General features: G+C 73.6%; 113 protein-coding genes (2 of these 113 running past the window's edge). 73 read left to right on the top strand and 40 right to left on the bottom strand.

Annotation, left to right across the window (positions count from 1 at the left end; genetic code table 11):
• The 6 genes from rpsB to ACQP04_RS27155 all read left to right on the top strand — a co-directional run.
• Window positions 1–164, top strand: partial view of a 30S ribosomal protein S2 gene (gene rpsB / locus ACQP04_RS27180; protein WP_037046988.1) — the 3' portion only. Its footprint begins 706 nt before the window's first position; the window shows 164 of its 870 coding nt (coding positions 707–870); its start codon lies beyond the left edge, outside the window; it ends in the stop codon at window positions 162–164.
• A gap of 92 nt (window positions 165–256) precedes the next feature.
• Window positions 257–1,072 carry a translation elongation factor Ts gene (gene tsf / locus ACQP04_RS27175; RefSeq protein WP_358207840.1) on the top strand — a complete coding sequence of 272 codons (816 nt, stop codon included), beginning with the start codon at window positions 257–259 and terminating at the stop codon, window positions 1,070–1,072.
• 2 nt (window positions 1,073–1,074) lie between these two features.
• The gene (gene pyrH, locus ACQP04_RS27170; protein ID WP_433503391.1) at window positions 1,075–1,830 is read left to right on the top strand and encodes a UMP kinase; all 756 of its coding nucleotides are present in this window, start codon (window positions 1,075–1,077) and stop codon (window positions 1,828–1,830) included.
• 32 nt (window positions 1,831–1,862) lie between these two features.
• Window positions 1,863–2,420, top strand: a complete 558-nt coding sequence (frr, locus tag ACQP04_RS27165; protein ID WP_037046992.1) for a ribosome recycling factor — start codon at window positions 1,863–1,865, stop codon at window positions 2,418–2,420.
• 102 nt (window positions 2,421–2,522) lie between these two features.
• A complete protein-coding gene (locus ACQP04_RS27160; protein WP_433508445.1) occupies window positions 2,523–3,425 on the top strand; it encodes a phosphatidate cytidylyltransferase in 903 nt (300 codons plus the stop codon).
• Between the two features lie 37 nt (window positions 3,426–3,462).
• Window positions 3,463–4,191: a methyltransferase domain-containing protein gene (locus tag ACQP04_RS27155; protein WP_433503390.1), complete on the top strand. Its 729-nt coding sequence runs from the start codon at window positions 3,463–3,465 to the stop codon at window positions 4,189–4,191.
• A gap of 11 nt (window positions 4,192–4,202) precedes the next feature.
• On the opposite strand, the gene ACQP04_RS27150 is transcribed toward ACQP04_RS27155, so the two are convergent.
• Window positions 4,203–4,691, bottom strand: coding sequence for a Rieske (2Fe-2S) protein (locus ACQP04_RS27150; RefSeq protein ID WP_433503389.1), 489 nt, complete (start codon window positions 4,689–4,691; stop codon window positions 4,203–4,205).
• 176 nt (window positions 4,692–4,867) lie between these two features.
• Here ACQP04_RS27150 and ACQP04_RS27145 point away from each other — a divergent pair, with 176 nt between their 5' ends.
• Both ACQP04_RS27145 and rlmN read left to right on the top strand, forming a co-directional pair.
• Window positions 4,868–5,425, top strand: coding sequence for a hypothetical protein (locus ACQP04_RS27145; protein ID WP_433503388.1), 558 nt, complete (start codon window positions 4,868–4,870; stop codon window positions 5,423–5,425).
• Between the two features lie 70 nt (window positions 5,426–5,495).
• Window positions 5,496–6,608 (top strand): 23S rRNA (adenine(2503)-C(2))-methyltransferase RlmN, encoded by a 1,113-nt coding sequence (gene rlmN, locus ACQP04_RS27140; protein ID WP_037046998.1) that lies wholly within the window; start codon window positions 5,496–5,498, stop codon window positions 6,606–6,608.
• Between the two features lie 154 nt (window positions 6,609–6,762).
• Here the strand turns inward: rlmN and ACQP04_RS27135 are convergent, their stop codons facing one another.
• The 4 genes from ACQP04_RS27135 to ACQP04_RS27120 are packed head-to-tail and all read right to left on the bottom strand — an operon-like array spanning window position 6,763 to window position 11,044.
• A complete protein-coding gene (locus ACQP04_RS27135) occupies window positions 6,763–7,851 on the bottom strand; it encodes an ABC transporter ATP-binding protein (protein WP_433503387.1) in 1,089 nt (362 codons plus the stop codon).
• 30 nt (window positions 7,852–7,881) lie between these two features.
• Window positions 7,882–8,757: a carbohydrate ABC transporter permease gene (locus ACQP04_RS27130; protein WP_433503386.1), complete on the bottom strand. Its 876-nt coding sequence runs from the start codon at window positions 8,755–8,757 to the stop codon at window positions 7,882–7,884.
• Window positions 8,757–9,698: a carbohydrate ABC transporter permease gene (locus ACQP04_RS27125; RefSeq protein WP_433503385.1), complete on the bottom strand. Its 942-nt coding sequence runs from the start codon at window positions 9,696–9,698 to the stop codon at window positions 8,757–8,759. The genes ACQP04_RS27130 and ACQP04_RS27125 overlap by 1 nt, the downstream gene beginning before the upstream one ends.
• Window positions 9,695–11,044 carry an ABC transporter substrate-binding protein gene (locus tag ACQP04_RS27120; protein ID WP_433508444.1) on the bottom strand — a complete coding sequence of 450 codons (1,350 nt, stop codon included), beginning with the start codon at window positions 11,042–11,044 and terminating at the stop codon, window positions 9,695–9,697. The genes ACQP04_RS27125 and ACQP04_RS27120 overlap by 4 nt, the downstream gene beginning before the upstream one ends.
• Before the next feature lie 363 nt (window positions 11,045–11,407).
• On the opposite strand from ACQP04_RS27120, the gene ACQP04_RS27115 reads away from it, so the two are divergent.
• From ACQP04_RS27115 to mug, 4 genes are all read left to right on the top strand, one after another.
• Window positions 11,408–12,394 (top strand): LacI family DNA-binding transcriptional regulator, encoded by a 987-nt coding sequence (locus ACQP04_RS27115; protein ID WP_433508443.1) that lies wholly within the window; start codon window positions 11,408–11,410, stop codon window positions 12,392–12,394.
• A gap of 119 nt (window positions 12,395–12,513) precedes the next feature.
• On the top strand, window positions 12,514–13,581 hold the full coding sequence (locus ACQP04_RS27110) for an ATP-dependent DNA ligase (RefSeq protein WP_433503384.1): 1,068 nt from the start codon (window positions 12,514–12,516) through the stop codon (window positions 13,579–13,581).
• Between the two features lie 60 nt (window positions 13,582–13,641).
• Window positions 13,642–14,097 carry a MarR family winged helix-turn-helix transcriptional regulator gene (locus tag ACQP04_RS27105; protein ID WP_433503383.1) on the top strand — a complete coding sequence of 152 codons (456 nt, stop codon included), beginning with the start codon at window positions 13,642–13,644 and terminating at the stop codon, window positions 14,095–14,097.
• Window positions 14,098–14,174: 77 nt separating this feature from the next.
• Complete coding sequence (gene mug / locus ACQP04_RS27100; RefSeq protein WP_433503382.1) at window positions 14,175–14,729, top strand: G/U mismatch-specific DNA glycosylase; 555 nt, start codon at window positions 14,175–14,177, stop codon at window positions 14,727–14,729.
• 57 nt (window positions 14,730–14,786) lie between these two features.
• Here the strand turns inward: mug and ligD are convergent, their stop codons facing one another.
• Both ligD and ACQP04_RS27090 read right to left on the bottom strand, forming a co-directional pair.
• Window positions 14,787–15,743 (bottom strand): non-homologous end-joining DNA ligase, encoded by a 957-nt coding sequence (gene ligD / locus ACQP04_RS27095; RefSeq protein ID WP_037047009.1) that lies wholly within the window; start codon window positions 15,741–15,743, stop codon window positions 14,787–14,789.
• Between the two features lie 17 nt (window positions 15,744–15,760).
• The gene (locus ACQP04_RS27090) at window positions 15,761–16,012 is read right to left on the bottom strand and encodes a DUF2631 domain-containing protein (RefSeq protein WP_433503381.1); all 252 of its coding nucleotides are present in this window, start codon (window positions 16,010–16,012) and stop codon (window positions 15,761–15,763) included.
• Window positions 16,013–16,093: 81 nt separating this feature from the next.
• Here ACQP04_RS27090 and dxr point away from each other — a divergent pair, with 81 nt between their 5' ends.
• From dxr to ACQP04_RS27040, 10 genes are all read left to right on the top strand, one after another.
• On the top strand, window positions 16,094–17,269 hold the full coding sequence (gene dxr, locus ACQP04_RS27085) for a 1-deoxy-D-xylulose-5-phosphate reductoisomerase (protein ID WP_433503380.1): 1,176 nt from the start codon (window positions 16,094–16,096) through the stop codon (window positions 17,267–17,269).
• Window positions 17,266–18,558: a M50 family metallopeptidase gene (locus ACQP04_RS27080; protein WP_433503379.1), complete on the top strand. Its 1,293-nt coding sequence runs from the start codon at window positions 17,266–17,268 to the stop codon at window positions 18,556–18,558. Before dxr ends, ACQP04_RS27080 begins: the two co-directional genes overlap by 4 nt.
• A 39-nt stretch (window positions 18,559–18,597) precedes the next feature.
• The gene (locus ACQP04_RS27075) at window positions 18,598–19,089 is read left to right on the top strand and encodes a hypothetical protein (RefSeq protein WP_433503378.1); all 492 of its coding nucleotides are present in this window, start codon (window positions 18,598–18,600) and stop codon (window positions 19,087–19,089) included.
• Window positions 19,090–19,176: 87 nt separating this feature from the next.
• Entirely contained in the window at window positions 19,177–20,322 is a 1,146-nt protein-coding gene (ispG, locus tag ACQP04_RS27070) for a flavodoxin-dependent (E)-4-hydroxy-3-methylbut-2-enyl-diphosphate synthase (protein ID WP_037047015.1), read from the top strand.
• 100 nt (window positions 20,323–20,422) lie between these two features.
• Window positions 20,423–21,259 (top strand): GNAT family N-acetyltransferase, encoded by an 837-nt coding sequence (locus ACQP04_RS27065; protein ID WP_433503377.1) that lies wholly within the window; start codon window positions 20,423–20,425, stop codon window positions 21,257–21,259.
• 123 nt (window positions 21,260–21,382) lie between these two features.
• Window positions 21,383–23,203: a penicillin-binding transpeptidase domain-containing protein gene (locus tag ACQP04_RS27060; protein WP_433503376.1), complete on the top strand. Its 1,821-nt coding sequence runs from the start codon at window positions 21,383–21,385 to the stop codon at window positions 23,201–23,203.
• A 1,046-nt stretch (window positions 23,204–24,249) separates the two neighbouring features.
• Window positions 24,250–24,633 (top strand): DUF3054 domain-containing protein, encoded by a 384-nt coding sequence (locus tag ACQP04_RS27055; protein WP_433503375.1) that lies wholly within the window; start codon window positions 24,250–24,252, stop codon window positions 24,631–24,633.
• 285 nt (window positions 24,634–24,918) lie between these two features.
• Window positions 24,919–25,770: a type I methionyl aminopeptidase gene (gene map / locus ACQP04_RS27050; RefSeq protein ID WP_433503374.1), complete on the top strand. Its 852-nt coding sequence runs from the start codon at window positions 24,919–24,921 to the stop codon at window positions 25,768–25,770.
• Window positions 25,771–25,816: 46 nt separating this feature from the next.
• Window positions 25,817–26,362, top strand: a complete 546-nt coding sequence (locus ACQP04_RS27045) for a TIGR03086 family metal-binding protein (protein WP_433503373.1) — start codon at window positions 25,817–25,819, stop codon at window positions 26,360–26,362.
• A gap of 31 nt (window positions 26,363–26,393) precedes the next feature.
• Complete coding sequence (locus tag ACQP04_RS27040) at window positions 26,394–26,963, top strand: pyridoxamine 5'-phosphate oxidase family protein (protein ID WP_433503372.1); 570 nt, start codon at window positions 26,394–26,396, stop codon at window positions 26,961–26,963.
• Between the two features lie 122 nt (window positions 26,964–27,085).
• Here the strand turns inward: ACQP04_RS27040 and ACQP04_RS27035 are convergent, their stop codons facing one another.
• Window positions 27,086–27,787, bottom strand: coding sequence for an alpha/beta hydrolase (locus ACQP04_RS27035; protein ID WP_433503371.1), 702 nt, complete (start codon window positions 27,785–27,787; stop codon window positions 27,086–27,088).
• Window positions 27,788–27,952: 165 nt separating this feature from the next.
• Between ACQP04_RS27035 and ACQP04_RS27030 the strand changes: the two genes are divergently transcribed.
• Window positions 27,953–28,774, top strand: a complete 822-nt coding sequence (locus tag ACQP04_RS27030) for a lysophospholipid acyltransferase family protein (RefSeq protein WP_433503370.1) — start codon at window positions 27,953–27,955, stop codon at window positions 28,772–28,774.
• A 55-nt stretch (window positions 28,775–28,829) separates the two neighbouring features.
• Here ACQP04_RS27030 and ACQP04_RS27025 read toward each other — a convergent pair whose 3' ends face one another.
• Both ACQP04_RS27025 and ACQP04_RS27020 read right to left on the bottom strand, forming a co-directional pair.
• Entirely contained in the window at window positions 28,830–29,828 is a 999-nt protein-coding gene (locus ACQP04_RS27025) for an acyl-CoA desaturase (protein ID WP_433503369.1), read from the bottom strand.
• 99 nt (window positions 29,829–29,927) lie between these two features.
• Window positions 29,928–31,310: a mycothione reductase gene (locus ACQP04_RS27020; RefSeq protein WP_433503368.1), complete on the bottom strand. Its 1,383-nt coding sequence runs from the start codon at window positions 31,308–31,310 to the stop codon at window positions 29,928–29,930.
• 61 nt (window positions 31,311–31,371) lie between these two features.
• Between ACQP04_RS27020 and ACQP04_RS27015 the strand changes: the two genes are divergently transcribed.
• Complete coding sequence (locus ACQP04_RS27015; RefSeq protein WP_433503367.1) at window positions 31,372–31,830, top strand: GNAT family N-acetyltransferase; 459 nt, start codon at window positions 31,372–31,374, stop codon at window positions 31,828–31,830.
• Window positions 31,831–31,970: 140 nt separating this feature from the next.
• Window positions 31,971–32,381 (top strand): LapA family protein, encoded by a 411-nt coding sequence (locus ACQP04_RS27010; protein WP_433503366.1) that lies wholly within the window; start codon window positions 31,971–31,973, stop codon window positions 32,379–32,381.
• 60 nt (window positions 32,382–32,441) lie between these two features.
• Here ACQP04_RS27010 and ACQP04_RS27005 read toward each other — a convergent pair whose 3' ends face one another.
• The 3 genes from ACQP04_RS27005 to ACQP04_RS26995 form a co-directional block, all read right to left on the bottom strand.
• A complete protein-coding gene (locus ACQP04_RS27005) occupies window positions 32,442–33,830 on the bottom strand; it encodes a DEAD/DEAH box helicase (RefSeq protein ID WP_433508442.1) in 1,389 nt (462 codons plus the stop codon).
• A gap of 467 nt (window positions 33,831–34,297) precedes the next feature.
• On the bottom strand, window positions 34,298–35,146 hold the full coding sequence (locus ACQP04_RS27000) for a serine protein kinase RIO (RefSeq protein ID WP_433503365.1): 849 nt from the start codon (window positions 35,144–35,146) through the stop codon (window positions 34,298–34,300).
• A gap of 206 nt (window positions 35,147–35,352) precedes the next feature.
• Window positions 35,353–35,934: a TetR/AcrR family transcriptional regulator gene (locus tag ACQP04_RS26995; protein WP_433503364.1), complete on the bottom strand. Its 582-nt coding sequence runs from the start codon at window positions 35,932–35,934 to the stop codon at window positions 35,353–35,355.
• Between the two features lie 102 nt (window positions 35,935–36,036).
• Between ACQP04_RS26995 and ACQP04_RS26990 the strand changes: the two genes are divergently transcribed.
• On the top strand, window positions 36,037–36,792 hold the full coding sequence (locus ACQP04_RS26990; protein ID WP_433503363.1) for an SDR family NAD(P)-dependent oxidoreductase: 756 nt from the start codon (window positions 36,037–36,039) through the stop codon (window positions 36,790–36,792).
• 293 nt (window positions 36,793–37,085) lie between these two features.
• On the opposite strand, the gene yaaA is transcribed toward ACQP04_RS26990, so the two are convergent.
• Window positions 37,086–37,832: a peroxide stress protein YaaA gene (gene yaaA / locus ACQP04_RS26985; protein WP_433503362.1), complete on the bottom strand. Its 747-nt coding sequence runs from the start codon at window positions 37,830–37,832 to the stop codon at window positions 37,086–37,088.
• A gap of 204 nt (window positions 37,833–38,036) precedes the next feature.
• On the opposite strand from yaaA, the gene ACQP04_RS26980 reads away from it, so the two are divergent.
• From ACQP04_RS26980 to ACQP04_RS26965, 4 genes are all read left to right on the top strand, one after another.
• Complete coding sequence (locus tag ACQP04_RS26980; protein ID WP_037047037.1) at window positions 38,037–39,347, top strand: bifunctional o-acetylhomoserine/o-acetylserine sulfhydrylase; 1,311 nt, start codon at window positions 38,037–38,039, stop codon at window positions 39,345–39,347.
• The gene (metX, locus tag ACQP04_RS26975) at window positions 39,344–40,489 is read left to right on the top strand and encodes a homoserine O-acetyltransferase MetX (RefSeq protein ID WP_433503361.1); all 1,146 of its coding nucleotides are present in this window, start codon (window positions 39,344–39,346) and stop codon (window positions 40,487–40,489) included. Before ACQP04_RS26980 ends, metX begins: the two co-directional genes overlap by 4 nt.
• Before the next feature lie 696 nt (window positions 40,490–41,185).
• Window positions 41,186–42,898, top strand: coding sequence for a sensor histidine kinase (locus ACQP04_RS26970; protein WP_433503360.1), 1,713 nt, complete (start codon window positions 41,186–41,188; stop codon window positions 42,896–42,898).
• The gene (locus ACQP04_RS26965; protein WP_433503359.1) at window positions 42,889–43,563 is read left to right on the top strand and encodes a response regulator transcription factor; all 675 of its coding nucleotides are present in this window, start codon (window positions 42,889–42,891) and stop codon (window positions 43,561–43,563) included. Before ACQP04_RS26970 ends, ACQP04_RS26965 begins: the two co-directional genes overlap by 10 nt.
• Here ACQP04_RS26965 and ACQP04_RS26960 read toward each other — a convergent pair.
• From ACQP04_RS26960 to ACQP04_RS26940, 5 genes are all read right to left on the bottom strand, one after another.
• Window positions 43,514–44,236, bottom strand: coding sequence for an ATP-binding protein (locus ACQP04_RS26960; RefSeq protein WP_433503358.1), 723 nt, complete (start codon window positions 44,234–44,236; stop codon window positions 43,514–43,516). The genes ACQP04_RS26965 and ACQP04_RS26960 overlap by 50 nt on opposite strands.
• 4 nt (window positions 44,237–44,240) lie before the next feature.
• Window positions 44,241–44,822 (bottom strand): hypothetical protein, encoded by a 582-nt coding sequence (locus tag ACQP04_RS26955; RefSeq protein WP_433503357.1) that lies wholly within the window; start codon window positions 44,820–44,822, stop codon window positions 44,241–44,243.
• 46 nt (window positions 44,823–44,868) lie between these two features.
• Window positions 44,869–46,134, bottom strand: coding sequence for a phosphodiester glycosidase family protein (locus tag ACQP04_RS26950; RefSeq protein ID WP_433503356.1), 1,266 nt, complete (start codon window positions 46,132–46,134; stop codon window positions 44,869–44,871).
• Window positions 46,135–46,246: 112 nt separating this feature from the next.
• Entirely contained in the window at window positions 46,247–46,681 is a 435-nt protein-coding gene (locus tag ACQP04_RS26945) for a PPOX class F420-dependent oxidoreductase (RefSeq protein WP_433503355.1), read from the bottom strand.
• Window positions 46,682–46,769: 88 nt separating this feature from the next.
• On the bottom strand, window positions 46,770–47,609 hold the full coding sequence (locus ACQP04_RS26940; RefSeq protein ID WP_433503354.1) for a mycofactocin-coupled SDR family oxidoreductase: 840 nt from the start codon (window positions 47,607–47,609) through the stop codon (window positions 46,770–46,772).
• A 202-nt stretch (window positions 47,610–47,811) separates the two neighbouring features.
• Here ACQP04_RS26940 and ACQP04_RS26935 point away from each other — a divergent pair, with 202 nt between their 5' ends.
• From ACQP04_RS26935 to ACQP04_RS26925, 3 genes are all read left to right on the top strand, one after another.
• Window positions 47,812–48,720: an alpha/beta hydrolase fold domain-containing protein gene (locus ACQP04_RS26935; RefSeq protein ID WP_433503353.1), complete on the top strand. Its 909-nt coding sequence runs from the start codon at window positions 47,812–47,814 to the stop codon at window positions 48,718–48,720.
• A gap of 13 nt (window positions 48,721–48,733) precedes the next feature.
• Window positions 48,734–49,864, top strand: a complete 1,131-nt coding sequence (locus ACQP04_RS26930) for an LLM class flavin-dependent oxidoreductase (protein WP_433503352.1) — start codon at window positions 48,734–48,736, stop codon at window positions 49,862–49,864.
• A gap of 95 nt (window positions 49,865–49,959) precedes the next feature.
• Complete coding sequence (locus tag ACQP04_RS26925) at window positions 49,960–51,741, top strand: sigma-54-dependent Fis family transcriptional regulator (protein WP_433503351.1); 1,782 nt, start codon at window positions 49,960–49,962, stop codon at window positions 51,739–51,741.
• A gap of 49 nt (window positions 51,742–51,790) precedes the next feature.
• Here ACQP04_RS26925 and ACQP04_RS26920 read toward each other — a convergent pair whose 3' ends face one another.
• Complete coding sequence (locus ACQP04_RS26920) at window positions 51,791–52,996, bottom strand: acyl-CoA dehydrogenase family protein (protein WP_433503350.1); 1,206 nt, start codon at window positions 52,994–52,996, stop codon at window positions 51,791–51,793.
• Between the two features lie 152 nt (window positions 52,997–53,148).
• On the opposite strand from ACQP04_RS26920, the gene ACQP04_RS26915 reads away from it, so the two are divergent.
• Both ACQP04_RS26915 and ACQP04_RS26910 read left to right on the top strand, forming a co-directional pair.
• Window positions 53,149–54,891 (top strand): proline--tRNA ligase, encoded by a 1,743-nt coding sequence (locus ACQP04_RS26915; RefSeq protein ID WP_433503349.1) that lies wholly within the window; start codon window positions 53,149–53,151, stop codon window positions 54,889–54,891.
• 130 nt (window positions 54,892–55,021) lie between these two features.
• A complete protein-coding gene (locus ACQP04_RS26910) occupies window positions 55,022–56,380 on the top strand; it encodes an FAD-dependent oxidoreductase (RefSeq protein ID WP_433503348.1) in 1,359 nt (452 codons plus the stop codon).
• 10 nt (window positions 56,381–56,390) lie between these two features.
• On the opposite strand, the gene ACQP04_RS26905 is transcribed toward ACQP04_RS26910, so the two are convergent.
• Together ACQP04_RS26905 and ACQP04_RS26900 are read right to left on the bottom strand one after the other, a co-directional pair.
• A complete protein-coding gene (locus tag ACQP04_RS26905; protein WP_433503347.1) occupies window positions 56,391–58,121 on the bottom strand; it encodes a protein kinase domain-containing protein in 1,731 nt (576 codons plus the stop codon).
• A 130-nt stretch (window positions 58,122–58,251) separates the two neighbouring features.
• Complete coding sequence (locus ACQP04_RS26900; protein WP_433503346.1) at window positions 58,252–59,304, bottom strand: hypothetical protein; 1,053 nt, start codon at window positions 59,302–59,304, stop codon at window positions 58,252–58,254.
• A 74-nt stretch (window positions 59,305–59,378) separates the two neighbouring features.
• Between ACQP04_RS26900 and ACQP04_RS26895 the strand changes: the two genes are divergently transcribed.
• Complete coding sequence (locus ACQP04_RS26895; protein ID WP_433503345.1) at window positions 59,379–59,702, top strand: hypothetical protein; 324 nt, start codon at window positions 59,379–59,381, stop codon at window positions 59,700–59,702.
• Between the two features lie 11 nt (window positions 59,703–59,713).
• Here ACQP04_RS26895 and ACQP04_RS26890 read toward each other — a convergent pair whose 3' ends face one another.
• Entirely contained in the window at window positions 59,714–60,124 is a 411-nt protein-coding gene (locus tag ACQP04_RS26890) for a secondary thiamine-phosphate synthase enzyme YjbQ (RefSeq protein WP_358210812.1), read from the bottom strand.
• Window positions 60,125–60,300: 176 nt separating this feature from the next.
• On the opposite strand from ACQP04_RS26890, the gene ACQP04_RS26885 reads away from it, so the two are divergent.
• The gene (locus ACQP04_RS26885; RefSeq protein WP_433503344.1) at window positions 60,301–61,317 is read left to right on the top strand and encodes an aminotransferase; all 1,017 of its coding nucleotides are present in this window, start codon (window positions 60,301–60,303) and stop codon (window positions 61,315–61,317) included.
• Window positions 61,318–61,588: 271 nt separating this feature from the next.
• Here ACQP04_RS26885 and ACQP04_RS26880 read toward each other — a convergent pair whose 3' ends face one another.
• Both ACQP04_RS26880 and ACQP04_RS26875 read right to left on the bottom strand, forming a co-directional pair.
• Window positions 61,589–62,038, bottom strand: a complete 450-nt coding sequence (locus tag ACQP04_RS26880; protein WP_433503343.1) for a ferritin-like domain-containing protein — start codon at window positions 62,036–62,038, stop codon at window positions 61,589–61,591.
• Entirely contained in the window at window positions 62,035–62,547 is a 513-nt protein-coding gene (locus ACQP04_RS26875; RefSeq protein ID WP_433503342.1) for a hypothetical protein, read from the bottom strand. The genes ACQP04_RS26880 and ACQP04_RS26875 overlap by 4 nt, the downstream gene beginning before the upstream one ends.
• Before the next feature lie 112 nt (window positions 62,548–62,659).
• Here ACQP04_RS26875 and rimP point away from each other — a divergent pair, with 112 nt between their 5' ends.
• The 8 genes from rimP to ACQP04_RS26835 all read left to right on the top strand — a co-directional run bounded on the left by rimP (window position 62,660) and on the right by ACQP04_RS26835 (window position 70,679).
• The gene (gene rimP, locus ACQP04_RS26870; RefSeq protein WP_433503341.1) at window positions 62,660–63,223 is read left to right on the top strand and encodes a ribosome maturation factor RimP; all 564 of its coding nucleotides are present in this window, start codon (window positions 62,660–62,662) and stop codon (window positions 63,221–63,223) included.
• Entirely contained in the window at window positions 63,220–64,284 is a 1,065-nt protein-coding gene (gene nusA / locus ACQP04_RS26865; RefSeq protein WP_433503340.1) for a transcription termination factor NusA, read from the top strand. Before rimP ends, nusA begins: the two co-directional genes overlap by 4 nt.
• Window positions 64,285–64,397: 113 nt before the next feature.
• Window positions 64,398–64,670, top strand: a complete 273-nt coding sequence (locus tag ACQP04_RS26860; RefSeq protein ID WP_433503339.1) for a YlxR family protein — start codon at window positions 64,398–64,400, stop codon at window positions 64,668–64,670.
• 96 nt (window positions 64,671–64,766) lie between these two features.
• A complete protein-coding gene (gene infB / locus ACQP04_RS26855) occupies window positions 64,767–67,976 on the top strand; it encodes a translation initiation factor IF-2 (RefSeq protein ID WP_433503338.1) in 3,210 nt (1,069 codons plus the stop codon).
• Between the two features lie 55 nt (window positions 67,977–68,031).
• On the top strand, window positions 68,032–68,325 hold the full coding sequence (locus ACQP04_RS26850) for a DUF503 domain-containing protein (protein WP_037047065.1): 294 nt from the start codon (window positions 68,032–68,034) through the stop codon (window positions 68,323–68,325).
• Window positions 68,326–68,394: 69 nt separating this feature from the next.
• Window positions 68,395–68,862: a 30S ribosome-binding factor RbfA gene (gene rbfA / locus ACQP04_RS26845; protein WP_433503337.1), complete on the top strand. Its 468-nt coding sequence runs from the start codon at window positions 68,395–68,397 to the stop codon at window positions 68,860–68,862.
• A gap of 70 nt (window positions 68,863–68,932) precedes the next feature.
• Window positions 68,933–69,937: a DHH family phosphoesterase gene (locus tag ACQP04_RS26840; protein ID WP_433508441.1), complete on the top strand. Its 1,005-nt coding sequence runs from the start codon at window positions 68,933–68,935 to the stop codon at window positions 69,935–69,937.
• A 187-nt stretch (window positions 69,938–70,124) separates the two neighbouring features.
• Window positions 70,125–70,679 (top strand): class I SAM-dependent methyltransferase, encoded by a 555-nt coding sequence (locus tag ACQP04_RS26835; protein WP_433508440.1) that lies wholly within the window; start codon window positions 70,125–70,127, stop codon window positions 70,677–70,679.
• Here the strand turns inward: ACQP04_RS26835 and ACQP04_RS26830 are convergent.
• Complete coding sequence (locus ACQP04_RS26830) at window positions 70,652–71,434, bottom strand: GNAT family N-acetyltransferase (protein WP_433503336.1); 783 nt, start codon at window positions 71,432–71,434, stop codon at window positions 70,652–70,654. The genes ACQP04_RS26835 and ACQP04_RS26830 overlap by 28 nt on opposite strands.
• 164 nt (window positions 71,435–71,598) lie before the next feature.
• Here ACQP04_RS26830 and ACQP04_RS26825 point away from each other — a divergent pair, with 164 nt between their 5' ends.
• On the top strand, window positions 71,599–72,954 hold the full coding sequence (locus tag ACQP04_RS26825) for an MATE family efflux transporter (RefSeq protein ID WP_433503335.1): 1,356 nt from the start codon (window positions 71,599–71,601) through the stop codon (window positions 72,952–72,954).
• Here the strand turns inward: ACQP04_RS26825 and ACQP04_RS26820 are convergent.
• Window positions 72,860–74,521: an ATP-binding protein gene (locus tag ACQP04_RS26820; RefSeq protein ID WP_433503334.1), complete on the bottom strand. Its 1,662-nt coding sequence runs from the start codon at window positions 74,519–74,521 to the stop codon at window positions 72,860–72,862. The genes ACQP04_RS26825 and ACQP04_RS26820 overlap by 95 nt on opposite strands.
• A gap of 13 nt (window positions 74,522–74,534) precedes the next feature.
• Window positions 74,535–76,037 (bottom strand): cation:dicarboxylate symporter family transporter, encoded by a 1,503-nt coding sequence (locus ACQP04_RS26815; RefSeq protein ID WP_433503333.1) that lies wholly within the window; start codon window positions 76,035–76,037, stop codon window positions 74,535–74,537.
• 124 nt (window positions 76,038–76,161) lie between these two features.
• Between ACQP04_RS26815 and ACQP04_RS26810 the strand changes: the two genes are divergently transcribed.
• From ACQP04_RS26810 to ACQP04_RS26770, 9 genes are all read left to right on the top strand, one after another.
• Complete coding sequence (locus tag ACQP04_RS26810) at window positions 76,162–76,821, top strand: response regulator (protein ID WP_433503332.1); 660 nt, start codon at window positions 76,162–76,164, stop codon at window positions 76,819–76,821.
• An 11-nt stretch (window positions 76,822–76,832) separates the two neighbouring features.
• Window positions 76,833–77,723 (top strand): tRNA pseudouridine(55) synthase TruB, encoded by an 891-nt coding sequence (gene truB / locus ACQP04_RS26805; RefSeq protein WP_433503331.1) that lies wholly within the window; start codon window positions 76,833–76,835, stop codon window positions 77,721–77,723.
• A gap of 27 nt (window positions 77,724–77,750) precedes the next feature.
• On the top strand, window positions 77,751–78,677 hold the full coding sequence (locus tag ACQP04_RS26800) for a bifunctional riboflavin kinase/FAD synthetase (protein WP_433503330.1): 927 nt from the start codon (window positions 77,751–77,753) through the stop codon (window positions 78,675–78,677).
• Window positions 78,678–78,870: 193 nt separating this feature from the next.
• Window positions 78,871–79,497 carry a helix-turn-helix domain-containing protein gene (locus ACQP04_RS26795; protein WP_433503329.1) on the top strand — a complete coding sequence of 209 codons (627 nt, stop codon included), beginning with the start codon at window positions 78,871–78,873 and terminating at the stop codon, window positions 79,495–79,497.
• 289 nt (window positions 79,498–79,786) lie between these two features.
• Entirely contained in the window at window positions 79,787–80,056 is a 270-nt protein-coding gene (gene rpsO, locus ACQP04_RS26790; protein ID WP_037047075.1) for a 30S ribosomal protein S15, read from the top strand.
• Window positions 80,057–80,264: 208 nt separating this feature from the next.
• Complete coding sequence (locus ACQP04_RS26785; protein ID WP_433503328.1) at window positions 80,265–82,517, top strand: polyribonucleotide nucleotidyltransferase; 2,253 nt, start codon at window positions 80,265–80,267, stop codon at window positions 82,515–82,517.
• Complete coding sequence (locus ACQP04_RS26780; protein ID WP_433508439.1) at window positions 82,514–83,815, top strand: M16 family metallopeptidase; 1,302 nt, start codon at window positions 82,514–82,516, stop codon at window positions 83,813–83,815. The genes ACQP04_RS26785 and ACQP04_RS26780 overlap by 4 nt, the downstream gene beginning before the upstream one ends.
• Window positions 83,816–84,073: 258 nt before the next feature.
• On the top strand, window positions 84,074–85,171 hold the full coding sequence (locus ACQP04_RS26775) for an IS110 family transposase (protein ID WP_433503327.1): 1,098 nt from the start codon (window positions 84,074–84,076) through the stop codon (window positions 85,169–85,171).
• Between the two features lie 404 nt (window positions 85,172–85,575).
• Entirely contained in the window at window positions 85,576–86,052 is a 477-nt protein-coding gene (locus ACQP04_RS26770) for a DUF456 domain-containing protein (RefSeq protein WP_433503326.1), read from the top strand.
• A gap of 8 nt (window positions 86,053–86,060) precedes the next feature.
• Here the strand turns inward: ACQP04_RS26770 and ACQP04_RS26765 are convergent, their stop codons facing one another.
• Together ACQP04_RS26765 and ACQP04_RS26760 are read right to left on the bottom strand one after the other, a co-directional pair.
• Window positions 86,061–86,291, bottom strand: coding sequence for a helix-turn-helix transcriptional regulator (locus tag ACQP04_RS26765; RefSeq protein WP_433503325.1), 231 nt, complete (start codon window positions 86,289–86,291; stop codon window positions 86,061–86,063).
• Entirely contained in the window at window positions 86,270–86,827 is a 558-nt protein-coding gene (locus tag ACQP04_RS26760) for a cupin domain-containing protein (RefSeq protein WP_433503324.1), read from the bottom strand. The genes ACQP04_RS26765 and ACQP04_RS26760 overlap by 22 nt, the downstream gene beginning before the upstream one ends.
• Window positions 86,828–87,096: 269 nt before the next feature.
• On the opposite strand from ACQP04_RS26760, the gene ACQP04_RS26755 reads away from it, so the two are divergent.
• Together ACQP04_RS26755 and dapB are read left to right on the top strand one after the other, a co-directional pair.
• Window positions 87,097–87,786: an ABC transporter substrate-binding protein gene (locus ACQP04_RS26755; RefSeq protein ID WP_433503323.1), complete on the top strand. Its 690-nt coding sequence runs from the start codon at window positions 87,097–87,099 to the stop codon at window positions 87,784–87,786.
• An 11-nt stretch (window positions 87,787–87,797) separates the two neighbouring features.
• Window positions 87,798–88,541, top strand: coding sequence for a 4-hydroxy-tetrahydrodipicolinate reductase (dapB, locus tag ACQP04_RS26750; RefSeq protein WP_433503322.1), 744 nt, complete (start codon window positions 87,798–87,800; stop codon window positions 88,539–88,541).
• A gap of 37 nt (window positions 88,542–88,578) precedes the next feature.
• On the opposite strand, the gene ACQP04_RS26745 is transcribed toward dapB, so the two are convergent.
• Entirely contained in the window at window positions 88,579–89,106 is a 528-nt protein-coding gene (locus ACQP04_RS26745) for an N-acetyltransferase family protein (protein ID WP_433503321.1), read from the bottom strand.
• An 88-nt stretch (window positions 89,107–89,194) separates the two neighbouring features.
• Between ACQP04_RS26745 and ACQP04_RS26740 the strand changes: the two genes are divergently transcribed.
• Together ACQP04_RS26740 and ACQP04_RS26735 are read left to right on the top strand one after the other, a co-directional pair.
• Window positions 89,195–90,154: an EamA family transporter gene (locus ACQP04_RS26740; RefSeq protein WP_433503320.1), complete on the top strand. Its 960-nt coding sequence runs from the start codon at window positions 89,195–89,197 to the stop codon at window positions 90,152–90,154.
• 32 nt (window positions 90,155–90,186) lie between these two features.
• On the top strand, window positions 90,187–91,419 hold the full coding sequence (locus ACQP04_RS26735) for a winged helix-turn-helix domain-containing protein (protein WP_433503319.1): 1,233 nt from the start codon (window positions 90,187–90,189) through the stop codon (window positions 91,417–91,419).
• Between the two features lie 108 nt (window positions 91,420–91,527).
• Here the strand turns inward: ACQP04_RS26735 and ACQP04_RS26730 are convergent, their stop codons facing one another.
• Window positions 91,528–92,433: a DUF4097 family beta strand repeat-containing protein gene (locus ACQP04_RS26730; RefSeq protein WP_433503318.1), complete on the bottom strand. Its 906-nt coding sequence runs from the start codon at window positions 92,431–92,433 to the stop codon at window positions 91,528–91,530.
• A 5-nt stretch (window positions 92,434–92,438) separates the two neighbouring features.
• The gene (locus ACQP04_RS26725; protein ID WP_433503317.1) at window positions 92,439–92,972 is read right to left on the bottom strand and encodes a toxin-antitoxin system HicB family antitoxin; all 534 of its coding nucleotides are present in this window, start codon (window positions 92,970–92,972) and stop codon (window positions 92,439–92,441) included.
• 101 nt (window positions 92,973–93,073) lie between these two features.
• Between ACQP04_RS26725 and thyX the strand changes: the two genes are divergently transcribed.
• The gene (gene thyX / locus ACQP04_RS26720; protein WP_433503316.1) at window positions 93,074–93,826 is read left to right on the top strand and encodes an FAD-dependent thymidylate synthase; all 753 of its coding nucleotides are present in this window, start codon (window positions 93,074–93,076) and stop codon (window positions 93,824–93,826) included.
• Between the two features lie 51 nt (window positions 93,827–93,877).
• Here thyX and ACQP04_RS26715 read toward each other — a convergent pair whose 3' ends face one another.
• Window positions 93,878–94,531 carry a maleylpyruvate isomerase family mycothiol-dependent enzyme gene (locus tag ACQP04_RS26715; RefSeq protein WP_433503315.1) on the bottom strand — a complete coding sequence of 218 codons (654 nt, stop codon included), beginning with the start codon at window positions 94,529–94,531 and terminating at the stop codon, window positions 93,878–93,880.
• 90 nt (window positions 94,532–94,621) lie between these two features.
• On the opposite strand from ACQP04_RS26715, the gene ACQP04_RS26710 reads away from it, so the two are divergent.
• From ACQP04_RS26710 to ACQP04_RS26690, 5 genes are all read left to right on the top strand, one after another.
• Window positions 94,622–95,248, top strand: a complete 627-nt coding sequence (locus ACQP04_RS26710) for a TIGR03085 family metal-binding protein (protein WP_433503314.1) — start codon at window positions 94,622–94,624, stop codon at window positions 95,246–95,248.
• Between the two features lie 18 nt (window positions 95,249–95,266).
• Window positions 95,267–96,277: a 4-hydroxy-tetrahydrodipicolinate synthase gene (gene dapA, locus ACQP04_RS26705; RefSeq protein WP_433503313.1), complete on the top strand. Its 1,011-nt coding sequence runs from the start codon at window positions 95,267–95,269 to the stop codon at window positions 96,275–96,277.
• Between the two features lie 175 nt (window positions 96,278–96,452).
• Complete coding sequence (locus ACQP04_RS26700; RefSeq protein ID WP_433508438.1) at window positions 96,453–98,156, top strand: ribonuclease J; 1,704 nt, start codon at window positions 96,453–96,455, stop codon at window positions 98,154–98,156.
• A gap of 91 nt (window positions 98,157–98,247) precedes the next feature.
• A complete protein-coding gene (locus ACQP04_RS26695; protein WP_433503312.1) occupies window positions 98,248–100,827 on the top strand; it encodes a DNA translocase FtsK 4TM domain-containing protein in 2,580 nt (859 codons plus the stop codon).
• A gap of 193 nt (window positions 100,828–101,020) precedes the next feature.
• Complete coding sequence (locus ACQP04_RS26690; protein ID WP_433503311.1) at window positions 101,021–101,893, top strand: YceI family protein; 873 nt, start codon at window positions 101,021–101,023, stop codon at window positions 101,891–101,893.
• Here ACQP04_RS26690 and ACQP04_RS26685 read toward each other — a convergent pair.
• The 4 genes from ACQP04_RS26685 to ACQP04_RS26670 form a co-directional block, all read right to left on the bottom strand.
• Window positions 101,859–102,353, bottom strand: coding sequence for a tRNA (cytidine(34)-2'-O)-methyltransferase (locus ACQP04_RS26685; protein WP_433503310.1), 495 nt, complete (start codon window positions 102,351–102,353; stop codon window positions 101,859–101,861). The genes ACQP04_RS26690 and ACQP04_RS26685 overlap by 35 nt on opposite strands.
• 43 nt (window positions 102,354–102,396) lie before the next feature.
• Window positions 102,397–103,227, bottom strand: a complete 831-nt coding sequence (locus ACQP04_RS26680; RefSeq protein ID WP_433503309.1) for a helix-turn-helix transcriptional regulator — start codon at window positions 103,225–103,227, stop codon at window positions 102,397–102,399.
• A gap of 236 nt (window positions 103,228–103,463) precedes the next feature.
• Complete coding sequence (locus tag ACQP04_RS26675) at window positions 103,464–104,162, bottom strand: ankyrin repeat domain-containing protein (protein WP_433503308.1); 699 nt, start codon at window positions 104,160–104,162, stop codon at window positions 103,464–103,466.
• A 135-nt stretch (window positions 104,163–104,297) separates the two neighbouring features.
• Complete coding sequence (locus ACQP04_RS26670; RefSeq protein WP_037052523.1) at window positions 104,298–104,795, bottom strand: amino-acid N-acetyltransferase; 498 nt, start codon at window positions 104,793–104,795, stop codon at window positions 104,298–104,300.
• A 46-nt stretch (window positions 104,796–104,841) separates the two neighbouring features.
• Here ACQP04_RS26670 and rimO point away from each other — a divergent pair, with 46 nt between their 5' ends.
• From rimO to ACQP04_RS26650, 4 genes are all read left to right on the top strand, one after another.
• The gene (rimO, locus tag ACQP04_RS26665; RefSeq protein ID WP_433503307.1) at window positions 104,842–106,317 is read left to right on the top strand and encodes a 30S ribosomal protein S12 methylthiotransferase RimO; all 1,476 of its coding nucleotides are present in this window, start codon (window positions 104,842–104,844) and stop codon (window positions 106,315–106,317) included.
• 25 nt (window positions 106,318–106,342) lie between these two features.
• Entirely contained in the window at window positions 106,343–106,978 is a 636-nt protein-coding gene (gene pgsA / locus ACQP04_RS26660; RefSeq protein WP_433503306.1) for a CDP-diacylglycerol--glycerol-3-phosphate 3-phosphatidyltransferase, read from the top strand.
• Window positions 106,979–107,109: 131 nt separating this feature from the next.
• Complete coding sequence (locus ACQP04_RS26655; RefSeq protein WP_433503305.1) at window positions 107,110–107,484, top strand: helix-turn-helix domain-containing protein; 375 nt, start codon at window positions 107,110–107,112, stop codon at window positions 107,482–107,484.
• A gap of 293 nt (window positions 107,485–107,777) precedes the next feature.
• The gene (locus ACQP04_RS26650; RefSeq protein WP_037052515.1) at window positions 107,778–108,593 is read left to right on the top strand and encodes a PspA/IM30 family protein; all 816 of its coding nucleotides are present in this window, start codon (window positions 107,778–107,780) and stop codon (window positions 108,591–108,593) included.
• A 69-nt stretch (window positions 108,594–108,662) separates the two neighbouring features.
• Here the strand turns inward: ACQP04_RS26650 and ACQP04_RS26645 are convergent, their stop codons facing one another.
• The gene (locus ACQP04_RS26645; protein ID WP_433503304.1) at window positions 108,663–109,496 is read right to left on the bottom strand and encodes a DNA-formamidopyrimidine glycosylase family protein; all 834 of its coding nucleotides are present in this window, start codon (window positions 109,494–109,496) and stop codon (window positions 108,663–108,665) included.
• Window positions 109,497–109,574: 78 nt separating this feature from the next.
• On the opposite strand from ACQP04_RS26645, the gene ACQP04_RS26640 reads away from it, so the two are divergent.
• From ACQP04_RS26640 to ACQP04_RS26625, 4 genes are all read left to right on the top strand, one after another.
• Window positions 109,575–109,877 (top strand): DUF6412 domain-containing protein, encoded by a 303-nt coding sequence (locus tag ACQP04_RS26640; protein WP_433503303.1) that lies wholly within the window; start codon window positions 109,575–109,577, stop codon window positions 109,875–109,877.
• A 76-nt stretch (window positions 109,878–109,953) separates the two neighbouring features.
• Window positions 109,954–110,880 carry a membrane protein insertase YidC gene (yidC, locus tag ACQP04_RS26635; protein WP_433503302.1) on the top strand — a complete coding sequence of 309 codons (927 nt, stop codon included), beginning with the start codon at window positions 109,954–109,956 and terminating at the stop codon, window positions 110,878–110,880.
• A gap of 10 nt (window positions 110,881–110,890) precedes the next feature.
• The gene (locus tag ACQP04_RS26630; RefSeq protein ID WP_433503301.1) at window positions 110,891–111,340 is read left to right on the top strand and encodes a hypothetical protein; all 450 of its coding nucleotides are present in this window, start codon (window positions 110,891–110,893) and stop codon (window positions 111,338–111,340) included.
• 115 nt (window positions 111,341–111,455) lie between these two features.
• Entirely contained in the window at window positions 111,456–112,679 is a 1,224-nt protein-coding gene (locus ACQP04_RS26625; protein ID WP_433503300.1) for a L,D-transpeptidase, read from the top strand.
• Here ACQP04_RS26625 and ACQP04_RS26620 read toward each other — a convergent pair.
• Window positions 112,625–113,001, bottom strand: the end of a protein-coding gene (locus ACQP04_RS26620) for a flavin-containing monooxygenase (RefSeq protein ID WP_433503299.1). The gene runs 1,555 nt beyond the window's last position; the window shows 377 of its 1,932 coding nt (coding positions 1,556–1,932); its start codon lies off the right edge, out of view; the stop codon is at window positions 112,625–112,627. The two genes, ACQP04_RS26625 and ACQP04_RS26620, sit on opposite strands and share 55 nt — an antisense overlap.

Raw genomic sequence — 113,001 nt, 5'->3', positions numbered from 1 at the left:
GCGAGAAGGCCGAGGGCGCCGAGGAGCCGCTGGCCGAGTGGGAGCAGGAGCTCCTGACCGGCGGCGGGTCGGACGGCGCGAGCCTGGGCGGCGAGACCGCCGCCGCCGGCGCGGGCTCGGCCCCCGCCAGCACCAGCAACGGCACCCAGCAGACCGCCGGCTGAGAACCACCCGATCACGGCGGCCGGGGCGCCTCCCGCCCCGGCCGCCGATCGGCCCCCGACCCCCGTACCGCGAAGGACGAGAAGACACCGAGATGGCGAACTACACCGCCGCCGACGTCAAGCGGCTCCGTGAGCTCACCGGCTCCGGGATGATGGACTGCAAGAAGGCGCTCGAGGAGTCCGAGGGCGACTTCGACAAGGCCGTCGAGCTCCTCCGCATCAAGGGCGCGAAGGACGTCGGTAAGCGCGCCGAGCGCTCCACCTCCAACGGCCTGGTCGTCGCCGAGGGCGGCACCATGGTCGAGCTGAACTGCGAGACCGACTTCGTCGCGAAGAGCGACGACTTCGTCGACCTCGCCACCAAGATCCTCGCCGTGGCCGTCGAGCAGAAGCCGGCGGACGTCGAGGCGCTGGCCAAGGCCCCGCTCGACGGGGGCACCGTGGCCGACGCGATCCAGGCGCTCTCCGCCCGGATCGGCGAGAAGCTCGAGCTCAAGCGCTACATCCACGTCGACGGCCCGGTCGCGGTCTACCTGCACCGCCGCTCGAACGACCTGCCGCCGGCCATCGGCGCGCTCGTCGCCTACGAGGGTGAGGACGCCGAGGCCGCCCGCAACGTCGCGATGCACATCGCCGCCGCGCGCCCGCAGTTCACCACCCGCGACCAGGTCCCGGCCGAGGTCGTGGAGAACGAGAAGCGGATCGCCGAGGCGACCGCCCGCGAGGAGGGCAAGCCGGAGAAGATCCTCGACCGCATCGTCGAGGGCCGGATCACGGGCTTCTACAAGGACGTCGTGCTCCTCGAGCAGGCCTCCGTGCTGGACTCCAAGAAGACCGTGAAGGCGCTGCTGGACGAGGCCGGCGTGACCGTCAAGGACTTCGTGCGCTTCGAGGTCGGCCAGGCCTGAGCATGACCGACCACGGGATCGACGCCGAGAACACCACCCGCCGCGGGTACCGCCGCGTGCTGCTGAAGCTCGGCGGCGAGATGTTCGGCGGCGGGGGGCTCGGCGTCGATCCCAAGGTCGTGGAGACCGTCTCCCGGCAGATCGCGGAGGTCGTCGCGAGCGGCGCCCAGATCGCGGTCGTGATCGGGGGCGGCAACTTCTTCCGCGGCAGCGAGCTGCAGCAGCGCGGCATGGACCGCTCCCGCGCCGACTACATGGGCATGCTCGCCACCGTGATGAACTGCCTCGCGCTGCAGGACTTCCTGGAGCGCGAGCACCACCTCGACACCCGCGTGCAGACCGCGATCACGATGGGGCAGGTCGCCGAGGCCTACATCCCCCGGCGGGCCATCCGGCACCTCGAGAAGGGCCGGGTCGTGATCTTCGGGGCGGGCGTCGGCATGCCCTACTTCTCCACCGACACGGCCGGGGCGCAGCGCGCGCTCGAGATCGGCTGCGAGGCGCTGCTGCTGGCCAAGGGCGTCGACGGGGTCTACACCGCGGACCCGAAGCTCCACCCGACGGCAGAGATGTTCGACGAGATCACCCACCGCGAGGTGCTCGAGCGCGGCCTCAAGGTCGCCGACGCCACCGCTTTCAGCCTGTGCATGGACAACCGGATGCCGATCATCGTGTTCAACCTGCTGACCGAGGGCAACATCGCCCGCGCGGTCGCGGGTGAGAGGATCGGCACGCTGGTCAGTACGCCCGAGACCTGAGAACGACACGCCAGAACGCACCGGGAGCAGCCGTGATCGACGAAACCCTCTTCGACGCCGAGGAGAAGATGGAGAAGGCAGTCGAGGTGGCCAAGGACGACCTGGCCAGCGTGCGCACCGGCCGGGCGACCCCGGCGATGTTCTCGAAGGTCGTCGTGGACTACTACGGCGCCTACACCCCGCTGAACCAGCTCGCCTCGGTGTCGATCCCCGAGGCGCGGATGGCGGTCATCAAGCCGTACGACGCGAGCCAGCTCAAGGCCATGGAGAAGGCCATCCGGGACTCGGACCTGGGCCTGAACCCGAGCAACGACGGCCAGATCATCCGGTGCATCATCCCCCAGCTCTCGGAGGAGCGGCGCCGCGAGATGGTCAAGGTCGCGCGCAGCAAGGGCGAGGACGCGCGCGTCACCATCCGCAGCCTCCGCCGCAAGGCGATGGACGAGCTGCACCGCATCGTCAAGGAGGGCGAGGCGGGCGAGGACGAGGTGACCCGCGCCGAGAAGGAGCTGCAGGGCGTCACCGACAAGTACGTCCACCAGGTCGACGAGCTGGTCAAGCACAAGGAATCCGAGCTTCTCGAGCTCTGAAGGACCGTGACCACCTCGTCCAGTGCCGACCATCAGGCCGACCACGTGACCGACCACGAGGCCGACCCCGGCCCCACGCCAGACGCGGCCGGGAAGCCTCCGGTGACCTCGGACCTGCCCGGGTCGGGGCTGCCGGGCACGCCGTCCGCTCCGCCGCCGCGCTCGGCGCGCCTCGGCCGCAACCTCGTCGCGGCCATCGCCGTCGGCCTGTCGCTGGGGGCGGTCATCCTGGCGTCGCTGCTGGTGCAGCGGCAGGCGTTCATCATCGTGCTGGCCGCGGCCACCGCCGTCGGCACCTGGGAGCTCGCCGGGGCGTTCCGGCGCAGCAACCAGCAGATCAAGGTCCCGTTGCCGGTCCTGCTGCTCGGCGGACAGGCCATGGTCTGGCTGGCGTGGCCGTTCGGCCTGCGCGGGTCCGCGGTGGCCTTCGCCGTCACGGTCCTGGTCTCGCTCCTGTGGCGGATGGGCTTCGGCGCGCGGGGGAGCGGCGCCAATGCCGCGGACGGCTTCCTGCGGGACGTCGGCGCCGGCATCTTCTGCGCCGCCTACGTGCCCTTCTTCGTCTCCTTCGGCACGCTCCTCGTGCTGCCCGAGGACGGCGTCGGCCGGGTCCTCACCTTCATGATCTGCGTGGTCGCGTCGGACGTCGGCGGGTACGCGGCCGGGGTCGTCGCCGGCAAGCACCCCATGGCCCCGCGGATCAGCCCGAAGAAGTCCTGGGAGGGCTTCGGGGGCTCGCTGCTCGCCGGCATGGCCGCGGGTGCGCTGTGCGTCCTCCTGCTGCTCGACGGCGCGTGGTGGCTCGGCGCGATCCTCGGCGCGGTCCTGGTCGTCACGGCCACGCTGGGCGACCTCACCGAGTCGATGATCAAGCGCGATCTCGGCATCAAGGACATGGGCACGCTGCTGCCCGGGCACGGTGGCCTGATGGACCGGTTGGACTCGATGCTCCCGGCCGCCTTCGTGTCGTGGGCGCTGTTGAGCGTCTTCGTCCCCGTCGCATGAGGAACCCGGCGTCGGGGGTGCCGCACCGGATGACCGCATGAGGTACAAGGGCTTCGGCGGCCAGCTGAAGACCGGCCCCGCCATCCCCAGCCCCAACATCTGGCACTGGCCGGACGTGTACGAGCGCGAGAACCGCGCGCAGGACGCCGACGGCGTGCTCTGGGCCGCCCTGCGCGCGGCGGCGCCGTGGGCGGGGCTCGACGTCGTCGACGTCGGCTGCGGCGACGGCTTCCACCTGCCGCACTTCGCGGAGGAGGCCCGCTCGGTCCTCGGCGTCGAACCGCACCCGCCGTTGGTCGAGCGCGCCCGGCGGCGCGGGTACGAGGTGCTGCGCGGGGGAGCGGAGGCGCTCCCGCTACCCGACGCGTGCGCCGACGTCGTGCACGCCCGCACGGCCTACTTCTTCGGCGAGGGCTGCGAGCCGGGGCTCGCCGAGGCCGACCGGGTGCTCCGGCCGGGCGGCGTGCTCGCGATCGTCGACCTCGACTTCACCGTGCCGCCCTACGGCGACTGGCTGCGCGCCGACCTGCCCCGCTACGACCCCGCCGCCGTCGAACGGTTCTTCACGCGGCAGGGCTTCACCCAGGAGCGCGTGACCTCGACCTGGCGTTTCCCGGACCGGGAGACCCTCGAGGCCGTGCTGCGGATCGAGTTCGCGCCCGCGACCGCCACGCGCGCGATCGCAGAGACGACCGGCCTGAGCATCCCCGTCGGCTACCGCCTGCACACCCGCCGCAGGCCGGCCGGGATCATCACGGCCCGCTGACTCGGGCCGGCTCAGGCCAGGGTGATCTGGTCCCCGGACACCGTGACGTTCTGCGGCGTCAGGCCCCGGGTGGCCGGACCCTTCTGCACCTGGCCGTCGAGGCCGAAGGTGCTGCCGTGGCACGGGCAGACCAGCGCGGCGCCCTTCACCTCGGTCACGGCGCAGCCCTGGTGCGGGCAGGTCGACGAGAAGCCCTCGTAGGTGCCCGCCGTCGGCTGTGTGACGATCACCTTCTGGTCCGCGAACACGGCGGCGCTGCCCACCGGCACGCTCGAGGCCGGGCCCAGCACCCCTCCGGCGGGGGCCGAGGGCGCGGCACCCCCCGTCGTCGCACCGCTCCCGCCGCCGCTCGAGCCTCCGGACCCGCCGGAGCCGCCCGATCCGCCGGAGCAGCCGGCGGCCAGGAGCCCGATCCCGACGGCGGCGGCGCCGGCCCCGGCGACGGCGACGCGTCGCGAGACGGCCGGAGTGGTCGGTGCGGCGTCGGGATTGTCGGGCATCGGAGCTCCTCGGAAGGCTCGGCCGGCTTCGCGGTGGTGTGCGACACCCTGGCACGTCCCGGCTGAGACCGCGCTGTGCGACGGCGCAGTGCGACCGCGCCGTGCGACTGCGCCGTGCGACCACGACGAGCGCCCTCGCCGCCACGGCCGGGTGACGGTCTCGCTACCGTGGCGGCATGAGCCGAACCGTGCGCACCGCCTCCGGCATCCCCCTGCCGCAGCTGGAGATCCTGCTGGGCGGCGCGGGCTGGGTCGCGGGCTCGCTCGGCTTCGGCGCGGGCGGCGGGACGCTGGTGATGGCCGCGGGGCTGCTGGTCACGGGCTGGCTGTTCACCACGGTGCGTCGCCGCCAGGGCCTCGGCGCGCGCCTCGACCGGGGGCTGCGGGCGCGGGTGCTGCGGCTCGCCGTCGTGGTCGGGGTGGTGCTGGTCGTGGTGGGCGTCGGGCTGCCGCTGATCGGGCAGGGCTGGGGCGAGCTGACGGTGCCCGTCGGGGCCGTCGTGGTCGGGGCCGGTCTGTGCGCGCTGTCGTCGCTGCTCGGGGAGCGGTCGTTCGTCGCCGTCGGGGGTCTGCTGGTCGTGCTCGGCGCCGTCGGGGCGCTGCTCGCGCTGAACACCGGCGGCGCCGCCATGCCGCTCGGTGTGGTCGGCCTCGGTGGTGCCGTGGCGCTGTGGGTCGCCGGGGTGCGCCGCATCGGGCTGGTCGCGGAGCTGCGTGAGCGCGTCGGGCGCTGACCCGCTCACAGGGCGTCGCCGGTCACGGGCGGCCCGGGCCCGCGGGAGCGGATGGCACACTGGAAGAGCCATGTCGACTTCCCTGCCCCTGGTCTTCGACGCGCCGAAGCGCGCGACCCCGCCCCGTCACCTCGCCGACCTCGATCCCGCCGAGCGCAAGGCGGCGGTGACGGAGCTCGGCCTGCCCGGCTTCCGGGCCGACCAGCTGGCGCGGCACTACTTCGGCAGGCTGACCGCGGACCTCGGCGAGATGAGCGACCTGCCGGCCGCCGCCCGCGCGCAGCTCGGGGCACTGCTCCCACCGCTGGTCCGGACGGTCAAGGAGCAGGTCTGCGACGACGGGCAGACCCGCAAGACCCTCTGGAAGGGCCACGACGGCACGCTCGCCGAGTCCGTCCTCATGGGCTACCCGGACCGCGCGACCGTCTGCATCTCCAGCCAGGCCGGCTGCGGCATGGCCTGCCCCTTCTGCGCCACGGGCCAGGGCGGGCTGCAGCGCAACCTGTCCACCGCCGAGATCGTCGACCAGGTGCGGCAGGCCGCGCGCAAGGCGCAGGAGGGCGCACTGGGCGAGCCGCGGCGGCTGTCGAACATCGTGTTCATGGGCATGGGCGAACCGCTCGCGAACTACAAGCGGGTCGTCGCCGCGCTGCGCCGGATCACCGAGCCCGCCCCGAGCGGCCTCGGTATCTCCCCGCGCGGGGTCACCGTGTCGACCGTCGGGCTGGTCCCGGCCATCGACAAGCTCGCGCAGGAGGGGCTGCCGGTCACCCTGGCGATCTCCCTGCACACCCCGGACGACGAGCTGCGCGACACCCTCGTGCCCGTCAACAACCGCTGGAAGGTCGCCGAGGTCCTCGACGCCGGGCGGCGCTACGCGCAGACGACCGGGCGGCGGATCAGCATCGAGTACGCGCTGATCCGGGACGTGAACGACCAGCCCTGGCGCGCCGACCTGCTCGGCAAGCTCCTGCGCCAGCGGATCGGCACCAAGCGCGTGCACGTGAACCTCATCCCGCTGAACCCGACGCCGGGCAGCGAGTGGGACGCGAGCCCCAAGCCCGTCGAGCGCGAGTTCGTGCGCCGGGTGCAGGCCGCGGGCGTCTCCTGCACGGTCCGCGACACCCGCGGCCAGGAGATCGACGCCGCCTGCGGTCAGCTCGCCGCCACCGCCCGCACCTGACCGCATTCGGCCTTGGCGCACCCGAATGCACGAACGGCACTCTTGTGCGGACCTACCGCACAAGAGTGCCGTTCGTGCAGACCGGGCGAGGTTCCTGCAGCTCAGGGCGCGTGAGTGGCGATAGCTGCCACAGCGACTCTCGCCACTGCCAGGGTCAGACGCGCTCGCCGGTGGACGGGTCGAAGAGGTGCAGGTCCTCGCTGGTGGGTGTGAGGGCGATCTGGTCGCCCCGCCGCGCCCCGGACCGTCCGCTGGTCCGGACGACGACGGGGGTCTGCTCGCCGTCGTCGAGGTGGGCGTAGAGGAAGGCGTCGCTCCCCAGCTCCTCGACGACGTCGACCTGCGCCTTCACCCCCGACCCGTTCCCGTCGGCCCCGACGCTCCACTGCTCCGGCCGGATCCCGAGCTGCACGGTCGACAGCCCGGCGTCGGAGATCCGGGACCGCAGGGACCGCGGGAGCGCCAGCTCCGACGACCCCATCCGCACGCCCTGTTCGCTCACCGGCAGCGTGAACAGGTTCATCGCGGGCGAGCCGATGAACCCGGCCACGAACGCGTTGGCCGGCTGGTCGTAGAGCTCCGCGGGCGTGGCGAACTGCTGCAGCTCGCCGTCCTTGAGCAGCGCCACCCGGTCGCCCATCGTCATGGCCTCGACCTGGTCGTGGGTGACGTAGACGGTGGTGACGCCGAGCCGGCGCTGCATCGCGGCGATCTCGGTGCGGGTGGACACGCGCATCTTCGCGTCGAGGTTGGACAGCGGCTCGTCCATGAGGAAGACCTGCGGCTCCCGGACGATCGCGCGCCCCATCGCGACGCGCTGCCGCTGGCCGCCGGACAGCGCCCGCGGCTTGCGGTCGAGGTACTCCGACAGCCCGAGGATCTCCGCGGCAGCGCGCACCTTCGAGGCCCGCTCCTCCTTGGGCACCCCGCGCATCTTCAACGGGAACGCCATGTTCTCGCCGACGGTCTTGTTCGGGTACAGCGCGTAGTTCTGGAACACCATGGCGATGTCCCGGTCCCGCGACGGCACCCCGACCATGTTGCGGCCGCCGATGCGGATCTGGCCGCCGTCGATCTCCTCGAGGCCGGCCAGCATGCGCAGGGCGGTGGACTTGCCGGAACCGGACGGGCCGACCAGGACGACGAACTCGCCGTCGGAGATCTCCAGGTCCAGCCGGTTGACGGCGGGCTTGGCCCCGGCGGTGTAGATCCGGGACGCCTGGTCGAACTCGACTTCAGCCACGACGGGCCTCCTTCACTGGACTGGCCCCGGTCACTTCACGGCTCCGAAGGAGAGGCCCTGGACGAGCTTGTTCTGGGCGATCCACCCGGCGATGACGACGGGCAGCGCGGCGAGGGTGGCCGCGGCGCACAGCTTGGCGAAGTACAGCCCCTCGGAGGTGATGAACCCGACGAGGAACACCGGCACGGTCGCGGCCCGCGCCGCGGTGAGGTTGACGGCGAAGAAGAACTCGTTCCACGCGAAGATCACGCAGATCAGCGCGGTGGCCGCCATGCCGGGGGAGATGACCGGGAGCACGACCTCGCGCAGCGACCGCGCGAGCGAGGCCCCGTCCATGCTCGCCGCCTCCAGGAGCTCCTTCGGGACCTCCTGGAAGAACGACCGCATCATCCACACGGCGATCGGCAGGTTCATGGCCGTGTAGAGGATGATCAGCGTCCAGATGTTGTCGAGCATCCCGACGTTGTTGACGACGACGTAGATCGGCACGATCGCCGCCACGACCGGGAGCATCTTCGTGGAGATGAAGAAGAACAGGACGTCCTGGACCTTCTTCACCGGGCGCAGCGACACCGCGAACGCCGCGGGCGTGGCCAGCGCCAGCACCAGGATCGTCGAGACGACCGTGGCGAACAGCGAGTTCAGCAGGTACGGGCCGATGCCGGCGTCGAACACCGTGCGGAACTGCTCCAGCGTCGGCGTGAAGAACAGCTTCGGCGGCGACGTGTACGCGTCGGCCTCCTGCTTGAAGGCCGTGAGGACCATCCAGAGGATCGGGAAGAAGAACCCGATGCCGACGATCCAGGCCAGCACGGTCAGCAGGCTCGAGCCGACCTTGCCCTTCTTCGCAGGGGCGAGCTCCTCCGTGCGCGCGGCGGGCGCACGTTCGGTGGTGGGGGCGGCCATCACGTCTCCTCTCCTCCGGAGAAGCTGCGGAAGATCAACCGCAGGGCGAACGTGGCGACGATGATCGTGGCGACCACGACGACCACGCCCATCGCGGCGGACTGTCCGATGTCGAAGCCCAGGAACGCGCGCTGGTAGATGTAGAAGGGCAGGTTCGCGCTGGCGGTGCCCGGGCCGCCCTGGGTCATCATGTAGATGGCGTCGAAGGTGTTGATCAGGTAGATCGCGCCGAGCACGATGCCCAGCTCGATGAACCGACGCAGGTGCGGGATCGTCACCTCGCGGAAGACGCCCCAGGCGTTGGCGCCGTCCACCCGGGCCGCCTCCAGCACGTCGTGCGGCTGGCTCTGCAGGCCCGCGAGGATCAGCAGCATCATGAACGGCGTCCACTGCCAGACCAGGGCGATCATCACCGAGGTCAGCGGGAACGTCGAGATCCAGTCCGTGTCGCCCGCGCCGAAGGGCGAGAGCACGAAGTTGATCAGACCGTAGGTCGGGTCGAACAGGACCGTCTTCCACAGCAGCGCGGCCGCGACCGGCGTGATGAGGAACGGCGTGATCAGCAGCGTGCGGATGAACCCCCGGCCGAAGAAGGCCCGGTCCAGGAGCAGGGCGAACAGCAGCCCCAGGAGCAGCGAGAACAGCACGGCGCCCGCGGTGAGCAGCACCGTGTTGAGGGCGACCTGGCGGAACTGGCTGTCCGTGAACACCAGGATGTAGTTGTCCACGCCCACGAACTGCCGGCTGCCCGGGCGCACCAGGTTCCAGGACTGCAGCGAGTAGTAGATCGTGAACAGGAACGGCAGCTGCGTGACGATGATCGTGAAGACCAGCGCCGGCAGCAGCGGGGCGCGGCGGATCCACCCGTCGGCCCGCGATCCCGGTCCGCGGTCCGGCCGGCGGGGCGTGAGCTCCGCGGGCCGTTCGGCGGTGACGGTCATTGTCCGGCCCCCTGTCGCTGGTAGGACTCGCCGACGGTCTCGGCGTAGACCTGGGCCTGGTCGAGCGCCTCGTCGGTCGTCTGCTGGCCGGCGATGGCCGCCGACAGCTGCTGGCTGACCCGCGTGCCCAGGTCCTGGAACTCGGGGATCGCGAGGAACTGCACGCCGGTGTAGGGCACCGGCTCGACGGTCGGGTTCTTCTGGTCGGCCGCCGCGATGGCGTCGAGCGTCTGCTGCGCGTAGGCCTTCGACGCCTCGACGTACTCGGGGATCTGGTAGGTCGACTGCCGGGCGCCGGGCGGCACGTGCTCCCACCCGAGCTGCTGACCGACCATCGGTCCGTACTCCTTGCTCGTCATCCAGGACAGGAACTTCCAGGTGTCCTCGGTGCTGCCCTTCTCGTCCGAGGTCTTCGGGATGGCGAGCGACCAGGTGTAGAGCCAGCCCGAGTCGGGCTTCTGGACGATCGGCGCCGGCGCGTAGCCGACCTTGCCGGCGACCCGGCTCTCGTCCGGGTTCTCGACGATGCCCGCGGCGACCGTGGCGTCGTACCACATGGCCGCGTTGCCCTGGCTGAACTGCGTGCCGCACTCGCTGAACCCGCTGGTCGCGGCGCCGGGCTCGCCGTACTGGCGGACCAGGTCGACGTAGAAGTTCGCGGCCTGGCGGAACTGCGGCGAGGTGAGCTGGGCGTTCCACTGCGGGTCGTACCAGCGCGCGCCGAAGGTGTTGGCGACGGTGTCGAAGGGCGCCATGACCTCGCCCCAGCCGGGCTTGCCGCGCAGGCAGATCCCCGACATGCCGGTGTCCGGGTTGTCGAGCTTCTGGGCCGCGGCGGCGATCTCCTGCCACGTCGGCTGCGCCGGCATCGTGATCCCGGCCTGCTCGAAGAGGTCCTTGCGGTACATCAGGAAGGACGACTCGCCGTAGAACGGGACCGAGTACATGTGCCCGTCGGGGCCGGAGAGGGCCTCGCGGACGGCGGGGATGAAGTCGTTCTCGTCGTAGCCCGGGCTGCGGGCCATCAGCGGGTCGAGGTCGACGAGCCAGCCGTTGGCGGCCCACTGCGGCGTCTCGTAGTTCGAGATCATGACCGCGTCGAACTCGCCGCCGCCGGTCGCGACCGACGCCGTGATCTTGGCGCGGGCCTCGTTCTCGGACAGGCTCACGAACTTCAGCCGGATGCCGGGGTTCTCGGCCTCGAACTGCGGCGAGAGCTGGATGGCGTCCTGCATCTGCGGGTTGGACACGATCGCGATCGTGATCGTGCGCTGGCCGTCGCCCCCGCCGCCGAGGTCACCGGCGCCCGCGCAGCCGGAGAGGGCGAGCGCGAGTGCGGCGAGCAGGGCGAGGGGCCCCGACCGGGCGAGCCGGAGACGGCCCGGGGTGCGACGGGGCGGTCGGTCGGATCTCCTGTGCGGTGGGGCCACGATGCCCTCCTGATCGGTCGCCGTCGTCAGCCCTGTCGCGGCGGGCGGCCCGTGGACCGTCCCGGTGCACCGCGGCGGAACCGACTGTCTTCGCGGGCTCGCTGTCGCGCAGACCCCGCACCGGACGTGTTCCATGTCACGACGGAAGCACGGTAAGCGGAAGTTAAGCGCTTGCGCAACCGCTTACGTCGTATGGTTCCATGCATCGGGTGACGCGGCTCACGCTGAACGGGTCGTCCGGGCCCGGGGCCGGTGGAGCGGGAGGTGCGCGTGGCGACGATGGCCGACGTGGCGCGGCTGGCCGGGGTGTCGATCGCGACGGTGTCGCACGTCCTCAACGGGACCCGCGCCGTCCGCCCCGAAACCCGTGCCCTGGTGCTCGATGCCGTCCGCGCCGCCGACTACACCCCCAACTCCGTGGCGCAGTCGCTCGCCACCGCCCGCACCACCACGATCGGGCTCGCGCTCTCGGCGATCTCCAACCCGTTCCTCGGCGAGCTGATCCACGCGATCGAGGCCGAGGCCGCCCGGCAGGGCTACACGCTGCTGCTCGTCGACCCGCACGAGGACCCCGACTACGAGGACACCGTGATCCGACGGCTGCACGCCCGCCGGGTCGACGGGGTGCTGTTCGCGCCCTCCGCCCGGCCGGGGGAGGCGCTGAAGTACCTGGCGGCCCGCGGCGTGCCGACCGTGCTCGTCGACCGGCTGATCGACGACCGGATGGACCAGGTCGGCAGCGAGAACGTCGAGGCCGTCGCGGGGCTCGTCGGCCACCTCGCCGGGCGCGGGCACAGCCGCGTCGCGCTGGTGGCGGGCCACCCCGGGCTGCAGACGACGGTCGAGCGGATCGAGGGCTACCGGCTCGGGCTGCGCCGCGCGGGCCTCGAGCAGGACCCTCGGCTGCTGGTCGACGGGCACTCGGCCGAGGAGCCCGCCCGGGTCGCCGTGCACGCCCTGCTCGCCACGGCCCGCCCGCCCACGGCGGTGATCACCGGCAACAACTCGATGACGATCGGGGCGATGCAGGCGTTCCGGGAGGCGGGGGTCGACGTGCCGCGCGACGTCGCGCTGGCCTGCTTCGACGACTTCCCCTGGGCGGACCTCTTCGCCCCGCGGCTCACCGTCGTCGCGCAGCCCTTCGCGGAGATGGGCCGGGAGGCGGTGCGGCTGCTGCTGCGCCGCATGGCCGACCCCACCGCCGAGCCCGTGACCACCCGGCTCACCCCCCGGTTCGTGCACCGCGACTCGTGCGGCTGCCCGTGAGCGGCAACTGCCCCGGGAGGGCAGTCACCACGCACGACCTCGGGTGAGCTGCGGGAACGCATCCCACCGGCAGGGGAGTCCGCTCGCCTCCGTCGGCGTCGCACGCCACACTGGACGGCGTGGACCTGCCCGTGATGCCGCCCGTCGCGCCGATGCTGGCCAAGCCCGTCAAGGACATCCCGCCCGGTCAGCTGTACGAGCCGAAGTGGGACGGCTTCCGGTCGATCGTCTTCCGCGACGGCGACGAGATCGAGATCGGCAGCCGCAACGAGCGGCCGATGACCCGGTACTTCCCCGAGGTCGTCGAGGCGGTGCGGGCGAACTTCCCGGAGCGCGCGGTGATCGACGGCGAGATCGTCGTGGCCGACACCGGGCGCAACACCCTCGACTTCGAGGCCCTCCAGCAGCGTGTGCACCCCGCGGCGAGCCGGGTGAAGCTGCTGTCCGAGCAGACCCCGGCCAGCTTCATCGCGTTCGACCTGCTCGCGATCGGCGACGAGGACCTCACCGAGGAGCCCTTCGAGGTGCGGCGCGCCCGGCTGGAGGAGGCGCTCGCGAAGGCGCAGCCGCCGGTCCACATCACCCCGCTGACCCGCGACACCGACGAGGCGCGCCGCTGGTTCGAGCAGTTCGAGGGCGCGGGGCTCGACGGGCTGATCGCCAAGACGCCCGACCAGACCTACCAGCCCGACAAGCGGGTGATGACCAAGATCAAGCACGAGCGCACCTGCGACTGCGTGGTCGCCGGCTACCGGGTGCACAAGTCCGGGCCCGACGCGATCGGCTCGCTCCTGCTCGGGCTGTTCGACGACCGGGGCGTGCTCGCGTCCGTCGGCGTGGTCGGGGCGTTCCCGATGGCGACCCGGCGGTCGCTGTTCACCGAGCTCCAGCCGCTGGTCACGGAGTTCGAGGGGCACCCCTGGAACTGGGCGGCGCACCTGGACGGGGAGCGGACCCCGCGCAAGAACGAGACCAGCCGGTGGAACGCGGGCAAGGACCTGTCGTTCACCCCGCTGCGGCCCGAGCGGGTCGTCGAGGTCCGCTACGACTACATGGAGGGCACGCGCTTCCGGCACACCGCCCAGTTCGTCCGCTGGCGGCCCGACCGGGAGCCGGGGTCGTGCACCTACGAGCAGCTCGAGCGGCCCGTCTCCTTCGACCTCGCCGAGGTGCTGTCGAGCGGCTGATCCGGCGCGCCCCGGCGTCGCCGCTGGTCAGCCTGACGGGGAGAGGGCATCCTTGATCCCGTGGACACCGCCCACGACCGGCCCGGACACGTGCACGGGCCCGGCTGCGACCACTCGGCCGACAAGCCGATCGGCTGGTGGCTCAAACACGTCGACCGGCTGATCGAGTCGTCGCTCGACCGGACCCTCGCCGGCGAGGGGATCGGCCGCCGCCACTGGCAGACGCTCAACGCGATCGCCGGCGGCGCCGACACCGTCGCCGCGCTCGACTCGTCCCTGGCGCCCTTCCGCGGCACCGGGCCCGAGATCCGCATGGTGCTCGACCAGCTGCGGGCCAAGGGCTGGGTGCAGGAGGCGGCCGGACGCGTCACGATCACCCCCGCGGGCGCCGCCGCCCGCGGCCGGTTGGTCGCCGCGGTCCGAGACCACCGCGCGCGGATCACCGACGGCATCAGCGACGACGAGTACCGCGCCACGGTCGCGGTCCTGCGGCGGATGGCCCGCAACCTCTCCTGACGGGCCGGACCCGCCCGAACGGGCCCTTCCGCCCGGGTCCGGGTGCGCACCCTCCCGCCTGCGGCGATGATGAGCCCATGGCGATGCCGACCGCGGCCGAACTGGAGGCCGCACGGGAGCGCCTGCTCCCGGACGTCCTGCCGGGACCGGACGACCCGGCCCTGCGGGTGCTCTTCTGCGGCATCAACCCGGGGCTCGTCTCGGCGGCCACGGGACACCACTTCGCCCGCCCCGGCAACCGCTTCTGGCCGGTGCTGCACGACTCCGGGTTCACGCCCCGGCTGCTGCGCCCGGACGAGCAGGGCGAGCTGCCGGGCTGGGGCCTCGGCATCACCAACATGGCCGCCCGGCCCACCGCCCGGGCGGACGAGCTGACCGACGCCGAGCTGCTCGAGGGCGGCGAGGTGCTGCGCGCGCTGGTGGAGCGGCTGCGCCCGAGCTGGCTCGCCGTCGTCGGGATGGGGGCCTACCGTACGGCCTTCGCCGATCGCGGCGCCCTCGTCGGGGCGCAGGAACCCGCGCTCGGCGCCACTCGGATCTGGGTGCTGCCCAACCCCAGCGGTCTCAACGCCCACTGGTCGCGCGCCACGCTCACCGAGGAGTTCGCGCGGCTGCGGGCCGCAGCCTTCTGACACCGCAGGTCACCGGGGGTCGTGCGTGGCAAGTGCCCCCCCAGGGGCAGTCGCCGCTCACAGGTCGTCGAGGTCCGGAACGTCCGTCCCCGAGTCGCGCGCGTCCCGGTCCGCCCACTCCAGCAGCGGCTCGATGCGGAAGGCGTCGTCGTCGATGCCGGCGTGCAGGTCGCCGAGCTCGGCGAACCGGGCCGGGACGGTGGCGATGGTGAAGTCCCCGGGCTCGGCCGAGTCGATCTCGTCCCACCGGATCGGCGTGGACACCCGGCCCTCCGGGGTGCCGCGCACCGAGTAGGCCGAGGCGATGGTGTGGTCGCGGGCGTTCTGGTTGTAGTCGACGAAGATCGACTTCGGGTCGCGGTCCTTGCGCCACCAGCTCAGGTCGACGATCGAGCAGCGCCGCTCCACCTCGCGGGCGAACGCGTGCGCGGCCCGGCGCACCTCGGCGAACCCGTGCTCCGGCGGGATCCGCACGTAGACGTGCATCCCCTTGCCGCCCGACGTCTTGGGATAGCCCGTGGCGCCCAGCTCGTCGAGGACCTCACGGGCGACGTGCGCGACCCGCCGGACGTCGGCGTACGACGCGTCGGGCATCGGGTCGAGGTCGATGCGCCACTCGTCCGGCGACTCGGTGTCGGCGGCGCGGGAGTTCCAGGGGTGGAACTCGACCGTGGACATCTGCACGGCCCACACGACGTCCGCGGGGTGGGTCACGCACAGCTCGTCCGCGTGCCGGTTGTAGCGGGGGAAGTGCACGCGCACGGTGCGGACCCAGTCCGGCGCGCCGCGCGGCAGGCGCTTCTGGTGCACCTTCTCGCCGTCCGTGCCGGTGGGGAAGCGGTGCAGCATGCAGGGCCGCTCACGGAGGGCGCGAACGATGCCGTCGCCGACGGCGAGGTAGTAGCGGGCGAGGTCCAGCTTGGTCTCGCCCCGGGCGGCGAAGTACACGCGCTCGGGACTGGAGAGCCGGACCGTGCGGTCCCCGACCTCCAGCTCGACCGCGTCCCCCGCCACCGGGCCGGCCCGGTGGCTCAGCGCCGCCAGTCGTTGCGCTTGCGGATCGTCCCGATGATCACGGCCAGCAGGATCACCACGGCGGGCACGACGGCGTAGAGGATCTCCGTCCAGCTCGCGTGGTGGCCGATCAGGATCAGGCACAGCAGGATCGCGACGACGACACCGGCCGTCGGGATGGCCTTCGGGAAGGTGCCGTGCCAGCCCCACTCGGCCGAGGGCTCGTCCGCGGGGTCGACCTTCGCCAGCTCGCGGGAGCTGCTCGCCATGAGTTCCTCCTGTGTCCGCGTGCGCACGTGTCGTGCGGGCCTCATCGTCGCACAACACCGCGCCGGGGATGATGGGCGGTGATGAACGCGAACCCGCCGCGGTCGGTGCTGGTCCTGGGCTCGACCGGCTCGATCGGGACCCAGGCCCTGGAGGTCGTCGAGAAGGCGGCCGGCCGGTTCACCGTGGCCGGCCTCGCCGCGGGCGGCGGCGACGTCGGGCTGCTCGCGTCGCAGGTCGAGGCCACCGGGGTGGGCCGTGTCGCCGTCGCCGACCCGGCGGCCGCGGCCCGGCTGCGTGAGGAGCTGGGTCGGGCGGGAAACGGTACGGTCGAGGTGCTCGACGGGCCGGGCGCGGCCGCCGAGCTGGTGGAGTCCACCCCGGCCGACGTCGTGCTCAACGGCATCACCGGATCGCGTGGCCTCGGGCCCACCCTCGCCGCCCTGCGCTCGGGGGCGGTGCTCGCGCTGGCCAACAAGGAGTCGCTGGTCGCCGGCGGGCCGCTGGTGCTCGACGCCGCGGCTCCGGGGCAGCTCGTGCCCGTCGACTCCGAGCACTCCGCGCTGGCGCAGTGCCTGCGCGGGGGCAGCCGGGAGGAGGTCGCCCGGCTGGTGCTCACGGCGTCGGGCGGGCCGTTCCGCGGGCGCCCGCGCGCCGACCTCGAGCACGTGTCCGTCGAGGACGCCCTCAAGCACCCGACCTGGGACATGGGCCCGGTCGTCACGATCAACTCGGCCACGCTCGTCAACAAGGGCCTCGAGCTGATCGAGGCGCACCTGCTCTTCGACGTGCCCTACGACCGGATCGACGTCGTGGTGCACCCGCAGTCGATCGTGCACTCCATGGTCACGTTCGCCGACGGCGCCACGATCGCCCAGGCCAGCCCGCCGGACATGCGGCTGCCGATCGCGCTCGCGCTCGGCTGGCCGGACCGGGTGCCCGGCGCGGCCCCGCAGTGCACCTGGGACACCGCGCAGAGCTGGACCTTCGAGCCGCTCGACCACGAGGCCTTCCCGGGTGTGCGGCTGGCCCGCGCGGCGGGGGAGGCCGGCGGGTGCCTGCCCGCGGTGTTCAACGCGGCCAACGAGGAGCTGGTCGCGGCCTTCGTGGCCGGCCGGATCGGCTACCCGGACATCACCGACGAGCTGGAGCGCGTGCTGCAGGCCGCGGACGCCTGGACGGGTGACCCCGCTACCGTGGCGGACGTTCTGGAAGCGGAGCAGTGGGCGCGGGCCCACGCACAGGAGAGAGTGCTGTGACCATCCTCTGGACGATCGTCGGGATCGTCGTCTTCTTCCTGGGCATCCTGTTCTCGGTCGCCTGGCACGAGCTCGGCCACTTCGCCACGGCGAAGTGGTTCGGGATCAAGGTGCCCGAGTTCTTCGTCGGGTTCGGCAGGACGGTCTGGTCGCGCAAGGTCGGGGAGACCGAGTTCGGCGTGAAGGCCGTCCCGCTCGGCGGCTACGTCCGGATGATCGGCATGCTCCCGCCCGCCAAGGGCGAGGTGTACGGGCGCAGCCGGCGCACCGGTCCGTTCCAGGGGCTGATCGACGACGCCCGGCAGGCCTCCATGGCCGACGTCGGGCCGGAGGACGCGGACCGGCAGTTCTACACCCGCCGCCCGTGGAAGCGGATCATCGTGATGGCCGCCGGGCCGATCATGAACCTGATCCTCGCGGTCGTGCTGTTCGCGATCGTGCTGATGGGCTTCGGGCAGATGACCTCCACGCTCACCGTGAGCACGGTCAGCCAGTGCGTCCTGCCCGCCACGGCCACGCAGACCGACACGTGCCCGCCGAACGCGCCGCTCACCCCAGCCGCGGCCGCGGGATTCCAGGCCGGCGACCGGATCGTGTCGTTCGACGGGCAGCCGTTCGAGCGGTGGGAGGACCTGCAGGCCGCGATCCGCAAGGCGAGCGGCACCGTCACCGTCGTCGTCGACCGGGGCGGGCAGCAGGTCACGCTGACCCCGACGCTCATCACCACCGAGCTGCCGGACCTCGACGACCCGGAGAAGACCGAGCAGGCCAGCTTCCTCGGCCTCTCGCCGTTGCGCGAGATCCAGCGCCAGGGGATCGACGCCGTCGGCACCACGATGGTCGACATCGTGGGCCAGGTGGGGCAGAAGCTCGTCGAGATGCCGCAGCGCGTGCCGAACCTGTTCGGCGCGGTCTTCCTCGGCGAGGAGCGCGACCAGGACTCGCCGGTCGGGATCGTCGGCGCCTCCCGGATCGGCGGTCAGATCCTCGCCAGCGACGCCCCGCCGGGCCAGGAGATCTCCGCGTTCCTGTCGCTGCTGGCGTTGGTCAACATCTCGCTGTTCCTGTTCAACCTGCTGCCGATCCCGCCGCTCGACGGCGGCCAGATCTTCCCGGCCATCTGGGAGGCGATCCGGCGGCGGCTGGCGATGCTGCGCGGCAAGCCCGACCCCGGACCGGTCGACGCGGCCAAGCTCATGCCGGTGGCCATGACCGTCGCGCTGATCTTCATCGGCTGGAGCGCGCTGGTCTTCGTCGCGGACGTCATCAACCCGGTCCGGCTGAGCTGAGACCGCGATCACCGGCGATACTGGACCGGTGATCGTGCTGTGACCCGGAACGGAGCCCGCCCCCTCGCCGTCTTCGACATCGACGGAGTCCTGGCCGACGTCACGCACCGCCTGCACCACCTGCGTGCCCGGCCGCAGCGCTGGGAGCGGTTCTTCGCAGCGGCGGACGTCGACCCGTTGCTCGAGGAGGGCGCCGACAGGCTGCGGGCCGCCCAGTCCGACCACGACGTCGTCTACCTGACCGGGCGGCCGGAGCGGAACCGGCGGCTCACCGAGCGCTGGCTCGCCGGGCACGGCCTGCCCACCGGCCCGCTCTTCATGCGGGAGGACGACGACTACCGGCCGGCCCGGCTGATGAAGCGCGAGGTCCTGCGCCTGCTCTCCGACCGCCGTGAGATCGCCTCCGTGATCGACGACGACCCCGCCGTCGTCCGGATGCTGGAGGCGGACGGCTGGCCGGTCGAGCTGGCCACCTGGCTGCCGCACTCGTCGACGCTGCAGGACGCCCAGGAGGCCAAGGGCCGCACGTGATCCTGCCGCACCGCGACAGGGGTGAACGGCAGCTGACGGATCCGGGTCACACGATCCGGGCGGCCGAAGAGGCGCATACTGGGGGTCGTGAGCGTCTCCCTGGGCATGCCCTCGACCCCCGCTCCCACCCTGGCGCCGCGCCGTCCGACGCGGCAGCTGATGGTCGGGACGGTCGGGGTCGGCAGCGAGCACCCCATCTCGGTGCAGTCGATGACCACCACCCTGACCTCCGACGTCAACTCCACCCTGCAGCAGATCGCCGAGCTGACCGCCGCGGGCTGCGACATCGTGCGCGTCGCCTGCCCGAGCCAGGACGACGCCGACGCGCTGCCGGCGATCGCCCGCAAGGCACAGATCCCGGTGATCGCGGACATCCACTTCCAGCCGAAGTACGTCTTCGCCGCGATCGAGGCCGGCTGCGCGGCCGTGCGCGTGAACCCGGGCAACATCCGGAAGTTCGACGACCAGGTCAAGGAGATCGCGAAGGCCGCCAAGGACCACGGCACCCCGATCCGGATCGGCGTCAACGCGGGCTCGCTGGACAAGCGGCTGCTGCAGAAGTACGGCAAGGCCACCCCGGAGGCGCTGGCCGAGTCGGCGATGTGGGAGGCGAGCCTGTTCGCCGAGCACGACTTCCACGACATCAAGATCTCGGTCAAGCACAACGACCCGGTCGTCATGGTCCGGGCCTACGAGCTGCTGGCCGAGCAGTGCGACTACCCGCTGCACCTCGGCGTCACCGAGGCCGGCCCGGAGTTCCAGGGCACGATCAAGTCCGCCGTCGCGTTCGGCGCGCTGCTCTCGCGCGGCATCGGCGACACCATCCGCGTGTCGCTGTCGGCCCCGCCGGTGCAGGAGGTCAAGGTCGGCCGGCAGATCCTCGAGTCGCTGAACCTCAAGCCGCGCCGCCTGGAGATCGTCTCCTGCCCCTCGTGCGGGCGCGCCCAGGTGGACGTCTACAAGCTGGCCGACGAGGTCACCGCGGGGCTCACCGGCATGGAGGTGCCGCTGCGCGTCGCCGTCATGGGCTGCGTGGTCAACGGCCCGGGCGAGGCCCGCGAGGCCGACCTCGGCGTGGCGTCGGGCAACGGCAAGGGCCAGATCTTCGTCAAGGGCGAGGTCATCAAGACCGTGCCCGAGCACGCCATCGTCGAGACCCTGATCGAGGAGGCGATGAAGATCGCCGAGACGATGGAGGAGGGCGCCGGCGAGCCGTCGGTGACCGTGGGGTGAGCGCCGGATGAACGTCCTGCGGGGCGGGGGTGACCGTGCCGGTGATCGGACCGGTGATCCTGGCGTAGGCAGCACGCCCCGCGTGTGGCACCGTAGAGGGGTGCTGAGGGTCGCCGGGGCTCGGTTGCTCGATGATCGGGACCGCGGAGGCGTCCGCGCTGCCCTGGAGGCCGACCCGGTGGCGTCGTGCATGGTCGCGGCGCGGGTCGAGGCGGCCGGGCTCGACCCCTGGCGGCTCGGCGGTGAGATCTGGGCCTCGGGCTCCCGGCTCGAGGGCCTCTGCTTCTCCGGTGCCAACCTCGTCCCGCTGCGCGGGCAGCGCGGGGCCATCCGCGCCTTCGCCGACCGCGCCCGCCGGCACGGCCGCTCCTGCTCGTCGCTCGTCGGGCGCGCCGAGCTCGTCCTGCCGCTGTGGGAGGAGCTCGCCCCGAGCTGGGCGCCGGCCCGCGAGGTGCGCGCCGACCAGCCGCTGATGGTCCTGGCCGGCTTGCCGCGGATCGCGCCGGACCCGCTGGTCCGCCCGGTCCGACCGGAGGAGATCGACCGGTACCTGCCGGCCGCGATCGCGATGTTCACCGAGGAGGTCGGCGTCGACCCCCGGGCAGGCGACGGTGGTGCGGGCTACCGCGCGCGTGTCTCCGAGCTGATCTCCGCGGGCCGGGCGTTCGCCCGCTTCGACGAGAACGGTGAGGTCGTGTTCAAGGCCGAGATCGGTGCGATGTCCGCGCGGGTCGGGCAGATCCAGGGCGTGTGGGTGCACCCGGCGCGCCGCGGCGAGGGCCTCGGCACGGTCGGCACCGCGGCCGTGGTCGAGCGGCTCACCGCGCTCGGCCGGATCTCCAGCCTCTACGTCAACGGCTTCAACACGCCCGCCCGCCGCACCTACGACCGGATCGGGTTCACGCAGGTCGCGAGCTTCGCCACGGTGCTGTTCTAGCCGCCGGATCGCATTATGGAACCATAATGCGATTTCGGGGGGTATCTGCGCGCGTTATGGAACCATAATGCGCTGGGGTGGCCTCGGAAAACGCGTTATGGAGCCATAATGCATACTCGTCCGGTGCCCCGACCCGCCCGGATCCCGGCCCTCCTGCTCGCGCTGGCGACGGTGCTCGCGACGGCCGGGTGCGGCCTGTTCGGCGACAGCGGCCCGCAGGACACCGTCGACGCCTACGTGCAGGCCTGGACCGGGGGCGACGACGCCGGGGCCGCCGCGCAGACGGACGACGCCGCGGCCGCCCGCGAGCTCCTCGGCTCGGTCCGCACCGCGCTGAAGCCGGCCGCGATCAGCGCGGAGGTCGCGCAGGTCCGCACGGCGGGTCAGCGGTCGTCGGCCTCGGTGAACGTGACCTGGGACCTCGGGCAGGACCGGCGCTGGAGCTACCTCGCCCAGCTGGACCTGCAGCCGGCTCCGGACGCGCAGACCGGCTGGCGGATCCACTGGGTGCCCGGCGCGGTGCACCCGGACCTGCAGACGGGGCAGGCCCTCGCGCTGCGCTCGACCAGCCCGGACCCGGCCCCGGTGACCGACCGCAACGGCACGCCCCTGCTCGCGCCGACGACCGTCGTCACGATCCTGCTGGACCGCAGGGCGACCGGCGACCTCAACGCCGTGACCGGGACGCTCGCGAGGGCCCTCGGCCCGCTCGACCGCGAGATCACCCAGCAGTCGATCACCGACGGCGCGGCGCGCACGCCCGACGGGCAGGCCTACACCGTCGCGGTGCTGCGCGAGACGGACTACCAGACCGTCCGCGGGGAGATCTACGACCTGCCCGGGGTGCGGTTCACCTCGTCCTCGCGGCTGCTGGCGCCCGACGCCGACTTCGCCTCCCAGGTGCTGCCCGGCGTACGGACCGAGGTCGCGGCGCAGGTCAACGGGAAGGACGGCTGGTCCGTCGACGCCGTCGACAGCACCGGGGCCACGCAGAAGACGCTGACCGAGCAGCCCGTCACGCCCGGCACGACCGCGCAGGTCAGCCTGGACCGCACCATCCAGGCCGCCGCCGAGGACGCCGCTGACACGCTGCCGCAGCAGGTCGCGATCGTGGCGGTCCAGCCGTCGACCGGCGACGTCCTCGCCGCGGCGCAGAACGCCGCCGCCGACCAGGCCGGGGCCATCTCGTTCACCGGCCGGTACCCGCCGGGCTCCACGTTCAAGATCGTGACCGCCAACGCGGCGCTGCAGAACCTCGGCGTCACGTCGACGACGCCGGAGCCCTGTCCCGGCACGACCTCGATCGGCGGCCGGGTGGTGCCGAACGAGGACGAGTTCGTGCTGGGCACGGTTCCTCTGCAGCAGGCCTTCGCCCGCTCCTGCAACACGACCTTCGCCACCCTCGCCTCCCAGCTGGCCCCCGACGCGTTGCCCACCGCCGGGCTGCAGCTCGGGTTCGGGGCGGACTACACGGTGCCCGGGCTCACCACGGTGACCGGCAACGTCCCGCCGGCCGACGACCTCGTCCAGCGCGCCGAGGACGGCTTCGGCCAGGGGCTGGTCGTCGCCACGCCCTTCGGCATGGCCCTGGTGGCGGCGACCGTCGCGCACGGCGCCCCGGTCGTCCCCCAGCTGATCCGCGACCGGCCCACCGCCACGGTCACCGCCGCGACGCAGCCGGACGCAGCCGCGCTCGAGCAGCTGCGCCCGATGATGCGGCAGGTCGTCACGGGGGGCACCGCCACCGGCTTGCGCGGGTCCGGCGAGGTGTACGGCAAGACCGGCACCGCCGAGTACAGCCAGAACGGGACGAACCGGGCGCACGGGTGGTTCGTGGGCTACCGCGGCGACCTCGCCTTCGCCGTGCTGGTCGTCGACGGCGGCTCCTCGGGCCCGGCGGTCGGAATCGCCCAGCGCTTCCTGGCGGGTCTGCAGGGGTCGTGATCAGCGGTTGCGTGCGGCTGTGGCGGTGCGGGGCGCCCTGGCTGCGCGCAATTGACGATCATGCTGGCGCTAGTTGCTGGGTCGTGTGCGGGTGGGGTCGTGCCGTGGCGCTGCGGCCGTGGCGGTTCGGGCGCGTGATCGGCGGTTTGGTGCGGGCATGGCGGTGCGCAGCGCCGTGACTGCACCTGTTCGACGATCGTGGCGGCGTTGATCGCCGGTTGCGTGCGGCTGTGGCAGTGCGGGGCGCCCTGGCTGCACGCGGTCGGCGATCATGCCCGTGTTGCTCGCTGGTCGGGTGCCTCTCGAGTGGTGACGTGGCGCAGCGGCCGCGGCGGTCCCGGGGCCGTGATCGGCGATCCGGTGCGGGGACGGCGGTGCGGAGCGCCCTGGCCGCACGCGTTCGGCGATCATGCCGACGTTGATCGGTGGTTCGTGCGGCTGTGGCCGGGGCGTGCCGTGGCGCTGCGGAAGTGGCGGTCCACTGTTGTGATCGACGGTTCCGTGCGGGGAGGGCGTTGCGGAGCGCCCTGACCGCACTCGTTCGACGATCATGCGGGCGTTGATCGGCGGTTCCGTGCGCCTGCGGCAGTGCGGGCACCATGACCGCACGCGCTCGTCGCTCATGACGGCCGCTGAGCGCTGGGCGTGTGCACGTGGGGCCGTGACCTGCCTCTGCGCCGTGCTGGTGCGGGGGTCGTGGTCGGGGGGTCGGTGCGGGGAGGGCGATGCGGGGCGCCCTGACAGCACGCGTTCGGCGATCATGTCGACGTTGATCGGCGGTTCCGTGCGGCTGGTGCGGGACGCCCTGTCCGCACGGGTCTGTCGATCATGGCGCGCTGGGCGTCGGCGCGTGGGGCGTGGCGTGGGGCTGCGGCCGTGGCGGTTCGGGAGATCGTGATCGGCGGTTCGGTGCGGGCAGGGCGGTGCGAGGCGGCCTGACTGCACGCGTTCGACGGTCTTGGCGGGGTTGATCGTCATTGGTGTGCGGGTGGGGTCCTGACGTGGCGCTGCAGCTGTCTCTCCGAACGCGGGCGTAGGCTCGGGTCGTGCGCCGTCCCCGCATCCCCGTCCTCGCCTTCGCCGCCGACGCCGTCGCCGTGCTGGTGTTCGCCGCGATCGGGCGCGCGAGCCACGAGGAGGCGGGCAGCGTGGTCGGGCTGCTCGGCACCGCCGCGCCCTTCCTGGTCGGTACCGTAGCCGCGTGGGCCACGCCCTGGGTGCGCGCGCATCCCGTCGGGGTCAAAGCGGGTGCGCTGGTCCTCGCCGGCAGTGCGGTCCTCGGCCTCCTGCTCCGCGCCGCCTTCACCGGCCGGCTGCCGGTGAGCTTCGCGATCGTCGCCACGGTCTCGCTGGCGGTGTTCCTGCTGGGCTGGCGGGGAATAGCGGCCCTCACCTCCCACCTCTCGCGCCGCCGCACCTCCGTCCGCTGACGCACCCCTCCCGCGCCCGCCCGTCCTCGCACAAGTCCCGCTGACGCGCCCCTCCGGCTGACGCATCGGTTCCGCTGACGCGCACGCCCGCGCCCGCACCCGTTCCGTGCCTGCACCCGTTCCGTGCCTGCACCCGTTCCGTGCCTGCACCCGTTCCGCGCCCGCACCCATCCCACGCCCGCGCCCGTCCCACCCCGCCCGAGCGCCGACCTGTGCGCCCGCGCCCGGTGCGACCTGCGTCGCCGTGGGCGGAAGGGCGTGGGAGGTGCGAGCTACAGTCGGGGCGTGACCGCAGTTCTCGTTCCCGGCGCGCCGACCCCGATCCGTGACGTCCCCGCCCACATCCCGCGGCCGGAGTACGTCGGGAAGAAGGCGCCGTCGCCGAGCCGGGACTCGGACGTGCAGACGCCGGAGACCATCGAGGCGATGCGGGTCGCGAGCCGGATCGCGGCGCAGGCGCTGCAGGTGGGCGGCGAGGCCGTGCAGCCCGGCGTCGCCACGGACGAGGTCGACCGCGTGGTCCACGAGTTCCTGGTCGACCACGACGCCTACCCGTCGACGCTGGGCTACCGCGGCTTCCCGAAGTCCTGCTGCACCAGCCTGAACGAGGTCATCTGCCACGGGATCCCCGACACGACGGTGATCAACGACGGCGACATCGTGAACATCGACGTCACCGCCTTCATCGGCGGCGTGCACGGCGACACCAACGCCACCTTCCTCGCCGGCGACGTCAGCGAGGAGGACCGGCTGCTGGTCGAGCGCACCCGCGAGGCCACGATGCGCGCCATCAAGGCGGTGCGGCCGGGCCGCGAGCTCAACGTCGTGGGGCGGGTCATCGAGTCCTACGCCAAGCGGTTCGGCTACGGCGTGGTCCGCGACTTCACCGGGCACGGCATCGGCCGGTCGTTCCACAGCGGCCTCGTGGTGCTCCACTACGACCAGCCCGACGTCCACACCGTCCTCGAGCCGGGCATGACGTTCACGATCGAGCCCATGATCACGCTGGGCACGGTCGACTACGACATCTGGGACGACGGCTGGACGGTCGTCACCAAGGACCGGAAGAGGACCGCGCAGTTCGAGCACACCGTGCTCGTCACGTCCGACGGCGCGGAGATCCTCACCCTGCCCTGACGGATATCTCCTATCCCGGCACCGTCAGCGGTGCCACGCTGGGCGCATGACGGACATCTCGGACCGTTACGCCCGCCATGCGGACGCCTTCGCGGCCACGATCGCGGCCGTTCCCGCGGATCGGTGGTCGGCGCCGTCGCCGTGCGAGGGGTGGACTGCGGCCGACGTCGTGTCGCACGTCGTCGACGTCCACGGCATGTTCCTGGGCCTGGTGGGGCGCAGGCCCGAGTCGGTCCCGGAGGACCGCGCGGAGGCGTTCACGCACGTCAGGCGGATGGTGCAGGCCGACCTGGAGGACCCCGAGCGGGCCGCTACGACGTACGACGGCATGTTCGGCACGCAGACGTTCGAGTGGTCCGTCGACAACTTCGTGACGTTCGACCTGGTGTTGCACCGCTGGGATCTGGGCCGGGCGACGGGGATCGAGGTGGTGATCCCGGAGGACGAGGTGACCCGGATCGCCGGGCAGGTCCAGGGCATACCCCAGGAGGTCCGCGACGCCGGAACCGTGTTCGGGCCCGCCCTCACCCCGCCGCCCGACGCCGACGCGCACACCCGCCTGCTCGCGGAGACCGGCCGGAAAGCCTGGTGATCCGGAGGGGGTCCGGCTCTACCCTCGGATCGTGAGCACGGTCTACGACGGCATCACGCCGAAGCTGTGGGAGTGGCTGGAGCGGCAGCCGGTCTTCTTCGTCGGTACGGCTCCGCTCGCCGGCGACGGCCTGATCAACCTGTCGCCGAAGGGCACGCGCGGCACCTTCCGGGTGCTCGACGCCCACACGGTCGCCTACCTCGACCTCACCGGCAGCGGCATCGAGACCGTGGCCCACGTGCGTGAGAACGGGCGGATCTGCCTGATGTTCTGCGCCTTCGAGGGTCGCCCGACCATCCTGCGGCTGCACGGCACCGGCCGGGTCGTGGCCGTCGGCGAGCCCGGGTTCGCCGAGGCCGTGGCCGGGTTCGGCGAGGCCGGCACGAGCCGCCTTCACGGGGCGCGCTCGGTGGTGACCGTCGACGTCACGCGGGTGGCCGACTCGTGCGGGTTCGCCGTGCCGCGCATGGACCTGGTCGAGGAACGCGACATCCTGGACAAGGCACTGGACAAGAAGTCGCCCGAGCAACTGGTCGAGTACCACCGCACCCGCAACGACGTCAGCCTCGACGGCCTGCCGGGGCTGGTCACGCCGGGCTGAACCCGTCAGGCGGCACCGGTGGGGCGCCGACGGCCGCGAACTCGGTCACGCGTCGACCTCCCTCTCGGACACGTCGTCCACTCCGTCCGGACCCGCCCGACGGCGGATCACCGCGACCGTACTCATCGGACTCCGGAGAGGGGCACCTGGAGGCCATCCGGGGTGGGTCGCCGCATGGCGTCGGCGATCGCCGGGTCCTGCGGTCCGAGTCCGAGCTCGCCGAGCACGAAGCGGGTGACGAGGGCGTGCCAGTCCGGGGCGCGCCGGAGCATGGCGTGCCCGTCCCCGAGGACGTCGAACCGCGCGACCCGCTCGGTCACCCGACGCGCCCGGACGGCGTAGGCCAGCGACTCGCGCGGATCGGTCATGCGTTCGCGGTCGCCGTGGGCGATCAGGACGCTGCGGCCGGCGAGCTGCTCGACGGGGTCGGTGCCGTCGAGCCAGGGGGCCAGGGCGGCGACGGCCCGCACGTGCGGGGCACCGGCGGCGTGCAGCACGGCGCGGCCGCCCATCGAGTGCCCGACCAGCGCCGTCGGCACGCCCGGATGGCGCTCGTGCAGCGCGGCCAGGGTCTCCTCGGCGTCCCGGGCGGCGTCGCGGGCGGCGCCGTTCCAGCCGCGCAACCGGTACCGCAGCATGACGACGGCGAGGCCGTCGGTCCGCGCGAGCGCCCGGGCGAAGGGCACCATCCGCCAGTACGCGAGCCGGCGCCGGCCGCCGGAGTCGGTCGCGTTGGCGCTGCCCCCGTGCGCGACGACGGCCAGCGCGGCCGGCCGCGCCGACCGCGGTCCGACGGGTTCGAGGCGCGGCAGGCGGTCGGGCACGTCCACTCCAGCTGATCGGGCTACGTAGTTCCTCCGATTCCACCCGCCCCGGCGGCTGGTGTCCTGGGAGACATGTCACACCGAGGAGGCCCTCGCCCGACCCGGGCCCGGCCGCCCGTCCGCCGTGGGCGAGGATCGGGGGCGGACCCGACCGATGGAGGAGACGTGACGAGTCCCGAACCGGACCTGCCGCCGCCGCTGACGGCCCGCCGGCGCCTGCTGCTGACGCTGCGCCGCCGGCGTCGCGGCTCGGGCTTCTGGTTCGGCCTCGCCATCGAGCTGATCTGGCCGTTCGTCATGCTCTTCACGAAGCTCGGCTGGTCGGGCGGCGAGCGCATCCCGCGGACCGGCGGCGTGCTCATCGCGGCCAACCACGTGTCGTCGTCCGACCCGATCTTCGACACCGCGTTCGTGATCTCGCACCGGCGGATGCCGCGCTATCTCGCCAAGTCGGAGCTGTGGGACGTCCCGGTCGTGCGCTCGGTCCTCGGCAAGGGCGGGCACATCCCCGTGTACCGGCAGTCCGCCCGCGCCACCGACGCGTACAAGGAGGCCGTCGCGGCGCTCGAGCGCGGCGAGGTCGTGGTGTTCTACCCCGAGGGGACGTACACGGCCGACCCCGCGGGTTGGCCGATGAAGGCGAGGAACGGGATCGGGCGGATCGCGGTCATGACCGGCGTGCCGGTGATCCCGCTGGCCAACTGGGGGACGCAGGACGTCCTGCCGACCGACGGGAAGCCCTCGATCTGGCCGCGGAAGCGCGTCAGCGTGGTGGCCGGCCCGCCGGTCGACCTGTCGGCGTACGTCGGCAAGCCGCGGACCAGGACCAACCTCGACGGCGCCACCGCGGCCATCATGTCGGCCGTCACCGAGCTCGTCGGGCAGGTGCGGGGGGAGACGCCGCCCGCGGAGCCCTACGACCCCGCCGCCACGCCCATCCCCGCCGGCCCTCCCCAGCCCGTCGCGGAGCCGCCTGCGGCGAGCTGAGGGGCTCGGACGCGGGACCGACGTCCGCACGGCAGCTGCGGAATCGCGCCGCCGGTCAGGCGGCGGCGGGGTCCTTGGCGAGACGGTCGAGGCGCTTGGTGGTGGGCCAGCGGACCGCGGTGGCCCACCCCAGCTTCTCGAAGGCCCGGATGGTGATCGCGGAGAGGTCGACCTGGCCCTTGCGGACGCCGTGCCGCGCGCAGGTCGGGTCGGCGTGGTGCAGGTTGTGCCAGGACTCGCCGAAGGAGAAGACGGCGAGCCACCAGACGTTGGCGGAGCGGTCCCGCGCGGCGAAGGGCCGCTCGCCCCACATGTGGCAGATCGAGTTGATCGACCAGGTGACGTGGTGCAGCAGCGCCACGCGGACCAGCCCGGCCCAGAACAGCGCCGTCAGCGCGCCCCACCAGGACCAGGTGACCAGCCCGCCGAGCGCGGCGGGGACCAGCAGGGTCAGCACGCTCCAGAGGCCGAAGAGCGAGTCGATCCGGCGGAGGTCGTCGTCGGCCAGCAGGTCCGGGGTGAAGCGCTCCTCGTTGGTGAGGTTCCGGTCGAACAGCCAGCCGGTGTGCGAGTGCCAGAAACCCTTGGCCAGCGCGCGGGTCGACGTGCCGAAGAGCCAGGGGGAGTGCGGGTCGCCCTCCTTGTCGGAGAAGGCGTGGTGCCGGCGGTGGTCGGCGACCCACTTGATCACCGGGCCCTGCATGGCGAGGCTGCCGGCGAGCGCGAGCGCGATCTTCAGTCCGCGGGTGGCCTTGAACGAGCCGTGCGTGAAGTACCGGTGGTACCCGACGGTGATGCCCAGCCCGCTGGCCACGTAGAACACGAGGCCGATGACGACGTCCGACCACCCGAGGAACCCGACGGTCGCGGCCAGCGGGATCGCGGCCAGCAGCGCGACCAGCGGCGTGAACACGAAGATGTAGACCCCGACCTGCTGGGGGAGGCCGCGCGTCCCGGCGAGGACGGGTTTCGGCCCGGTGCGGGCTTCCGGCTGGGTCTGCTCCGGCTGGGTCTGCTCCGGCTGGGTCTGCTCCGGCTGGGCGGCCAGGGTCATGCGGGTACCTCGTGTGTCGGTCTGCGGCCCGGCCCCGGGAGGCCGGCCGCGGCGGATCGGCCCGTCCAGGGTAAGTGGACCCTCACCGCGATGGCGAGATCAGACGTCGAGGCCGAGGAGTGCGTTCTCCACCACCTCGGGCAGGGCCGGGTGGATCCAGTACTGGCCGGTGGCCATCTCGCGCGCGTGCAGCCCGAAGGACATCGCCTGGATCAGCGGCTGGATCAGCGACGACGCGTCCGGCCCCATGATGTGCGCGCCGAGCAGCCGGCCGGTGCCCTTCTCCGCGATCACCTTGCAGAGGCTGGTGGTGTCCTCCATGGCCCAGCCGAAGGCGACGTCGCCGAACCGCTGGACCTTGACCGCGTGGTCGACGCCGATCATCCGGCACTGCTCCTCGGTCTTCCCGACGCTCGCGACCTGCGGGTCGGTGAACACCGCCGAGGGGACGTACCGGTGGTCGATCTCGATCAGGTCGTCCGGGTGCAGGACGTTGTGCCCCACGACCTTCGCCTCCCGGTTGGCGACGTGCTTGAGCTGCCACGGCGAGCTGACGTCGCCCAGCGCCCACACCCCCTCCGCGCTCGTGCGCTGGAAGCGGTCGACCTCGATCCGGCCGTCCGAGTGGGTGCCGATGCCGGCGGCACCCAGGTTCATCCGGTCGCCGTTGGGGACGCGGCCCGCGGCGACGAGGACGACGTCCGCGGCCAGTGTGGTGCCGTCGTCGAGCTCCAGGGAGATCCCGTCGGGGGTCTGCGAGGCCGTCCTGACCTGTGTGCTCAGCCTGACGTCGATGCGCGAGCCCTGGACGGCCAGGTCGGTGTAGGCCTGCGAGATGGTCTCGTCGTGCGACTTGAGCAGCCGCCCGCCGCGCACGACGAGGGTGACCTTGCTGCCGAGCGCGGAGAACACGTGCGCGAACTCCGCCGCGATGTAGCCGCCGCCGATGACCGCCAGCCGCCGCGGGACGTCGTCGATCCGCATGACGGTGTCCGACGTCTCGTACGGGATGCCGGACTCCGCGATCACCGGCGGGATCATCGGCCGGCCTCCCGCGGCGACGACGACCTGCTCGGCGGTCAGCTCGTCCTCGCCCGAGCCGTCCGTGCGCTCGACGCGCACGGCGCGCGGCCCGGTGAACGAGGCGTGCCCGAAGTACACGGTGACGTTGGGGCTGCGCTGGACCCGGTACTCCCGCCCGCCCGCCGAGATCGGGTCGATGCGCCCGAAGACCCGGTCGCGGATGTCGCTCCAGCGGATCTTGTCGATGCTCGCGTCGACGCCGTACTTCGCCGCACGCCGGACGTGCTCGGCGACATCGGCCGCGTAGACGTACATCTTCGTCGGGATGCACCCCACGTTCAGGCACGTCCCGCCGAAGACGCCGTGCTCGACGAGGGCCACGTCCTTGTCGGCGTACCGCTCGTCGAGGAACGTGTTGCCGGATCCGGTACCGATGACGACGAGATCGTGGTGGGGCACGGGACGAGGCTAATCGCCCGCGGCCGCGTCGGCGCGACCGGAAGTCTGGTAGGCACGGGCCATGACCGAGACCGCCGCGACGCTCCGCCGATCCTGGGCCCTCGACCTCGACGCCGCCACCCTCTACGAGCTGCTCAGGCTGCGCGTCGACGTCTTCGTGGTCGAGCAGGCCTGCCCCTACGGTGAGCTCGACGGGCGGGACCTCGAGGAGCGCGCCCGGCACTACTGGCTGACCGGGCACGGCGAACCCGCCGCCGTCCTCGGTACGTTGCGGCTGCTCAAGGAGCCCGACGGCGGTTACCGGATCGGGCGGCTGTGCACGGCGAAGACCGCGCGCGGGCGCGGGCTCGGCAAGCAGCTGATGGACGCCGCGATCGCCGAGATCGGCGACGGCGCCTGCATGCTCGACGCCCAGGAGCACCTCGCCGACTTCTACCGCGGCTACGGGTTCGAGGCGACCGGCCCGGCCTACGACTGGGACGGCGTCGCGCACCTGCCGATGCGGCGTCCGGCGCGCTGAGGACGGCAGACTCGGTCTGCCGCAGAGCACCCCGGCTCACCCGTCACAGTGACCTCGCGTTCCCGGCGTACCGGGCGCGTCTGCGGGATACTCCGGCCACCCGGACGGGCGTCCGGGAGCGCGGCAGGCGGAGGAGAGCGATGAGCGACGAGCAGGCCCGGCCGACCGGGACCGGGCCGTCCAGACAAGAGGGGACCGCCCCGCCGGGGCAGAACGGCACGCCGGACCCGGACGCGACCTCGGTGCTGCCGACCGGTCGCCCGTCGGCGCCGCCGCGCTCCACCCGGCCGTCGGGGGCGGGCCACACGCGCACCGCCGGGATGTGGGTGGGGCTCGTGCTGTCCGCGATCGTCCTGCTGTTCCTGCTGGTCTTCATCCTGCAGAACCTGGACCCGGTGCGGATCTACTTCCTCGGCGCCGCGGGCACCCTGCCCACCGGTGTCGCCCTGCTCCTCGCGGCGATCGCCGGGGTGCTCCTGGTCGCGATCCCCGGCACCGCGCGGATCGTGCAGCTCCGCCGGGCGGCACGGAAGGGGCGCCGGGCGCCGTAGGCCGACGCACATCCGGGCAGGAGAGGCGACCTCCCCTGCCCGGGCGTGGATCAGAGCACGTCAGGCGGCGTTCCGCGGGCTCCCGCCCCGGCCGCCGCGACGACCACGCTGCCCGCCCGAGGGGGCCTGCTGCCGCTGACCCCCGCCGGTCTGCTGCCGGGCCGGCCCGCCGCGCCCGGAGCTGCGGCGCCGCCGTCCGGTGGCGACGGCGGGCTGCTGCTGCGGCGGCTTCGGGGCCTCCACCGGGACGCCGCTCGGTCGGCGCGCGCCGGTGACCTCGACCAGCGAGGCGGAGCCGGGGGCGGCGTCGGCCACGTCCGGGCTGACGCCGGCCTGGCGCATGAGGGTGTCGACGTCCCGTCGCTCCTCGGCCGTGACCAGCGTGACCACCACGCCGGACTCGCCGCCGCGGGCGGTGCGGCCGGCGCGGTGCAGGTAGTCCTTCGGGTCGCCCGGCGGGTCGACGTGCACGACGAGGCTGACGTCGTCGACGTGGATCCCGCGGGCGGCGACGTCCGTGGCCACCAGCACCGGGACGCTGCCGTCCCTGAAGGCGTCGATCGCACGGTTGCGCGCGTTCTGCGCCTTGCCACCGTGCAGCGCGCCGGCCTGCACGCCCTCGCGGCGCAGCTGCTTCACCACGCGGTCGGCGCCGTGCTTGGTGCGGACGAAGAAGATCGTGCGGCCCTCGCGGGCGGCGATCTCGTGCACGATCCGGTTCTTGTCCGCGCGGTCGACCATGAACAGGTGGTGGTCCATGGTCTCGACCGGCGCGGCGGCCGAGGCGACGGCGCGGGTGACCGGGTCGTGCAGGTAGCGGTCGACCAGCGTGGACACCTCGTTGTCGAGGGTCGCGGAGAAGAGCAGCCGCTGGCCGTCGGCCGGGGTGCGGTCGAGGATCCGCCGGACCTGCGGCAGGAATCCCATGTCGGACATGCGGTCCGCCTCGTCGATCGCGGTGATCTCGATCGCGGACAGGTCGCAGGTGCCCTCGTTGAGGTGGTCGGTGAGCCGGCCGGGGGTCGCGACGAGCAGGTCGACGCCCCGCGCGAGGGTGTCGATCTGCCGGTTCATCGACAGGCCGCCGACGACGACGGCCTGCCGCAGGTGCAGCGCCTTCGCGAACGGCTCCACGGCGTCGACGACCTGCTGGGCCAGCTCGCGGGTCGGGACCAGGACGAGGCCGCGGGGGCGGCGGGCCTGGGTGCGGCCGCCGGCGAGGCGCGCGACGAGCGCGAGGCCGAAGGCGAGGGTCTTGCCGGAACCGGTCTGACCGCGGCCGAGCAGGTCGCGGCCGCGGAGGGTCTCCGGAAGGGTTGCGGCCTGGATCGGGCGGGGCTCGGTGAAGCCCTCCGCGTCCAGGGCGTGCAGCACCGGCTCGGGCAGGCCGAGCTCGGCGAAGGTGGGGAGCCCGCTCGCCGGGGCGGCCCAGAGGACCTCCTCGGGCATGGCGGGCTTCGGCGCCACGCGGGCCGGGCGCTGCTGCTGCGGGGCGCCGGAGCGGCGGCCGCCGGAGCGGCGCGGCCGGCGGGTGCCCGCCGAGGCGGGCTGGTGCGAGCCCTGCTGACGGGCAGGGCGGCGGGACGGACTGGTCACTGGACCTCCGGGACGTCGGCGCGTCACACGGAGCGGCTCGGGCGACGGTGCGCGGCCGGCACGGGACGGGCCCGGGCGCCAGGGGGAGCGCGCCCGACGGGTACGTGCAAGGCGCCGTCGGTGCGGGCGCCTCGGTCCACCCTACCCGTCGGTCACCGCGCCATCGCCCACCGGACACGTGATCTCGCGCTCCTTATCGCCGAATGACCGAACGGCGCTCTCGCTCACTAGTGTGAACGAGAGCGCCGCTCGTGCCGCAGCGGTCCCGGATGAGCGAGCGGCGCTCCCGCTCAGTAGGTGTGAACGAGAGCGCCATTCGCTCAGGCCAGGCCTGCCTCCGCGACGAGCTCGTGGAAGAGCTCCTCGCCGGGGTCGCCGGGCAGGCCGCGGGCGGTGAACCACTCGGCGACCCGCCGGACGTCGCGGACCAGGAAGTCCGCCCCGTGCGGGTTGCCGACGAGGTCGACGACCTGCGGCAGGTCGATCACCACCAGCCGGCCGCGGTGCACCAGCAGGTTGTAGGCGGACAGGTCGCCGTGGGCCCAGCCGTGCCGGACGAGCCCGCGCAGGGCCTCGCCCAGCTGGGCCCACAGGTCGGCCAGCTCCGCGTCCGACGGCCGGAGCTGGGCCAGCCGGGGTGCCGCCGTCTCCCCGTCCCCGACGAACTCCAGCAACAGTTCGGTGCCGTCGAGCTGCACGGGGTAGGGGACCGGCAGGCCGGCCGACCACAGCGTGGACAGCGCCGCGAACTCCGCGGCCGCCCACTGGCCGGACAGCAGCTCGCGGCCGAACGCGGTCCGGTTCGTCATCGCCCGCATCTCCCGGGAGCGGCGCACGCGGCGACCCTCCTGGTAGCCGGCGTCCCGGTGGAACATCCGGTGCTCGGCGGTGCGGTACCGCTTGGCGGCCATCAACACCCCGGGCGAGCCGGGGACCCCGCGCTCGACGAGGTGGACGTCGGCCTCCTTGCCGGTCTTGAGCACGCCGCGCTCGGTGTCGACCGCGGCGTGCGCGGTCTCCACCCAGGCGGGCCGGGGCTCGGGCCCGTGCTGCGCGCCGGTCCAGGTGGACCAGCGCTCGCCGGCGGGCGGGAGGTCGGGGTCCTCGTGCAGGTGCACGGGGTGGGGGACGTACTCGTCGTCGTCGAATCCGCGACGGCGTCTGGGCATGCGCTCGCGCATTGAGGAGGGTTCTCCTGACGTGGGGTGGACACCCCACGCGAGCGACCTCGACGGTGCCTCAGCGCGGGGTGCGGGGGCGGGAGGGCGCGCGCCGGCGCGCCGCCACCCGGGCGGCGGTCGTCATCGGGCACCTCCTGTGCTCCACGTCGGTGCACGCAGGATCCGGGATCGAACACCTGCGGGTCAACCGCTTTTCACCCCTGCACCCACCAGGCGGGAATCAACGCGCGGTAGAGGTCCTCGAAGACCGCGACCTCGGGCTCGCCGGGCAGGTCCAGCCAGCCCTGGACGGCCCCGACCGTGCCCTGGGCGACGAACCGTGCGGCGGTGTCGGCCACGGCGTCGTCCGGCACGCCGGGCGCCTGCAGCGGCAGCCGCAGCCGGCCGGTCTCGATCAGCCGGCGGCTCGTCTCCAGGAAGTGCTCGCTGAGCATGCCGTGCAGCGAACCCGGACCGCTGTCGCGGGCGAGTCCGCGGCGGTAGATCGGGGCGTGCCTGCGGATGTGCTCCAGGACCCGCCGGGTGACCTCCCGGACGGCGGCGTCGGTGTCGCCGGGGTCGTCGAGCAGGCCGGCGCGCAGGTCGTCGAGCTCGGCGCGCAGCGCCTCGCGCAGGAGGTCGCCGGGGGACGCCGCGTGCTCGTAGAAGGTCGAGCGGTGCACGCCCGCGGCCTCGGCGAGCTGCGTGATCGTCAGGTCCGCGACGGGGGTCTCCCGGGCCAGCTCCAGGACGGCACGGTGCAGCCGGTCCCGGCTGCGACGACGCCGTGCGTCCATGACCCACCTCACTCGATCCGCGGGAAGGGGCCGATGTTAGCCGACGTTTGTAGGAGTCAGATAACCGACGAACGTCGGGTAGCTCGAGGAAGAAGGATCATCATGGCGACCTACGACGTGGCGGACCGGTCCGCGATCGTCACCGGGGCGGGGTCGGGCATCGGCCGGGCGGTGGCGCACCTGCTGGCCGCGAACGGTGCCGCGGTTCTGGTCCACGACCTGAACGCAGACGCGGCCGGGCTCGTGGTCACGGAGATCCGGGCTGCCGGTGGCACCGCGGAGGCCTTCGTCGGCGACGCGGCGGACCCCGAGGTGGCGCGCGCGGCCGTCGAGGCGGCGGAGAAGCTGGCGCCGCTCCGGATCGCGGTGAACAACGCGGGGATCGGTGGGGCGAACGAGCCCGTCGGGGAGTACCCCGAGGACAGCTGGCACGCGGTCATCGACGTCAACCTGAACGGCGTCTTCCACGGGCTGAAGGCGCAGATCCCGGCGATCGCGGCCCACGGCGGCGGGGCGATCGTCAACATGGCGTCGGTGCTCGGCGCGGTGGGCATCCCCGGCTCGTCGGCCTACGTCACCGCCAAGCACGGGCTGGTCGGCCTCACCAAGAACGCCGCGCTCGAGCACGCCGCCCAGGGCGTGCGCGTGACGGCGGTCGGCCCCGGCTTCATCACCACGCCGCTGCTCGAGGCCAACCTCGACGCGGAGACGCAGCGGGCGCTCGCCGAGAAGCACGCGCTGGGGCGGCTGGGGACCGTCGACGAGGTGGCGAACCTGGTCGCCTTCCTCGCCTCCGACGCCGCCACCTTCATCACGGGCAGCTACCACCTGGTCGACGGCGGCTACGCGGCCCAGTGAGGTCGGCGCGGGCCCGCTGAGGTCGGCCCGCCCAGGTCGGCCCGCTGAGGTCGACCCCAGGTCGACGCGGTGAGGTCGGCGCGGTGAGGTTCGGCCGCCGGATCCGGAGGGCTCCCTGCTCCGGGCCCGGCGCCCGCCTCCCGGAACTGCCGACTCGGGCTCCCGAAAGTGCCGACTCGCGGTGCTGGAACTGCCGACTCGCGGTGCTGGAACTGCCGACTCGCGGTGCTGGAACTGCCGACTCGCGGGGGGGCGGCAACGCAACTCGTGGGGGCTGCGGCGCGACTCGCGGGTCAGGCGGGGATGACGAGGTCGAGGTGGTTGTCGGTCCGCTCGACCACGTGGCCGGCGCGGCGGGCGAGGCGCGCGACCGCCGCCGCGTCGGCCGGCTCGGCCCGGCTGCTCACCAGCAGCCGGGCCAGCCCGCCCTTGTGCGACTTGTTGTGGTGGCTCACCACCGAGCGCGACCCGTCGGGGCGCTCGGCCAGCACGTTCACCGTGACCGCGCCCGGCACGCGGGCCAGCCCCGCGTAGGCGCCCGACCGCAGGTCGACCACCAACTGTTCGGACGCCAGCCGCGCGAGCACGGGCTCCAGCACCGGCCGCCACCGCGCCGCGAGCGTCCCGCCGGACGGCAGCATCGAGCCGGCGGACAGCCGGTAGGCCGGGATCGGGTCGCCGGCGTGGACCAGCCCGAACAGCGCCGACCCCACGGCGAGCCGCTCCCGCGCCCGGCCCGCGGCGGCGCCGCGCAGCGACCCGACGTCGAGCGCGTCGTAGAGCACGCCGGTGTACCGGGTGATCGCCGGGGCGGTGGGGGCGGTCCACAGGGCCGCGTTGCGCTCGATCTCGTCGATCTGCCGATCGGACAGGCCGAGGGCCGCCCGGCTGGCGGGGACGTCGTCGGCCAGCTCCACCAGCTCGTCGACCAGCGCCTTGCGCACCGGGTCGAGCTCGGGGTGGCTCAGCGCGGCGAGGTCGAGCGGCGGTCCCTCGCCTCCGGTGCGCTTGGTCTCCGACGGGGGCAGCAGGACGAGCACGCCCGGCAGCGTACGACCACGGTGATCAGCCACCCGGACCGGTGTTGTGCCGGTATGACGGCCCCGTTACGGTCGCCTTCGTGATCCGCCTCGTGGCCCGTCGCCATGTCGACTTCATGCGCGTGACCAGCGCGGCCTGTCGCCCCCGCGGCTGAACCACATCCCCACGCGTAGACCCCGAACGATCACCCCAGGAGACCTTCCATGCCCGAGAACGACCCCACCGCCGCCTGGTCCTTCGAGACCAAGCAGGTCCACGCCGGCGCCTCCGCCGACCCGACCACCGGTGCCCGGGCCACCCCGATCTACCAGACGACGTCGTACACCTTCCGGGACACCGACCACGCCGCGGCGCTGTTCGGCCTCGCCGAGCTGGGCAACATCTACACCCGGATCATGAACCCGACGCAGGACGTCCTGGAGCAGCGGATCGCCGCGCTCGAGGGCGGCATCGGGGCCGTGGCGGTCGCCTCCGGGCAGGCCGCGCAGACGCTCGCCATCCTGAACATCGCGCAGGCCGGGGACCACTTCGTGTCCAGCGCCTCGCTCTACGGCGGCACCTACAACCTGTTCCACTACACGCTGCCGAAGCTGGGCATCGACGTCACGTTCGTCGAGGACCCGGACAACGCCGAGGAGTGGCGCGCCGCGGTCCGCCCGAACACCAAGGCGTTCTACGCCGAGACGATCGGCAACCCGCGCAGCAACGTGCTGGACATCCGGCTCGTCGCCGACCTCGCCCACGAGGCCGGCGTGCCGCTGATCGTCGACAACACGGTGCCCACCCCGTACCTGGTCCGCCCGTTCGAGCACGGCGCGGACATCGTGGTGCACTCGGCGACCAAGTTCCTCGGCGGCCACGGCACGAGCATCGGCGGCGTGGTCGTCGACTCCGGCAACTTCGACTGGGGCACCCAGGCGGAGCGGTTCCCGGGCCTGACCACCCCGGACCCGAGCTACCACGGCCTGAACTACTGGGAGGCGCTCGGCCCGCTGTCCTTCCTGATCAAGTTCCGGGTGCAGCTGCTGCGCGACCTCGGCCCGGCGATCGCGCCGCTGAACTCGTTCCTGCTGATCCAGGGCATCGAGACGCTGTCGCTGCGGATCGAGCGGCACGTGCAGAACGCCCTCGCGGTGGCCGAGTGGCTCGAGCAGCGCGACGAGGTGGAGAAGGTCTACTACGCCGCGCTGCCGTCGAGCCCGTGGCACGCGCTGCAGCAGAAGTACCTGCCCAAGGGCGCGGGCGCGGTCGTCGCGTTCGACATCCGCGGCGGTGTCGAGGCGGGCAAGAAGTTCGTCGACGCGCTGGAGCTGCACAGCCACCTGGCCAACATCGGCGACGTCCGCAGCCTGGTGATCCACCCGGCGTCGACCACCCACAGCCAGCTCTCCGGCGAGGAGCAGCTGTCCACGGGTGTCGGCCCGGGCCTGATCCGGCTGTCCGTGGGGCTGGAGGGCATCGAGGACATCAAGGCCGACCTCGACGCCGGGTTCCGGGCCGCGAAGAGCGCGTGACGACCACCGACCCGGAGACTCTGCTCCCTCCCGCCACCGGCGCGTGGCGGGAGGGGGCGGACCCCGGGCGTCGCCGCTTCCTGGACCTCCCCGCCGCCGTGCCGCTCGAGGCGGGCGGGGAGCTCCCGGACGTCCGGCTCGCCTACGAGACCTGGGGCGAGCTCGACGCCGCCGGGTCCAACGCCGTGCTGGTCCTGCACGCCCTCACCGGCGACGCGCACGTGACCGGCCCGGCGGGTCCGGGCCAGCCCACCGCCGGCTGGTGGGACGGGCTGATCGGGCCGGGCCGCCCGCTGGACACCGACCGGTGGTTCGTGGTGGCGCCGAACGTGATCGGTGGCTGCCAGGGCACCACCGGGCCGGCGTCCCGGGCCCCGGACGGACGGCCGTGGGGCAGCCGGTTCCCACTGGTCACGGCGCGGGACACCGTCCGGTCCGAGGTCGCGCTGGCCGACGCGCTCGGCGTGGGCACCTGGGCGATGGTCGTCGGCGGGTCGATGGGCGGCATGCGCGCCCTCGAGTGGGCCGCGACCGAGCCGGAGCGCGTCGCCCGGCTCATGCTGCTGGCCTCGCCCGCCGCGGCCTCGGCGGACCAGATCGGCTGGGCCGCCCCGCAGCTCGCGGCGATCCGGGCCGACCAGGGCTGGCACGGCGGCGACTACCACGACCTCCCGCCCGGTGCCGGGCCGCACGAGGGCCTGGGCGTCGCGCGGCGGATCGCGCACCTGAGCTACCGCAGCGGTGACGAGCTGGCGACCCGGTTCGGCCGCGACCCGCAGACCGGCGAGGACCCGTTCCACGGCGGGCGGTACGCCGTCGAGTCCTACCTGGACCACCACGCGGCGAAGCTGGTGCACCGCTTCGATGCCGGCTCCTACGTGCGGCTCACCGAGCTGATGAACGCCCACGACGTCGGGCGCGGACGGGGCGGCACGGCCGAGGCGCTGGCCCGGGTCACGGCCCGCACGACCGTCGTCGGGATCAGCTCGGACCGGCTCTACCCGGTCTCGCAGCAGGAGGAGCTGGCCGCGGGGATCCCGGACGCGCGGCTGCGGGTGATCGAGTCCCCCTACGGCCACGACGGCTTCCTGATCGAGTCCGAGGCCGTCGGCACCCTGGTCGAGGACCTGCTGTCGGGATAGGCGCGCCCGGGGTCGTTCATTGGACCAGCCTGCGCATCACGCGCGCATCGGTCCCCTGACCAGGCGGCAGACGATCACCGGCAGTGCACGGCGCGGGCTTGCCGATATCCTTTGTCATAACCCGCTTCGAATCCTTCGGTGTAGCTGTTCTGCCGAGAGGGACGGGTCGGCGGGCGAAGCTCTCGCATGAGCCGTCGAGTGCACTGCCCTCGCCCGTCCTTGTCACCGGCCCACGTCCCCTGCCGGAACCCGTCCCGGTGGCCCCGGTGATAATCGCGGTCCGTCCTGCCTCCGGCCGCCGCCCCGCCCGCCGTCGGCTCGACGAACGCGACGGCGAGAAGGGTGCCGGAGACCGGGCCCCCCTGCGTCTCCGTGTCGGCGAGCCCCGCCGTTCCGGTGAGTGCCACACCACCTGCGAGCAGCGAGCCGACAGCCAGCCGGGCGAGGGCAGCCCGGCAGATCCGGGCACGAACGCTGGGGTTGGTCGCCTGGGTCATGTCCCTCTTCTTCCTCGTTCGAAATGGACCATGACAGGCAGGGGCGATGACGGGATCGGTGCAATCCCTCGAGCGAGCGAGGGTTTACCCCAGTCGTCCCGCCGTTGGCTGGGCCCCTGCAGGCGACCGGTGCCACACTGTCGCGATGCCCGCAGTGCTGCACGTCGTTCCGATAATGAGGCGTGCTCCCTGGTTGCGCATGACTGCGACGCTGATCATCGGCGGTGCTGTCGGCGCTTATCTGGTGGCGCCCCTGTGGGCGCCGCATCCACTTCTGGCAGGCACCAACTGGTTGGCCGTCATAGCGTTTGCGACGGTCGCGGTGTTGACCCTCCAGGACGAGGAACACCGCAACTACAAGTGGCTCTTCTTCGGGTGCTGCCTGTGCTGGGCAGTGGGCCTCGCCGGGAGCCGCGCAATCGGCCCGCTCCCGGTACTGGCGGCGATCGCGGAACCTTTGACGTTCGTCTTCGTGGCCGCGGTCCTGCTTCGTTACCCCCGCGCCGGTCTGACCCGGCGTTCGGAGCGCACCTTCATCGTCCTGTTGTTCCTCTGGCTCCTGCCTGGCCGGGTGATATGGGTCGTGACGTCCGACCCCGCTTGGTACGGGTACGACGAAGCGGTGTGGTGGCCGACGCTCCTCCCGTCGGTGGGGATCAGCCAGTACGTAGAGATCGTCTACTACATCGGCGCTGTCGCGATCGCCCTCGCAGTGGTCGCCTTCAATGCTCTGCGCCTCCATCGTTCGCGTGGGTTCGACCGTCGTGTACTCGTTCCGGTCCTCTTCGCGACCGTTGGCGTCGCCGCCACCGTCTCCGTACACGTCGCGGCGCGCCTCGGCCTCGAGTATCGAGTTCATTCGACGGAGTTCCGGCATTTCTACGCGCTCGAAGCGATCCTGCTGCTGACCGTTTCCTTCGCGTTCCTGGTCGCCGCCGTCCGCCGCCGGATGGCGAGGACCGCGGCTGCAGATCTCCTGCTCGGTGTCGGGCGGCTTCACACCATCGACGACGTGCAGGCAGCACTGCGTGGGGCGCTCTGCGACCCGACGTTGTACGTCCTCTTCTGGGTGGCCGAGAGTGGCGGGTACGTGGACGACTCCGGCCGTCCCGCCGTTCTCGCCGCGGCTCACGACGGTTCGTTCGTCACACTGGTGGAGACGAGCGACGGACAGCCGCTCGCTGCGGTGGTGGGTAGTCCCTCTCTCCGGCGGTACGCCACCGCCGTCGACACCGCCGTGGCCGCCGTCGGGCTCGCCCTCGAGAATGCGCAGCTGCAGGCCCGCATACTCGCCCAGCTCGACCAGGTTCGTGCGTCGCGGGCGCGGATCGTCGAAGCCGGTCTACTCGAGCGGCGCCGTCTGGAACGGGACCTGCACGACGGGGCTCAGCAGCGGTTGCTCGCGGTTGCCATGCATCTGGCCGCAGTCTCGGCGTCCATCGATGATCATGCCGTCCGATGTGCGATCGATCAGGCGCGTGGCGAACTCGACATGGCTCTCCACGAGTTGCGGGGCCTCGCGCGCGGCATCCACCCTGCTGTGTTGACACAGGCCGGCCTCGCCCCCGCACTGGAAAGCGTCGTCGAGGGGTTGCCGCTCGAGGTCGCACTGGACATCCCGCCGCAGCGCTGGAACTTCGCGGTAGAGGCCACGGCATATTTTCTCGCGTGCGAGGCGCTCACGAACGTCGTCAAACACGCCGGTGCGACGAGTGCGGCGGTCAAGGTGCGACCGGAGAGCCATCGGCTTCGCGTCGCCGTCACCGACGATGGTGTCGGTGGGGCGAACGTCAGCGCGGGAAGCGGGCTCGCGGGTCTGCACGACCGAGTGGCGGCCCTCGGAGGCCGGCTGACCGTCATCAGCCCTCGCGGCTCGGGCACTCAACTGATAGCGGAGCTTCCATGCGCGTAGCAGTGGCTGATGACTCAGGACTGTTCCGGAGCGGACTCACGACGCTCCTCTCGATCGCGGGTATCGACGTCACCGCCGACGAAGCGACGGGCGAGGCGCTGCTGCACAAGGTCGGAACGGATTGTCCGGACGCGGTGGTGCTGGACATTCGTATGCCCCCTACTTTCACCGATGAGGGCCTGGCGACTGCCGAGGTGCTCCGCGAGCGATATCCGGAACTGGGCGTACTCGTGCTCTCGACGTATTCCGAAACGGCGTACGCCGCTCGTCTGTTGGCGGCCAGCTCGCGCAGCGTCGGTTATCTTCTCAAGGACCGTGTCGCGGACCTGAGAACGCTGACCGATGCGTTGACCCGGATCGTGGCCGGAGAATGCGTGATCGATCCGGACATCATCGTGCGACTACTCGACCAGCACCGGGTCGCGAGCAAGCTGGACACTCTCTCCGACCGCGAACGCGACATCCTGCGTCTCATGGCCGAGGGCCGGTCGAATTCCCGGATCGGCAAGGAGCTCTTCATCAGTACCAAGACGGTCGAGGCTCACGTCGCAGCAGTCTTCTCGAAACTCGGCTTGTACCAGACGTCCAACGACAACCGCCGCGTCCTGGCTGTCCTCAGTTGGCTCCGGGCCACCGGAGAGAACGCCGGTACGGGACTTGTGTGAGCGGTGCCTGAGGGCGCCGACCGGCAGGGTGGTCACGGACTGGGCCGAGTTCCGCCACCGCCATCCCGTCGCGCTCCCCGACGCCGCCGACCACGACGGGCACGGGGGAGCGGAAGCCCGGGCCGTCCGTGACGAAAGTGTGGAACTCGCCGTTCTCCCCGCACGGGTCGACGGCCTCGGGCAGAGCGGCGAGGAACTCCTCGTCGAACGCGTGCCCGGCCAGCTCCGCCGGCACCCGGGCCGGGTCCACGGACACGACGACGGCGCGCAGCCCGGCCCCGATCATCTCCCGGGCCAGCGCGCCGGTCGGCCTGCCCCACAACGGGAACTCCGGCGTCAGCCCGGTGCCGGCCAGCGTGCGCTCGCGGTAGGCGCGGATGTCGGCCAGGAAGAGGTCCCCGTAGACGACGGTGTCCGCCCCGGCCGCGCGGGCGGCGGCGAGCGCCGCACCCGTCCGGCGCTCGTACTCGGCGTTCGGGCACGGCCACGGCAGCTCGACGACGTGCAGCGGCAGGCCGAGCGCCGCGGCCTGCGCCTCGACCAGCTCCCGCGGCACGCCGTGCACCGGGACCCGGCCGGCCGAGACCGTGGTGAACAGCCCGGTGACGTCGGCGCGAAGGCCCAGCGCGTACGCGGCGTCCTTCCCGCAGGACCAGCTCAGCCAGGCGGTCACCCGGCTACCGTCGCACGGACACGTGCACGTGGTCGAAGTGGCCGCCGGTGGCGTCGGACGGGTCGTAGACGCCGCCGCCGTTGTACGGGCGGCCCCACCCGTTCTCGTCGGCGAAGAACGCGCTGCGGTACCAGATCCGGCCCTGCCAGATCACGTACCGGATGTCGAGCTCCTCGGCGTGCTCCCGGAGCCAGTTCGCGACCGCCCACCCGGTCTCCAGCTCGGCGCCCTCGGGGAAGGTGCCGGCCCGGGTGGGGAAGAAGTCGCAGGCCCGGCCCTGCGGATGGTCGCTCGACGGGTTCCACTCGTGCGCGCTCCAGCAGGTGGTGCCGCGCAGCCGGTCGCCGAACTCCGCCACCGCCCGGTCGTGCAGGGCGAGCGCGGCCGGGGTGAGGCAGCCCTCGCTGGTCGGGTCGTCGGCGACGCACCCGGGGGAGGGCTGCGGGGCGACCCGCTCGCGGAACCGGTCGACCGCGTCGAACCGCACCATCGCGACGACCGCGACCGCGGCCAGGGCCAGCGCGACCAGGGCGGCGACCGCCCGGCCGGTGCGGCGGCGTGAACTGCGGGGGCGGGTGCGGTGCACGCGGGCTCCTCGGTCCGGAACGTCCGGTGTCGAGGATACCGGGCGCCTACCCCGCGTAGACCCCGATCCCGTTGGGCACCAGGCGCGGCGAGGGGTCCGAGGGGTCGTTGACGATCGTCGTCGCCGGGGCGCCGCCGTCGCGGTAGGCGAGGGTGGAGGAGCCGCCGCCGTCGAGGTTGACGGCGTCGTCCAGCCCCAGCTCGCGCAGCAGGTTCGAGAACTGCAGCAAGGTCGCGCCGACGCTGTCGGACTGCCGGCCGTCGACGGTGACCAGGAACATCCGCCGGCCGTCCGCGGTCGCCCCGGCGCCGCTGCGCGGGGCGCGGGCGCCGTCGTCGAGCCGCTCGGTCGGGGCGGCGTCGCGGAGGATCGGGCTGCCGCCCACGGCCATCCGCGGCGCGACCCCGCTCGCCGGGACCAGCGCGTAGTCCACGGTGACCCGGTCGCCCACCTTGAGACCCCGCAATGCCACGGCGCCCTGCTCGCGGCCGACCAGCGCGGTCTCCTCCGCGGACAGCCGGCCCGCCCCGGGCGCGCGGACCGCGGTCACGGCGCCGTCGCGGACCACCACCTCGGCCTGGTCGGCGGCGCACGGGGCGTCCCGGTCGGTGTCGGAGCCGCAGAGCGTGCGGGCGCGGTCGACGTCGCCCCAGTCCGAGGTGAACACCCCGATCCCGTTCACCGGCACCGCGTGCTGGTTGAGTGCGACGATCGGCAGGGAGTCCTGTTCGGTCCGGGCCGGATAGGACACCCGCTCGATCCCCGCGCGCCGCACCTCGCCGCGCAGCGGCAGCCGGTCGACCCGGGCGACGCCGTCGGTCCCCACCGCGAACACGTAGTCCATCTCGGCGCCCGGCACCGCGGGCGCGGCGCGGCGGCCCTGCGGCACCGCGGCCTTGAGGAAGCGGCCGTCCTGCACGGCCGGCCCGGCCGGGGCGCTGGTGCGGCCGATGTCGAAGAAGTCGCCGTTGATCCCGGCGACGGCACCGCTGCCGTCGGCCATGCCCTTGATCGGCGCCCGGGCCGCGACGGCGCCGGGGGTCAGCAGGTCGGCCCGCACCCCGGGCGTCGCGAGGTCGACCTCGACGACGTCGCCCATGACGTTGCCGGCGGCGGTGGTCGTGGTGATGTCCCGGTGCGTGACGCCCGGGGCGACCTCGACGGCCTCGGAGAGCGACTCGACGATCCGCTCGGGCCGGTCCGGCGGCGGCGGCAGTGGTTCGGCGCTCGCCGCCGGCGCCAGCAGGACCAGTCCGGCACCGACCGTGACGAGCAGTCGCCCGACCGTGGTCGACAGGATCCCCACCCGCATGTCCGCTCCCCCCGGAGACCGTGTTCCGGGGGAATGCGACCACGAAGAGCGAGGAGTTCCGAGGGAACGACACGCGGTTCACCCCGCAGTGGAGGAACGTTCCCGTGTCGGGTTACCGGATCCGGGCCCCGTAGACCCGTTCGACCGTCATGGTCATGAGCACCCGGCGGTCCGCGACCATGGTCTCCCGGTACTCCGTCCAGTCCGGATGCTCACCGGCGGCGCGGCGGTAGTACTCGACGAGCGCCTCGACCTCGGGGGAGTCGGGGCTCGCCCCCGGCCCGGTCAACGTCACCGGGCCCTCCGCGGTGGCCCAGCCCCACCCGTCCGGGCTGGTCACCTCGAGCGCGGCCCGCGGATCGCGGCGCAGGTTCGCCGTCTTGGCCCGGCCCTCCGTGATCGACACCGAGATGGTGCCCGCCTCGCGGTCGTAGAAGGGCGTCACCGGCGAGAGCTGGGGCACCCCGTCCTTCTTGATCGTGGCGAGCACGGCGAGACGGCTCTCGGCGAGCAGGGCGTGCGGGTCGAACTCTGTGGCCGCGGTCATACCCGGCCCAACCCGGCGCGTGCGTCTTCCATTCCGCCGGGCGTGGTGAGTGGTACCGGAGCACCACCCACCACGTACAGCCGAGCCGCTAGACCTTCTCGATGAACCCGAGGTCGACGGCGAGGGTCTGGCCCGTGACGTAGCGGGACTCGTCGGAGGCCAGCCAGAGCACGGCGTTGGAGATGTCGCGCGCCTCGACCCAGGGGTGCGGCATCGTGTGCAGCGCCTGGAAGGCGTCCGCGTAGCGCTCCCGCGTCAGCTCCTCGGGCTTCGCGTCGGGCAGGAACAGCTTGTACATCGGCTCGTTCTGGATCATGTCGGTGTCGACGGCGGTGGGGTGCACCGTGTTGCAGCGGATCCCGTACTGCGAGACCTCCTGCACCATCGTCCGCATGATCCCGACGACGCCGTGCTTGGCCGCGGTGTAGTGGACCATGTTGGCGAAGCCGCGCAGCCCGGCCGTGGAGCTGGTCAGCACCAGGGAGCCGCCCTGACCGCGTTCGATCATCGACGGAAGCACCGCCTTGAGGGTCCGCCAGACGCCGGTGACGTTGACCGCCAGCATCTCGTCCCACATCTGGTCGGTCATCTCCCACGCCGGGGCGTAGCTGAAGATGCCGGCGTTGGCGCACACGACGTCGATGTGCCCGAACTCCAAGAGTCCGGCCTGGACCGCCGCGTCGAGCGCGGCGGAGTCCCGGACGTCGGCCTCCCGGGTGAGGACCCGGCGGTCCAGCTCCTCGATCAGCTTGGCCGTCTCGGCGAGGTCCTCCGGCCGCGACATGCCGTAGGGCACGGTCTCGATCTGCGCGCAGAGGTCGACGGCGACGATCTCCGCGCCCTCCTCGGCCAGCCGTAGCGCGTGCGAGCGGCCCTGCCCGCGCGCCGCCCCGGTGACCAGCGCGACCTTGCCGTCCATCCGTCCCATGGGTGCACCACCGTCCCGATCGGTTCGCTCGGACCGGCCACGCCGCCGGTCCCGTCCTCGACGCTAGGCAGCGCGGTCGGCGGTGCGGAGGTCTCACTCTGAGACCGGCCGGTCTCGGAACTGAGACCTCCGCGACGACCCGCGGGCTGGTGATCTCCACGGTGGCGCGGGCGGCGCGGCCCGCACGACCGACGGAGGAGCGATGGTCTCGGCACGGGTGAACGACATGGCCGCGTTGGCCTACGCGGGCTGGCTGCGGGAGGACGCGACCCTCGAGGAGATGCGGACGGGCTTCGACGGCATGTGCCCCGAACCGGCCGCCGACGCGACGCTCACCGAGGGCGTCGTCGGCGGCGTGCGCGGCATCTGGGTGGAGGTCCCGGAGAGCGGCGGGACGACGATGTTGCACTTCCACGCCGGCGGCTACCTGATCGGCTCGCCGACCAGCCACCGCGACCTGGGAGCCCGGATCGCCCGGGCCGCGGGGGCCCGGGTCTTCCTCGCCGACTACCGGCTCGCCCCCGAGCACGCCTTCCCGGCCGCGTACGACGACGGCGTCGCCGCCTACCGCGGGATGCTCGCCGACGGCGTCGACCCGGCCTCGCTCGTGGTCTCCGGCGACTCCGCCGGCGGCGGCCTGGCCCTGGCGGTCCTCGCCGCGGCTCGCGACGCGGGCGACCCGCTCCCGGCGGCCGGCGTGCTGATGTCGCCGTGGGCCGACCTCACCCTCGCCGGCGACTCCATGACCGGCCGCGAGGCCGTCGACCCGCTCGTGAGCCGGGCGGTGCTCACCGAGATGCAGCAGGGCTACCTGCAGGGTGCGGACCCGGCCGACCACCGGGCGTCGCCGCTGCTGGGGAACCTGGCCGGGCTGCCGCCGCTGCTGGTCCAGGTGGGCAGCAGCGAGGTCCTCGAGGACGACGCCGTGCGGATCGCCGACGGCGTGCTCCGCGCGGGCGGCGAGGCGTTCCTGCAGGTCGGGTACGAGATGGTGCACGTGTTCCAGATGTTCGCCGACCGGCTCCCCGAGGGCGCCGCGGCGGTCGACCGGATCGGTGCCTTCGTCCGGGCCCAGGTCCGCAGCACGGTCGTCGACGTGGCCGCGGTCTGAGGGGGCGACGACGATGGAGTTCGGCTTCCTGACCCAGGGCTACCTGCCCGCAGACCGCCGCACCGACCCGGACGCGGAGCACCGCGTGCTCATGGACGACCTGGAGCTGTGCCTGGCCGCCGAGCAGGCCGGGTTCAAGTACATCTGGATCTCCGAGCACCACTTCCTCGACGAGTACAGCCACATCTCGTCGAACGACGTGTTCCTCGGCGCCCTGGGCGCGCTCACCACCCGCGCCCACGTGGGCTCGGGGATCTTCAACCCGCTGCCGCGCGTGCACCACCCGGCGGCGGTGGCGGAGCGGGTCGCGATGCTCGACCACCTCACCGAGGGGCGCTTCGAGTTCGGGGTCGGTCGCGGCGCCGGCAGCCACGAGGTGAAGGGCTTCCACACCGGCGTCACGGACGTGAACGAGACCAAGGACATCTTCTTCGAGACGGTGCCCGAGTTCGCGAAGATGTGGATGCAGGACGAGTACCCCGGCTTCTCCGGCAAGTACTGGGACATGCCGGCGCGGCGGGTCCTGCCCAAGCCGTACGGGCCGCTGCACCCGCCGATCTGGTACGCCGCGGGCAACACCTCCAGCTTCGAGATGTGCGGCCGCCGCGGCATGGGCGCGCTCGGCTTCTCCCTCGACGAGATCCCGAGGACCGAGGTGGCGATCAAGGCCTACAAGGACGCCGTGGCGCGCTGCGACGACCCGATCGGCGCCTGGGTCAACGACAACCTCATCGTGGCCAACGGCTTCAACTCGATCGCCGAGGACCGGGAGACCGCCCGCCGCGACTTCCTGAACGGCGGCAACCACTACCAGATGTCGCAGGTCTTTCGGTACCACGACACCTTCCCGCGACCGGAGGGCTTCCCGGTGTGGCCGGAGGTGCTTCCCGAGCTCACCGAGGAGGCCCTCGACGGGTTCCTCGAGCTGGGGGCGGCGATCGTCGGCGACCCCGACGACGTGATCGCCCAGCTGCGCCGCTGGGAGGCCACCGGGGCCGACCAGTTCCTCATGCTGCGCGGTGTGAAGAGCCGCGAGGAGACGCTGCGCATGATCAAGCTGATGGGCGACCACGTCATCCCGAAGTTCGACACCGAGGCCGAGCACCGCACCACGCGCCAGCGCCGGGCGGCCGCCGGCCGCTGATCCGCATCCCGGCCGAACGGTCGTCAGGTCTTGCCCTGACGACCGTCCGGCAGGCAGTGTCGGGAGTTCGGGGGCATGCCGACGAGGAGGTCGGGGTGGGTCAAGGGTCGTCCACGGGCGCCGAGGTCGTGCACAGCCGTGCGCGACCGGGTCCGGCGCGCTGGAGCCCGGAGGGCCAGCGGCTCATCCGCCGGGCCCGGGAGCGGCTCCTGTCCGGCGGCCCCGGTGATCCCGGCGCCCCGGCGGCGTCCGAGGGGCTGGTCCGCCCCGAGATCGCGGCGTCCTGGCGGCGCTCGTTGCTCTCCGGCGTGGACCCCGGCCGGATGCCGACCGGCCCGGCCGACCCGGACCGCTCCGGCACGCCCCGGCTGCTGCGCGCCGCCGAGCCGGTGCTGGACCGGCTCGTGGCCCAGCTGGTCGGGACGTCGACCGCCGTGGTGCTGGCCGACGCGCAGGCCTGGATCCTCTGGCGGGGCGCCGGACGGGCGGCCCTGTTCGCCGGGCTCGACGCGATCTCCGCCTCGCCCGGCTGCTGCCTCGGCGAGGAGCGGGTGGGCACCAACGGGCTCGGCACCGTGGTCGAGGAACGGCGCCCGACGCTGATCGTCGGCGGCGAGCACTACCAGGACGCGATGCAGGACTTCACCTGCGTCGGCGTGCCGATCCTCGATCCGCTGTCCCGCCGGCTCGAGGGCGTCCTCGACCTCACCTGCGCCTCCCGGGACACCAACGAGATCCTGCTGCCCCTGCTCACCGAGGCGGTCCGGGAGATCGAGGTGCGGCTGCGGGAGCAGGCCACCGTGCACGAGCGGGCGCTGTTCGAGGAGTTCGTCGCGCGCTCCCGGCGCCGCCGCAGCGTGGCCGTCGCCTCGCTCAACGAGGAGTTCCTGTTCACCAACTCGGCGGCCGCCCAGCTGTTCGAGCCCGCCGACCACGCCCTGCTGTGGGACTGGGCCCGGGGCGCGGTGGCCTCGGGCCGGGAGATCACCGGGCGGCTCACCCTGACCCGCGACGTGGTCGTCGACGCCCGCTGCGCCCCCGTCGACGGCGGCGGTCCGTGGCCCGCCGGGGTCGTGGTCACCATGGTCCCGGCCGCCGGCCGGGCCGCGGTGGGCGGATCGGACTCGACGTGGGCGCAGCTGCAGCGCCGGGCCCGCCGGCTCGCCGAGCTGGGCGGGCCGGTGCTGCTGCACGGCGAACCCGGTGTCGGCAAGACGCGGCTGGCCCGGTGGCTGCACGAGCGGGCGGGCGGCGGTTCCTGCACGGTCGTCGACTGCCGCGCGGGGCGGCCCGCGGACCTGGCGGAGGTCCTGGCCGACCCGCAGGCGACCGTGGTGCTGCGCCGGGCCGAGGAGCTCGACGGCGACGGCGGGCTGACCGCTCTGGTCGGCGCGGCCGAGGCCCGGGTCGTCCTGACGGCGACCAGGCCGGACGGGCTCCCCGGCGGGCTGCTCGACGAGGCCCGGGCCGCGCTCGCGGTGCCGCCGCTGCGGGACCGGGCGGCGGACCTGCCCGGCCTGGTGGACGAGCTGCTCGGCGAGCTCGCCCCCGCGGACGGCCCGCGGCCGCGGTGCACCGCGCAGGCCCTGACCGCGCTACGCGCCCAGCCTTGGCCCGGCAACGTCCGCGAGCTGCGCCGGGTCCTGGCCGGTGCGATGGTCTCGGCGATGCACTTCGACATCGGCGTCCGGCACCTGCCCGAGGGCTACCGCGCCGGGCCGCGTACCCGCCCGCTCGCGCGCCTGGAGAGCACGGAACGGGACGCGATCGTCGCGGCCCTGGAGAAGGCCGGCGGCAACAAGGACCGCGCCGCCGCCGACCTGGGCATCTCCCGCGCGACCATCTACCGCAAGATCCGCCGTTTCGGGATCGCCTGACCCCCCGTGAGTGGCGATGGTCGTCATGGCGACCATCGCCACTCACGAGTCAGACCAGCAGGAGGCCGTCGGGCTCGTCGGTGACGCCGAGGAGCGCCGCGCCCGCGGTGACGGCGGCGCCGTCCCAGTGCAGGTAGGAGTGGCTCTTGAGGGTGTCGACGTCCCGCTTGTAGCGCTGGAAGGGGCTGCGCAGCTCGTTCACGCTGGACCCGGCGCCGTCGAGCATGGTGTCGATCGCCTCGCGGGCGAGCCGGCAGATCGCGGGCGACGCCATCCGGAGCTCGCAGGCCTGCTCCAGGGACGCCTTGTCGCCGGCGTCGGCGAGCTCGGTGACCACGCGGTGGGTCTCGTCCCACACCAGCCGGGCGATCCGGGTGCGGGTGACCGCGTCGCCGTAGCGCACCCACGCCTCGCGGTGCTCGCGCTGCGGGCCGAGCCCGAACCCGACGGTGCGGGTCAGGATCCGCTGCTTGTAGTCGGCCAGGCAGGCCTCGGCGCTGCCGACCGCGACGGCGGCCAGCAGCACGTCGAACATCCGGATCATGGAGAAGCCCTCGAGCGGGCGGTCGTCGCCGTGGTCGAGCGGGTGGATCGGCTCCTGCCCGAACACCGTCCACTGCCGGTCGGCGGGCACGAAGAGGTCCTCGCAGGAGAACGTGTTGGAGCCCGTGCCCTTCATGCCGGACATGTGCCAGACGTCGTGGATCGTCACGTCCGCGACGTCGACGACCAGGCCGAGCAGCTCGCCGTCCTGGTCGGTGGTGATGAGCAGCGAGTACTCGGAGTTCATGATCCCGGACGCGAACGGCCACCTGCCGGTGAGCCGCCACCCGCCGTCGACCTTCGTGGCTGTGCCGGACGGCGTGGCCTGGAAACCGGCGGACAGCGCGCACGACGCGAACGCCTTCCCGTGCAGGAGGTGCGGGGTGTCCTGCACCAGCGACACGTTGTGCACCACGAGGAACGAGTAGACCCACGCCGTGGACGCGCAGCCCTGCGCGAGGATCCGCGTGATCGTGCCGAACTCGCGCATCCCGTAGCCGTGGCCGCCGAGGCTGCGCGGCGCGACCAGGTCGAACAGGCCGGCGTCGGTCAGGTCGGCCATCGTCTCGTCCGGGATCCGGCGCAGCTCCTCGCAGTGCTGCGCCCGCTCGCGCAGCACGGGTACGAGGGCCTCCGCGCGGGCGATGAGGTCCTCGGCGGAGGGCCGGTCGGCCGGCCCGGTCTTCTCGGCGCGTTCCGCGGTCGCGGTCATGTGCACACCGTCCTTCTCGGCGGGGGCCGGACGCCGTCGTCGCGGCCTTGCCGGATCATCAGAACGCGGGACGGGTGGTCCGCGGAGGTCTCACTCTGAGATGGGCGGAACCGGGATGAGCCTCCCGAGACACGCTCAGTACCCTGCTCAGCGTGTTGACCAGGATGTCGTCGCTGTTCCTCCGCACCCTCCGCGAGGACCCGGCCGACGCGGAGGTGCCCAGCCACAAGCTGCTGGTCCGCGCGGGCTACGTCCGCCGCGTGGCCCCGGGCGTCTACTCCTGGCTGCCGCTCGGGCTCAAGGTGCTGCGGCGTGTCGAGAACATCGTGCGCGAGGAGATGGACGCCATGGGCGCCCAGGAGATCCAGTTCCCCGCGCTGCTGCCCCGCGAGCCCTACGAGGCCACGAACCGCTGGACCGAGTACGGGCCGAACCTGTTCCGGCTCAAGGACCGCAAGGGCGGCGACTACCTGCTCGGCCCCACGCACGAGGAGCTGTTCACGCTCGCGGTCAAGGGCGAGTACTCGTCGTACAAGGACTACCCGGTCATCCTGTACCAGATCCAGACCAAGTACCGGGACGAGGAGCGCCCCCGCGCGGGCATCCTGCGCGGCCGCGAGTTCCTCATGAAGGACTCGTACTCCTTCGACCTGTCCGACGAGGGGCTCTCCGAGTCGTACGCCAAGCACCGCAAGGCGTACATCACGATCTTCGACCGGCTCGGGCTGAAGTACGTGATCGTCGCCGCGACCTCGGGCGCGATGGGCGGGTCGGCGTCGGAGGAGTTCCTGGCCGAGTCGGAGACCGGCGAGGACACCTTCGTACGCGGCCCCGGCGGGTACGCGGCGAACGTCGAGGCCGTCACCACGCCCGCGCCGCCCGCGCTGCCGGTCGAGGACAAGCCCGCCGCCGTCGTCCACCACACGCCGGACACCCCGACGATCGAGACGCTCGTCGACTTCCTCAACGCGCACACGGACCGCACGTTCACCGCGGCGGACACGCTGAAGAACGTGCTGGTCAAGACGAAGCAGCCCGGCGCGACGGAGTGGGAGCTGCTGGGGATCGGCGTGCCCGGGGACCGCGAGGTCGACATGAAGCGCCTCGAGGCCTCGCTGGAGCCGGCCGAGGTGGCGCTGCTGGAGGAGAAGGACTTCGCGGCCAACTCCTTCCTGGTCAAGGGCTACATCGGCCCGGAGTCGCTGCAGACCAACGGCGTGCGGTACCTGGTGGACCCGCGGATCGTCACCGGCACGGCCTGGGTGACGGGGGCGGACAAGCTCGACCACCACGTCGTCGACCTCGTGGCGGGCCGGGACTTCACCCCGGACGGCACCATCGAGGCCGCCGAGGTCCGCGCCGGTGACCCCTCGCCGGACGGCAGCGGGGTGCTGGAGGCCGCGCGCGGCATCGAGATCGGGCACATCTTCCAGCTCGGCCGCAAGTACGCCGACGCCTTCGCCCTCGACGCCCTCGGCCCGGACTCCAAGCCCGTCCGGATCACCATGGGCTCCTACGGGATCGGCGTCTCGCGGCTGGTCGCGGCGATCGCCGAGCAGAGCCACGACGAGTCCGGCCTGGTGTGGCCGCGGGCGGTGGCCCCGTTCGACGTGCACGTCGTGGTGGCCGGCAAGAGCGCGGAGCTGCTCGAGGGCGGCGAGGCCGTCGCCGCCGAGCTCGAGGCCGCGGGCCTGCGGGTGATCCTCGACGACCGCAAGGCCAGCCCGGGCGTCAAGTTCGCCGACGCCGAGCTGATCGGCGTGCCCACGATCGTCGTCGTGGGGCGGGGCCTGGCCGAGGGGAAGCTCGAGGTCAAGGACCGCCGCACCGGCGACCGCTCGGAGATCGCCCGCGAGGGTGCCGGCGAGGCGTTGGCCGCCCTGGTGCGCGGCTGAACCCGGTGGGTGGCGGCAGCCGTTCTCGCGGCTGTCGCTCCGCTCGGGGCCTGTGATCGTCTTCATTAGGTAAGCCTCACCTATCTTCGCTACGGTGGAACCGATCGATTCCACGAGCGAAGGAGTGGGCATGGCGCGGGCGCTGCGGGTGGCCGTCATCGGGGCCGGTCCGGCCGGGATCTACGCGGCCGACGCGCTGATGAAATCCGGCACGCCCTGCACCGTCGACCTGTTCGACCGGCTGCCCGCGCCCTTCGGCCTGGTCCGCTACGGGGTCGCGCCGGACCACCCGCGGATCAAGCAGATCGTGCACGCGCTGCACCGGGTGCTCGACAGCCCGTCGGTCCGGCTGTTCGGCAACGTCGCCTACGGGCGAGACCTGCTGCTCGCCGACGTCCGGACCCTGTACGACGCCGTCGTGGTCGCCACCGGCTGCGAGCGGGACCGCGACCTCGACATCCCCGGCATCGACCTGCCCTGCAGCCACGGCGCCGCCGAGTTCGTGAAGTGGTTCGACGGGCACCCGGACGTCCCGCGCGACTGGTCGCTCGAGGCGCGGCACGTCGGCGTGATCGGAGCCGGCAACGTCGCACTCGACGTCGCGCGGGTGCTGGCCAAGCAGGCCGAGGACATGCTCGTCACCGAGATCCCCGACAACGTGCACCGCGGGCTCGTGGCGAACCGGGCCACGGACGTGCACGTCTTCGCCCGCCGCGGCCTCGCCCAGGCCCGCTTCACGCCGATGGAGCTGCGCGAGCTGGACCACGTCCCCGGCGTGGAGGTCGTCGTCGACCCTGAGGACGTCGAGTTCGACGCCGGGTCACTCGCCGCCCTGCGCGGCAGCAGGCAGACCCAGATGGTCGTGAAGACCCTGCAGGACTGGGCGTTGCGCGACCGCCGCCCGGCCGACGACCCCGCGCTGCGCCGGCTGCACCTGCACTTCCTGGCCGCGCCGGTCGCCGTCCTCGGCGCCGACCGCGTCACCGGGCTGCGCACCGAGCGGATGGAGCTCGACGGCGCCGGCGGCGTCCGCGGCACCGGCGTGTTCACCGACCACCCGCTGCAGGCCCTGTACCGGGCCGTCGGATACATCGGCTCGGAGCTGCCCGAGCTGCCGTTCGACGCGCTGTCCGGCACGCTGCCGCACGCCGCGGGCCGGGTCCTGGACTTCGACGGCCAGCAGGTTCCGGGCGTGTACGCGTGCGGCTGGATCAAGCGCGGCCCCGTCGGGCTGATCGGGCACACCAAGGGCTGCGCGCTGGAGACCGTGGGCAGCCTCCTGGCCGACGCCGCGGACCTCGACCCGGCCCCCGTGCCGGACCCGGCCGCCGTCGTCGAGCTGCTGGAGGAGCGCGGCGTCCGCTACACGACGTGGGACGGCTGGCTGCAGCTGGACAAGCACGAGCGCGGGCTCGGCGAGGAGCGCGGCCGCGAGCGGATCAAGGTCGTGCCGCGTGAGGAGATGGTGGAGCTGTCGCAGGTGGGCTGAGTCACCGGCGCTACCGGCCCGGTGCCTTGAAGTCGTTGGCGCTCCACCAGTCGTAGAGCGCGGTCATGTCGCCGTCGCTGCGGCGGAGGTAGCCGAGGGCGAGGGCGGCGTTGTCCGCCCAGAACAGGTACGCCGCCCCGCTCGCGGCGTCGGTGTAGCAGCCCACGCGGCCGGCGAACTCGTCGTTCTGGCTGTACCCGGTCGCGATCGTGGTCCCGGTCTTGCAGCTCGAGTGCTGCCCGTTCTCCACGAGCGGGACGTTCGCGGACCGTGCGGCGCCGTCGAAGCCCTCGTCGAGCCGGCTCTGCTGGTCGTACCGGGTGAAGGTGCCGCCGTCCGGGCCGTCTGCGGGGCCGTTCTCGCACTCCAGGTAGGACACCGCGCCGATCGTGCCGGCGGTGCCCGCGTCGGCCGTGCAGTTGCTCGTGGAGAACCCCGCGGGCAGGTCGGCGAACAGGGCGGCGTCGCCCGAGCCCGCGGCGACGGTCGGGGCCACGCTCTGCGGTGTCGGAGCGGTGGTCGCGGCAGTCGGGGCGGCGGTCGGGGTGGGGTCCGGGGTGGAACCGGCACCGCGCACCAGCAGCACGCCCGCGGTGGCCAGACCGCCGAGCACGATCAGCACCCCGGCGACGACGGCCGCGACGGCCGCCCGGGAGGTCCGCTTGCGCGGCGGCGGGGCCTGCCAGCCCTGTCCGACCATCGTGTCCGGCGCCGACGACCAGCCCGCGGCCAGCCCGGCCGGCGCCTGCCGCGGGTCGCTCCAGGCCGGCGCGGGCGGGCCGGCCGGTGTCTGCCGGGGGTCGTTCCAGGCGGGGGTGGGCGGCCCGGAGCCGAAGGTCGACGTCCGGGGTTCCCCGGTCGGCGGCGGCGGTGCGGTCGGCACGGAGCCGGCCGAGGTCCCCAGGGCCGCACGGGCCGCGGCGGCCAGCGCGCCGGCCGTCGGGAACCGCTGGTCGGGGTCCTTCGCCATCCCGCGCGCGACGACCTCGTCGAGCGCCGACGGCACGTCCGGCCTACCGAGCGGGGGCGGCGGCATCGCGAGGTGCGCGTGCATCAGCGTGGGCAGGTCGCCGGTGAAGGGCTGCCGCCCGGACAACGCCTGGTGCAGCACGCAGGCCAGGGCGTAGACGTCCACCCGGCGGTCGGCGGGCACCCCGTGGAACCGCTCCGGCGCGAGGTAGGCGACCGAGCCGGGGACCGTGCCGCTGCGGGTGAGCTGCTCACCGCCCTCGCCGGCCGCGGTGGAGCTGGCGATGCCGAAGTCGAAGAGGTAGGCGAACACCTCGCCCGGGTCGACCTCGTGTTCGTCGCCGACCCCGGCGAGCAGGATGTTCGACGGCTTGACGTCCCGGTGCACCATCCCCTCGGCGTGCGCGGCGTCGAGGGCGCTCGCGATCTGGGAGATCACCGCGACGCCCGCGGCGGGGGAGAGCGGGCCGTGCGCCGCCAGCCAGGACCCGAGGTCGGAACCCTCGACCAGGCGCATGTCCAGGTAGAGCCGGCCGTCGATCTCGCCGAAGCGGTGGATGGGGACGATGTGCGGTTCGCGCAGCCGCGCCGCCGCCCGGCACTCGCGGCGGAAGCGCTCGGTGTACTCGGCGTCGCCGGCCAGGGCGGGCGGCAGGACCTTGAGCGCGACCTCGCGGTCGGTGTCGGTGTCGAAGGCGCGGTAGACCTCGCCCATGCCGCCGCGGCCGAGCAGCTCCTCGATCGTGTAGGGGCCGAACGTCGTGCCCTGCACCGTGCCCCCTTCACCCCCCGCGGTCGCGTCACGGTAGCCGCCGCGGGACCCGGACCGGCCCGTCCGAGATCGGACCGTCACCACCGCACGCGATCTCGGGCGGACGCGCGCCGGTGTTACCGGGACGGACTCATCGGGGGAGGGCGGCGCTGCCGATGATGTCTTCGACGGTCGACGGCGGGACCAACGGCGGCGTCGCCGGACCGCCGGTGGTGTCGGCGTTCGCGACCAGCAGCGCGGTGCCGCCCGCCACCGGCACGGCGAGCACCTGGGTGCGGCCGCCGGTGGCGAGGCAGCCGTCGTCGACCGGGGTGGTGGAGACGGCCTCGACGACGACCCCGGTCGATTCGCCGATCTCCACGGTGCGGGGCTCGCTCAGCGTCACGCGTGGGCCCTGACCCGCGGTGCTGGTGTAGAAGGAGCGGCCGAACTCGGCGGCGAAGCGTCGTGCGAGGGTCGCCGGGTCGTCGGAGGCCTGGACGAGCGCGCTGGTGGCGGTACCGCGCTTGTAGGGGTCGCCGCGGCAGACGTAGCCGGGGGCGTCGGCGCCGCCGGTGAAGGCGACGCCGAGGCCGCGGGCGGCGACGTCGTCGAGCGGCGTCCAGTCGCCGGGCACGGCGTAGGTGAGGTAGGGCGTGTCGACGGGCCGGTAGCCCGCCGGGACGGTCGGGCCGGAGAGCGCGGTGACGAGGAACCAGGCGCCGCCGCCGATCGCGGCGAGGGCGAGGACGATCACGGCGGACAGGCCGGCGATCCAGCGGCCGGTGCGCTGTTGCCGCTGCTCGACGGGCGGTGGGGACCAGGACGGCGGTGTGCCGTGGCCGGGCGGCGGGCCCCAGGGCTGCTCGCCCGGGATCTCGGGCTCGCCCTCCCGCCCGGGCACGGCGGGGTAGCGCTGGCCGGGGTAGTGGGGGGCGTCGGAGGCGGCGAGCGGGGGGCCGCCGGTCTGCGTGGTGGTGGGAACGCCGGTCTGTGTGGGCGGGGCCGGGGCGGTCGGGACGACGGTGGTGGTGTCGTCGGCGCCGGTCCGGCCGCCGGTGCGCTCCCCGGTAGCGGCGTCCTCCGGAGCGGTCGTGGCGGCGTCGCCGGGGGCCTTCGAGGTCTCCTCGGCATCCGGGGCTGCGGTGGGCTCCGGGGTGTCCGGGGGCTGGCGGGGCTCGTCCGACCCGTCCGGTCTGTCCACGCCGCGGAGACTAGCGCGGGCGTGCGCAGCTGATCATGATGGCGGCCGTGGCCGGGGTGTGGTGTCCTTCCGGCGTGGACGTGGTGGAGGTGCTGCGGCGGCGGATGCCCTGGCTGCTCTGGGCGATCCCGGCCGTCGGGTTGCTGGCGGCCCTCGTCCTGGTCCTCGGCGGCGCCCACACCGCGGCCGGGGTCGTGGCCGCCGCGGCGCTGCTCATGGTGGAGCCGTTGCGCCGCATCACCGTCGCCCACCTGCCGGTCGACCTCGACGAGGACGAGATCGACGAGATCCGCGAGGTCAAGCTGCGCCAGGGCGAGGGCGCGGCGATCCACCGGCTCCGCGAGCTGCGCCCGGCCACCGGCCTCGCCGCCGCCGTCCGCACCGTCCGCGACCTCTGACCGCCCGCCCGTCAGCCGGGCAGGAACGACAGCCGGACCGAGCGCACGGCGTTGTCGACGTTCGTGTCCACCAGGCACACCGACTGCCAGGTGCCGAGCGCGAGCTCGCCGTCGATCACGGGCACGGACATCGAGGGCGCGACGATCGCCGGGAGCACGTGGTCGCGGCCGTGCCCGTGGCTGCCGTGGCGGTGGGTCCAGCGGTCGTCGGCGGGCAGGAGGTCGCGCAGCGCGGTGAGCAGGTCGGTGTCGCTGCCGGCGCCGGTCTCGATCACCGCGACGCCCGCGGTGGCGTGCGGCACCCAGACGTTGAGCAGGCCCTCCCGCGCGTCGACGGAACGCAGGTGGTCGGCGATCCGCGAGGTCAGGTCGACGACCCGCTCCTCGCCGCCGGTGCGGACCTCGATCAGCTCGGTGTGCATGCCCCGACCCTAGGAGAGCCCCCTCCACCCGCCCCCCGCGAGTCGCGCTGTCGCCCCCCGCGAGTCGGGAGATCGGGCAGCGCGAGTCGGGAGATCGGGCAGCGCGAGTCGGGAGATCGGGCAGCGCGAGTCGGGAGATCCGGGACAGCGGCCAGCTGCCGTCGTAGGGTCGGGGCGTGCGCCAGGCGTTCGGACGGATCTTCGACGTGCCCGACGGCTACCTCAACACCGCGAGCGTGGGGGTCCCGCCGCGCGAGACGGCCGACGCCGTCGACCGCGCCCTCGACGCCTGGCGCCACGGGACCGGCCGGGCGACGGACTTCGACGGCGTGGTGGCCCGGGCCCGCGCCGCCTTCGGCCGCCTCGTGGGGGTCGGCGCCGACCGGGTCGCCGTCGCGGGTTCGGTGTCCCCGCTGGTCGGGCTCGTCGCGGCCGCGACCCCGGACGGCGCGCGGGTCCTCGTGGCCGAGGGAGAGTTCAGCAGCGTCAGCTACCCGTTCGCCGTGCAGGGTCGTGGGATCGCGGTCACCGAGGTGCCGCTCGAGGAACTGGAGGAGCGGGCGCCGGAGGCCGACGTGGTCGCGGTCAGCGTGGTCCAGTCCCTCGACGGCCGGCTGGCCGACCTCGACGCCCTGCGCGCCGCCCGCGCGTCCGGCACCCGGGTGCTGCTCGACGTCACCCAGGCCGCCGGCTGGATGCCGCTCGATCTCGGCTGGGCCGACGCCGTCGCGGGTGCCTGCTACAAGTGGCTCCTCGCCCCGCGCGGCGCCGCCTGGATGGCGGTGCACCCGGATCTCGAGCTCGTCCCGCACGCCGCGAACTGGTACGCGGCCGAGGACCCGTGGGGCAGCACCACCGGGCTGCCGCCGAAGCTGGCCGCCGAGGCGCGCGGACTGGACACCTCGCCCGCCTGGTACTGCCACGTCGGTGCAGCGGACTCCCTCGGCTGGCTCGCCGGGCTCGATCTCGCCGCGGTCCGTGCCCACTGCGCCGGGCTGGCCGACCGGTTCCGCGCCGGCCTCGGGCTCCCGCTCGCGGGCTCGGCGATCGTGCACGTGTCCGTGCCCGACGCGGCCCGCCGGCTCGCCGACGCGGGGATCGTCGCGACCGCGCGCGGCGGCGGCGCCCGGCTCTCCTTCGGTCTCTACAGCACGGACGACGACGTCGACCGCGCCCTCGCCGCCCTCACCTGATTCCGCGAGTCGGCACTCTCGGGTCACCGAACCCCACATCCCGGGACCTCCCGAGAAGTGCAACTCGGTGCCCCGAAACCGTCGACTCGCGGTGCCGGAACTGTCGACTCGCGGTGCTGGAACTGCCGACTCGCGGTGCTGGAACTGCCGACTCGCGGTGCCGGAACTCGCGACTCGCGGTGCCGGAGCTCCCGACTCGCGGTGCCGGAGCTCCCGACTCGCGGTGCCGGAGCTCACGACTCGCGGGTGGCCACAGCGCGACTCGCGGGGCTCAGCGGACGATGCCGGGGAGGGAGGGGATGGTCGGGGTGGTGCCCGTGGCGGCGCGCCAGCGCGAGGCCCGGACCGTGCCCTCCGACAGCGCCTTCAGCGCCGCGATCCGCAGCTGCTGATTGGTGGTGTGCTCGAGCACCGACCGCCAGGCCGCGAGCGCGTCCGCCTCCGCGGTCACCGCGAGCCGCCCGGCCGACAGCGCGTCCGTGACCGGGACGGGGGTGGCGTACGCCGGCTGCGCCGACACCGGCCGCGCCCCGACGTCCGTGAGCGTCTGCTCGATCTGGCTGCGCAGGGTGCGGTGCGCCGCGATGTCCTGGCGCGCGACCGCGGCCTGGTCCGCGGGCACGAACGCCAGGATCAGCGTGTAGGACCACAGGGCGGCGTGCTCGGCGGCCAGGGCCCCCTGCAGGGCGGTGATCGCCTCGTCGTCGATCGGGACGCTCATGAGGTCGGCGGCGTCCCCAGCACCGCGGAGTAGGCCGCGCAGCAGGCGGCCACCGAGCCGACCAGGCCCGCCCGCGCCGTCGGGACGCTGCTGACGAGCCCGGCGGCCTCGCGCGCGGCGTCGGCCACGGCCTGGCGCACGGTGTTCACGTCCGCGCCCGACCGGGACGTCGCCGGCGCTGGGGCCGGGACGGGCGTGGTGGTGCCGGCGACCCGGGCGATCTCCTGCTCCAGCGCGGTGGCGTGGTCGGACCGGGCGGCGCGGAGCGGGTCGAGCTGCCCGGTCAGCGACGGGTCGGCGGCGAGCACCGCGGTGACCAGGTCGGCGTCCGCCCGGGCGCGGGTGACCAGCGGGATCAGCGGGTCCGGCCCGTCGTCGGACGACGCGGTCGCGCACCCGGCGAGGACCGGGGCGGCGAGGCCCAGGCCGCCCGCGGCCAGCCCCAGCGCCAACGCCCGCCGGCGGGTCAGCCGCGCGGCTGCCGGGGGGAGCGGAGGGCCGGGGTGCACAGCCCGGCATCCTGCCAGCCGCCGCCGCGGCCGCGGGGCACGGGTCCGGCGGTCCCTCCGGCCGTCCGCGATAGGCTGGACGGCCGTCCGACCCTGCCGTCGAAGGAGATCCATGCCGAGCCCCGCCCCCGATCAGCTCACCGGCACGCTGCGCGGTGTGCTGGAGCCCGTCGTCGCCGACGCCGGGTTCGAGATCGAGGACGTCGAGGTCCGGGCCGCCGGGCGCAAGCACACCGTCAAGGTGGTCGTCGACGTGCCCGAGGACGCGGAGGAGACCGCCGTCGGGCTCGACGCGATCGCCCGGCTGAGCCGCTCGGCCGCCGCGGAGCTGGACCGGCACGAGCACCTGATCGCGGGCTCGTACACGCTCGAGGTGACCTCCCCGGGCATCGACCGCCCGCTCACCCGGCCGCTGCACTGGCGGCGGGCGCACCTGCGCCTGGTCCGGGTGACGCTGGCCGGCGGCGAGACGATCGAGGTGCGCGTCGGGCGCGCGGGGCCGGAGTCGGTCACCGTGGTGGAGGCGGGGGCGAAGAAGCCGCACCCGCGCGAGCTGCGCTACGCGGACGTGACCCGGGCCGTGGTGCAGGTGGAGTTCAAGGCGCCGCCGAAGGCGGAGGTCGAGGCGCTCGACGGGGCCGGCGGGGCGGACCCGGGGAACGAGGAGCAGGCATGAACGTCGACATCGCGGCGCTGCGGGCCATCGAGCGGGAGAAGGAGATCCCGTTCGACACGGTCATCGAGGCCATCGAGACCGCTCTGCTCACGGCGTACAAGCACACCGAGGGCCACCAGCCGCACGCGCGGATCGACATCGACCGCAAGACCGGGCTGGTCCGGGTCATGGCGCACGAGGTCGGCGAGGACGGCGGGCCGGGCCCCGAGTGGGACGACACCCCCGAGGGCTTCGGCCGGATCGCCGCCACCACCGCGCGCCAGGTCATCGTGCAGCGGCTGCGCGACGCCGAGCACGAGCGCACCTACGGCGAGTTCGCCGCGCAGGAGGGCGAGATCGTCTCCGGCGTGATCCAGCGCGACGCCCGGGCGAACGCGCGCGGTGTGGTCGTGGTCTCCCTGGGCCAGATCGAGGGCGTGCTGCCCCCGACCGAGCAGGTGCCGGGGGAGAGCTACGAGCACGGCGACCGGATCCGCTGCTACGTCGTCGGCGTCAGCCGGGGAATGCGCGGCACGCAGATCACGTTGAGCCGCACGCACCCGAACCTCGTGCGCAAGCTGTTCGCGCTGGAGGTCCCGGAGCTGGTCGACGGCTCGGTGGAGATCGTCGCCGTCGCCCGCGAGGCGGGGCACCGGTCGAAGATCGCGGTGCGGTCCAAGGTCCCCGGGGTCAACCCGAAGGGCGCCTGCATCGGCCCGATGGGCCAGCGGGTGCGCAACGTCATGAGCGAGCTGCACGACGAGAAGATCGACATCATCGACTGGTCGGAGGACCCGGCGACGTTCGTCGGCAACGCGCTCTCGCCCTCGAAGGTGGTGTCCGTCACGGTGATCGACGCCCGGACGCGCACCGCGCGGGTCGTCGTGCCGGACTTCCAGCTGTCCCTCGCGATCGGCAAGGAGGGGCAGAACGCGCGGCTCGCAGCCCGTCTGACCGGCTGGCGGATCGACATCCGCAGCGACGCGGACCCCCGCGCGCGGGCCGGCCGGACCGAGATCGACGCGGCCCCGGAGGACGGGTCCCCCGTGGCGCGCACCTCGGGGACGGAGTCGGTCGGCTGAGGGAGGACGCGCTACACTCGATCCCGGCCCGCAACCGGGCGCAGGGACCCGTCCGCACCTGTGTCGGGTGTCGCACCCGGGAGCAGGCCACCGGTCTGTTGCGCGTCGTCGCGGTGGACGGGGCCCTGGTCCCGGATCCGCGCGGACGCCTCCCCGGCCGGGGTGCCTGGGTGCATCCCGCCACGGGGTGTCTCGACCGGGCCGAGCGCCGATCGGCGTTCCCGCGGGCACTGCGTGTCCCGGGTCCGCTGCCGGTGACCGCGGTCAGGTCGTACCTCGACGGGATCAGCGCCGCCACGGCGGCGGATCCCGCTGGGGGGCAACAGGAGGGAGCCGGGACAGTCCCGGTTCCGTCAGTCACGGAAGACAAGGTCGACCCGTCATGAGCCAGTCGTGAAGATCGCACCATGAACGTGCATCGACTCTAGGTTCGAGGTCGAGCGGACACCTGCCGCCCGGCCTCTCGGAAACATAGGAGAGCAGTGGCAGGCAAGGCCCGCGTGCACGAGCTCGCGAAAGAGCTCGGCATTTCCAGCAAGCAGGTCCTGAGCAAGCTCGCGGATCTCGGGGAGTACGTGAAGTCCCCGTCCTCCACCGTCGAGGCCCCCGTGGCGCGCAAGCTGCGCGACTCGATGGCCGGCAACGGTGGCGGCCCCCGTCGTGGGGTCCCCGGTGGCGGCGGCAGCCGCCCCCGTCCCGGTCAGTCGCCGGCCGCCTCCGGCCCGCGACCCGGCGCCCGGCCGTCCGGCCCCGCGCAGGGTCCCGGTCAGGGCTCGGCGCCGACTCCCGGCGCGACCCCCGGCCCGTCGCGCTCCGGCGCGCCCACCCCCGGTCCCGGCCCGCGTCCGGGTCCGCGTCCCGGCCCGGCGCCGGCCTCCCGCCCGGAGACCCCCGCGGAGCGCCCGGAGGCCCCCGCGGAGCGCCCGGAGGCCCCGGCCGCCTCGGCGTCCCCCGCGGAGCGCCCGGAGGCCCCGGCCGCCTCGGCGTCCCCCGCGGCGCCCGCCCGCCCGGGTCAGTCGGGTCCGCGCCCGGGCCCGCGCCCCGGTCCGGCCCAGCCCCAGCGGCCCGCCCAGGGCGGTCCGCAGGGTGGCGAGCGTCAGGGCGGCCAGCAGGGTGGTGGCGAGCGTCAGGGTGGCGAGCGTCAGGGTGGCGAGCGTCAGGGTGGCGAGCGTCAGGGCGCGCGTCCCGGCCCGCGCCCGGAGCAGTCGCGCCCCGCGGCCGCCCAGGGCGGTTCCGGTGCCGGCACCGTGCCCCCGCGCAGCGCCGGGCCGCGTCCCGGCCCGCGCCAGCCGCGCGTCGGCAACAACCCGTTCGGCGTCGGTTCCGGCGCCCCGCCGCGCCCGGCCGCGCCGCGTCCCGGCCCGCCGCCCGCCCAGGGTGGCCAGCAGGGCGGCGGCCAGGGTGGTCAGCAGGGCGGTGCCCCACGTCCCGGCCCCGGTGCCGGCGGGCCCCGCCCGCCGCAGCGCTCCGGTGAGCCCGGTCGCGGTGGCCCGCGGCCGAACCCGGGCAACATGCCCCCGCGGCCGAACCCCGGCATGATGCCCGCCCGCCCGGCGGGTGGCCGTCCCGCGCCCGGTGGGCGCGGCGGTCCCGGCGGCGGCGGTCGTGGTGGCCCCGGCGGTCGTCCCGGCGGTCCGGGCGGTCGTCCCGGCGGCGGTGGCGGCGGTTTCCGTCCCGGTGGCGGTGGTCCCGGCGGCGGCGGTGGCGGTGCCCCGGCGGGCGGCGGCTTCCGCGGTCGTCCCGGTGGCGGCGGTCGTCCCGGTGGCCGCGGTGGTACGGCGGGTGCCTTCGGGCGTCCCGGTGGTCCGGCCCGCAAGGGTCGCAAGTCGAAGCGGCAGAAGCGCCAGGAGTTCGACTCGATGCAGGCCCCCTCGGTGGGCGGCGTCCGCCTGCCCAAGGGCCAGGGCGAGACGATCCGGCTGCCGCGCGGCGCGTCGCTGACGGACTTCGCGGAGAAGATCAACGCCAACCCGGCGTCCCTGGTCCAGGTGCTGTTCCACCTGGGCGAGATGGTGACGGCCACGGCGTCGGTCGCCGACGAGGTGCTCGAGCTCCTCGGCAACGAGATGAACTACAACGTCCAGGTCGTCAGCCCGGAGGAGGAGGACCGCGAGCTGCTCGACAGCTTCGACATCTCCTTCGGCGACGAGGGCGACGAGGAGGACTGGGCCGTCCGGCCGCCGGTCGTGACCATCATGGGTCACGTCGACCACGGTAAGACCCGCCTGCTCGACACGATCCGGAAGGCGAACGTCCGCGAGGGCGAGGCCGGCGGCATCACCCAGCACATCGGCGCCTACCAGGTGCAGACGGAGCTGGAGGGCGTCGAGCGTCCGATCACCTTCATCGACACCCCGGGTCACGAGGCGTTCACCGCCATGCGTGCCCGCGGCGCGAAGTCCACGGACATCGCGGTGATCGTGGTCGCGGCGGACGACGGCGTCATGCCCCAGACGATCGAGGCGGTGAACCACGCCCAGGCGGCCGACGTGCCGATCGTGGTCGCGGTGAACAAGATCGACGTCGAGGGGGCCAACCCGTCGAAGATCCGCCAGCAGCTGACCGAGTACAACCTGGTCGCGGAGGAGTACGGCGGCGACACGATGTTCGTCGACATCTCCGCGAAGCAGGGGACGAACATCGAGCAGCTGCTCGAGGCGATCCTGCTCACCGCGGACGCGGCGCTGGACCTGCGGGCCAACCCGAACATGGAGGCCCAGGGCGTCACGATCGAGGGTCACCTCGACCGCGGCCGTGGTCCGGTGGCGACCGTGCTGGTCCAGCGCGGCACGCTGCGGGTCGGCGACTCGATCGTCGCGGGCGACGCCTCCGGGCGCGTCCGGCGGATGGTCGACGAGCACGGCGCGGACGTCACCGAGGCGCTCCCGTCGCGTCCGGTGCAGGTCATCGGTCTGACCTCGGTCCCGGGTGCGGGCGACACGTTCCTCGTCGTCGACGAGGACCGGGTGGCCCGGCAGATCGCGGACCGGCGGCGGGCGCGCGAGCGCAACGCCGAGCTGGCCAGCCGCCGCAAGCGCGTGTCGCTCGAGGACCTCGACGCCGCGCTGAAGGAGACCAGCACCCTCAACCTGATCATCAAGGGTGACAACTCGGGTACCGTCGAGGCCCTCGAGGACGCCCTGATGAAGCTGGACGTGGGTGAGGACGTCGACCTGCGGGTCATCCACCGCGGTGTCGGTGGCATCACCGAGGGCGACATCAACCTCGCCATCGCGGACAACGTCATCGTCATGGGCTTCAACGTCCGTGCCGAGGGCAAGGCCACGGAGCTGGCCAACCGCGAGGGCGTGGAGATCCGCTACTACTCGGTGATCTACCAGGCGATCGAGGAGATCGAGCAGGCCCTGAAGGGCATGCTCAAGCCGGAGTACGAAGAGGTCGAGCTGGGCCGCGCGGAGGTCCGCGAGGTCTTCAAGTCCTCCAAGTTCGGCACGATCGCCGGTTGCCTCGTGATGAACGGCGAGATCCGCCGCAACGCCCGCGGGCGGCTGCTGCGCGACTCGGTGGTCATCGCGGAGAACCTGCCGATCAGCTCGCTGCGCCGGTTCAAGGACGACGTGGTCGAGGTCCGCGAGGGCTTCGAGTGCGGTCTGACCCTGGGCACGTACAGCGACATCAAGGTCGACGACGTGATCGAGACCTTCGAGATGCGCGAGAAGCCCCGCGCGTGATCGACGTCGGCGGCGCGGCCGGGTCCTCCCGGCCGCGTCGCCGCGCGCAGATGAGATGTACGTAGGAGCACTGGAGCTGGACGTCCTGCTCGGCGACGTCCACTCCCTCAAGCAGAAGCGCTCCGCCGTGCGGCCCGTGGTGGCCGAGCTGCGGCGGCGCTTCGCGGTGTCCGCCGCCGAGGCGGGGCACCTGGACCTGCACCGCCGTGCCCTGATCGGGGTGTCCTGCGTCGCCGCGGACCCCCGGCACGTCACGGACGTGCTGGACTCGTGCGAGCGGCTCGTGGCCGCCCGCCCCGAGCTGGAACTGCTGTCGGCCCGGCACCGGATGCTGGGGCCGGAGGATTGAACGGCGCGTGAGCGGAGATCCTCGACCCGTCGACGGTCGCCGTGCACGACCCGCAGGGAGGAGCGCGTCATGGTGGACCAGGCCCGCGCCCGCCGGTTGGCGAAGCGGATCTCGCAGATCGTCGCCGGGGCGCTCGAGCACGAGGTGAAGGACCCCCGCCTGGCGATGGTGACCATCACCGACACCCGGGTCACCGGGGACCTGCGCGAGGCCACCGTGTACTACACGGTGCTCGGCCGCACGGTCGACGAGGCGCCCGACGGCGCGGGGGCCGCCGCCGCGCTCGAGAGCGCCAAGGGCGTGCTGCGCACGATGGTCGGCCGCCAGACCGGTGTCCGGCACACCCCGAGCCTGGCCTTCGTCGCCGACGAGGTCCCGGACGAGGCCCGCCGGATGGAGGAGCTGCTCGCCCGCACCCGCGCGTCCGACGCCGAGGTGGCCCGGCTGGCCGCCGGCGCCCGGCACGCCGGCGACGCCGATCCCTACCGCGCGCCGCGCGAGGAGGACCCCGGGTCCGCCGCGGCCTGGGACGAGTGAGCACCCGGTGACCGCGCAACCCCGGCTCGCGGCGTTGGGCCCGGACGACCGGGACGACGCCGACGCCGCGATCGACCGCGCGGTCACCCTGGCGGTGCGCGACGCCGCCGCCGTCCTGCGCGAGGCCGAGGAGGTCGTCGTCCTCGGGCACGTGTCGCCCGACGCCGACACCCTCGGCAGCGCCCTCGCCCTCGGGCTGGCGCTGCACCGGCGCGGCAAGTCCGTGCAGGTGTCCTTCGGCGTACGTGGTGGGGACGAGTCCGCACCGGAGTCCCTGCGCGCGCTCGACTCCGCAGGCCTGCTGGTCCCGGCGTCGGCCGTGCCGGAGGCGCCGGAGGTCGTGGTCGCGTGCGACACCGCCGACCAGCACCGGCTCGGCGTGCTCGCCGGGCGGGTCGACGCCGCCGGCCGCTCGGTCCTCGTCGACCACCACGCGTCGAACCCCGGTTTCGGCAGCGTCCGCGTGCTCGACCCGCGGGCCGAGGCGACCGTGATGCTGGTCCGGCGCATCCTCGCCGAGCTCGGCACGCCGCTCGACGCGGAGATCGGCCGCTGCCTCTACGCGGGGCTGGCCACGGACACCGTCGGCTTCCGGATCGGTGGGCCGGGCCCGCACCTGCTGGCCGCCGAGCTGGTGGAGGTGGGGGTGGACGTCGAGCCGCTGATGCGCGGGCTCGTCGACTCGCACCCCTTCGCCTGGCTGGGCGCGCTGGGCGGGATCCTCGCCGCCGCCGAGCTGGAGACGGGTGTACCGGCCGGGCGGGCGACGGTGCACACCACCGTGCCGCTCGACGTCGTCCGGCGCTTCCGGCCCGAGGAGGTCGAGAGCGTGGTCGACCACGTCCGCACCGCCGTCGAGGCCGAGGTCACCGTGGTCCTCAAGCAGGTCGGCGAGACCCGCTGGACCGTCTCGCTGCGCTCGCGGGGCGCGGTCGACGTCGCGGCGGTGGCCGTCGGGCTCGGTGGCGGCGGACATCCGCGGGCGGCCGGGTTCACGGTCGACGGGACTCGCGACGAGGTGCTCGCGACGATCCGGACCGCGCTGGCGAGGCAGGGACGATCCGGACGAACGTGATACCTGACGTTCACCGCGTTCTCAGGGCGGGGTGCGTACCCTCGGGCCCGACGAGGAGGACGACTTGACTGCTGAGCCCGCCCTCCCCGCCCCGTCCACCCCCCGGGGTGGCGTGGCCGGGAGCATCCCGACCTGCCCCGCACCGCCGCTCGCCGCCGGTCCGCGGCGCGCGTTCCTGGCGGCCGCGGTGCGCAGCCCGGGCCAGATCGGGGCCGTGGCCCCGAGCTCGCCGAGACTGGCCGACCTGCTGGCCTCGGTGGTCCCCACCCACGGCACACCGACCGTCGTCGAGCTGGGGCCGGGCACCGGGTCGGTGTCCGCGGCCATCGCCGAGCGGCTGCCGACCGGCGCGCGGCACCTCGCCGTGGAGCTCGACCCCCGCCTGGCCGCCTACCTGCGCCGGACCCGTCCGGACATGGAGGTCGTCGACGGCGACGCCGAGCACCTCACCGGACTGCTCGCCGCGCGCTCGGTGCCCCGTGTCGACGCGGTGGTGAGCGGGCTGCCCTGGTCACTGTTCGGCGGGGCCACCCAGCGCGCCATCCTCGACCAGGTCGCCACGGCGATCGGCCCGACCGGCGCCTTCGCGACCTTCGCCTACACCCACACCGCGCCGATGACCACGGCCCGCCGCTTCCGCCGGATGCTGTCGGAGGTGTTCGACGAGGTCGTGGTCAGCCGGACGGTCTGGCGCAACCTGCCCCCGGCCTACGCCTACGTCTGCCGCCGCCCGCGGGCCTGAGGGCGGTACCAGAGCGTCCAGCGGGAGACCGGCAGGTACCCCATCGCCCGGTAGACGCCGTGCCCGTCGTCACTGGAGATCAGCACTGCCGGTAGGGCCGGGTCGGCCAGCGTGGCCGCCCAGGTCACCGCCGCGCCGATGCCGCGGCCGCGGTGCTCCGGGAGCGTGGCGACGCACTCCACGTCGACCACCCCGTGCCCGGTCCAGGACAGCGCGGTCGCGACCGGCGTGCCGTCGACGTACGCCAGCCAGAACCGTGCCGGCCCGCCCAGCAGGGCGGCCGGCGCGGGCGAGGCGGGGGTGGGGAAGCCGGCCGCGAGCACGGCCGCCCACTCGGCGAGGCCGGCGGGGTCGTGCACCTCGGTCACCGTGACGTCCCGCGGCGGCGGCGGGGCGGCCCCGCCCGCGGGCCGCACCATGAAGTGCGGACACCCCATGAGCTGCAGGCCGGCGGGTCGCAGGTCCGGCGTGGGGTGCGGGGTGACGAGCAGGCAGGGCCGCTCGGGCCCGACGTCCGCGGCGCCCGCCATGGCGAGGTCCACCGGCCCCGCGGACATCGCCGCGTTGAGGAACACGCAGGGGGACAGCGCGTCGGCGACCAGGAGGCCGCCGACGCGGCGGACGGTGCCGCCGGCGGCGTCCGCCCACGCCGCGGCCCGGTCGCTCATGGCCCGCATCGCGGCGAGCGTCAGCGAGTCGCCGGAGGGGGTGGTGTCCTCCCAGCCGGTGACCGGTGCATCCGTCTCCGTGCTCATCTCGGCGCTCGTCTCAGCGCTCGTCGCCCTGCTCCGGCATTCCGGAAGGGTAGAGCCGGCGAGGCGCAGTAGGGATCCACAACGCGACCTCGAGCGCCGGATCTGCGCGTCATGGATCCACAACGCGGTCCAGGGCGGTCGGTGCGCTGTGAAACCATGGGCCGGTGAGTTCGCCCGATCACGAGGGGGTGCCCGCCCGGCAGGTCCTCCGGCTCGCGGTGCAGGCCTTGCCCGTGCTGGCCGCGGAGCCGTTGTACGTGCTGGTCGACACCGCCGTCGTCGGGCGGCTGGGGGCGGTGCCGCTCGCCGGGCTGGCCGTCGCGGGCGTGCTCTTCGCACAGGTCACCACGGCGCTGAACTTCCTGTCCTACGGCACCACCGCCCGCTCGGCCCGGCTGCACGGCGCGGGCCGGCGGCCCGAGGCGGTCGTCGAGGGCGTGCAGGCCACGTGGGTGGCGCTCGCCGTCGGGCTGCTGGTGCTCGGTGTCGGGCAGCTCGTCGCGCGGCCGGTCGCGAACGCCCTGGGCGACGGCGGCGCGGTCGCCGACGCCGCCGTCGGCTGGCTGCGGATCGCGCTGTTCGGGGCACCGCTGATCCTGGTCACGCTCGCCGGGAACGGCTGGATGCGCGGCGTCCAGGACACCGCCCGCCCGCTGCGCTACGTCCTGGCCGGCAACGGGCTGTCCGCCGTGCTCTGCCCGGTGCTGGTCCACGGGCTGGGGTGGGGCCTGGAGGGCTCGGCCGTCGCGAACGTGGTGGCGCAGGTCGTCGTCGCCGGGCTGTTCCTGGTCGCGCTCGGCCGGGAGAAGAAGGCGCACCCGGAGGTGTCGCTGCTCCCGCGGCTGTCGCTGATCCGCGCGCAGCTGTCCATGGGCCGCGACCTGATCCTCCGCACCGCGGGCTTCCAGGTCTGCTTCCTGTCGGCCACGGCGGTGGCGGCACGGTTCGGGGCGTCGGCGGTGGCCGCGCACCAGGTCGTGCTGCAGCTGTGGAACTTCCAGGCCCTCGTGCTCGACGCCGTCGCGATCGCCGCGCAGGCCCTCGTCGGCGCCGCGCTGGGCGGGGGCGGTGCGGCGCACGCGAAGGGCGTGGCGGCCCAGGTGATCCGGTACGGGCTGATCCTCGGCGTGGTGTTCGCGGTCGTGTTCGCCGCGCTCTACCCGGTGCTGCCCGCCCTGTTCACCGGCGACGCGGCCACCCTGGACACGATCCCGCAGGCCTGGTGGTTCTTCGTCGCGCTGCAACCCGTGGCCGGCGTGGTGTTCGCGATCGACGGCGTGCTGCTCGGGGCGGGCGACGCCGCGTTCCTGCGCACCACGACCCTGCTCGCGGCCGTCGGCGGCTTCCTCCCGCTGATCTGGATCTCGCTCGTCGCGGGCTGGGGGCTGGTCGGGATCTGGACCGGCCTGTCGCTGTTCATGCTGATCAGGTTCGTGGCCGTGGGCCTGCGGACGCGGTCGGGACGCTGGGCGGTGCCGGGCGCGGTGCTGGGTCCGGCGTCGGACCCGCAGGCAGGCTGACCCGGAAGAGCGTCCCGGGGTCGCGCGCCACCACCTCGACCGACCCGCCGAGGCGGCGCACGATCCGGGCGACCAGCGCCAGCCCGATCCCGCGCGGCCGGTCCGGCCGGGCCTCCTTGGTGGAGAACCCGTGCTCGAACACGTCGTCGGCGGCCTCGGGCGGGATGCCCGGCCCGGAGTCGGCGACCTCGAGCACGCCGTCGGCGAGGTGCACCTCGACCCACGGGTCGGGCGAGCCCTCCGCGGCGTCGAGGGCGTTGTCGACGAGGTTGCCGACGAGCGAGACGAGGTCGTCCGGGCCGAGGGGGACGGGGTCCTCGGTCTCGTCGTGCACGGTGAACGCGATCCCGCGCTCGCTCGCGGTCCACGCCTTGTCGGTGAGCAACGCGGCCAGCACCGGGTCGTGCACGGTGTCGAGCACCGGCCCGCGCGCCCGGTCGACGGCCGCGGTGCCGGCCCGCAGCGCGTCGTCGGTGTCGCCGAGCTGCACGAGGGTGAGCACGGTCTGCATGCGGTTGGCGAACTCGTGGGCCTGCCCGGCGAGCGCCCGGGCCCGGTCCCGGGCGGCGTCGCGCTCGCGCAGCACCCCCGACAGCTCCGTGCGGTCCCGCAGCGTGACGACGCGGGTGCCGTCGCCTGCGCGCGGCCCGGCCGCGGTGCGGGAGAGCAGCAGGACGCGCTCGCCGGCCAGCGTGAGGGTGTCCCGGACGTCCTCGACGCCGCCGGTGGCCAGCCGGGTGACCGCCCGCAGCGCGGGGTCGACGCCCAGCTCGACCAGCCGTCGTCCCTCCACGGGTTCGTCGGGGGTGAAGCCGAGCAGCCGCCGCGCCTCGGCGTTGAGCACCACGACCCGTCCGTCCCGGTCGAGCACCATCAGGCCCTCGCGGACGGCCCGCAGGACGGCGTCGTGGTGGGTGTAGGCCGCGGCGATCTCCTCGGGCTCCAGCCCGAGCGTCTGCCGCCGCACGCGCCGGGCCAGCAGCCAGGCGAGGAACGCGCCGAGGGCGACCGCGCCCGCGGCCACGGCGAGGATCCACGGCAGCTCGCGCGCCACCAGCGCGCTGATCCGCGTCTCCAGCACACCCACCGACACCAGCCCGACGACCTGGCCCCGGTCCGTCACCGGGACCACGGTCCGGACGGACGGCCCGAGGGTGCCGGGGTAGTCCTCGGTGTAGGCCCGGCCGGCGCGGGCCTCGGCGATCGAACCGACGTACACCCCGCCGATCCGGTCCGGCTCGGCGTGGCTGTACCGCACGCCGTCGGGGGTCATGATCACGACGAAGGCGGTGCCGGTCGCGACCCGCACCCGTTCGGCCAGCGGCTGCAGGGTCCGGGAGACGACGAACGGGTCGCCCCCGGCCGCGACCGCCGCCACGACGGCCGGATCGCCGGCCACGGACTGCGCGGTCGCCAGGGTGAGCCGGGCCGCCGCGGCGGACTCGAGCTCGCGGGCCCCGAACACCCCCAACGCCGCGACCCCGCCGACGGTCACCAGCACCGTCACGAGCTGCAGCAGGAGCAGCCGGCTGACGAGGCGGGAACCGCGGCGGGGTCGGGGGGACACGCCGGTGATTGTGCTACCGGAGGGTCTCGTGGGTCTCGCTGCTCTCCTCGGTCCGTCCGGTGGGCGGGAGGGTCTTGCCGGTGCTGGTGACCCGGCCGGTGCGCTCGGTGGCGACCTCGTAGCCGTTGCCGGCGCTGACCGCCGCGAGCTCCTTCTCGGGCTCGTCCTCCTCGGTCCGCGAGCCGTGCTCCAGCTCCATGGCCTCGTCGACCAGCGACGGGTCGTCGAGCACCGCCTTGAGCCGCTCGCGGTCGAGCTCGCCGTTCCAGCGGGCGATGACCAGGGTGGCCACGACGTTGCCGATGCAGTTGGTCAGCGCCCGGCCCTCGCTCATCACGCGGTCGATGCCGATGATCAGCGCGATGCCGACGGCGATCGCCTCGGCCGAGAAGAACTCGCCGCCGAAGGCCTGCAGCGACGCGGCCAGGGTGACCAGGCCGGCGCCGGTGATGCCCGCGGCGCCCTTCGACGTCAGCACCATGAGCAGGGCGAGGCCGATCTGCAGGGCGATCGGCAGGGACTCGTTGCCCGCCTGGATGATGAACAGCGCACCCAGGGTCAGGTAGATGCAGGTGCCGTCGAGGTTGAACGAGTAGCCGGTCGGGATGACCAGGCCGACGGTCTGCTTCGACGCGCCCGCGGCCTCCAGCTTCGTGAGCAGCCGCGGCAGCACGGACTCCGACGACGACGTGCCGACGATGATCAGCAGCTCGTCCTTGATCAGCCGGATGACCTTGAAGATGTTGAACCCGGCCCACCACGACACGAGCCCGAGCACCGCGACGATGAAGAACGCGCAGGTGCCCCAGAAGACGCCCATCAGCTTGACGAGGTTGGTCAGCGACGAGGCGCCGAACTGGGCGACGGTGTAGGCCATGCCGCCGAAGGCGGCGACCGGCGCGGCCCACATGATCAGCTTGATGATCCCGAAGATGACCTTGGCGATCGTCTCGACGGCGCCGACGACCCGCTTGCGCACGGGCGCCGCCAGCAGCGACACGGAGCAGGCGGTGAGGATGGCCAGCACCAGGACGCGGAGGATCTCGTTCTCGACGAACGGGCCGAGGAAGCTGGTCGGGAGCAGGTCGTTGAGGATGAAGCCGGTCAGCCCGGCGTCCTGGGAGCCCTGGTCGACCTGCTTGGCGGCCGACTCCAGCGCGGTCGCGGACGGCTGGCCGCTGAACCCGGAGCCCGGCGCGAAGATGTTCGCCGCGAGCAGGCCGATCGTCAGCGCGACGACCGTCGCGACCAGGAAGTAGAAGAGCGCCTTGAGCGCCAGCCCGCCGGCGCGGGCGAGGTTGCCGATCGAGGCGATGCCCACGACGACGGTGCAGAAGATGACCGGTGCCACGATCACCTTGATCATCTGGATGAAGCCGTCGGCGAGCCACTTGGCGCCCTTGGCGGCGTCGGGCGCCACGAGCCCGAACACCACACCGAGGACGATGCCGACGATGACCCAGAACCAGAGCTGGGTGAAGAAGCGCTTGCGAGGTGCGGCTTCGGTTGATGTCACGTGTCGTCCTCCTCGACGTCCGGTGCCGGGGAGCACGCTAGGAACGTGACCGGCGCGATGTCAGGGCGTAGGCGTCCATAATTGGGCCGGGCTTGAGGTTTCGCAGGATGGGAGCAACCGGACGGTGCGCGCACTTCTGGTCGAGGACGACGAGGTCCTCGGCGGGGCCGTGGCGAAGGCGCTCGGCACCGCGGGCTTCCGCGTGCGGCACGTGACCAGCGGGGCCGAGGCACTCGCGGCGGTGCGCGAGTCCGAACCGGACGTCGTGCTCCTCGACATGGGACTGCCGGACCGGGACGGGATCGGCGTGTGCCGCGGCATCCGGGAGGTCTCGCGGGTGCCGATCCTCGCGGTGACCGGCCGCGGGGCGGTGGAGGCGCGGGTCAGCGGGCTGCGCAACGGGGCGGACGACTACATCGTCAAGCCGTTCCTCGTCGAGGAGCTGCTGGCCCGGATCGACGCCGTGCTGCGCCGCACCCGCGGGCTCGGGGTGGCGCCCGCCGTCGTCGCCGGGGACGTGGAGATCGACCTCGCCCGCCGCGCGGTCACCGTCGCCGGCGCCGAGATCGGGTTGGCGCGCAAGGAGTTCGACCTGCTCGCGGCGCTCGCCCGCCGCGAGGGCGCCGTCGTCGCGCGGGACGAGCTGCTCGACGAGGTCTGGGGGACCACCGACTCCTCCGCGCGCCGCACGCTCGAGGCGCACGTGGCGCTGGTGCGGTCCAAGCTGGGCCGGCCGGAGGTGATCGTGACGGCACGCGGCGTGGGGTACCGGTTGGGCAAGTAACCTCACCCGCCGTGCCCGCACGCTCCGGCCCCGCCCCCGACCCCGGTCTCGTGATCGTCGACAAGCCCGGCGGTCTCACCTCGCACGACGTGGTCGCGCGGCTGCGGCGCATCCTGCGCACCCGCAAGGTCGGGCACGCCGGCACCCTCGACCCGATGGCCACCGGCGTGCTGGTGTGCGGGGTCGAGCGGGGCACCAAGCTGCTCGGGCACCTCGCGCTCGACACCAAGGCCTACACCGCGACGATCCGGCTCGGCGCCGCCACGACCACGGACGACGCCGAGGGCGAGGTCGTGTCGACGGCCGACGCCTCGGGAGTCGAGGACGGGGCGATCGCCTCGGGCATGGCGGCGTTGACGGGCGAGATCCTGCAGGTCCCGTCCTCGGTCAGCGCGATCAAGATCGACGGGAAGCGGGCCTACGCGCGGGTGCGGGCGGGGGAGACCGTGGAGATCCCGGCGCGGCCGGTGACGGTCTCGGAGTTCGAGCTGCTCGAGCGCCGCGGTGCGGACCTCGACGTGGTCGTGTCGTGCTCGTCCGGGACCTACGTGCGGGCGCTGGCCCGCGACCTCGGCGCGGCCCTGGGCGTGGGCGGACACCTGACGGCGTTGCGGCGCACCCGGGTCGGGCCGTTCGACCTCGGGCACGCGCGCACGCTGGAGGAGCTGGAGGCCGCGCCCGGGCTGTCGCTGGACCTCGACGCGGCGGTCGCGACCGCCTTCCCCCGCCTGGACGTCGACGCCGGCGGTGCCACGGACGTCTCGCACGGCAAGCGGCTGCCGGCGGCGGGCCTGACCGGCACGTACGGCGTGTTCGCGCCCGACGGCCGCGTGCTCGCCCTCATGGCCGACTCCGGCGGCGCGGCGAAGCCGGTCGTGGTGCTCGCCCCGGCGGGCTCGTGAGCAGGCGGGTTCCGTAGGGTGGCGATCGTGGAGCGGTGGCGTGGACTCGAGGCCGTGCCGTCGGGGTGGGGCCGCAGCGTCGTGACCATCGGGGTCTTCGACGGCGTGCACCGCGGGCACCGGCAGCTGATCGAGCGGGCGGTCGCCCGGGGTCGGGAGCGCGGTCTGCGCAGCGTCGTCGTCACCTTCGACCCGCATCCCGCGGAACTGGTCCGCCCGGGCTCGCACCCCGCGGCGCTGACCACCCTCGAGCGGCGCGCGGACCTCGTCGAGGAGGCGGGGGCGGACGCGTTCTGCGTCATCCCCTTCACCGCCGAGCTGGCGCACATGAAGCCCGCCGAGTTCGCGCACGAGGTGCTGGTCGACACGCTGCACGCCGCCGTCGTGGTCGTGGGCACCAACTTCACGTTCGGCTACAAGGCGGCCGGCGACATCGGCACCCTGCACGAGCTGGGCACCCGGTTCGGCTTCCAGGTCGAGGCGCTGGACCTGATCACGGACGACGGCGTGACCTTCTCCTCCACCTACATCCGCTCGTGCATCGACGCGGGCGACATGGAGGCCGCCGCCGCCGCGCTCGGCCGGCTCCACCGGGTCGACGGCGTGGTGGTGCACGGCGACAAGCGCGGCCGCGAGCTGGGCTTTCCCACCGCCAACGTCGCCTGCGCGGTGCACACCGCCCTGCCCGCCGACGGCGTCTACGCGGGCTGGTTCCTGCTGGGCGAGCGGCGGCTGCCCGCGGCGGTGTCGGTCGGCTCCAACCCGACCTTCTCCGGCAAGGTCCGCACCGTCGAGGCCTACGTCCTCGACGTCGACGAGGACTTCTACGGTTACGAGGTCGGCATCGAGTTCGCCCACCGCCTCCGCGGCCAGGAGCGGTTCGACGGCATCGACCCGCTCATCGAGCAGATGAACGCCGACGTCGAGCGGACGCGCGAGCTGCTGGGGGTCTGAGCGCCGTCGGGCGCGGGGTGGGGTGGCCGGCCTCTCCTCGGGCTCGAGGGGCGGGCGGATCCTCGGGGTGGGGCGGCGGGGCCGGTGGGGATGAGGGACCCGATCGGGTGTGGCGGGTGGGGCGGGCGCGGTTCGCGGTGCCGAGTTCTCCCGTTCCGCCCCGGGAAGGGGCGTCCCCTGCCAACATCCGGGCGTGGAGATCGACAGGCTCGCCGAGAACCGGGAGCGACAGCGGGCGCTGTACGGGACCCCGCTCGCCGAGCGGGTGCACCGGATGCTGCGGGTCCTCGGGATCACGCAGGGCTCGCTGGCCGCGACGCTCGGGATGAGCCCGGCGATGCTGTCCCAGCTGGTCAGCGCCAAGCGCGTGAAGATCGGCGATCCGGCGGTCCTCGCCCGGCTGCTCCTGCTCGACGGGCGGTGCGCGGCCGGGCTCGTCGCCCCGGAGGACGTCTCCGCCCTGCTCGACGAGGTGCGCACCGCCTCCCCGGAGTGGGCGGCACTGCTCGCCCGGCCGGTCGAGGCGAGCCGCGACACGTCCGCCGATTCCGTCGACCCGCCGTCCGGTCGGCTCCCGTCCGCGACCCGCGGCCCGGTCCCGGCCGTCCACCCCGCGGCCCGGCCCGTCCACCCCGGCGCCGACCCGCGGTCCCTCCGACCGGCTCCACGCCCCGACCCCCGGCGCGATCCCGCCCTGCTCGCGGCCGAGGCGCTGCGCCGGGTCGCCGGCCCGGCGCAGCTGGTCGCCGCGGCGTCGACCCTCGCCGCGACCTTCCCCGAGCTCGCCGCCCTCCTCCGCCGCGCCGCCGCCACCCGCTGAGCCCGCACCACCCGTCGAGCCCGCGGCCACCCGCTGAGCCCACCGCCACCCACCGAGCCCGCGGCCACGCGCTGACCCCTGCCACGCCGCCCCCACCCACCCTGACCGGCGACGATCCCCGGGTACCCGGAGGTGGGAAGGGCCGCGCTGGTAACCTCTTCCGTGGGTCCGGCTGCAGTCCGTGGCGGCCGCGACCAGCTTCCCGCCCCGACGCGGTCGCCCACCACGGCGAGCGCGTGGCCCGGGCGCGGGCCCCACGGACGTCACCACACGAAGGAGCACCACCGCAGTGGCACTCACCGCCGCAGACAAGAAGACCATCCTCGACGAGTACGGCGTCCACGAGGGCGACACCGGCTCGCCGGAGGCGCAGGTCGCGCTGCTCACCAAGCGCATCAGCGACCTGACCGAGCACCTCAAGCAGCACAAGCACGACCACCACTCCCGCCGCGGCCTGCTCCTCATGGTCGGCCGCCGCCGCCGCCTGCTGAAGTACCTGGCGTCGGTCGACGTGCAGCGCTACCGCTCGCTCATCGAGCGGCTGGGCCTGCGCCGCTGACCCGGTCCGGGGCCGGGGCGGTGTGAGCCGCCCCGGCGACCCGGCGCACAACTGAAGAACGACCCACTTCCGTCACCGCGCCCCATGATCCGCCGGTCCTCGGTAGTGGTTCCCGGAGAGAAAGCTCCGGGGACTTCGATCGAAGACCGGCTCCGCGGAGGATCCGGCGAGGTGGCACAGGCTCTTCACGAAGGAGAGACACCACTTCATGTCAGACCTCGAGAACGACGGCGTCCACGAGACGACCGCAGTGATCGACAACGGGAGCTTCGGCTCCCGCACCATCCGGTTCGAGACCGGGCGCCTCGCGCGCCAGGCCGCCGGATCCGTCGTCGCCTACCTGGACGACGAGACCATGCTGCTGTCCGCCACCACGGCGTCGAAGCAGCCCAAGGAGCACTTCGACTTCTTCCCCCTCACGGTGGACGTCGAGGAGCGGATGTACGCGATCGGCAAGATCCCCGGCTCGTTCTTCCGCCGCGAGGGTCGTCCGGGCACCGACGCGATCCTCACCTGCCGACTGATCGACCGGCCGCTGCGCCCGTCGTTCGTCGACGGCCTGCGCAACGAGATCCAGATCGTCGTCACGGTCCTCTCGCTGGACCCGCAGGACCCGTACGACGCGCTCGCGATCAACGCGGCCTCCGCGTCGACGCAGCTCGCCGGCCTGCCCTTCTCCGGGCCGATCGGCGGCGTCCGCGTCGCGCTGATCGACGGCCAGTGGATCGCCTTCCCGCAGCACGAGGACCTGCAGCGGGCCGTGTTCGACATGGTCGTGGCCGGCCGCGTCGTGGGCGACGACGTCGCGATCATGATGGTGGAGGCCGAGGCCACCACCGAGACGATCGAGCTCGTCGCCGGGGGCGCCGCGGCGCCGACCGAGGAGGTCGTGGCGCAGGGCCTGGAGGCGGCCAAGCCGTTCATCCGCAGCCTGTGCGTGGCCCAGCAGCAGCTGGCCGAGGTCGCCGCCAAGCCGACCCGCGACTACCCGACGTACCCGGCCTACCAGCCGGACGCGTTCGAGGCCGTCGAGAAGGCCGCGAGCGCCGACCTGGCCGCCGCCCTGGCGATCGGCCCGAAGCAGGAGCGCGAGGCGAAGACCGACGAGGTCAAGCTCTCGGTGCTCGAGTCCCTCGGCGCCCGGTTCGAGGGCCGCGAGAAGGAGCTCGGCGCCGCCTTCCGGTCCCTGAACAAGAAGCTCGTGCGCCAGCGCATCCTGCGCGACAAGGTCCGTATCGACGGCCGTGGGCTCACCGACATCCGGCCGCTCTCGGCCGAGGTCGAGGTCGTCCCGCGGGCGCACGGCTCGGCGCTGTTCGAGCGCGGCGAGACCCAGATCATGGGCGTCACCACGCTGAACATGCTCCGCATGGAGCAGCAGATCGACTCGCTGGGTCCCGAGACCCACAAGCGGTACCTGCACCACTACAACTTCCCGCCGTACTCGACCGGTGAGACCGGCCGGGTGGGCTCGCCGAAGCGCCGCGAGATCGGCCACGGCGCGCTGGCCGAGCGGGCACTGCTGCCCGTGCTGCCCACGCGCGAGGAGTTCCCCTACGCCATCCGCCAGGTGTCCGAGGCGCTCGGCTCCAACGGCTCCACGTCGATGGGCTCGGTCTGCGCGTCCACGATGTCGCTGTTCAACGCCGGTGTGCCGCTGAAGGCGCCGGTCGCGGGCATCGCGATGGGCCTGGTGTCCGACACGGTCGAGGGCGCCACCCAGTACGTCGCGCTCACCGACATCCTGGGCGCGGAGGACGCGTTCGGCGACATGGACTTCAAGGTCGCCGGCACGAGCGAGTTCGTCACCGCGCTGCAGCTGGACACCAAGCTCGACGGCATCCCGTCCGAGGTTCTCGCCGCCGCGCTGAACCAGGCCAAGGACGCCCGCCTGACCATCCTCGAGGTGCTCGGCGAGGCGATCGACGGGCCGGACGAGATGAGCACCTACGCGCCGCGGGTCACCGCGATCAAGGTGCCCGTCGACAAGATCGGCGAGGTCATCGGCCCGAAGGGCAAGATGATCAACTCGATCACGGAGAAGACCGGCGCGGACATCTCCATCGAGGACGACGGCACGATCTACGTCGGCGCCGCCGACGGCCCGTCCGCGGAGGAGGCGATCGGCATGATCAACGCCATCGCCAACCCGCAGCTGCCGAAGATCGGCGAGCGGTTCCTGGGCACGGTCGTCAAGACCGCCGCCTTCGGCGCCTTCGTCTCGCTGGTCCCCGGCAAGGACGGCCTGGTCCACATCTCGAAGCTCGGCAACGGGAAGCGGATCGGCAAGGTCGAGGACGTCGTCAAGGTCGGCGACAAGATCCGCGTCGAGGTCACCGACATCGACAACCGCGGCAAGATCAGCCTGATCCCGGTGCAGGAGGAGGCCGCGGGCGACGACAGCGCCCCGGCCGACGCGCCGGCGGAGGACAAGGCCGAGCCGGCCGAGGTCTCCAGCTGACCAGCACGTCGCACCCGAACGCCCCCGGGGTGGCTCGCACCGAGCTGCCCGGGGGCGTTCGCGTGCTCACCGAGCAGGTGCCCGGCGTGCGGTCCGTCGCACTGGGCGTCTGGATCGCGATCGGCTCCCGGGACGAGCGCCCCGACCAGGCCGGGGCGGCCCACTACCTCGAGCACCTGCTGTTCAAGGGCACCGGGCGGCGCACTGCGCAGGGGATCGCCGAGGAGATGGACGCGGTCGGCGGCGAGCTCAACGCGTTCACCGCCAAGGAGCACACCTGCTACTACGCGCACGTCCTCGACGAGGACGTGCCGCTGGCGCTCGACGTCCTCGCGGACGTCGTGACCAACGCCGAGCTCGCGCACACGGACGTCGAGCTGGAGCGCGGGGTGGTCCTCGAGGAGATCGCCATGCGCGACGACGATCCCGAGGACCTGCTCGGCGAGCTCTTCGACGAGACGATCTTCGGCGCGCACCCGCTCGGCCGCCCCGTGATCGGCTCCGAGGAGTCGATCCGCGGGATGAGCCGCGAGACGCTGCACGACTTCTGGCGCGGCGAGTACACCACGCCGCGGATGGTCGTCGCCGCGGCAGGCAACCTCGACCACGGGCACGTCGCCGACCTGGCCGCGAAGGCGCTGGGCGACGGCCCGGAGCTCGCCCCCGTCGGTCCGCGCCCGGCCGGCGGCGGACGCCTGCCCGCCCGCAAGGCCCTCGCCCTGCGCACGGACGACTCCGAGCAGGCACACCTGCTGCTGGGCGTGCCCGGGCTGGACCGGCACGACCAGCGCCGCCCCGTCCTCGCGGTGCTCAACGCCGCGCTCGGCGGTGGATTGTCGTCGCGGCTGTTCCAGCAGGTCCGCGAGCAGCGCGGGCTGGCCTACCAGGTGTACTCGGCGCAGGCCTGCTACGCCGACGCCGGCACCTTCTCGGTCTACGCCGGGTGCGCGCCGGAGCGGCTCGGCGAGGTCGTCGCGGTGGTGCGGGACGTGCTGGCCGGCGTCGCCGCGGACGGGCTCACCGAGTCCGAGGTGGTGCGGGCCAAGGGTTCGCTGCGCGGCGGCACGGTGCTGGGGCTGGAGGACACGGCGTCGCGGATGAACCGCCTCGGCCGCTCCGAGCTCGACCACGGGCGGCAGCGCAGCATCACCGAGAGCCTCGCGCGGATCGACGCCGTCACCCCGGTCCAGGTCGCCGACCTCGCCGCCGAGCTGCTGGCGCAGGACCTCACCGCCGCCGTCGTCGGCCCCTACGACGCGGTCGACGACCTCCCCGCCGCCCTCCACGACCTCGCCTGACTGTGAGGCTGGCGGTACCGGCCCGGTGATGGTGGGTTGGTGCGCGACGACAGCGGGTGTGGCCCTTCGCCTGACTGGCTCTTCGGGTGCCTTCGAGCGGACTTGCCCACCTGTTGTCGTCGGCGCCGGCCCCGGCCGGAGCAGCTGGCCTGATCAGGAGCTTGACCGCCAGTAGGCGCTGGCGTGTCCCGTCCCAGTCTTGCCGGCTCCGAACCGGGACCGGGACCTTCCACGTCCCTCCCGGCAAGGAGAACGCAGATGTCCATGCTGTCAGAGCCGATACAGAAGTCCAGGCTCGCTGACCTGGTCGATGTCGTGATCGGCGTCGACACCCACACCGACACCCACACCGACACCCACACAGCCGCCGCTGTGACCGCAGCCACTGGAGCGATCCTGGCGACGGTGACGGTGGCTGCGGACGCCGACGGGTACGACGAGCTCGTCGAGTTCGCCGACACCCACGCCGGGCTGCGCGGGTGGGCGATCGAGGGCACCGGCGGCTACGGCGCCGGCCTGGCCCGACACCTCGGTGACCTGGAGGAGCTAGTCGTCGAGCTCGACCGTCCCGGACGACCGGCGCGCCGTGGTGGGCGCAAGTCCGACCCGCTCGACGCCGCCCGCGCCGCGCGCGAGGCTCTGTCTCGCACCCGGTTGGCCCAGCCCAAGTCCGGCGACGACCGGGCCGCGCTGCAGAACCTGCTGACCGTGCGCCGCGGCGCGGTCGAGGCCGGCGCGAACGCTCAGCGTCAGCTCCGGGCTCTGGTGGTCACCGCCCCAGAGCTGGTCCGGGACCGGTTCCGCGAACAGAGCATCGTCGTCATGGTCGCCACCGCGGCGAAGCTGCGCCCGCATACCGCCGCCGCCGACGTGCACGTGTTCACCACGATGACCGCGCTCAAAGCCCTCGCCAAGCGCATCCAGTCTCTCGAGGCCGAGGCTGGGGAGCATGAGAAGGCGATCCGGGCGATCGTGCGGTCCTGGCGCCCGGACCTGCTCCCACTACCCGGGGTCGGCCCGATCACCGCCGCGGTCGTGCTCGCCGCCTGGTCACACGCGGGCCGCTGCCGCGACGACGGTGCCTTCGCCATGCTCGCCGGCACCGCACCCATCCCCGCGTCCTCCGGGAAGACCGTGCGCTACCGGCTCAATCGCTCCGGCAATCGCCAGCTCAACCGGGCCATCCACACCATCGCCGTCTCACGGCTGCGCTACGACCCCGACACCCGCGCCTACGCCGCCAGACGCACCGCCGAAGGCAAGACCGATCCCGAGATCCGCCGGTGCCTCAAGCGCTACATCACCCGCCAGCTCTACCGACAGCTCGAACACCCACCGACGACCTCACGGGCTTGACGAACCATAGGAGCGTCCCCCGCCCCGCCCCGCGAGCCGCGCCATCGCCCCCCGCGAGTCGGGAGTTCCGGCAGCGCGAGTCGGGAGTTCCGGCACCGCGAGTCGCGAGTTCCAGCACCGCGAGTCGGGAGTTCCGGCACCGCGAGTCGGGAGTTCCAGCACCGCGAGTCGCGAGTTCCAGCAGCGCGAGTCGGGAGTTCCGGCAGCGCGAGTCGCGAGTTCCAGCACCGCGAGTCGGGAGTTCCAGCACCGCGAGTCGGGAGTTCCAGCACCGCGAGTCGCGAGTTTCAGGAGGCGAGTCGGCACGTTCAGGCGTCCGAACTCCACATCCCCGGCGTCCGGGATGTGCGACTCGGTGACCCGGAGGTGCCGACTCGCGGCGTGATCTCGGTAGGGTCGGCGGCGTGGTGACGGCGCTGGTCGCGGGACTGCTGATCCTGGTCGGCCTGGTGGGGGTCGTCGTCCAGGTGCTGCCCGGGCTGATCGTGATCCTGGCCGGCGTGGCCGTGTGGGCCGTCCCGCGGGGCGACCCCCTCGGCTGGTGGGTCCTCGGTATCGCGGGTGGACTGCTGGTCGTCGGGTCGCTGGCGAAGTTCCTGGTGCCCGGCAAGCGGCTTCGCGACGCCGGCGTCCCCGGCCGGAGCCTCCTCGCGGGCGGTGTGCTGGGGGTCGTGGGCTTCTTCGTGATCCCGGTCGTCGGGCTGTTCGTCGGCTTCGTGCTCGGCGTCTACCTCGCCGAACTCGCCCGGCTGTGCAGCTCCGCGAAGGCCTGGCCGTCGACGAAGCACGCGCTGTCGGCCGTCGGCTGGAGCATGCTCATCGAACTCGCCGCGGGCCTGCTGATGGTCGCCGCCTGGATCACCGGCCTGGTCCTGGCCTGAGACCGCCGCTAGCGGAAGTGCGCCGCCGGAGTGTGCCCGAAGTGGCGGCGGAAGGCGTCGACGTACCCGTTGAGCGAGCCGTAGCCCACGCGTCGCGCGACCGCCGCGACCGGCAGCCCGTCGGCCAGCAGGGGGAGCGACGCCCGCAGCCGCACCTGCGTACGCCAGTCCGTGAAGGTCATCCCGGTCCCCACGGCGAACGCCCGCCGCAGCGTGCTCACGCTCGTGCCCAGCTCCACGGCCCAGTCCTCCAGCGACCGCGGGTCCGCGGGGTCGCGGACAACCGCGCCGCCACGGCCCGGGCGCGCGGGTCGGCGGGCAGCGGCACCGCGACGCCGGGGTCCGGCTCCGCCCCGACCAGCCCGAAGAACAGGGCGCGGGCCGACTCCTCCACCGTCGACAGCTCCGGCCCGGCCAGCGCCAGCAGCAGCTCGCGCAGCAGCGACCCGACCGGCACGACCGTCGGTTCGGTCCACTCGAGCGGGCACGCGTGCGGCCACACGTACAGGCAATGCAACGCCGCCGGCGGCCGGTTGACGAGGTCGTGCGGCAGGTGCGCCGGGATGAACAGGGCCCGGGTCGGCGGCAGCACCCAGGTGCGGGAGCCGACCACCGCCGTCGTCAAGCCCTCGCTGACCCACGCGATCTGGTGCTGGTGGTGGCGGTGCGGACCCCAGGCGCCGGGCTGGTGCGGCGCGAATCGGCAGATCCACATGTCGCGTTCCGTGTCGCCCTCGTGGCCCTCGTAGGGCGGTGACTCGACCGCGAGCGTCATGGCGGCTCCGTGGGGTGGGTTGAACGCTGAGCTGGTGTCGACCGGATCGAACTGAGGTTAGCCTCACCGATGCTGATCGACGACCCCCGTGGAGACCGTGTGCGCCCCCGTTCCCTCCTGCTCGCCGCCGTGCTCGTGCTGGCCGCGGGCTGCTCGTCCACCCCGCCGACGACCGCGCCGGGCGCGGCCCCGCAGGCGGCCTTCCCGGTGTCCGTCGAGCACGAGTTCAGCACGACGACCGTCCCCACGGCCCCGCAGCGGGGTGGTCAGTGCCGGGTACACGGAGCAGGACACCCTGCCCGGACCTCATCGTCGCGACCAACGCGGGCCTCGACCGGGCGCAGTACGACCGGCTCGCCGCCATCGCCCCGACGGTCGCGCAGCCGAAGGGCGGCAGCGCCTGGTTCGCGCCGTGGGACGCGCAGACGCGCCTGATCGGCGCCGCGATCGGCAAGCCGGGCGAGGCGAACGCGCTGGTCGACGGCATCAAGAAGCGGTTCGCCGACACGGCCGCCGCGCACCCCGGCTTCGCCGGCACCCCCGCGATCTTCCTGCAGGCCCCGTACTACGACGGCAGCGCGATCGCCTACCAGGACGGCCTGTCGACCGAGTTCCTCACCGACCTCGGGTTCCCCGTGCCCGCCGAGATCGACCGCTTCGCGCCGGAGGGCGACTCGACCCAGGCCTACATCCCGATCGAGAACCTCGGCGTGCTCAACGCCGGCAAGGTCCTGATCTGGGCGACCGAGGACGCGTCGGCCCGGACCGAGCTCGAGGCGCAGCCGCTCTACCGCACGCTCACGCCGGTGCAGAACGGCAACCTGGTCTTCACCGACGCCACGCTGGCCGGGGCGATCTACTTCTCCAGCCCGCTGTCGCTGCCGTACGTGCTCGACCACCTCGTCCCGCAGCTCGACGCCGCAGTGGCCGGCAACCCGGAGACCAGGCCCGCCGCCTAGAGTTCACGCTCGTGAGTGCGATCCGGGTGGCGGTGCTGGGGGCGAAGGGGCGCATGGGCTCCGAGGCGTGCGCGGCGGTGCGCGGCGCCGACGACATGGAGCTCGTGGCGGAGGTCGGCTCGGCCGACCCGATCTCCGCGGCCGACGGCGCCGAGGTCGTGGTCGACCTGACCCGGCCCGACGTCGTCATGGCCAACCTGAAGCACGTCCTCGACCAGGGGCAGCACGCCGTGGTGGGGGTGTCGGGGTTCGACGCCGAGCGGCTCGACACGGTCCGCGGCTGGCTCGCCGACAAGCCGGGCCAGGGGGTGCTGATCGCCCCGAACTTCGGCGTCGGGGCCGTACTGGCCATGCACTTCGCCGCGCAGGCCGCTCGGTTCTTCGAGTCGGCCGAGATCGTGGAGCTGCACCACGAGAAGAAGGTCGACGCCCCGTCCGGCACCGCCGCCCGCACGGCGTCGCTGGTCGCCGAGGCGCGGGCCGCCGCCGGGCTCGGCCCGGTGCCCGACGCCACCACCAGCGACCCGCTCGGCGCCCGCGGGGCGGCGGTCGACGGCGTCCACGTGCACGCCGTCCGGATGCCCGGGATGGTCGCCCACCAGGAGGTCATCCTCGGCGGCCCGGGAGAGGTCCTGACGATCCGGCACGACTCGATGAACCGGGCCTCGTTCATGCCGGGCGTGCTGATGGCGATCCGCGCGGTGCCCGGCCGCCCCGGCCTGACCTTCGGCCTGGAATCCCTCCTCGGCCTGTGAGCGCCGACTGCCCCTGGAGGGTCACTCGGCACTCAAGTCAGGTCAGCTCGAGGTCCAACGGGCCGGTGTGCCGGACCTCGCGCACGGTGCCGTCGCCGGTGTCGAGTGTCCGCACGGCGCCGTCGGCGGCCCAGCCCGCGCGGGTGTAGAAGGCGCGCGAGGCCGTGTCCGCCTCGGGCACCCACACGCGGCCGCGTTCCGAGCCGGACCGGCGCAGGGCGGCACCGGCGACGGCGAGCAGCCGCCCGCCGTGCCCGCGCCGGCCCCACCGGGGCTCGACGAGCAGCGCGCTGATCTCCGCGATCGCCAGCCCGTCCTGCCCGGCGTAGTGCGCCGCCGCGCAGAAACCGACCGTCCAGTCGCCCTCGAGCGCCACGAACACGTGGAAGGGATCACCGGCCGCGACCGCGTCCTGCCAGGCCCGCCGGGCGTCGTCGCTGGTCAGCCGGTCCAGGGCGGCGTCGGGGAGGATCCCGGCGTACGCCACCCGCCAGGTCCCGGCCTGGATGCGGACGATCTCGTCGACGTCCGCATCGACGGCGGGGCGGACCGAGGCGAGGGCCATGTGGACATTCGTACCGGGTGCCGGGGTGACGCCGGACACCGGCCGCGGGGTTGGCCCGGCCCGGCCCGGCATGGCAGCGTGCGGGGATGTGAACGATCGTCCGTCCGGCGGCCGGACGGCGTGGGTGGCGCTCTCGCTCGTCTACCTGCTCTGGGGCTCGATCTATCTGCTCAACCGGCTGCTGATCACGCACGTCACGCCGCTGCTGGCCGGCGGCTTCCGGTTCCTGTCGGCCGGGGTCGCGCTCGGCCTGCTGGTCCTGGTGGTGTCCGGGCCGCGCGGACTGCGGATGAGCCGGCCGCAACTGCTCACGACGATGCTCTCCGGGCTCCTGCTGCCCGCGTGGGGCAACGGCCTGGTCGCCGTCGCGCAGACGCAGATCCCGTCGGGGCTCGCGGCGCTGCTGCTGGCGGTCGTGCCGCTCTACATCGCCGTGCTGCGCACGATCTTCGGGGACCGGCCCAGCCCGGCGACCCTGATCGGGGTGCTGGTCGGGCTCGTCGGGCTCGGGGTGCTGGTGCTGGCCGGACCGGGCTCCGGCGGCACGGCCGGGAGCGCGTCCTGGGGGCCGTGGCTGGTCGTGCTGGCCGGCCTGGGCTGGGCCTCGGGCACCTACGCGACGACCAGGCTGCCGGTCCCGCCGAACCCGTTCGCGCTGGCCACGGTGCAGATGGTCACCGGCGGACTGATCATGATCGGGGTCGGTGGCGCCGCGGGCGGACGGATCGACCTCGGCGCGCTCCCCGCAGCCACCTGGTGGGTCTGGGCGGCCGCCGCGCTGGCCACGCTGGGCGGGTTCAGCGCCTACGCGATCGCGCTGCGCGGGCTCCCGGTGTCCACGGTCGCGACCTACGCGTACGTCAACCCGGTGATCGCGGTCGTGCTCGGCGTCCTGCTGGTCGAGGAGCGGTTCACGTTGCTGCAGGCGCTGGGCGGGCTGATCGTGCTGGTCGCGGTCGTGCTGGTGGTGCGGGCGGAACGCAGGCCGGCCGGGGCCGCGGACGAGTTCACGGCCGAACCGGTCCCGGATCCGCCGCCGGCCCGCTGACCGCCCGGAAAGTGTCGGTGCGTCCTGGCAGCATGCCCCTCGTGAGGACGATCTCGGCCGACGTCGCGCGCCGCACCGCGCTGGCGGCGCAGGGTTTCGCGGAACCCCGGCCGCCGGGCCCGGTGACCCGGCGGCACCTGCAGCGTGTCCTCGGCCGGATCCAGCTCCTGCAGCTCGACTCGGTGAACGTCGCGGTCCGGGCGCACTACATGCCGGTCTTCAGCCGGCTCGGCGCCTACCCGCACGACCTGCTCGACGGGGCGGCCTGGCACCACACCGCGCGCCGGCCCCGGCTGATGGTCGAGTACTGGGCGCACGAGGCGAGCCTGCTGCCGGTCGAGGACTGGCCGCTGCTGCTGTCCGGGGCCAAGCGGCCGGGCTGGTGGCGGCACTACGCGCAGCTCGCCGACCGCGAACCCGCCCTGGTCGACGACGTGCTGGCCGCGGTCAAGGAGCTGGGCCCGGTGGGCGCGGGCGCCCTGGAGACGGCGCTGGGCGGCGCGGCGGGAAAGCCGCGGCCACCGGGGGTGTCGTGGTGGGAGCGGTCCGACGTGAAGCGGATCTGCGAGTACCTGTTCGGACTCGGTGCGCTCACCACGGGCACCCGGGTCAACTTCCAGCGGCTCTACGACCTCCCTGAGCGGGTGCTGCCGTCGGCCGTGCTCGCCGCCCACCCGATGGACCACGGTGAGGCCGCGCGCGGGCTCATGCGGCGGGCGGCCCGGGCGCTGGGGATCGCGACCGAGCCGGAGCTGCGGGACTACTACCGGCTCGGGCCCGCGGAGAGCCGCCGGGCGGTCGAGGAGCTGGTGGAGGCGGGGGAGCTGGAACCGGTGGCGGTGCGCGGCTGGCGGGCGCCGGCGTACCGGGCGCCGGAAGCGAGCGTGCCGCGGCGGATCGAGGGGCGGGCGCTGCTGTGTCCCTTCGACCCGCTGATCTGGGAGCGCGAGCGCACCGAGCGGATCTTCGGCTTCCGGTACCGCATCGAGATCTACGTGCCCGAGCCGAAGCGCGAGTTCGGCTACTACGTCTTCCCGTTCCTGCTCGACGGCGAGCTCGTCGGCCGGGTGGACCTCAAGTCGGACCGGGCCGCCGGGGTCCTCCGGGTGCAGGGCGCGTTCGCCGAGCCGGGCGCGGAGGCGCGGCGGGTGGCGGCGGAGCTGGCCGCCGAGCTGCGGCACATGGCGGAGTGGCTCGGGCTCGAGGGAGTGGTCGTGGGGGAGCGGGGTGATCTCGCGGGCGCGCTGGCCGGGGCGGTGGGGTGAGTGGTGCCGCGGGCCGGCGCCGCGGGCGGGACGCGACGGCGGCGCGCCCGGGCCTGCCGGACGCGCCGCCGTCGTCGTACCTCGCCGGCCGTCGTCGCTGTGGACCCCTCAGACCGCAGCGGTGGCGGCGCGGGTGATGCGGATGTCCCCGCTCCCGGTCCGCCCGGCCACCCGCAGCGGCGGCGCGTCGGCGGGCGCGACCCGGCCCACGTCGAGGTCGCTGCGCGCGTGGCCGGAGCCCGAGGTGAGGTCGAGCTCGGCGGCCACCCCGGAGTGCACCCCGACCCGGATCGAGCCCGAGCCGGCCGTGAGGTCGAAACGTCCGGCGAAGGCGTCGGCGATCTCGACGTCGCCCGAGCCCGTCTTCAGCGTGAGGTCGGCGTGCACCTCGCCGAAGGAGACGTCGCCGGAGCCGGCCTTCACCGTCGTCGGGCCGGAGAGGGCGGCCGCGGAGATCCCACCGGAGCCGGTGCGCAGCTTGGCCTCCGCGCCGACGATCCCCAGCTCCACGCGGCCGGAGCCGGTGCTGACCTCGAGGGCGCCGGTGACCTCGTCGAGCCGGGCGTTCCCCGAGCCGGTGCGCACGGCGGCCCAGCCCGAGCGGCCGGTCACCGTGACGTCGCCGGCGCCGGTGCGCACGGCGAGCCGCGAGCGCGCGGGCGCCCACACGGTCACTGCCAGCGGCACCACCCGCAGCGGCAGGTCCTGCGCGGAACGCACCACGAGCCGCCGCGCCGTCTCGCTCCAGCTGATCTCGGCGGCGCGGACCGCGGCGGCACCTGGGTCCTGCGCGACATCGCCGGTCGCGGTGCCCAGCCAGTTGAGCAGGCCGGTGATGCCCTGTTCCCAGGGGCTGTCGGCGTCGGGCTCGTGGCGGACCTCGACCCGGACCTCGGTCGCGTCCTCGTTGAGCTCGATCCGCACCCGCCCGACGTCGATCGCAACCTCGAGCTCGGCGGGTTCGGTGCAGGTCCAGGCCTGCTGGCGGACCAGGTCCTCGTTCGGTTCGGTCATCGCGCTCACCCCTGCACCCATCCCTTGAGGCGGCCGTCACCGCGGTCGTCGTCCCGGTCCGGGCCGTCGGGCCGCGGCCAGCCGCGGCCGCGCTGCTCCCAGCGCCGCTGCTTGCCGGCGAGGGCCCCCTGCACCGCCTGGGAGACCCAGGAGTTGAGCGAGACGCCCTGCTGGGCCGCGGCCTGCTCGGCCTGCGCCTTGATCTGCTCGACGAGCCGGAGCGTGATCCGGCTGATGTCGCCGGCGTCGCCCGGGCCGGGCGGGGTGAAGCGCGGCGTCTCGTGCTCCTGCTCGTGCTCGGTGCCCGAGACGGCCACGCGGACGTCCCGCCCGTCGAGGCGCACCTCGACGGTGCGGTCGCCGAGCGCCTCGGTGACCTCGGCGGCCAGGTCGGAGAGGGCGTTCATGACGGCCAGCCGGGCCGCGGGTTCGATCGCCGCGCCGAGGAGCGCGGCCGTGCGCTGGGTCTGCTCGTCGCCCGCGGCGGCGGCGGACGCGAGGTCCTCCCGCAGCTGTGCGACGTACTGGCCGATGTCCATGACGCCACTATGGCGTCATCACTGACATCACGCAACCGTCGTCGCGCTGTCAGGCTGACGCCGGGCCGGTTCCGTCGGTCCCGCCGGTTACGCTGCCGACCATGCCGCAGACCGTCCCGCCGAAGGTCCAGCTCGTCGCCAAGACCGAGTTCTTCCCGCCGGCCGACGTGCCGTGGGAGACCGACGCCGACGGTGGACAGGCGCTCGCCGAGTTCGCCGGCCGGGCCTGCTACCAGTCCTGGAGCAAGCCCAACCCGCGCACCGCGACCAACGAGGGCTACCTGCGGCACATCCTCGAGGTCGGGCACCTGTCCGTGCTCGAGCACGGCACGGTCAGCTTCTACCTGACCGGCATCTCGCGCAGCCTCACGCACGAGCTGATCCGGCACCGGCACTTCTCGTACTCGCAGCTGTCGCAGCGGTACGTGCCGGAGCGCGACGCGGCGATGGTCGAGCCCGAGGTCATCGCGGACGACCCCGAGCTCCACCAGATGTTCCTCGACGCCGCCGAGGCCTCGATGAAGGCGTACGAGCAGCTCCTCGAGGGCCTGGAGAAGCGGTTCGCCGACGTCCCGAACGCCACGCTGCGTCGCAAGCAGGCCCGGCAGGCGGCGCGGGCGATCCTGCCCAACGCCACGGAGACCCGGATCGTGGTCACCGGCAACTACCGCGCCTGGCGGCACTTCATCGGCATGCGTGCCACGGAGCACGCGGACGTGGAGATCCGCGCGCTCGCGATCGAGTGCCTGCGGCGGCTGCAGGCCGAGGTCCCGAACGTCTTCAACGACTTCGACATCCAGAAGCTCGACGACGGGACCGAGATCGCCAGCAGCCCGTTCGTCACGGAGGGCTAGCAGTGCCGCCCGACCAGTGACACCGGAGGGCCAGCAGCGCTGCGAGCGGTCTCAGATCGACGGCCACTGCTCCAGTAGGGTCGGATCCCCGCCGGCGTGCAGCGTCACCGGGTCCCGGCGCCGCCACAGGGCGAGGACGATCTCGGAGGCCGTGCCGCGCATCGTCGTCACGGGCCCGCGGTGCGGCAGGTCCCGGGTGAGCCGCTCGCCGGTGTCGGTGATCTCGACCGCCACCGTGGTCGGGGTGGGCGGCGCCGACCCCGCCGCGAGCCCGGTCGCGACGAACACGTCGAGGTACTCGGCGATCCCGTCGCGAGCCAGGGCGGTGTCGATCGACGCCGGCTCCCCGGGCACGCCGGTCTGGGCGTCCCAGCGGTGCACCGCGAACTCGTGCGCAGCCCGGCGCTGCCAGAACGCGGCCGTGTCCGGCGCGACCGACCAGTTCGGCGCGGGGGCCGCGGGGTCGGTGTCGCGCAACGTCCGCACGAGGGCGTCGAGGTCGGCGTCCCAGGTCCGCAACGCCTCGTCGGGCGGGACGGGCGGGATCTCCTCGGGTGCCGTTCCCGCGAGCACGTCGCGCACCCAGCGGGCGAAGCCGGTCGCGTGGGCGAGCAGGTCCGCGCCCGTCCACTCCGGGCACGAGCGGAGCTTCTCCGCCGCGCCCGCCCTGGCTGCAGCGCCGAGCGCCCGGCCCTCGGTCGCCACCGCCGTCGTGAACCCCCCGAATTCATGACAACCAAGGTGTCATCTCCGCCTGCCGGGCGCAACGGGCGCCCCGCCGCTAGCGTGACGCCGGTGAGCCTTGCGACCGACGAGCGCGCCGCCCTGTCCGACACCCTGGAGAAGCTCGGCCCCGACCGCCCGACCTTGTGCGAGGGCTGGACCACGCGGGACCTGCTCGCGCACCTGCTCGTCCGGGAGCGGCAGCCGTGGGCGGCGCCCGGCATCGTCGTGCCGGCCCTGCAACCGCTCACGCAGAAGGGCATGGCGGGGTACGCCGGCACCTCGTGGGAATCGATGATCGGCGAGCTGCGCGAGGGCGCGCCGCCGTGGTCGCCCTACCGGATCGGCAAGGTCGACGAGGTCGCCAACGGCGCCGAGTTCTTCGTGCACCACGAGGACGCCCGTCGCGGCGAGCCCGGCTGGGAGCCCCGGCCGTCCGACTCCGAGCGCGACGAGCAGCTCTGGGCGCTGGCCACGCGGACGGGCCGGCTCCTGCTGCGCCGCAGCCCCGTCGGCGTCGTGCTGCGCCGGCCGGAGGGCGCCGCACACGTGATCAAGACCGGGCCCGGCCTGGTCATCCTGGTCGGCGACCCCGGCGAGATCGTCCTGCACCTCTTCGGCCGTGACGCCGCCCGGGTCGAGGTGGAGGGGCTCGTCACGGACGTCGAGGTGTACGAGAGCGTGGGCCGCGGGCTGTAGGGCGGTACCGTCACCCCCATGAGCCCCTCCTCCGCGCAGGCCCTGCCCCCGGGCCGCCCGTTCGGCCAGGTGCTGACGGCGATGGTCACGCCCTTCGACGCGGAGGGCGAGCTGGACCTGGCGAAGGCGGAGGAGCTGGCCACCCACCTCGTCGACCTGGGCAACGACGGGCTGATCGTCAACGGGACCACCGGTGAGGGCCCGACGACGTCGGACACGGAGAAGTCGGAGCTGGTCCGGGCCGTGGTGAGCGCGGTGGGCGACCGCGCGACGATCGTCGCCGGCGCGGGCACCTACGACACCGCGCACAGCATCCACCTGGCCCGCGAGGCGGAGAAGGCGGGCGCGCACGGGCTGCTCGTCGTCACCCCGTACTACTCGCGGCCGCCGCAGAACGGGCTGCTCCTCCACTTCACCGCGGTCGCCGACGCGACCGAGCTGCCCGTGATGCTCTACGACATCCCGCCGCGCTCCGTGGTCCCGATCGAGCTGGACACGCTGCAGCGGCTCGCTCAGCACCCGCGGATCCTCGCGGTGAAGGACGCGCGCAACGACCTGCGCGTCGGCACCGAGGTGCTCGCCACCACGACGCTCGCCTACTACTCGGGCGACGACCCGGTGAACCTGCCCTGGTTGTCGGTCGGGGCCGTCGGGTTCGTCTCGGTGATCGGGCACGTCGTGGCGGACCGCCTGCGCGTCATGCTCGAAGCCTTCGAGGCCGGCGAGCACGACCGGGCCCGCAACCTGCACTACGCCATGATCCCGCTGCTCCGCGGCATGGGCCGGGTCGGCGGCGCGGTCTTCTCGAAGGTGGCGCTGCGCCTGCGGGGGATCGACGTCGGCGAGCCCCGGCTGCCCCTGCCGCCCGCGACCGAGGAGCAGGTCGCGCTGATCGCGGCGGACCTGATGGCCGGCGGCGTCGCACTCGACCCCGACCGCGTGCCGCACGGCCGTCCCGCCCACTCCGGACACGGAGCGTTGGGCACCCGCACGGACACCGACCTGGGGGCCGAGGTCGCCTACCGCTGACCCGGCCCCTCCGACCAGCGCCGATGTTCGCTCCGCACGCTCCGCTCAGCGCCGGAGTTCGCTCCGCGAGCTCCGCTCAGCAAGAAGAGGCACATACCACGTGAGTCGTCCCTCCTCCCGCAACGACCGTCGTCGCCGATCGGGACGCCGGGAGCGCGGTCCCGAGCGCCCGCCGCTGCCGCCGGAGATCACCAACCCGACCGAGCTGCCCCCCGGGCCGCCGCCCGCGCTCCCCGAGGGCGGCCTGCGCGTCTACGCCCTCGGCGGCATCGGTGAGATCGGCCGGAACATGACGGTCTTCGAGTACGGGGACCGGCTGATGGTCGTCGACTGCGGCGTGCTGTTCCCGTCCGAGGACTCGCCCGGCGTCGACCTGATCCTCCCGGACTTCCGGGCGATCGAGCACCGGCTCGACGACATCGACGTCCTCGTGCTCACCCACGGCCACGAGGACCACATCGGCGCCGTCCCGTTCCTGCTGCGGCAGAAGCCGGACCTGCTCGTCGTCGGGTCGCGGTTCACGCTCGCCCTGGTCGCCGCCAAGTGCAAGGAGCACCACCTCACCCCGCACCTGCTGGAGGTGAAGGAGGGCGACCGGCTGCACCACGGGCCGTGGGACTGCGAGTACTTCGCGGTCAACCACTCGATTCCCGACGCGCTGGCCGTCGCCATCCGCACGCCCGCGGGCCTGGTCCTGCACACCGGCGACATCAAGCTCGACCAGCTCCCGCTGGACGACCGGCTCACCGACCTCGCCGGCTTCTCGCGGCTGGGCGACGAGGGCGTGGACCTGTTCGTGGTCGACTCGACGAACGCGGACGTCCCCGGCTTCGTCACGCCGGAGCGTGAGATCGGCCCAGTGATCTCGGACGTCTTCGCCAAGGCCCCGTCGCGGATCATCGTCGCCTGCTTCGCCAGCCACGTGCACCGCGTCCAGCAGGTGCTCGACGCCGCCGCGGAGCACGGCCGCAAGGTCTGCTTCGCCGGCCGCTCGATGGTCCGCAACATGGGCCTCGCGGGCGAGCTGGACCTGCTCAACGTGCCGGAGGGCCTGCTCGTCGACCTCGACGAGGCCATGCAGCTGCCCGACGAGCAGCTGGTCCTGATCTCCACCGGGTCGCAGGGCGAGCCGCTCTCGGCGCTGTCCCGGATGGCCCGCGGCGACCACCGCAGCGTGGTGATCCGCCCGGACGACACGGTGATCCTGGCCAGCTCGCTGATCCCGGGCAACGAGACCGCGGTCTTCGCGGTGATCAACGGCCTGACCCGGCTCGGCGCCAAGGTCGTGCACCAGGGCAACGCGAAGGTGCACGTGTCCGGGCACTCGCCGGCCGGTGAGCTGCTGTTCCTCTACAACGCGGTGCGGCCGTCGAACGTCATGCCGGCGCACGGGGAGTGGCGGCACCTGCGCGCCAACAAGGCGCTCGCGGTGGCGACCGGCGTGCCCGAGGAGAACGTCGTGATCGCCGAGGACGGCGTGGTCGTCGACATCGTCGACGGCAAGGCGGCGATCACCGGGCGGGTCGAGGTGGGCCGCGTGTACGTCGACGGGAACCTGGTCGGCGACATCGGCGAGGGCGTGCTCTCGGACCGGCTGGTGCTCGGCGAGGGCGGCTTCATCTCGATCACCGTGGCGATCGACGCCACCACGGGCCGCGCGGTCTCGCGCCCGACGCTCTCGGGCCGCGGCTTCTCCGACGACCCGAAGGCGCTCGACGCCGTCCTGCCGATGGTCGAGGACGAGCTGTCCCGCACCGAGAACGACGGCATCACCGACACCCACCGGGTCGCGCAGGCGGTCCGCCGGGTGGTCGGGAAGTGGGTGGGGGAGACGTACCGCCGCCGTCCCATGATCGTGCCGACGGTCATCGCGGTCTGAGCCCGGCGCGCCCCGGCTCCCGGTCTATGAGCCGGGTCCGGGGGTGCGTCGGTCACCGGTTTCGTCGGCCTCCGCGGCTACCGTGGGCGACATGGCAGGACGAGGGACGGCCGGGCGGGCCGTGGACGGGGCGGGCCTGCGGGCCGCGGCCGGGTCGGGTCGGAGCTCGCGGTCGTCCTCGTCGTCGCGCTCGCGGGCGTCCGCGTCCCGCTCGCGCGGCTCGTCGTCGTCGCGGTCACGCACGCCGGCGAAGCGCCAGCCCGCCCGCCGCCAGCCGGACCTGATCGACAAGGGGATCGACGCCGTGGGCCGCGGCGTCGTCCGGATGACCAAGTCGGCCGGCCGCGCCGCTGGCCGCACGCGCGAGATCGACCCCGCGCATCGCCGGGACGGGCTCGGGGTGCTGTTCATCGTGCTCGCGGTGATCTCCGCCGCGGGGATCTGGTGGGAGGCGGGCGGCCCGGTCGGCCGCGGGTTCTCGGCCGGCGTCGGGGCCGTGTTCGGCATCGCCGGCGTGCTGCTGCCGGTGATCCTGCTGGCCGTCGGCGTCGTGCTGATGACCACGCCGGCGCATCCCGAGGCGCGGCCGCGGATCGCCGTCGGCACGCTGCTGCTGGCCCTGGGCGTGCTCGGGCTGGTGCACCTGTTCTCCGGCTCGCCGGACGAGCCCGGGCAGTGGGCGTCCGGCGGCGGCGCGATCGGCTACGTCGCAGCCACCCCGCTGGCGAGCGGGCTCACGGCCTGGGTCGCGGTGCCGATCCTGCTGCTCGTCAGCTTCTATGCGCTGCTGGTGCTCACGGCCACGCCCGTGCGCGAGGTGCCCGACCGCGTGCGCCGGCTGCTCGGCCAGCCGGAGATCCACCCCGAGGGCGAGGAGGACCAGGCTCCCCTCGCCGAGGAGGAGCCCGCCGCCGGGGCCCCGCCGGCGCGCCGCCGACCGGCCCGCCGCCGGCAGGCGACGAGCGCCGAGGCCTTCAAGGACGACGTCGCCGGCCCCGCGGACGCCGCGGGCGACACGCCGCCGGCGGAGCCGGAGGAGGAGTACGTCCCGGTCGCGCCCAAGCCGAAGGCGAAGCGCCCGGACCCGGCCTCGATCGTGGCGACGCCGCCCGCGGAGGCCGTGCCCGCCGAGGGCGAGCAGATGTCGATGGCCATCCGCGAGCCCGTCGGCGAGGGCGAGTACACGCTGCCGCCGGCGGACCTGCTCGAGACCGGTCCCGCGCCGAAGGTCCGCTCGGCCGCGAACGACGAGATGATCGAGCGCATCACCGGGGTGCTCGACCAGTTCAACGTCGACGCGCAGGTCACGGGCTTCACCCGTGGCCCGACGGTCACCCGCTACGAGATCGAGCTGGGCCCGGCCGTGAAGGTCGAGAAGATCACCCAGCTGTCGAAGAACATCGCCTACGCGGTGGCCACGGACAACGTCCGCATCCTCGCGCCGATCCCGGGCAAGTCCGCGGTCGGCATCGAGGTGCCCAACTCCGACCGCGAGATGGTCCGGCTCGGCGACGTGCTGCGCTCCGGCACGGCGCGCAACGAGCAGCACCCCATGGTCATCGGCCTGGGCAAGGACATCGAGGGCCACTTCCTCTGCGCGAACCTGGCGAAGATGCCGCACCTGCTGGTCGCGGGCTCCACCGGTTCCGGCAAGTCCAGCTTCGTCAACTCGATGCTGGTCTCGCTGCTCTCCCGGGCCACGCCCGAGGAGGTCCGGATGATCCTCGTCGACCCCAAGATGGTCGAGCTCACGCCGTACGAGGGCATCCCGCACCTGATCACGCCCATCATCACCCAGCCGAAGAAGGCGGCGTCCGCGCTGGCCTGGCTGGTGGAGGAGATGGAGCAGCGCTACCAGGACATGCAGGCCAACCGCGTCCGGCACATCGACGACTTCAACCGCAAGGTCCGGTCCGGCGAGATCACCGCACCCCCGGGCAGCGAGCGGGAGTACCGGCCGTACCCGTACATCCTCTGCATCGTCGACGAGCTGGCCGACCTCATGATGACGGCCCCGCGGGACGTCGAGGACGCGATCGTCCGCATCACGCAGAAGGCCCGCGCGGCCGGCATCCACCTCGTCCTGGCGACCCAGCGGCCCTCGGTCGACGTGGTCACCGGCCTGATCAAGACGAACGTGCCGTCCCGGCTGGCGTTCGCCACGTCGTCGCTCACGGACTCGCGGGTCATCCTCGACCAGCCGGGCGCCGAGAAGCTGATCGGCATGGGCGACGGGCTCTACCTGCCCATGGGCGCCAGCAAGCCGATCCGCATGCAGGGCGCGTACATCTCGGACGAGGAGATCGCCGAGGTCGTCGGGTTCACCAAGGAGCAGGCCGAGCCGACCTACACCGAGGGCGTCACGGCGGCGAAGCAGGGCGAGGCCAAGGAGATCGACCCGGACATCGGGGACGACCTCGAGGTCCTCATCCAGGCCGCCGAGCTCATCGTGACCTCGCAGTTCGGCTCCACGTCGATGCTCCAGCGGAAGCTGCGCGTCGGGTTCGCGAAGGCGGGCCGGCTGATGGACCTGCTCGAGACGCGGGGGATCGTCGGGCCGTCCGAGGGCTCGAAGGCGCGCGACGTGCTCATCAAGCCCGAGGAGCTCGAGAACGTGATCTGGCTGCTGCGCGGCGGGGGTGGCGACGCCCCTTCCGAGGACGACGACTGAGGACGGTCGTTGAACCTTCTACCAGCGGGAACCGACCCGGCGGTGGTCGTTCGGCTCCGCTGAGCAGCCGTTCGGCGTGCGGCCGTGTGGGGGCGTTCACAAGAGGGCCGTCGGCGTCACCGGTTCGTGACCTTTTCTGACAGAGTGTTCGGCGGCCCGTGCCCGGGCCGTCTCCTCGTCGGAAGGTCATGGAGTGTTCTGGAGCAAGCGTGGGAAGGGTGCACGCCGGTCGGACACCGGTCGGAACGCGCTCGTGCCGATCCCGCTCACCGGCGGACTGCTGAGCGGGCAGGTCCAGGACGGCGAGGGGCGGCCGCTGGCCGGGGCGCAGGTCTCGGTCCTCGACCGCGCCAGCACGCAGATCGTCAACGCCGACACGGACCCCTTCGGCTACTTCACCGCCGCGCTCGTCCCCGGGCAGTACCGGGTGCGCGCCGAGGCCGGCGGCTACCGGGGCAACGGCACCACGGTCGAGGTCGAGTGGGGCAAGCACGCCGAGGTCGGCGCGCTGACGCTCGCGCCGGACCAGTCGCTCACCCCGCCGCCGCCCGGCATCTACGACATCGACCCGGACCACTCGTCCGTCCGGTTCATCGCCCGGCACATCGGCATGTCGCGGGTCTACGGCCGGTTCAACCGCTTCCGCGGGCAGATCCGCATCGCCGAGCCCTTCGAGGACTCCGCCGTCGACGTCGTGATCGACGCCGTCAGCGTCGACACCAACGTCGAGGCCCGGGACACGCACCTGCGGTCGCCGGACTTCCTCGACGTCGAGCGCTTCCCGCAGCTGCGCTTCTCCAGCACCCGGTTCCGCCGCGGCCCCGGCAACCGCTGGATCGTCGACGGCGACCTCACGCTGCACGGCCTGACCAGCGACGTCCAGCTCGACGTCACCTTCCTCGGCATGGAGGAGTGGAACGGCCGGCGCGCCGGTGCCGTGGCCACCGCCGAGCTGCACCGCGAGCACTTCACGCTCAACTGGCAGCAGATGGTCAACCGCGGCGTGCCCGTCGTCGGCTCGACGATCGAGATCAACCTCGACGTGCAGGCGGTCGTGCAGCAGTAGCCGCGCCCGCGAAGGTGTGCTGGCGCCAAGCCTCGTAGACCGCGACGGCCGCGGCGTTGGCGAGGTTCAGCGACCGGGACCCGGGGACCATCGGGAGCCGGACCCGCGCGCTGACCTGCGGGGCGTGGGCCACGTCGGTGGGCAGCCCGGTCGACTCCGAGCCGAAGAGCAGGACGTCGCCGGGCTCGTAGGCGACGTCGGTGTAGTCGCGGTCCGCGCCCGTCGTGAACGCGTACACGCGGGCGGGCGCCACCGCGGCCCACAGGTCGTCGATCGTGCGGTGCACCCGGAGCTCGGCGAGCTCGTGGTAGTCGAGGCCGGCGCGCCGGACGTTGCGCTCGTCGAGCGCGAAGCCCAACGGCTCCACCAGGTGCAGCTCGGCGCCGGTGTTGGCCGCGAGCCGGATCGCGCTGCCGGTGTTGGGCGGGATCTCGGGGGCGTGGAAGGCGATCCGGAACACGCGCCCTTCGTAGCAGGCGGCATGCGGTCGTGGGGGAACCGGATCAGCCGTCGGGGCGCTCGGCCAGCCACTCGGTCGCGGTGAGCCCGGCGAGCTCGCGGAAGTCCCGGGCGAGGTGGGCCTGGTCGGCGTAGCCGCAGACCGCGGCCGTGTCGGCGAGGGCCGGGCGCGCGGGACCGCGCAGCAGGTCGCAGGCCCGCTCGAAGCGGATCACCCGCGCGGCCGACTTCGGGGCGAGGCCGATCTCGTCGCGGAACCGCAGGGCCAGGTGCCTGCGGCTCCAGCCGATCTCGCGGGCGAGCTCCTCGATCCGCAGCGTGCCGCCGGTTCCCGCCAGCCGGTCCCAGGCGTGCACGACCTCCGGGTGCGGGTCCGGGCGGCGGGCGTCGGCGGCGAGCCGGCTGAACGCGGCGTCGAGCAGCGCGAACCGGCTCGCCCAGGTCGGGGCCTCCGCGAGGCGCTCGACGAGCACGTCGGCCCGCCGGCCGAGGAGGTCGCCGAGCCCGACGACGTCGCCGGCCAGGGCACTCGCCGGGGCGCCGAGCAGGGTGCGCGCGCCGAGCCAGGTCAGCCGCAGCTGCAGGCCGGTCTGCGCGGGCCCCGTGGCGATCACGGCGGGGCGGTCGTGCAGCCCGCCGACCATGCCGCGGAACGAGCCGGGGGACCGGGCGGGATCGGGCGTGCGCAGGACGTCGACGACGCCGTCCAGGCACAGCAGGAAGGTCAGGTGCCCGCCCGGGACGCCCATGTGCGTGCCGGGGGCCGACGCGGGCATGCGGTAGCCGCTGTACAGGTCGACGAGCGGGCGCAGCGCCGGAGCCGGCCGCGCCCACACCAGCTCCGAGCCGCCCTCGGGGCGGGTCGGGTCGGACATGGTCCGAGGGTATCGCCGCTGCTCAACGCCCCGCACCCCACGACCCGCACCCGCCCTCCCACGAATCGCGCTGCAGCCCCAGCGAGTCGCACTCCAGCCCCCGACGAGTCGCGCTGTCGCCTCCCGCGATTCGCGCCCTGCCCTCCCGCGAGTAGCGCCGGGTCCTTCCGCGAGTCGGGACCTCCAGCACCGCGAGTCGGCAGCTCCGGCAGCGCGAGTCGCGAGCTACTGCCGGTTCATCCCAGCTCGGCGGCCCGGTGGGCTCCGTGCTGCCGCAGCCAGTCGACGAGCTCCGCGGCCGCGGCGCGCTCGGCGGCGTCGAGCGGGGTGAGCCGCTCCCACGGCGGCAGCATGTCCTGGTCGGCTCCGCGGTCCAGCAGGTACTCGGCCGCGTCGAGGCTCCCGCCGTGGCAGGCGTACCAGAACGCGACGTCGACGTCGTCGGGCCGCGGTGGGTGCTCCTCGTACTCGGCGACCAGGAGGTCGACCATGCCGAGCGCGGCGGCCTCGGCGGGGCGGGGCGTCGCACCCCGTTCGACGAGCCGGCGCGCGGCGGCGTGCTGCCCGAATGCGACGGCGTCGGAGAGGGGTGTGCCAGCGGCGATCACCGCACCGTCGGCGTCGATCGCGGCGCCGGCGTCGAGCAGGGCGTCGAGCAGGGGGACGTCGTCGTTGCTGGCGGCCCAGTGCAGGGCGGTCTCGCGGTGCGCGCCGACGAACCGGGCGTCGACGTCCGCGCCCGCCGCCACGAGCATCCTCGCCATCTCGGGTCCGGCCGGGCGGTTGCCGGGCCAGTCCGCGACGACGTGCAGCAGCGTTCGCGCGCCGTCGGGACGGGCGGTGGCGAGGTCGGGCTCGGCCGCGAGCAGGCGGCGCAGCGCCTCCGCGTCGCCGGCCCGGATCGCGGCGACGGCCTGCTCCTCGGCCTCGGTCATGCGGTCGATCCTGCCCGCCGGTCTCCCCGCATGTGCATCCCGGACGCCCGAAACTCCCGACTCGCGCTGCCGGAACTCCCGACTCGCGCTGCCAGAACTGCCGACTCGCGGTGCTGGAAGTCCCGACTCGCGGGGTCAGAGGGTGAGCATCATGCGGACGTTGCCGAGGGTGTTGGGCTTGACGTGGGCGAGGTCGAGGAACTCCGCCACACCGGCGTCGTAGGAGCGCAGCATCGCGTTGAACACCTCCTGCGACACGGGGGTGCCGTCGATCTCGGCGAACCCGTGCCGGGCGAAGAAGTGTCGCTCGAAGGTGAGTACGAAGAGCCGCTTGAGCCCCAGCTCACGGGCCCCGTCGATCAGCGCCGACACGATGGCGTGCCCCGCCCCGCGGCCGAGCACCTTGGGGTGCACCGCGACCGTGCGGATCTCGCCGAGGTCCTCCCACAGCACGTGCAGCGCGCCGCACCCGACGACCTCGCCGTCGATCTCCGCGACCAGGAACTCCTGCACCGCCTCGTAGAGGGTGACGATCTCCTTGGCGAGCAGCACCTTGCCCGCGTAGTTGTCCACGAGAGACTTGATCGTCGTCACGTCGGCGGTGCGGGCCCGCCGGACGGCCACCGCTGCCATGGCGGTGGAGCGTAGATCATGCGAGCTGCCGTCTACCCTGTGACTCGTGAGCTCCCGAGACGCCGCGCCCCGCCGGGCCGCCCTGCTGACACTGGGCTGCGCCCGCAACGAGGTCGACTCCGAGGAGCTCGCCGGCCGGCTGGCCGGGAGCGGCTGGGAGCTGGCCGAGGCCGACGAGGCGGACGTGATCGTGGTGAACACGTGCGGTTTCGTCGAACAGGCCAAGAAGGACTCGATCGACACGCTGCTCTCGGCGTCGGACGTGGCGAAGGGCCGCGGCGCCAAGGTGGTCGCGGTCGGCTGCATGGCCGAGCGGTACGGCAAGGAGCTGGCCGACAGCCTCCCCGAGGCCGACGCCGTCCTGGGCTTCGACGCCTACCCGGACCTCGCCGAGCGCCTGGGGGACGTGGTCGCGGGCCACACCCCCACCCCGCACGTGCCCGTCGACCGGCGCACCCTGCTCCCGATCTCGCCGGTACAGCGCCCGGAGGCGAGCGTCGACGTCGCGATCCCGGGCCACGCCTGGGTCCCCGACATCGCGCGCCGCCGGCTGAGCACGGGCCCGGTCGCGAGCCTCAAGCTGGCCTCGGGCTGCGACCGCCGCTGCGCGTTCTGCGCCATCCCGTCCTTCCGCGGCTCGTTCGTGTCGCGCCACCCGGACGAGGTGCTCGCGGAGGCCGCATGGCTCGCCCGGGACGGGGTACGGGAGCTCGTGCTGGTCAGCGAGAACTCGACGTCGTACGGGAAGGACCTTCCCGGCGGCACTCGCGCGCTGGTCGACCTGCTGCCCCGGCTGGCCGCGATCCCCGGGATCGAGCGCGTGCGGGTCAGCTACCTGCAGCCCGCCGAGACCCGTCCCGACCTGCTCCAGGTCGTCGCGGCCACGGACGGGGTCGCGCCCTACTTCGACCTGTCCTTCCAGCACGCGTCGAATCCGGTCCTGCGGCGGATGCGCCGCTTCGGCTCCCGCACCGACTTCCTCGACCTCTGCGCGCGCATCCGCGCCGTCGCGCCCGAGGCGGGCATCCGCAGCAACGTGATCGTCGGGTTCCCCGGGGAGACCGAGGAGGACCTCGCCGAGCTGGAGGCCTTCCTGACGGGCGCCCGGCTCGACGCCGTCGGCGTGTTCGGCTACTCGGACGAGGAGGGCACCGAGGCGGCCGGCTACGACGGCAAGGTCGACCCGGCGGAGGTCGCCGCGCGCGTCGAGCGGATCTCCGCGCTGGTCGACGAGCTGATGACGCAGCGGGCCGAGGAGCGGATCGGCACCGAGGTCGTCGTGCTGGTGGAGACGGCCGAGTCGGAGACCGAGGACGCCACCGGACGTGCCGCGCACCAGGCCCCCGAGGTCGACGGCGAGTGCGTGTTCGTCTCCGGCGAGCTCGACGGCGAGCCCCTCGAGGTGGGCGCGTTCGTGCGGGCCGAGGTGGTCGACTCCGAGGGGGCGGACCTCGTCGTCGAGGCCCGCGAGGTCGTGGTCCCGGCGGCCGCCGGCCTCGTGACCGTGGGAACGGCGGGATGAGCGCCGCGGGCGGCGGGGGAGCGCGATGAGCGCGGTCCCGGCCGAGGAGCCCGTCGCCTCGCCGGAGAACGCGGTCCCGCTGCTGAACCTCGCCAACGTGCTCACCGGCGTCCGGCTGCTGCTCGTCCCCTTCTTCCTGCTCGCCCTGCTGCACCTCGACGGCACGGACCTGGCCTGGCGGCTCGTCGCGGCCCTGCTGTTCGCCGTCGCCGCGATCACCGACCGGTTCGACGGCGAGATCGCGCGCAAGCGGGGGCTGGTCACCTCGTTCGGCAAGATCGCCGACCCCATCGCCGACAAGGCGCTGATGGGCGCGGCCCTGGTGGGGCTGTCGGTGCTGGGGCTGCTGCCCTGGTGGGTCACCGTCGTGATCATGGGTCGCGAGATCGGCGTGACGCTGCTGCGCTTCTGGGTGATCCGGCACGGGGTGATCCCGGCGAGCAAGGGCGGGAAGCTGAAGACGCTCGTCCAGATCTTCGCGATCGGCGTCTACGTGCTGCCGCTGACGCTCCTGCTGCCCTCCGCGGCCGGTGCGGTCGAGGTCGTCCGGTGGACGCTGATGGCGGTGGCGATCGTCCTCACCGTGGTGACCGGCCTGGACTACGTGGTGCGCGCGGTCCGGCTGCGCGCCGCGGCCCGGGCGGCGCTGCGCCGCGCCTGAGCGCCGCTGTTCGCCCACGGCGGACGTGTCGGGCGCCGCGCTGCGGCGACGCGGGCGGCCCGGACTCGGTACGGTGGGAGCACCCCGTCCCCCGGACGGGGTTGCTCGGGTCCGACGAGGAGGGTGGGCGCATGGCTCTGCTGCTGCGTGAGGCGATCGGTGGCAGCCTTCGGCGTGCCCGCACCCTGCGGAAGCGCACCCTGCGCGACGTCTCCCGCGCAGCCCGGGTCAGCCTCGGCTACCTCTCGGAGGTCGAGCGCGGCCGCAAGGAGCCCTCGAGCGAGCTGCTGGCGTCGATCTGCGAGGCGCTCGACGTCGCCCTGCCGGACCTGCTCGCCGAGGTCATCAGCGAGATGACGCGGGACGAGCAGCTGGAGTTCGTCGGCCGCAACGAGACCCTGGTCCCGATCGGGCAGCGGCACACCGACCTGCGCCTGGCCCCCGTGCGCACCGGCGCCCCGCTCGGCGGCAGCCGCCCCGGCGCCCCGGTCGCCTCCGCGGCCTGATCCGGCGCCGGGTTCCCGGCCGCCTGAGATCCGCCTGTGGGTGGAGTGCGCCCACTGCTGTCCGGTTCGTCCGATCTCCCCGTACTGCGCCGCCCGGGCCCGGTAGCCTGGGACCCGGGTCGCCCCGAGGGCGGCCTCCGGACGATCCCCGATATCGTCCGCACGCGGTGGCACCCGAGGCCGTGGCGATGCCACGATGGGCGCAAGAGCACCGCTCGGCGGTCGCGGGGGGACACACGCGGGCCGCTCGGTGGAGGCGGTACCCGGTTCGCACTCGGAGGTAGGCGGAGCAGATGGCCAACGGTTTCACGAAGGCCTGGAAGTACCTGATGGCCCTGTTCTCGTCGAAGGTCGACGAGTACGCGGACCCGAAGGTGCAGATCCAGCAGGCCATCGAGGACGCACAGCGCCAGCACCAGGCGCTCTCGCAGCAGGCGGCGGCCGTCATCGGCAACCAGCGCCAGCTGGAGATGAAGCTCAACCGGCAGCTGGGGGAGATCGAGAAGCTGCAGGCGTCGGCGCGCCAGGCGCTGGTCCTCGCCGACCAGGCGCGGGCCCAGGGCGACGAGCAGAAGGCGCAGCAGTACGAGCAGGCCGCGCAGGCCACGGCCACCCAGCTGGTCACGGCCGAGCAGTCGGTCGAGGACCTCAAGACGCTGCACGACCAGTCGATCGGCGCCGCCGCGCAGGCCAAGCAGGCCGTGGAGCGCAACTCGATGATGCTGCAGCAGAAGATCGCCGAGCGCACGAAGCTGCTCAGCCAGCTCGAGCAGGCGAAGATGCAGGAGCAGGCCGCGGCCTCGCTGCGGCAGATGACCGAGCTCTCGGCGCCCGGCAACACGCCGTCGCTGGAGGAGGTCCGGGACAAGATCGAGCGGCGCTACGCCAACGCGATCGGCTCGGCGGAGCTGGCCCAGAACTCGGTCCAGGGCCGGATGCTCGAGGTGCAGCAGGCGACCGTCGACATGGCGGGCGCCAACCGGCTGGAGCAGATCCGCGCGTCGATGGCCGGCACCCCGATCTCCGGGTCGGAGGAGAAGCCGACCCAGCAGATCCCGGCGGCCCCGCAGAGCACCCCGCAGGGGCAGCAGCAGCCCGGCACCGCCTGACGGTTCCCGATCGGACGCCGCCCCTCCCGCGCGGGAGGGGCGGCGTCCGGCGTTCTCGGCGTCCGTCCTTCAGCGCCGGACCGGGCGACGGGTGCGGGCGGGCCGCGGGGCGGGGCCGGGCTGGCAGCGGGGGCACCAGTAGGCGACCCGGGCGTAGACGCCGTCGCCCTGCTCGGCGACCCGGATGCGGGTGCCGCAGCGGCGGCAGGGCCGGCCGCCGCGCTCGAAGACCCAGTGCGCCTCGGCGGGGTGCAGCGAGCCGGTGGTGGTCTGCTCCGGCCGGTCGGCGTTGTTCAGCAGCAGCGTGCGGGCCAGCGCGACGACGCCGGGCAGGTCCGGGACGTCCCGCACGAGCGTCCACGGCGAGAGCCCGAGCAGGAAGCAGATCTCGGTCTTGTAGAGGTTGCCGACGCCGGCCATGACCCGCTGCTCCAGCAGCGCCAAGCCCAGCTCGTGGTCGGCGCGGGCGGTGAGCCGGCGCAGCGCCTCCGCCTCCTGCTCCGGCCCCCAGGCCGGGTCGAGCAGGTCGGGACCGAGGTGTCCGACGAGCCGGGACTCCTCCGCGGTCGGCAGCAGCTCGAGGTCGTGCAGCGCGAACCCCACGGCCACCCGCTCCGGCACCTCCAGCACCGCGCGGGCCTCGTAGCCGGGCCGCCGCCACCGCATGCCGGGGCGGTACAGGTGCCACGCGCCGTCCATGCGGAAATGGCTGTGCAGGCTGCGCCCGTCGTCGAACCGCGTGAACAGGTGCTTGCCCACCGACGCGACGCCGACGACCCCGAGCCCCGCCAGGTCGACGCCCGCGAGCCGGGGGTGCCGGATCTCACCGCGCAGCAGGACGTGCCCGGTGAGCGCCCCGTTCAGACGCTTCCCGGCCAGGTGGACGGTGTCGCCCTCAGGCACCCCCCGACGCTACCGCCGCGGCCCCGCCGGCGCGCTCGGTCGCGGCGGGAGGGGCGCACGCTGTGCCACCATGGTCCCGTGACCGGGGGAGCGGACAGGCGCAGCGGACTGCTGCTGCTCGGGCTGCTCCTCACGGGGTGGGCCCTCGTGGCGGCCGAGCCGAGCGTGCTGCTCGGTGTCGTCGGTGCCGCGCTCTGGGCGATCGGGCTGGTGCGGCACGCGTCGGCCGTCCTGCGGGCGACCTCCGCCTGCAGCCCTGCGGCGGCCCGCCGGCACCGGCACCGCCGCGCCTCCCGCTCGCGGGTCCTCCGCCAGCTCGACCCGGACGCGCCGGGTCGCACGCGCGCACGCGCACCGTCGGGTCTCCTCCCGGCGGTGTAGTCCCCACGTGGCGCCGCCGGGCTCTCGCCTGGCCGAGAACCCGACTCCCTCCCGCTCCGGGAGGTGGAGGTGGACCGTGCTCGACTTCCTCTACTACCCCGTGTCCGCCGTCATGTGGTTCTGGCACCAGGCGTTCGGCCTGGTCCTGGGCCCGAGCAGCGGCGTGGCGTGGGCCCTGTCCGTGGTGTTCCTGGTCCTGACCCTGCGCGCGCTGATGATCAGGCCGGTGCTGAGCCAGATGCGCTCCGCCCAGCGCATGCGCCGGATCGCCCCGCAGCTCGCCGAGCTCAGGACGCGGCACGGCCGCGACAAGCAGAAGCTCGCCGAGGAGACGATGAAGCTCCACCGCGAGCACGGCGTCTCGCCGCTCGGCTCGTTCCTCCCGGTGCTCGTGCAGATCCCGGTGTTCGTGGCACTGCTGCACGTGCTGCGCTACTTCAACCGACCCGGCCTGACGTTCGACCGGAACGCCGCGATCCCGAACTACGTCTTCGGCCCGGACGAGGTGCGGTCCTTCCTCGAGGCCCGGCTGTTCGGGGCCCCGCTCTCCGCCTACGTCTCGATGCCACAGGGCCTGCTGGACTCCTTCGGCGCGCCCGTCGACCGGATCTCGGTGGTCGCCGTCGCCGTGCCGCTGATGCTGCTCGCGGCCGTCGCGACGCACGTCACCGCGCGGCGGTCCCTGCGGCAGCAGCAGCCGGCGACCGACCCGCAGACGGCCCGGATCGCAGGCGTCATGAGGCTGACGCCGTGGCTCTTCCCGCTCGGCGCGATCGTCGGCGGCCTGTTCTTCCCGTTCCCGATCGCGATCCTCGTCTACTGGCTGACCAGCAATGCGTGGACTCTCGGGCAGCAGCACGTGATCGGCCGGATCATCGAGCGCGAGCAGCCGCCGGCCCCGGTCCGTGCACCCGTCCGCACCCCGGCCGTCGCCCCGCGTCCGGGGCAGAAGCCGATCCGCAAACCTGGGGCGACGGCGGCCCGGGCCCGGCGGGGCGCCTAGGGTCGGATGGGTGAGCACGTTCCGAACCGCCCGCCTGGCGGCCGTGGTGGCCGTGGCCCTCGCCGCGCTCGCGGGGTGCGGCGAGTCGAGCACCCACGCGGCGAGCTCGGGCGACGACGGCGCACCCAGCCTCACCCTCCCCGCCCTGCGGACCAAGCTCGCCTCGATCTCCCTCGACGAGTGCGCCACGAAACCGGCCGAGCAGATCTACCCGGACTGTGCGCGGTTCGTCCGCGAGGTGCAGAACGTGGTGCCCGCCGCGCGCGCCGAGGCGCGCGAGGTGGCCTCGCCGCAGGCACTGGCGAAGGCGGCCGACGCCGTCGACGGGGCGGTCAACCGGTTCACCCAGGACCAGTGCATCCCCGTCGGCGCCCCGCCCGGCCCGGCGTCGGCGTGCGGGCCCGACCTGGCCTCGATGCAGGAGGCGCTCCGGGCGCTCGTCGCCGCCGTCGGCCGGTGATCTGTCCGCTTCGTCACCTGCGAAAACGCCCGATCGGGACGTTCACGTACCGCTGCCGGGTGGTCGTGCTCACCTCGCCAGAATGTTCCGCGGTCGACGGCGGAGGACGGTGGGGATGAAGGTGACGCGACGGTGGGGCTCCACCGCGCTGGGGGTCGCGACCGTGGTCGTGCTCGGTCTGGGGGTCCTGGTGGGCAGCCACCCGAGCGCGGCGGCCGGCGCGTTCGGGGCGGACGGGCTCGCTCCCGTCGCCGGGCTGCCCACGGTCGACGCCGCGCCCGCCCCCGTCGTCCACATCACGCCGGACCAGGGCACGCCGCTGAACCCGACCCAGCCGATCACCGTGAGCATCGCGGACGGCACAGCGCAGGCCGTGCACGTCACGAACACGGCGACCGGCAAGGCCGTCGACGGGACCCTCGCGCCGGACGGCCACACCTGGACCTCCACCGGCGACCTCGCCTACTCGGCCACCTACGCCGTGGCCGTCGACACGCTCGACCGCGACCAGGCGCCCGGCCACACGGACGGCACCGTCGCGACCGTCGACCCGAAGGCCGAGGCCTACCCGTCGTTCATCCCGGCGCCGAACTCGGTGCCGACGGTCGGCGTCGGACAGCCGATCGTGGTGCGGTTCGACCACGCGATCACGGACCGCGCGGCCGCCGAGAAGGCGCTCACGGTGACCTCCAGCCCGGCACAGGCCGGCAGCTGGTACTGGATCTCGGACACCGAGGTGCACTACCGGCCGCAGCAGTACTGGAAGCCGGGCACCACGCTGAGCGTCGAGGCCGACCTCTACGGCGTGGACCTCGGCGCCGGCACCTACGGCTCCACCGACCGCACCATGACGGTGAAGGTGCACGACAGCTGGGTCGCCAAGGCCGACGGCGCCACCGAGCAGATGCAGATCTTCGACGACGGCCAACTGGTCAAGACGATGAACATCAGCCTCGGCTCGCCCGGCTTCCCGTCCCACACCGGCCCGCACGTCATCTCGGACAAGCAGCCGTCGATCATCATGGACTCCTGCACCTACGGCGTGTGCCAGGGCCAGCCCGGCTACTACCGGGAGAAGGTCGACCTCGACGAGCGGATCTCCAACGACGGCGAGTTCGTCCACTCCGCACCGTGGTCCGTCGGGCAGCAGGGCAGCTCCAACGTGTCGCACGGCTGCGTCAACCTCGCGCCGGCCGACGCCCAGTGGTTCTTCGACCACTTCGGCATCGGCGACGTCGTCGAGATCACCAACTCGGGCGGCCCGCCGCTGCCGGTCTACGACACCTACGGGGACTGGGAGCTGAGCTGGGCGGACTGGAAGGCCGGCTCGGCCCTGTAGTCCCGCAGGTCGGGCTCGCGCGTCATCCGCCAGTAGTCGACGATCCGCCACGGCAGCGCGGAGACCACGCGGCCCGCGGCGTTGCGGTACCAGTTCCGCATGCCGGGGTGGGTCCAGATCATGGCCTCGTGCGCCTCGTCGTGGCGCCGCACGTAGTCCGCCTCCACCTCGGGCCGCACCTCGACCGTACCGATGCCCCGCTCGGCCATCGTGACCAGCAGGTCCACGATGTACCGGACCTGGCACTCGGCGATGGTGATGTAGCTGCCGCCGTGCCCCAGGACGGTGCCCGGGCCACAGGTCAGGAACATGTTCGGGAAGT

Source organism: Pseudonocardia halophobica (assembly GCF_050948485.1).
Lineage (GTDB): Bacteria > Actinomycetota > Actinomycetes > Mycobacteriales > Pseudonocardiaceae > Pseudonocardia > Pseudonocardia halophobica.
The sequence above is the reverse complement of the archived record's forward strand: the minus strand, read 5'-3'. Positions and strand labels throughout refer to the sequence as shown.

Bases quoted from the DNA above. Each gene is read 5' to 3' on its own strand.
- tsf (WP_358207840.1), top strand. From the start codon at position 257: ATGGCGAACTACACCGCCGCCGACGTCAAGCGGCTCCGTGAGCTCACC.
- pyrH (WP_433503391.1), top strand. From the start codon at position 1,075: ATGACCGACCACGGGATCGACGCCGAGAACACCACCCGCCGCGGGTAC.
- ACQP04_RS27155 (WP_433503390.1), top strand. From the start codon at position 3,463: ATGAGGTACAAGGGCTTCGGCGGCCAGCTGAAGACCGGCCCCGCCATC.
- ACQP04_RS27150 (WP_433503389.1), bottom strand. From the start codon at position 4,691: ATGCCCGACAATCCCGACGCCGCACCGACCACTCCGGCCGTCTCGCGA.
- ACQP04_RS27145 (WP_433503388.1), top strand. From the start codon at position 4,868: ATGAGCCGAACCGTGCGCACCGCCTCCGGCATCCCCCTGCCGCAGCTG.
- rlmN (WP_037046998.1), top strand. From the start codon at position 5,496: ATGTCGACTTCCCTGCCCCTGGTCTTCGACGCGCCGAAGCGCGCGACC.
- ACQP04_RS27130 (WP_433503386.1), bottom strand. From the start codon at position 8,757: ATGGCCGCCCCCACCACCGAACGTGCGCCCGCCGCGCGCACGGAGGAG.
- ACQP04_RS27125 (WP_433503385.1), bottom strand. From the start codon at position 9,698: ATGACCGTCACCGCCGAACGGCCCGCGGAGCTCACGCCCCGCCGGCCG.
- ACQP04_RS27115 (WP_433508443.1), top strand. From the start codon at position 11,408: ATGGCCGACGTGGCGCGGCTGGCCGGGGTGTCGATCGCGACGGTGTCG.
- mug (WP_433503382.1), top strand. From the start codon at position 14,175: ATGGCGATGCCGACCGCGGCCGAACTGGAGGCCGCACGGGAGCGCCTG.
- ACQP04_RS27090 (WP_433503381.1), bottom strand. From the start codon at position 16,012: ATGGCGAGCAGCTCCCGCGAGCTGGCGAAGGTCGACCCCGCGGACGAG.
- dxr (WP_433503380.1), top strand. From the start codon at position 16,094: ATGAACGCGAACCCGCCGCGGTCGGTGCTGGTCCTGGGCTCGACCGGC.
- ACQP04_RS27045 (WP_433503373.1), top strand. From the start codon at position 25,817: ATGACGGACATCTCGGACCGTTACGCCCGCCATGCGGACGCCTTCGCG.
- ACQP04_RS27025 (WP_433503369.1), bottom strand. From the start codon at position 29,828: ATGACCCTGGCCGCCCAGCCGGAGCAGACCCAGCCGGAGCAGACCCAG.
- ACQP04_RS27015 (WP_433503367.1), top strand. From the start codon at position 31,372: ATGACCGAGACCGCCGCGACGCTCCGCCGATCCTGGGCCCTCGACCTC.
- ACQP04_RS27010 (WP_433503366.1), top strand. From the start codon at position 31,971: ATGAGCGACGAGCAGGCCCGGCCGACCGGGACCGGGCCGTCCAGACAA.
- ACQP04_RS27005 (WP_433508442.1), bottom strand. From the start codon at position 33,830: ATGCCCGAGGAGGTCCTCTGGGCCGCCCCGGCGAGCGGGCTCCCCACC.
- ACQP04_RS27000 (WP_433503365.1), bottom strand. From the start codon at position 35,146: ATGCCCAGACGCCGTCGCGGATTCGACGACGACGAGTACGTCCCCCAC.
- ACQP04_RS26995 (WP_433503364.1), bottom strand. From the start codon at position 35,934: ATGGACGCACGGCGTCGTCGCAGCCGGGACCGGCTGCACCGTGCCGTC.
- ACQP04_RS26990 (WP_433503363.1), top strand. From the start codon at position 36,037: ATGGCGACCTACGACGTGGCGGACCGGTCCGCGATCGTCACCGGGGCG.
- ACQP04_RS26980 (WP_037047037.1), top strand. From the start codon at position 38,037: ATGCCCGAGAACGACCCCACCGCCGCCTGGTCCTTCGAGACCAAGCAG.
- ACQP04_RS26970 (WP_433503360.1), top strand. From the start codon at position 41,186: ATGACTGCGACGCTGATCATCGGCGGTGCTGTCGGCGCTTATCTGGTG.
- ACQP04_RS26965 (WP_433503359.1), top strand. From the start codon at position 42,889: ATGCGCGTAGCAGTGGCTGATGACTCAGGACTGTTCCGGAGCGGACTC.
- ACQP04_RS26950 (WP_433503356.1), bottom strand. From the start codon at position 46,134: ATGCGGGTGGGGATCCTGTCGACCACGGTCGGGCGACTGCTCGTCACG.
- ACQP04_RS26945 (WP_433503355.1), bottom strand. From the start codon at position 46,681: ATGACCGCGGCCACAGAGTTCGACCCGCACGCCCTGCTCGCCGAGAGC.
- ACQP04_RS26940 (WP_433503354.1), bottom strand. From the start codon at position 47,609: ATGGGACGGATGGACGGCAAGGTCGCGCTGGTCACCGGGGCGGCGCGC.
- ACQP04_RS26935 (WP_433503353.1), top strand. From the start codon at position 47,812: ATGGTCTCGGCACGGGTGAACGACATGGCCGCGTTGGCCTACGCGGGC.
- ACQP04_RS26930 (WP_433503352.1), top strand. From the start codon at position 48,734: ATGGAGTTCGGCTTCCTGACCCAGGGCTACCTGCCCGCAGACCGCCGC.
- ACQP04_RS26920 (WP_433503350.1), bottom strand. From the start codon at position 52,996: ATGACCGCGACCGCGGAACGCGCCGAGAAGACCGGGCCGGCCGACCGG.
- ACQP04_RS26910 (WP_433503348.1), top strand. From the start codon at position 55,022: ATGGCGCGGGCGCTGCGGGTGGCCGTCATCGGGGCCGGTCCGGCCGGG.
- ACQP04_RS26890 (WP_358210812.1), bottom strand. From the start codon at position 60,124: ATGCACACCGAGCTGATCGAGGTCCGCACCGGCGGCGAGGAGCGGGTC.
- ACQP04_RS26880 (WP_433503343.1), bottom strand. From the start codon at position 62,038: ATGAGCGTCCCGATCGACGACGAGGCGATCACCGCCCTGCAGGGGGCC.
- rimP (WP_433503341.1), top strand. From the start codon at position 62,660: ATGCCGAGCCCCGCCCCCGATCAGCTCACCGGCACGCTGCGCGGTGTG.
- nusA (WP_433503340.1), top strand. From the start codon at position 63,220: ATGAACGTCGACATCGCGGCGCTGCGGGCCATCGAGCGGGAGAAGGAG.
- ACQP04_RS26850 (WP_037047065.1), top strand. From the start codon at position 68,032: ATGTACGTAGGAGCACTGGAGCTGGACGTCCTGCTCGGCGACGTCCAC.
- rbfA (WP_433503337.1), top strand. From the start codon at position 68,395: ATGGTGGACCAGGCCCGCGCCCGCCGGTTGGCGAAGCGGATCTCGCAG.
- ACQP04_RS26830 (WP_433503336.1), bottom strand. From the start codon at position 71,434: ATGAGCACGGAGACGGATGCACCGGTCACCGGCTGGGAGGACACCACC.
- ACQP04_RS26785 (WP_433503328.1), top strand. From the start codon at position 80,265: ATGTCAGACCTCGAGAACGACGGCGTCCACGAGACGACCGCAGTGATC.
- ACQP04_RS26775 (WP_433503327.1), top strand. From the start codon at position 84,074: ATGTCCATGCTGTCAGAGCCGATACAGAAGTCCAGGCTCGCTGACCTG.
- ACQP04_RS26760 (WP_433503324.1), bottom strand. From the start codon at position 86,827: ATGACGCTCGCGGTCGAGTCACCGCCCTACGAGGGCCACGAGGGCGAC.
- ACQP04_RS26745 (WP_433503321.1), bottom strand. From the start codon at position 89,106: ATGGCCCTCGCCTCGGTCCGCCCCGCCGTCGATGCGGACGTCGACGAG.
- ACQP04_RS26735 (WP_433503319.1), top strand. From the start codon at position 90,187: ATGCCCCTCGTGAGGACGATCTCGGCCGACGTCGCGCGCCGCACCGCG.
- ACQP04_RS26730 (WP_433503318.1), bottom strand. From the start codon at position 92,433: ATGACCGAACCGAACGAGGACCTGGTCCGCCAGCAGGCCTGGACCTGC.
- ACQP04_RS26725 (WP_433503317.1), bottom strand. From the start codon at position 92,972: ATGGACATCGGCCAGTACGTCGCACAGCTGCGGGAGGACCTCGCGTCC.
- thyX (WP_433503316.1), top strand. From the start codon at position 93,074: ATGCCGCAGACCGTCCCGCCGAAGGTCCAGCTCGTCGCCAAGACCGAG.
- dapA (WP_433503313.1), top strand. From the start codon at position 95,267: ATGAGCCCCTCCTCCGCGCAGGCCCTGCCCCCGGGCCGCCCGTTCGGC.
- ACQP04_RS26695 (WP_433503312.1), top strand. From the start codon at position 98,248: ATGGCAGGACGAGGGACGGCCGGGCGGGCCGTGGACGGGGCGGGCCTG.
- ACQP04_RS26680 (WP_433503309.1), bottom strand. From the start codon at position 103,227: ATGTCCGACCCGACCCGCCCCGAGGGCGGCTCGGAGCTGGTGTGGGCG.
- ACQP04_RS26675 (WP_433503308.1), bottom strand. From the start codon at position 104,162: ATGACCGAGGCCGAGGAGCAGGCCGTCGCCGCGATCCGGGCCGGCGAC.
- ACQP04_RS26670 (WP_037052523.1), bottom strand. From the start codon at position 104,795: ATGGCAGCGGTGGCCGTCCGGCGGGCCCGCACCGCCGACGTGACGACG.
- pgsA (WP_433503306.1), top strand. From the start codon at position 106,343: ATGAGCGCGGTCCCGGCCGAGGAGCCCGTCGCCTCGCCGGAGAACGCG.
- ACQP04_RS26655 (WP_433503305.1), top strand. From the start codon at position 107,110: ATGGCTCTGCTGCTGCGTGAGGCGATCGGTGGCAGCCTTCGGCGTGCC.
- ACQP04_RS26650 (WP_037052515.1), top strand. From the start codon at position 107,778: ATGGCCAACGGTTTCACGAAGGCCTGGAAGTACCTGATGGCCCTGTTC.
- ACQP04_RS26625 (WP_433503300.1), top strand. From the start codon at position 111,456: ATGAAGGTGACGCGACGGTGGGGCTCCACCGCGCTGGGGGTCGCGACC.